Source organism: Ignavibacteriales bacterium (genome assembly GCA_016214905.1).
GTDB lineage: Bacteria > Bacteroidota > Ignavibacteria > UBA10030 > SZUA-254 > PNNN01.
This window is the reverse complement of record JACRMQ010000004.1, coordinates 57,672-173,014: the sequence shown is the minus strand read 5'-3', so window position 1 is coordinate 173,014 and position 115,343 is coordinate 57,672. Positions and strand designations below refer to the sequence as shown.

Annotated in this window: 101 protein-coding genes and 6 tRNA genes (2 of these 107 cut by a window edge); 20 read left to right on the top strand and 87 right to left on the bottom strand. The window is 39.4% G+C overall.

Going from position 1 to position 115,343, the window contains the following annotated elements; translation table 11 throughout:
• The 7 genes from HZB59_02500 to HZB59_02470 form a co-directional block, all read right to left on the bottom strand.
• Positions 1–884: the 5' portion of a hypothetical protein gene (locus HZB59_02500; GenBank protein ID MBI5020281.1), read on the bottom strand. Its footprint begins 127 nt before the window's first position; 884 of the gene's 1,011 nt are visible here — the first part of the coding sequence; it begins with the start codon at positions 882–884; the stop codon falls past the left edge of the window.
• A gap of 9 nt (positions 885–893) precedes the next feature.
• Positions 894–1,466: a hypothetical protein gene (locus HZB59_02495; GenBank protein MBI5020280.1), complete on the bottom strand. Its 573-nt coding sequence runs from the start codon at positions 1,464–1,466 to the stop codon at positions 894–896.
• Between the two features lie 29 nt (positions 1,467–1,495).
• Entirely contained in the window at positions 1,496–2,086 is a 591-nt protein-coding gene (locus HZB59_02490; protein ID MBI5020279.1) for a hypothetical protein, read from the bottom strand.
• Positions 2,087–2,734: 648 nt separating this feature from the next.
• Positions 2,735–3,583 carry a YihY/virulence factor BrkB family protein gene (locus HZB59_02485; GenBank protein MBI5020278.1) on the bottom strand — a complete coding sequence of 283 codons (849 nt, stop codon included), beginning with the start codon at positions 3,581–3,583 and terminating at the stop codon, positions 2,735–2,737.
• 20 nt (positions 3,584–3,603) lie between these two features.
• Positions 3,604–5,829: a UvrD-helicase domain-containing protein gene (locus HZB59_02480; protein MBI5020277.1), complete on the bottom strand. Its 2,226-nt coding sequence runs from the start codon at positions 5,827–5,829 to the stop codon at positions 3,604–3,606.
• A gap of 139 nt (positions 5,830–5,968) precedes the next feature.
• Positions 5,969–6,562, bottom strand: a complete 594-nt coding sequence (locus HZB59_02475) for a methylated-DNA--[protein]-cysteine S-methyltransferase (GenBank protein ID MBI5020276.1) — start codon at positions 6,560–6,562, stop codon at positions 5,969–5,971.
• A gap of 381 nt (positions 6,563–6,943) precedes the next feature.
• Positions 6,944–10,438 carry a hypothetical protein gene (locus tag HZB59_02470; GenBank protein MBI5020275.1) on the bottom strand — a complete coding sequence of 1,165 codons (3,495 nt, stop codon included), beginning with the start codon at positions 10,436–10,438 and terminating at the stop codon, positions 6,944–6,946.
• A 189-nt stretch (positions 10,439–10,627) separates the two neighbouring features.
• Between HZB59_02470 and HZB59_02465 the strand changes: the two genes are divergently transcribed.
• Entirely contained in the window at positions 10,628–11,719 is a 1,092-nt protein-coding gene (locus HZB59_02465) for a histidinol-phosphate transaminase (GenBank protein MBI5020274.1), read from the top strand.
• Between the two features lie 51 nt (positions 11,720–11,770).
• Here HZB59_02465 and HZB59_02460 read toward each other — a convergent pair whose 3' ends face one another.
• The gene (locus tag HZB59_02460) at positions 11,771–12,547 is read right to left on the bottom strand and encodes a hypothetical protein (protein MBI5020273.1); all 777 of its coding nucleotides are present in this window, start codon (positions 12,545–12,547) and stop codon (positions 11,771–11,773) included.
• A gap of 126 nt (positions 12,548–12,673) precedes the next feature.
• Here HZB59_02460 and HZB59_02455 point away from each other — a divergent pair, with 126 nt between their 5' ends.
• The gene (locus tag HZB59_02455) at positions 12,674–13,588 is read left to right on the top strand and encodes a DUF1207 domain-containing protein (protein MBI5020272.1); all 915 of its coding nucleotides are present in this window, start codon (positions 12,674–12,676) and stop codon (positions 13,586–13,588) included.
• A 239-nt stretch (positions 13,589–13,827) separates the two neighbouring features.
• On the opposite strand, the gene HZB59_02450 is transcribed toward HZB59_02455, so the two are convergent.
• The gene (locus HZB59_02450; protein ID MBI5020271.1) at positions 13,828–14,376 is read right to left on the bottom strand and encodes an HD domain-containing protein; all 549 of its coding nucleotides are present in this window, start codon (positions 14,374–14,376) and stop codon (positions 13,828–13,830) included.
• Positions 14,377–14,618: 242 nt separating this feature from the next.
• Here HZB59_02450 and HZB59_02445 point away from each other — a divergent pair, with 242 nt between their 5' ends.
• The 4 genes from HZB59_02445 (at position 14,619) to HZB59_02430 (ending at position 18,482) form a co-directional block, all read left to right on the top strand.
• Entirely contained in the window at positions 14,619–14,858 is a 240-nt protein-coding gene (locus HZB59_02445) for a hypothetical protein (GenBank protein MBI5020270.1), read from the top strand.
• A 695-nt stretch (positions 14,859–15,553) separates the two neighbouring features.
• Entirely contained in the window at positions 15,554–16,465 is a 912-nt protein-coding gene (locus HZB59_02440) for a tetratricopeptide repeat protein (protein ID MBI5020269.1), read from the top strand.
• Between the two features lie 152 nt (positions 16,466–16,617).
• On the top strand, positions 16,618–17,130 hold the full coding sequence (locus tag HZB59_02435) for a hypothetical protein (protein MBI5020268.1): 513 nt from the start codon (positions 16,618–16,620) through the stop codon (positions 17,128–17,130).
• 233 nt (positions 17,131–17,363) lie between these two features.
• Complete coding sequence (locus HZB59_02430; protein MBI5020267.1) at positions 17,364–18,482, top strand: linear amide C-N hydrolase; 1,119 nt, start codon at positions 17,364–17,366, stop codon at positions 18,480–18,482.
• 54 nt (positions 18,483–18,536) lie between these two features.
• Here the strand turns inward: HZB59_02430 and amrB are convergent, their stop codons facing one another.
• Positions 18,537–19,580 carry an AmmeMemoRadiSam system protein B gene (gene amrB, locus HZB59_02425; GenBank protein MBI5020266.1) on the bottom strand — a complete coding sequence of 348 codons (1,044 nt, stop codon included), beginning with the start codon at positions 19,578–19,580 and terminating at the stop codon, positions 18,537–18,539.
• A 111-nt stretch (positions 19,581–19,691) separates the two neighbouring features.
• Between amrB and HZB59_02420 the strand changes: the two genes are divergently transcribed.
• The gene (locus HZB59_02420; GenBank protein ID MBI5020265.1) at positions 19,692–19,925 is read left to right on the top strand and encodes a hypothetical protein; all 234 of its coding nucleotides are present in this window, start codon (positions 19,692–19,694) and stop codon (positions 19,923–19,925) included.
• 13 nt (positions 19,926–19,938) lie between these two features.
• Here HZB59_02420 and HZB59_02415 read toward each other — a convergent pair whose 3' ends face one another.
• From HZB59_02415 to HZB59_02335, 17 genes are all read right to left on the bottom strand, one after another.
• Positions 19,939–20,655 carry a metal-dependent hydrolase gene (locus HZB59_02415; protein ID MBI5020264.1) on the bottom strand — a complete coding sequence of 239 codons (717 nt, stop codon included), beginning with the start codon at positions 20,653–20,655 and terminating at the stop codon, positions 19,939–19,941.
• A 132-nt stretch (positions 20,656–20,787) separates the two neighbouring features.
• The gene (locus HZB59_02410) at positions 20,788–21,177 is read right to left on the bottom strand and encodes a cytochrome c maturation protein CcmE (protein ID MBI5020263.1); all 390 of its coding nucleotides are present in this window, start codon (positions 21,175–21,177) and stop codon (positions 20,788–20,790) included.
• Between the two features lie 3 nt (positions 21,178–21,180).
• Complete coding sequence (locus HZB59_02405; protein MBI5020262.1) at positions 21,181–21,315, bottom strand: CcmD family protein; 135 nt, start codon at positions 21,313–21,315, stop codon at positions 21,181–21,183.
• Positions 21,316–22,002: a cytochrome c biogenesis protein CcsA gene (ccsA, locus tag HZB59_02400; protein MBI5020261.1), complete on the bottom strand. Its 687-nt coding sequence runs from the start codon at positions 22,000–22,002 to the stop codon at positions 21,316–21,318.
• A 78-nt stretch (positions 22,003–22,080) separates the two neighbouring features.
• Positions 22,081–22,755 carry a heme exporter protein CcmB gene (locus HZB59_02395; protein ID MBI5020260.1) on the bottom strand — a complete coding sequence of 225 codons (675 nt, stop codon included), beginning with the start codon at positions 22,753–22,755 and terminating at the stop codon, positions 22,081–22,083.
• Position 22,756: 1 nt separating this feature from the next.
• Positions 22,757–23,401 (bottom strand): ABC transporter ATP-binding protein, encoded by a 645-nt coding sequence (locus tag HZB59_02390; GenBank protein ID MBI5020259.1) that lies wholly within the window; start codon positions 23,399–23,401, stop codon positions 22,757–22,759.
• Positions 23,398–25,101, bottom strand: a complete 1,704-nt coding sequence (locus HZB59_02385; GenBank protein MBI5020258.1) for a hypothetical protein — start codon at positions 25,099–25,101, stop codon at positions 23,398–23,400. The genes HZB59_02390 and HZB59_02385 overlap by 4 nt, the downstream gene beginning before the upstream one ends.
• Before the next feature lie 5 nt (positions 25,102–25,106).
• Positions 25,107–27,305 carry a VCBS repeat-containing protein gene (locus HZB59_02380; protein ID MBI5020257.1) on the bottom strand — a complete coding sequence of 733 codons (2,199 nt, stop codon included), beginning with the start codon at positions 27,303–27,305 and terminating at the stop codon, positions 25,107–25,109.
• A gap of 11 nt (positions 27,306–27,316) precedes the next feature.
• Entirely contained in the window at positions 27,317–27,805 is a 489-nt protein-coding gene (locus HZB59_02375; GenBank protein ID MBI5020256.1) for an acyl-CoA thioesterase, read from the bottom strand.
• A gap of 19 nt (positions 27,806–27,824) precedes the next feature.
• Complete coding sequence (gene bamD, locus HZB59_02370) at positions 27,825–28,607, bottom strand: outer membrane protein assembly factor BamD (protein MBI5020255.1); 783 nt, start codon at positions 28,605–28,607, stop codon at positions 27,825–27,827.
• Between the two features lie 19 nt (positions 28,608–28,626).
• On the bottom strand, positions 28,627–29,256 hold the full coding sequence (locus tag HZB59_02365; protein MBI5020254.1) for a hypothetical protein: 630 nt from the start codon (positions 29,254–29,256) through the stop codon (positions 28,627–28,629).
• A gap of 46 nt (positions 29,257–29,302) precedes the next feature.
• On the bottom strand, positions 29,303–30,154 hold the full coding sequence (gene htpX / locus HZB59_02360) for a zinc metalloprotease HtpX (protein ID MBI5020253.1): 852 nt from the start codon (positions 30,152–30,154) through the stop codon (positions 29,303–29,305).
• Positions 30,155–30,269: 115 nt separating this feature from the next.
• Positions 30,270–30,653: a DUF302 domain-containing protein gene (locus HZB59_02355; GenBank protein MBI5020252.1), complete on the bottom strand. Its 384-nt coding sequence runs from the start codon at positions 30,651–30,653 to the stop codon at positions 30,270–30,272.
• A gap of 19 nt (positions 30,654–30,672) precedes the next feature.
• Positions 30,673–30,909, bottom strand: coding sequence for a zinc ribbon domain-containing protein (locus HZB59_02350; GenBank protein ID MBI5020251.1), 237 nt, complete (start codon positions 30,907–30,909; stop codon positions 30,673–30,675).
• A gap of 6 nt (positions 30,910–30,915) precedes the next feature.
• Positions 30,916–33,603, bottom strand: a complete 2,688-nt coding sequence (gene acnA, locus HZB59_02345) for an aconitate hydratase AcnA (GenBank protein ID MBI5020250.1) — start codon at positions 33,601–33,603, stop codon at positions 30,916–30,918.
• Between the two features lie 151 nt (positions 33,604–33,754).
• On the bottom strand, positions 33,755–33,934 hold the full coding sequence (locus HZB59_02340; protein MBI5020249.1) for a hypothetical protein: 180 nt from the start codon (positions 33,932–33,934) through the stop codon (positions 33,755–33,757).
• 113 nt (positions 33,935–34,047) lie between these two features.
• Positions 34,048–34,977 (bottom strand): sensor domain-containing diguanylate cyclase, encoded by a 930-nt coding sequence (locus HZB59_02335; GenBank protein MBI5020248.1) that lies wholly within the window; start codon positions 34,975–34,977, stop codon positions 34,048–34,050.
• Positions 34,978–35,260: 283 nt separating this feature from the next.
• On the opposite strand from HZB59_02335, the gene HZB59_02330 reads away from it, so the two are divergent.
• From HZB59_02330 to HZB59_02320, 3 genes are all read left to right on the top strand, one after another.
• On the top strand, positions 35,261–36,925 hold the full coding sequence (locus HZB59_02330; protein ID MBI5020247.1) for a methylmalonyl-CoA mutase family protein: 1,665 nt from the start codon (positions 35,261–35,263) through the stop codon (positions 36,923–36,925).
• Positions 36,922–37,320, top strand: coding sequence for a methylmalonyl-CoA epimerase (gene mce / locus HZB59_02325; protein MBI5020246.1), 399 nt, complete (start codon positions 36,922–36,924; stop codon positions 37,318–37,320). The genes HZB59_02330 and mce overlap by 4 nt, the downstream gene beginning before the upstream one ends.
• Positions 37,321–37,482: 162 nt before the next feature.
• Entirely contained in the window at positions 37,483–38,529 is a 1,047-nt protein-coding gene (locus HZB59_02320; GenBank protein MBI5020245.1) for a hypothetical protein, read from the top strand.
• A gap of 76 nt (positions 38,530–38,605) precedes the next feature.
• Here the strand turns inward: HZB59_02320 and HZB59_02315 are convergent, their stop codons facing one another.
• The 18 genes from HZB59_02315 to HZB59_02230 form a co-directional block, all read right to left on the bottom strand.
• On the bottom strand, positions 38,606–39,850 hold the full coding sequence (locus HZB59_02315; GenBank protein MBI5020244.1) for a hypothetical protein: 1,245 nt from the start codon (positions 39,848–39,850) through the stop codon (positions 38,606–38,608).
• A 90-nt stretch (positions 39,851–39,940) separates the two neighbouring features.
• Positions 39,941–40,306 (bottom strand): endonuclease domain-containing protein, encoded by a 366-nt coding sequence (locus HZB59_02310; protein ID MBI5020243.1) that lies wholly within the window; start codon positions 40,304–40,306, stop codon positions 39,941–39,943.
• A 39-nt stretch (positions 40,307–40,345) separates the two neighbouring features.
• Positions 40,346–41,668 carry a TldD/PmbA family protein gene (locus HZB59_02305; GenBank protein MBI5020242.1) on the bottom strand — a complete coding sequence of 441 codons (1,323 nt, stop codon included), beginning with the start codon at positions 41,666–41,668 and terminating at the stop codon, positions 40,346–40,348.
• Positions 41,665–43,089 (bottom strand): TldD/PmbA family protein, encoded by a 1,425-nt coding sequence (locus tag HZB59_02300; GenBank protein MBI5020241.1) that lies wholly within the window; start codon positions 43,087–43,089, stop codon positions 41,665–41,667. Before HZB59_02300 ends, HZB59_02305 begins: the two co-directional genes overlap by 4 nt.
• Before the next feature lie 240 nt (positions 43,090–43,329).
• Complete coding sequence (locus tag HZB59_02295) at positions 43,330–46,623, bottom strand: glycosyl hydrolase (GenBank protein MBI5020240.1); 3,294 nt, start codon at positions 46,621–46,623, stop codon at positions 43,330–43,332.
• Positions 46,624–46,775: 152 nt separating this feature from the next.
• Positions 46,776–49,040 (bottom strand): T9SS type A sorting domain-containing protein, encoded by a 2,265-nt coding sequence (locus HZB59_02290; protein MBI5020239.1) that lies wholly within the window; start codon positions 49,038–49,040, stop codon positions 46,776–46,778.
• 79 nt (positions 49,041–49,119) lie between these two features.
• Entirely contained in the window at positions 49,120–50,064 is a 945-nt protein-coding gene (nadA, locus tag HZB59_02285; GenBank protein ID MBI5020238.1) for a quinolinate synthase NadA, read from the bottom strand.
• An 83-nt stretch (positions 50,065–50,147) separates the two neighbouring features.
• Positions 50,148–50,366 carry a hypothetical protein gene (locus HZB59_02280; GenBank protein MBI5020237.1) on the bottom strand — a complete coding sequence of 73 codons (219 nt, stop codon included), beginning with the start codon at positions 50,364–50,366 and terminating at the stop codon, positions 50,148–50,150.
• A 12-nt stretch (positions 50,367–50,378) separates the two neighbouring features.
• Positions 50,379–51,044 (bottom strand): deoxynucleoside kinase, encoded by a 666-nt coding sequence (locus HZB59_02275; protein ID MBI5020236.1) that lies wholly within the window; start codon positions 51,042–51,044, stop codon positions 50,379–50,381.
• A 23-nt stretch (positions 51,045–51,067) separates the two neighbouring features.
• Positions 51,068–51,574: a 2-amino-4-hydroxy-6-hydroxymethyldihydropteridine diphosphokinase gene (gene folK / locus HZB59_02270; GenBank protein ID MBI5020235.1), complete on the bottom strand. Its 507-nt coding sequence runs from the start codon at positions 51,572–51,574 to the stop codon at positions 51,068–51,070.
• A 4-nt stretch (positions 51,575–51,578) separates the two neighbouring features.
• Positions 51,579–51,950 (bottom strand): dihydroneopterin aldolase, encoded by a 372-nt coding sequence (gene folB / locus HZB59_02265; GenBank protein ID MBI5020234.1) that lies wholly within the window; start codon positions 51,948–51,950, stop codon positions 51,579–51,581.
• A 92-nt stretch (positions 51,951–52,042) separates the two neighbouring features.
• Positions 52,043–53,743, bottom strand: a complete 1,701-nt coding sequence (locus HZB59_02260; protein ID MBI5020233.1) for a glutamine--tRNA ligase/YqeY domain fusion protein — start codon at positions 53,741–53,743, stop codon at positions 52,043–52,045.
• On the bottom strand, positions 53,743–55,200 hold the full coding sequence (locus tag HZB59_02255; protein ID MBI5020232.1) for a glutamate--tRNA ligase: 1,458 nt from the start codon (positions 55,198–55,200) through the stop codon (positions 53,743–53,745). The genes HZB59_02260 and HZB59_02255 overlap by 1 nt, the downstream gene beginning before the upstream one ends.
• 465 nt (positions 55,201–55,665) lie before the next feature.
• Positions 55,666–56,187 carry a hypothetical protein gene (locus HZB59_02250; GenBank protein MBI5020231.1) on the bottom strand — a complete coding sequence of 174 codons (522 nt, stop codon included), beginning with the start codon at positions 56,185–56,187 and terminating at the stop codon, positions 55,666–55,668.
• Positions 56,188–56,210: 23 nt separating this feature from the next.
• Entirely contained in the window at positions 56,211–57,755 is a 1,545-nt protein-coding gene (locus HZB59_02245; GenBank protein MBI5020230.1) for a serine hydrolase, read from the bottom strand.
• Between the two features lie 70 nt (positions 57,756–57,825).
• Positions 57,826–58,305: a hypothetical protein gene (locus HZB59_02240; GenBank protein ID MBI5020229.1), complete on the bottom strand. Its 480-nt coding sequence runs from the start codon at positions 58,303–58,305 to the stop codon at positions 57,826–57,828.
• Between the two features lie 162 nt (positions 58,306–58,467).
• The gene (locus HZB59_02235; protein ID MBI5020228.1) at positions 58,468–58,617 is read right to left on the bottom strand and encodes a hypothetical protein; all 150 of its coding nucleotides are present in this window, start codon (positions 58,615–58,617) and stop codon (positions 58,468–58,470) included.
• Positions 58,614–60,596, bottom strand: coding sequence for a T9SS type A sorting domain-containing protein (locus HZB59_02230; GenBank protein ID MBI5020227.1), 1,983 nt, complete (start codon positions 60,594–60,596; stop codon positions 58,614–58,616). Before HZB59_02230 ends, HZB59_02235 begins: the two co-directional genes overlap by 4 nt.
• Before the next feature lie 517 nt (positions 60,597–61,113).
• On the opposite strand from HZB59_02230, the gene HZB59_02225 reads away from it, so the two are divergent.
• Positions 61,114–61,629: a hypothetical protein gene (locus tag HZB59_02225; protein ID MBI5020226.1), complete on the top strand. Its 516-nt coding sequence runs from the start codon at positions 61,114–61,116 to the stop codon at positions 61,627–61,629.
• A 373-nt stretch (positions 61,630–62,002) separates the two neighbouring features.
• Here HZB59_02225 and arsB read toward each other — a convergent pair whose 3' ends face one another.
• Genes arsB through HZB59_02195 form a run of 6 tightly spaced genes read right to left on the bottom strand, consistent with a single transcriptional unit; the run spans position 62,003 to position 65,869 of the window.
• Entirely contained in the window at positions 62,003–63,055 is a 1,053-nt protein-coding gene (arsB, locus tag HZB59_02220; protein ID MBI5020225.1) for an ACR3 family arsenite efflux transporter, read from the bottom strand.
• Between the two features lie 11 nt (positions 63,056–63,066).
• Positions 63,067–63,765 carry a cytochrome C biogenesis protein gene (locus HZB59_02215; GenBank protein ID MBI5020224.1) on the bottom strand — a complete coding sequence of 233 codons (699 nt, stop codon included), beginning with the start codon at positions 63,763–63,765 and terminating at the stop codon, positions 63,067–63,069.
• A gap of 1 nt (position 63,766) precedes the next feature.
• Positions 63,767–64,156 carry a thioredoxin family protein gene (locus tag HZB59_02210; protein MBI5020223.1) on the bottom strand — a complete coding sequence of 130 codons (390 nt, stop codon included), beginning with the start codon at positions 64,154–64,156 and terminating at the stop codon, positions 63,767–63,769.
• 12 nt (positions 64,157–64,168) lie between these two features.
• Positions 64,169–65,188, bottom strand: a complete 1,020-nt coding sequence (locus HZB59_02205; protein ID MBI5020222.1) for a permease — start codon at positions 65,186–65,188, stop codon at positions 64,169–64,171.
• Positions 65,185–65,445, bottom strand: coding sequence for a TM0996/MTH895 family glutaredoxin-like protein (locus HZB59_02200; protein MBI5020221.1), 261 nt, complete (start codon positions 65,443–65,445; stop codon positions 65,185–65,187). The genes HZB59_02205 and HZB59_02200 overlap by 4 nt, the downstream gene beginning before the upstream one ends.
• A 7-nt stretch (positions 65,446–65,452) precedes the next feature.
• Positions 65,453–65,869: an arsenate reductase ArsC gene (locus tag HZB59_02195; protein MBI5020220.1), complete on the bottom strand. Its 417-nt coding sequence runs from the start codon at positions 65,867–65,869 to the stop codon at positions 65,453–65,455.
• Between the two features lie 233 nt (positions 65,870–66,102).
• On the opposite strand from HZB59_02195, the gene HZB59_02190 reads away from it, so the two are divergent.
• On the top strand, positions 66,103–66,471 hold the full coding sequence (locus HZB59_02190) for a response regulator (protein MBI5020219.1): 369 nt from the start codon (positions 66,103–66,105) through the stop codon (positions 66,469–66,471).
• A 138-nt stretch (positions 66,472–66,609) separates the two neighbouring features.
• On the opposite strand, the gene HZB59_02185 is transcribed toward HZB59_02190, so the two are convergent.
• The 10 genes from HZB59_02185 to HZB59_02140 all read right to left on the bottom strand — a co-directional run bounded on the left by HZB59_02185 (position 66,610) and on the right by HZB59_02140 (position 79,329).
• Positions 66,610–67,197: a hypothetical protein gene (locus HZB59_02185; GenBank protein MBI5020218.1), complete on the bottom strand. Its 588-nt coding sequence runs from the start codon at positions 67,195–67,197 to the stop codon at positions 66,610–66,612.
• A gap of 172 nt (positions 67,198–67,369) precedes the next feature.
• Positions 67,370–67,459: transfer RNA gene (locus HZB59_02180), tRNA-Ser, on the bottom strand.
• A gap of 115 nt (positions 67,460–67,574) precedes the next feature.
• Complete coding sequence (locus tag HZB59_02175; protein ID MBI5020217.1) at positions 67,575–67,865, bottom strand: GIY-YIG nuclease family protein; 291 nt, start codon at positions 67,863–67,865, stop codon at positions 67,575–67,577.
• A 15-nt stretch (positions 67,866–67,880) separates the two neighbouring features.
• The gene (locus HZB59_02170; protein ID MBI5020216.1) at positions 67,881–68,111 is read right to left on the bottom strand and encodes a hypothetical protein; all 231 of its coding nucleotides are present in this window, start codon (positions 68,109–68,111) and stop codon (positions 67,881–67,883) included.
• A gap of 109 nt (positions 68,112–68,220) precedes the next feature.
• Complete coding sequence (locus HZB59_02165; protein MBI5020215.1) at positions 68,221–69,297, bottom strand: DUF1028 domain-containing protein; 1,077 nt, start codon at positions 69,295–69,297, stop codon at positions 68,221–68,223.
• Positions 69,298–69,301: 4 nt separating this feature from the next.
• A complete protein-coding gene (locus tag HZB59_02160) occupies positions 69,302–70,489 on the bottom strand; it encodes a hypothetical protein (protein ID MBI5020214.1) in 1,188 nt (395 codons plus the stop codon).
• A 1-nt stretch (position 70,490) separates the two neighbouring features.
• Positions 70,491–71,504: a PorV/PorQ family protein gene (locus HZB59_02155; GenBank protein ID MBI5020213.1), complete on the bottom strand. Its 1,014-nt coding sequence runs from the start codon at positions 71,502–71,504 to the stop codon at positions 70,491–70,493.
• Between the two features lie 15 nt (positions 71,505–71,519).
• Entirely contained in the window at positions 71,520–74,423 is a 2,904-nt protein-coding gene (locus HZB59_02150) for a TonB-dependent receptor (GenBank protein ID MBI5020212.1), read from the bottom strand.
• A complete protein-coding gene (locus HZB59_02145; GenBank protein MBI5020211.1) occupies positions 74,420–77,113 on the bottom strand; it encodes a hypothetical protein in 2,694 nt (897 codons plus the stop codon). The genes HZB59_02150 and HZB59_02145 overlap by 4 nt, the downstream gene beginning before the upstream one ends.
• Before the next feature lie 8 nt (positions 77,114–77,121).
• Complete coding sequence (locus HZB59_02140; GenBank protein ID MBI5020210.1) at positions 77,122–79,329, bottom strand: hypothetical protein; 2,208 nt, start codon at positions 79,327–79,329, stop codon at positions 77,122–77,124.
• 156 nt (positions 79,330–79,485) lie between these two features.
• Here HZB59_02140 and HZB59_02135 point away from each other — a divergent pair.
• The 5 genes from HZB59_02135 (at position 79,486) to HZB59_02115 (ending at position 84,383) form a co-directional block, all read left to right on the top strand.
• Positions 79,486–79,573: transfer RNA gene (locus tag HZB59_02135), tRNA-Ser, on the top strand.
• Position 79,574: 1 nt separating this feature from the next.
• Positions 79,575–79,844 (top strand): GIY-YIG nuclease family protein, encoded by a 270-nt coding sequence (locus HZB59_02130; GenBank protein MBI5020209.1) that lies wholly within the window; start codon positions 79,575–79,577, stop codon positions 79,842–79,844.
• Positions 79,845–79,946: 102 nt separating this feature from the next.
• Positions 79,947–81,230 (top strand): nodulation protein NfeD, encoded by a 1,284-nt coding sequence (locus tag HZB59_02125; protein ID MBI5020208.1) that lies wholly within the window; start codon positions 79,947–79,949, stop codon positions 81,228–81,230.
• A 21-nt stretch (positions 81,231–81,251) separates the two neighbouring features.
• Positions 81,252–82,013: a slipin family protein gene (locus tag HZB59_02120; protein MBI5020207.1), complete on the top strand. Its 762-nt coding sequence runs from the start codon at positions 81,252–81,254 to the stop codon at positions 82,011–82,013.
• Between the two features lie 12 nt (positions 82,014–82,025).
• Entirely contained in the window at positions 82,026–84,383 is a 2,358-nt protein-coding gene (locus HZB59_02115) for a hypothetical protein (GenBank protein MBI5020206.1), read from the top strand.
• On the opposite strand, the gene HZB59_02110 is transcribed toward HZB59_02115, so the two are convergent.
• From HZB59_02110 to HZB59_02090, 5 genes are all read right to left on the bottom strand, one after another.
• On the bottom strand, positions 84,384–84,791 hold the full coding sequence (locus HZB59_02110; GenBank protein MBI5020205.1) for a cobalamin B12-binding domain-containing protein: 408 nt from the start codon (positions 84,789–84,791) through the stop codon (positions 84,384–84,386). It lies immediately after the preceding gene.
• Between the two features lie 9 nt (positions 84,792–84,800).
• Complete coding sequence (maf, locus tag HZB59_02105) at positions 84,801–85,394, bottom strand: septum formation protein Maf (GenBank protein ID MBI5020204.1); 594 nt, start codon at positions 85,392–85,394, stop codon at positions 84,801–84,803.
• 74 nt (positions 85,395–85,468) lie between these two features.
• Positions 85,469–85,888, bottom strand: coding sequence for a hypothetical protein (locus HZB59_02100; GenBank protein ID MBI5020203.1), 420 nt, complete (start codon positions 85,886–85,888; stop codon positions 85,469–85,471).
• A 58-nt stretch (positions 85,889–85,946) separates the two neighbouring features.
• Positions 85,947–86,030 (bottom strand) — tRNA-Leu (locus HZB59_02095).
• A gap of 77 nt (positions 86,031–86,107) precedes the next feature.
• Positions 86,108–86,179: transfer RNA gene (locus HZB59_02090), tRNA-Lys, on the bottom strand.
• Positions 86,180–86,811: 632 nt separating this feature from the next.
• Here HZB59_02090 and HZB59_02085 point away from each other — a divergent pair.
• From HZB59_02085 to HZB59_02075, 3 genes are read left to right on the top strand one after another with little or no spacing between them, the layout of a single operon-like run.
• Positions 86,812–87,459 (top strand): hypothetical protein, encoded by a 648-nt coding sequence (locus tag HZB59_02085; GenBank protein MBI5020202.1) that lies wholly within the window; start codon positions 86,812–86,814, stop codon positions 87,457–87,459.
• Complete coding sequence (locus HZB59_02080; protein MBI5020201.1) at positions 87,429–87,770, top strand: hypothetical protein; 342 nt, start codon at positions 87,429–87,431, stop codon at positions 87,768–87,770. Before HZB59_02085 ends, HZB59_02080 begins: the two co-directional genes overlap by 31 nt.
• A 57-nt stretch (positions 87,771–87,827) precedes the next feature.
• On the top strand, positions 87,828–90,143 hold the full coding sequence (locus HZB59_02075; GenBank protein MBI5020200.1) for a hypothetical protein: 2,316 nt from the start codon (positions 87,828–87,830) through the stop codon (positions 90,141–90,143).
• Positions 90,144–90,301: 158 nt separating this feature from the next.
• Here HZB59_02075 and HZB59_02070 read toward each other — a convergent pair whose 3' ends face one another.
• From HZB59_02070 to HZB59_01970, 21 genes are all read right to left on the bottom strand, one after another.
• Entirely contained in the window at positions 90,302–93,466 is a 3,165-nt protein-coding gene (locus tag HZB59_02070; GenBank protein MBI5020199.1) for a sialidase, read from the bottom strand.
• Between the two features lie 80 nt (positions 93,467–93,546).
• Positions 93,547–94,296, bottom strand: a complete 750-nt coding sequence (locus tag HZB59_02065; protein ID MBI5020198.1) for a hypothetical protein — start codon at positions 94,294–94,296, stop codon at positions 93,547–93,549.
• Between the two features lie 333 nt (positions 94,297–94,629).
• Complete coding sequence (locus HZB59_02060) at positions 94,630–96,843, bottom strand: copper-translocating P-type ATPase (GenBank protein ID MBI5020197.1); 2,214 nt, start codon at positions 96,841–96,843, stop codon at positions 94,630–94,632.
• 35 nt (positions 96,844–96,878) lie between these two features.
• Positions 96,879–97,088, bottom strand: coding sequence for a heavy-metal-associated domain-containing protein (locus tag HZB59_02055; protein ID MBI5020196.1), 210 nt, complete (start codon positions 97,086–97,088; stop codon positions 96,879–96,881).
• Positions 97,085–97,894 (bottom strand): arsenite methyltransferase, encoded by an 810-nt coding sequence (locus tag HZB59_02050; protein MBI5020195.1) that lies wholly within the window; start codon positions 97,892–97,894, stop codon positions 97,085–97,087. The genes HZB59_02055 and HZB59_02050 overlap by 4 nt, the downstream gene beginning before the upstream one ends.
• A 63-nt stretch (positions 97,895–97,957) precedes the next feature.
• Positions 97,958–98,272 carry a winged helix-turn-helix transcriptional regulator gene (locus HZB59_02045; protein MBI5020194.1) on the bottom strand — a complete coding sequence of 105 codons (315 nt, stop codon included), beginning with the start codon at positions 98,270–98,272 and terminating at the stop codon, positions 97,958–97,960.
• A gap of 212 nt (positions 98,273–98,484) precedes the next feature.
• A tRNA-Phe gene (locus tag HZB59_02040) sits at positions 98,485–98,557 on the bottom strand.
• Positions 98,558–98,575: 18 nt separating this feature from the next.
• Positions 98,576–99,721 (bottom strand): hypothetical protein, encoded by a 1,146-nt coding sequence (locus HZB59_02035; GenBank protein MBI5020193.1) that lies wholly within the window; start codon positions 99,719–99,721, stop codon positions 98,576–98,578.
• A 119-nt stretch (positions 99,722–99,840) separates the two neighbouring features.
• Entirely contained in the window at positions 99,841–100,983 is a 1,143-nt protein-coding gene (locus HZB59_02030; GenBank protein MBI5020192.1) for an acyl-CoA dehydrogenase family protein, read from the bottom strand.
• Positions 100,984–101,009: 26 nt separating this feature from the next.
• Entirely contained in the window at positions 101,010–101,855 is an 846-nt protein-coding gene (locus HZB59_02025; GenBank protein MBI5020191.1) for an SDR family oxidoreductase, read from the bottom strand.
• Positions 101,856–101,935: 80 nt separating this feature from the next.
• Entirely contained in the window at positions 101,936–103,768 is a 1,833-nt protein-coding gene (glmS, locus tag HZB59_02020) for a glutamine--fructose-6-phosphate transaminase (isomerizing) (GenBank protein MBI5020190.1), read from the bottom strand.
• 86 nt (positions 103,769–103,854) lie between these two features.
• A complete protein-coding gene (gene pgeF / locus HZB59_02015) occupies positions 103,855–104,601 on the bottom strand; it encodes a peptidoglycan editing factor PgeF (GenBank protein ID MBI5020189.1) in 747 nt (248 codons plus the stop codon).
• The gene (locus HZB59_02010; GenBank protein MBI5020188.1) at positions 104,601–108,476 is read right to left on the bottom strand and encodes a HAMP domain-containing protein; all 3,876 of its coding nucleotides are present in this window, start codon (positions 108,474–108,476) and stop codon (positions 104,601–104,603) included. The genes pgeF and HZB59_02010 overlap by 1 nt, the downstream gene beginning before the upstream one ends.
• Before the next feature lie 30 nt (positions 108,477–108,506).
• Positions 108,507–108,947 carry a DUF4783 domain-containing protein gene (locus HZB59_02005; GenBank protein MBI5020187.1) on the bottom strand — a complete coding sequence of 147 codons (441 nt, stop codon included), beginning with the start codon at positions 108,945–108,947 and terminating at the stop codon, positions 108,507–108,509.
• A gap of 56 nt (positions 108,948–109,003) precedes the next feature.
• On the bottom strand, positions 109,004–109,816 hold the full coding sequence (locus HZB59_02000; GenBank protein ID MBI5020186.1) for a hypothetical protein: 813 nt from the start codon (positions 109,814–109,816) through the stop codon (positions 109,004–109,006).
• 146 nt (positions 109,817–109,962) lie between these two features.
• The gene (locus HZB59_01995; GenBank protein ID MBI5020185.1) at positions 109,963–111,243 is read right to left on the bottom strand and encodes a dihydroorotase; all 1,281 of its coding nucleotides are present in this window, start codon (positions 111,241–111,243) and stop codon (positions 109,963–109,965) included.
• Between the two features lie 2 nt (positions 111,244–111,245).
• Entirely contained in the window at positions 111,246–112,166 is a 921-nt protein-coding gene (locus HZB59_01990; GenBank protein MBI5020184.1) for an aspartate carbamoyltransferase catalytic subunit, read from the bottom strand.
• On the bottom strand, positions 112,166–112,711 hold the full coding sequence (pyrR, locus tag HZB59_01985) for a bifunctional pyr operon transcriptional regulator/uracil phosphoribosyltransferase PyrR (protein MBI5020183.1): 546 nt from the start codon (positions 112,709–112,711) through the stop codon (positions 112,166–112,168). Before pyrR ends, HZB59_01990 begins: the two co-directional genes overlap by 1 nt.
• A gap of 138 nt (positions 112,712–112,849) precedes the next feature.
• Positions 112,850–112,923: transfer RNA gene (locus HZB59_01980), tRNA-Val, on the bottom strand.
• Positions 112,924–113,257: 334 nt separating this feature from the next.
• Positions 113,258–115,120 (bottom strand): excinuclease ABC subunit C, encoded by a 1,863-nt coding sequence (locus HZB59_01975; GenBank protein ID MBI5020182.1) that lies wholly within the window; start codon positions 115,118–115,120, stop codon positions 113,258–113,260.
• Between the two features lie 10 nt (positions 115,121–115,130).
• A protein-coding gene (locus HZB59_01970) for an EamA family transporter (GenBank protein MBI5020181.1) crosses the window boundary here: on the bottom strand, positions 115,131–115,343 show its 3' end. It continues 717 nt past the right edge of the window; 213 of the gene's 930 nt are visible here — the last part of the coding sequence; its start codon lies off the right edge, out of view; the stop codon is at positions 115,131–115,133.

The following is a 115,343-nucleotide window of genomic DNA, read 5'->3' as shown; positions in this document are numbered from 1 at the left end:
CCCATTAGGAGTGATCCGATAATTCTGGGAGTTCCCTTTGCCAAAGAAAAATCGAAAACCGAGCTACTTGATACAACAACTAATCCATGCCAATCCATAGTTCCGGTTAACTGAAAAAAACCTCTTACGACTAAAATTCCCCAACCCTGTATTCCCCCTGATATTTTAACAGGATGTGTAGAATCTCTTCCATCAATGAAAACAATTTTTGGTTCTGTTGGGCTACCATACGATGTATTTCCACTGTATGGCGATCCGCCGGGAGTTAATACATAATGCGCGCTTGCCATATACTCAGCAACAAATGCATCGGGATCGGGAAGCCCAGGATTTACTACAATGTCTTGTGAACCATTTATATACCCCCCGAACTTCGCAAGATTGGTGCTATCGGTTTTCGACAACACGGCAATACCTGCAACAGATCCGGTTTCACTAGGATTTTCTCCGTTGATATCATAATTTAGCCCATCGATAAGCGGTGTTCCATTCATCTTCATGCCGATCGAATTTACATGCAAGGAAACTGCCGCTGAATCTTTTGGAAAAGGTTTGGGATAAACTAATAATTTTGAAATTATTCTGTAGGTTGAATCATTAAATCGTGATGTGGAAGTTATATTCATGATACTATCTGCACGCGTCAATGAAACGATGTAAGAACCTCCATCTAATGTTCCCGAGACCGATGTGATGCTACTGCTGTCCGATAATTTTTTCAAAGCGATATTGATTGAACTTCTTCCGATCTCACGAGCAGTCGTAATTTTTATATAGCCATATGTATCATCTGATGCTCTCCTATTTCGCTCATTTAGAGAGGAATTAATTAGTCCAAAAAATATCAATAACGTGAGAACACCTAAAAATGAATTACTGCCCATAATAATAATTTATAAATTTCGTGGATAAATTGTTTTTTCCCAAAATACGCTTTGATATGTCGGAATGATGGAAAACGGTGATGAAACCGGTTCGGCGCTCTCTAATCGCATCTTCACCCTGATTGCTTTTATCGAATCTAGGCGTATAGTAGTTGTTAATGGAGGCGTTAGCTCTCTTCCTAAAGAATCGAAATAAGTGTAACGTATATATATCAATCCAACACTCGCATTAATAGTTGCTTGTCCACCAACCGATCTTATTATATATCTATCACTAGGGTTTTTTGTATTCATCACATGGTTGCCTAACGAATACTGCACCGAGATTACATTACTATCATTAAGAATATCCGACTTAAATCTAATACCCGAGCTATCAGCATATTGGATTGCATCATTCTTTGAATGATAACCAATCTTGAGAAGATCCGACTCGATAACACTTGCAAGAATGATGATATTTCCCTGAACATTTACATTCAAGGTTTTCTCGATGCTCGTCTGATTAATATTTCCCATCAGACTAAAAATAGTCAGGAACATAATTCCTGCTATGAGAAGTGATCCAAATATGTCGAGCATTATTGACATTCAATCAAACCTTACTATAATCAGAAATATTCACGGTAGACCGATAAAGATTTAACCATTATGGAATCTCCCACGTAAGAGACCCGTTTAGGTGCAGTCCGAGAGGATGAACTTACAACAATAGAATCGATTAGATTAGGATGTTTCACGATAACAAATATTTTTTTATACCAGGTGGGCGATGCTGAATATAAATCTTGATTCGTGGCAGTCACATAAATGATACTGTCCCTTACTCTAAACGCGCCAAGAGTGGAAGAATGATCAAGACGGGTGTATCGATGATAATCATCCACATCATTGAATACTGTTTGAGATTTAAATGGTTCCTGATCTAATGCAGGAACAGTTGATTCGGTGCCTTCGGGTCCAAATCTATTTTGAGGTGTTAATTCATTGGTAAAGTGCACAACTTTATTTGCAGTACTACTGTCAAAAGATTTTGAATTTATTTCATCAATCATCGCTTGCGCAATTGATATCGCATCAATTTTCGCTTCGTTATCCATTGTTACTAACGATTCTCGTAATATTGATGAATGAATCGTGAGTTGCAGAGTAGCTAAAAGTGCCAACGCTAAAACTATCAATAATATTTGTCCAAGATTCATGATTACCAGAGAAATAATATTTTCTTAAGAATAATCCTCCAACATTTTGATTTTAGAATTTTTCGCCTGATATGTGGATGCACATCTAAGCGCTAATACAACTAATGTCAACAAGATTCTTTAATTTAGAGAATTAAACCTTTTTGATATCTAAATTCATTTCCATTCGCAAATATAGATTTATACTAAAAATATTTACTGATATCTGATTTGATTTCTGTCATGAGAATGAAAAATATCTCGAAAAATCATTAGATAAATGAGTAATTCAAGCCACCCAAGAATATTCCCCATCTGCATAGTTTCTAATATTCAATTGGTTCTGATATCTGCCAACTAACCTACCTACCGATAATAAAACGGGCGATGATTAATCTCATCGCCCACTTCGGAGGTTATTACGGTTAATTCATTATTTTAATTCATTCCACACAAATTAATTAAAACTCAATGCGGATAAGTTATCTTAAATTGTGTTGATTATAATAATGGAGTGTTAGTTAAATTTAATTTCTCTTTCAATCATAGTCAAGATGCAAAAAGAGGAAAGTGTTTTAAAAGGTTCGAGATTTGAAATTATTCTGCATTTTGATAAATATTCATCAAAATCATTCCGAAGATAAATGAGGAAATTGGAACGGTAGAATACTACTTAGCTGTTATTCTCTCGCGATATAGCTGTCCTACCATTATGCCCACCACAAATACTATAGAAGAATAATAAACCCAGAGAAGAAATACCAGAATAAAAGCATAGGTTCCGTATAATTTGCTGTATGAATGAAATGCAGCTAAATACCAGCTAAAACCTTTTCCTGCGATCCACCAAAGCGATGTGGTTGTGATTGAAGAAACAAGCGCTACTTTGTTTGTTATTCCCCTCTCAGGAATAAATCGATTTATCACATAGAACATGATAAATGCCGGAATATATGAAGCGGCAAATGTAACGGACTTCATTAAGCTCCCCAAATCAATAATTCCAAGATCCGGTATTTCTTTTAGAAGTGTAGCGACGGGAAGAAGAACCCATGAGAAAATATTTGCAATAACGAATAATGCTCCAAGAACGATAACCAGAAGAATGTTTTCAAGAATGGTGACTATAACCAACTTTGAAGATTTCAATTGGTATATTGTGTTCAACACATGCCTTATTGAACTGAACATAGAAGCAGATGCATACAGCAAAATACCGATGCCATAAAATCCAAAAGTGGAACGGTAGCGGATAATGTCTCTCACTATTCCCTTCAGCGATTGTTGAATTTGCTGTGCGTATGGTTGTGGCGGAAAAGCCGTATCCAATATCTGATCTATTTTTTGAAGGGAAATGCTTGAAGAGTGAAGAAACATTCCTATCACTGATGTAAAAAGTAATAATACCGGAAGTAAACAGAGAATGCCATTAAATGCAATTCCTGCTGAAAGGAAAAATATATTTTCTTCGTTCACCTTACGATAAATTCCTTTTGTGTAATAAAGAATGAATTTCATTACCTTTTGTAATATTCCAATCATACTAATCTTAACCTCGCATATTTCAACATGAGAGTTTTTGATCCCACCGCATCGAAATGAACAACTACTTTACATACCTCACCTTTCCCCACAACATGCATAATTTTTCCCTTTCCGAAAGTTTCATGATGAACAAGGACACCGGATCGGATATTTTTTATTTCATCCGAGTGTTCTTCGTAATCAGGTTGCACATCTGTGAAATAAGAATCTTCTTTTTTTGCGCCGATCTTTTTATCGACTTTACCTTTGCGTGTTGAACCATACCTTTTTATTCCATTGGAGAAATGAGTTCTCCTTAAGGATGGTTTCTCTATAAGATTATCGGGAAGTTCGGTAATAAAACGCGACGGAGATTGCATTGATAATTCGGTAAACCTATACCGCGTCATGCAGTGACTTAAAAACAATTTTTTCATCGCGCGCGTTATACCGACGTAAAATAACCTTCGTTCTTCTTCGAGTTCAATACTTTCTAAAGATGAATTATAATAAGGTAACAATCCTTCCTCTAAGCCGGTAATGAATACTACCGGAAATTCCAATCCCTTGGCGCTGTGCAATGTCAACAACGTAACCGCATTTGCTTTGCTGTCCCATTGATCTATGTCGGCGACGAGCGATACTTCTTGCAAAAATCCTTCGACCGTCGCGTCTTTATGTTCATCCGCATATTCTGAGATAGCCGAAAGAAGTTCGTGAATATTTTCCATCCTTGCTAAAGACTCAGGCGTCTCTTCCTCTTTGAGATGTTTCAGAATTCCTGTCTCGTCCACTAGTGCTCTTGTCAACTCAGAAATTGATAATTCGGATATAAGTTTTCGATATTTACTTATCAGATAGTTAAAAGCTAAAAATCCAGATTGTGCCCTCTTTGATAATTGCGCGATTTTACCCGACTCACCTGCTGCAGAAAGGAAAGTTGTATTCGTCGACATTGCATATGTTTTAAGGTGACCCAATGCAACATCACCGAGTCCACGGTTGGGGAAATTAACTATTCGAAGAAAACTTTCATTGTCTTGTGGATTCACTAAAAGCCGGAAGTAAGCAATAACATCTTTTATCTCTTTTCTTTGATAAAATTCAATCCCTCCGATGATGACATACGGTATACCGTTTTTCCGCAAAGCATCCTCGATTGAACGCGATTGCGCATTCGTCCGATACATGATGGCAACATCGTGATAATGAATCTCTTGATTATTCACACCGACAAAAATTCTTGTAACGATCTCCTGGCCTTCCTCACGATCGTCTCCGCATTGAAGAAGAGTTATACGATCACCTTCTTCATTTTCTGTCCAAAGATTTTTTGTAATCTGGCTTTGATTGAATTTTATAACAGAATCTGCTGCGGCGAGAATGGTTTTGGTTGACCTGTAATTTTGCTCGAGCCGGATGAATTTACAATCGGGGTAATCTTTTTGGAACTCTAGAATATTCTTAATATCTGCTCCTCTGAAGGCATATATGCTTTGAGCATCATCTCCAACTACACATATATTTTTTTGCCTCTCAGCAAGCAATTTCAGCATTAGATATTGAGCATGATTCGTATCCTGATACTCATCTACGAGCAGATATCGAAATCTGCTTTGATACGCGGTTAGAATTTCTTTATGCCTTTGAAACAACTCAATCGGTTTTATCAGTAAATCATCAAAATCCATTGAATTATTCTCTTTTAAACGACTAGCATACTCTTTGAATATTTTTGCAGTTTGTTCACCTGTCAAATCATATACATTTCGTGCGAACTCATCGGGTGTGATGACGGAATTCTTCGCCTGACTGATCCTGTACCGAATTCCTTGAGGTGAATATTGCTGAACCGGAATGTGCAGATCGGTCATGATCCGCTTAATCAATTTGAGACTATCGTTTTCATCATAGATGGAATAATTTTTTTGAAATCCTATTTTATCGCATTCCATTCTGAGAATTCTGGCAAAGACTGAATGAAATGTTCCCATCCATAAATAGTTCGCGCTTTGCCCGATCAATCCGGTGATTCTTTCTTTCATCTCATTAGCGGCTTTATTTGTGAACGTGAGCGCAAGAATATTATACGATGGAATACCATTTGACATGAGGTACACCATCCTGTGTGTAAGAACGCGTGTCTTGCCACTACCCGGTCCGGCCACGACGATAATTGGACCGTTTATAGTTTCTATAGCTTCGCGCTGCTGTTGATTTACATTTTGAAGATATTTCATTAAACGTCGATTATGAGGTTGTAAAAAAGTAGGTAAATATTTTCTTACCTCCAAACTTTGAAAATATTTTTTTATAAGATGTGAATTAAAGAAGTGAATAACTTGATGTGAAATTAATTATAAATTATTACACGTTAATTCATATTATGATTGCCCCTTCGAGTCGCAGGAAAAATTCTTTCGTTTTAACACCATAAGCATATCCCACTAGAGAACCGTCAGAACCGATGACGCGATGACACGGAATTATTATTGGAAGCGGATTGGCCCCATTAGCACGCCCCACTGCTTGAAATGCTTTCGGCGCATGAACACGTTTCGCGAGATGTTTATATGTTATCGTGGAACCGTATGGTATTTTGGATAATTCTTTCCAAACACGCACCTGAAACGGAGTCCCAATAAGATCGACCGGACATGTGAATTTCGCCAATCGGCCGTTGAAATAACGCGTCAACTGGTCTATTACATCACGATTGCGCGATCGGTTATCAATCACCAAATCAAGATCAAAATGAACTTTCAACCAACTGTAAAAATCTTTCCTATTTTCCTTCGGTAAACTTATTTTGCAAACTCCATCCTCAGTCGACGCAACATAAATCCTCCCTATTCGTGAGTCGAACGATGTGCAGTATATTTCTTCCTGTAACACGGAATTTTTCGGATTAAAATTACCTCGTTGATTTTCGGAAACTATTCGGTTACGCGTCTGCAATGCAGTCCGCGGCATTTCAGCTACTGCAGCATATTCAAACATCTAAACCCTCATTTTCATCATTCCCATAATTAATATTTTTCTTAGAATTAATTTTGGAAATTATTAATCGGATGTTAAAATAAACCATGATAAATTTTTTATTTCTATTGTTGGGTGAGTTGTGCGAGCAAACCCTGTGAGCAAAATTAATGTGGATTTATTATAAAAAGATTGAGATAGAAAAGCAAGTAAAAAATGAACTTTTAAAAAATATTTTTACTATTTGTGAGTGGTGAATATTCAGATTAGAAATTGTCAGAAGATTATTTTTACGTGAAACCCCGTGAAACGATTAACTAAATATTTTAAAAAATATTTTTTGTTACATCTTACCTGTTTATTAGCAGAACATCTTTAAAAGAATGCTCTAAGTACCGCTTTTACGTTGTGCATCGCCGCGTTCCTTCCTTCACTTCTTCCAAAATAATTTATTTCCATCTGAAGATTCTTTACAAGGCGGTATTCAAACAGAAATCTCCATAACCAACTTTGTCCACGTAACTTTCCTTCAGTTAATTCAAACAGCGGTTCTATGATTGTCTTATTAACAGTAACTTCCTCACGTGTGAACTCTATTCTTAACTGCCCATCGGCAGAGATGGTGTATTGGCACCTCAAAGATTGATCATTCATATCTGCGGCAATAGTATCGCAATTTATCGCTTCTCCAAATCCAAATTTGAATCCCACTTCAAGTTCTTGCCATGGACGATATGACCAATCTGTTAAAAAAGAATTCGAACTGATCGACCATGAGCGTAAGCCGCCATTATAACCGCTTCGTATATCAGATTTTTGCGATAATTCTGTTTGATTACTTATCTCCTCGATCAATTGCCAGCGAATTCTACCGAAATGTTCTCTCCGATATCTCTTTTCTCCGAATGATGCATACTGAGTCATCGATTTGCTCTGCGTGTAACGATATGTCGATGAAAAGATCTGATTATCTTTTAACAGGTGAATATCTTGAACAACAAGATTACTGCCTGCGAGAGTTGTTGATTCATCTTGAAAGCGATTCAATTTCAAATAATAAATATCTTCCACATTGCTTTTGCTGCTTTTTTCTTCAACCCTAAGATATGTTTCTGTGGAGACAGCAGATATAACTTCTTGTAACATTGAATTAGATTTAAACAACCGTTCAGGTTCTAATCTAAAACGGCTCGCCGCTTTCACTTCAGCAACCGGAATTAACTGGTCTCCGGGTACAACCACCGCAACATACTCTCCGTCAAACCGGCTTAATTGAAAATCTTCCTGATCAATTATTAAATTATTATTCAAGTCACCCAGATAGATGTATGATCCGGTTCCTTTTGGCACATGTTGAAATAATCGCTCCAATTTTGCTGTCATCCCCCTTGTTGCTTCGTAATATAATTCAGTTTCAAAAGCGCGATTTATAAAACTCGTGTTGGTTTGCCATCGAAAAAGGATATTAGAATTATCAACATTCCCTCGTCGAATATAATCATCTGTGAATTTTCTCTGTTGAGCTGCAACTTCCACGTTCGTGGAGAATGTTTCATCGGGCACCCAGCGCGCATTATATTCCTGAATAAACCGATCTGACACGTGGGTTATTTTCCCGTGATTGAGTGAATCATCTCGTTGCATTTTCACATTACTTTCCAGCAACAGTTTATCTGATGGTTTTATCCCAACTCCTCCGCCAATATCGGTCCATAAATAACTTCCCGAGATCAATGAATCGTTTGAAATACGTCGCGTTTTAAGATCTTCATACGAAAGCTGAATTCGAGGTTCGATAATTCCATATTTGTATCTGCTATCGAGATATTGTTTACTCCATTTGCTTTTCGAATCGAATAAATTATTCTGAGTTTTTATATTTTCCATTCTATACCGGACGAATGGAAATAATTCATCGCTTATCTCACCGCTGATGCTATATCTCAACGTATTGAATCCATCTCCCCGTGTGACTTTTCCGGCATTTGTTCCAAACGTCAAGAATTGTTTCGGTTTGTATGTGAGATTGCCTTCGATGAGATTTTCATCTTCTTTTAGATGATCGGATATATTCCAATTCCGGTTATATTCTACTTCATTAACTCTATCCAAGGGAGAAAAAGATTTTCCCACGAATCGTTCTTTGATCCCGAAATCGAGCGATCCAAAATTAATTCCTGCGACATTCAGATTTTCGCGAGAATAGATTGCTTTCAAAGAAAGCGCATTGTCAATAACCTTGGCTTCTGGTGCGAACTTGTTTGCTGAATAATTGCTCACTCCATATTCACCGGTTATTTCAAAATCTTTGACCGGTTTCAGATTTATATCAAAATCAAATAACGAACGGCTCTCAGGTACAGGTAAATATTTGATCGGTTCATAATTGCCGCGCCCTATACCGGCGAACTCATACCTGCCTATGCTTATTTTTTTATAACTTCCAGTTCCCGTATAAGCAAACGATAAATTGTAAATCGAATGAACTGTATCAACAGGATTGAATCGATAAATTCTAAGAATCGAGTCGGTATTCGCGACTGTTTTTACAACAGTATCGATAGCCATATACTGACCTTTGCCAATCCCTACTTCTTCAATACCTGAACGATAAGCTTTCTGCGGATCATTTCCTGCGTCACGAAGGATTGATTTATCGGACTCACTAAGAGAGATATCTATCGGCGCATTCTCGTTATCGTTTTCCTGGAAAAACATGAAATTCATTTTCAATTTATCGTCCATGAGACGAATGCCTGTTTTACCGCCATATAAACTACGGTTATATTGTCTATCCGTGTATTCATAATCGGTGATAATTCTGCTGCCGCGCATTATCAATCGTTTGATGGTGAATGTTATTTCGGCAGTCGCGTAATCAATAGTATAATCCGCGTTCTCACCACGTAACATTTTCTCTCCGTTTAGATACACACGCTCGCTTCCGGCAATCACTATAATGTTACGGTTATTGCGTTCACCAGTTAGCCGGTACGGTCCTTGCACACCATCAAATCCCTGAAATTCATTCGTTGTAAATTTACCGCGGGTTACTGCACCGGCAATATGAAAATCTCCCCCGACCTTACCGACGCTATAATTAATTGATCCTTTCGCTCCCGATAACTTCCGATTTAAGTTACCAAACTCATTACCTGCAACATTTATATTTATATCGCCAAGTGTGGCAGACATATTTTCACTTCGTATTTCAATCAGCACCTTATCAATTTCCTGGAGTGTTTGTGTTGTTCCTTCCGGTTGAAGTGGAGAGTTTTCATCTGTCAACGATCCTATGACTTCCACATCATCTGCCAGCTTACCCGACATCTGCATACGGAAGCCGGAGTTCAAAGACAAATCACGATTCGTCCCCAACGTAAATCCCCTGACAATACTCCCTGATGCCTGAAGATTTGAACCGAATAAATCATCGACTGAAAAAGATGTTCTTGGTTTGCTTATTCGTTCCGAAATCGTTTTCATACTATCGCTCAACGATTGCGGAATCCGGTGTTTATAATTTTTCTTAATCAGAAAAGGTGCTTGCCGATATTTTATTGCGATTGCGCGATTGTTGTTATCCCGATTAATATCATCCTTAAAAACCTTTTTTATTGTAATCGTATTCAACGATTGATCATAAATGTAATCGATTGAATCTTTGAGGTCGATCGAATCGGCGCGGACCGTTAATGATGTTGGAATAATAAAGGGATGGGTAAGAACAATTGTAGTATCTTTGAATTTAGAGAGGCGGAATTTTAATTCATTCGATACGCCATAGCTGCCCAATTGAGCAGTAGCACAGAAATAACCCAGCAGGATGCTGATGATGAGAAAGAATATTTTACAACGGTTATATAACAAAATGTTGATTGTAGTTAATTGATCATTAAAATAATTCGTAACCGTCGTTCATCATTCTCCTTTCATTATCACTATGGTTAAAAAGTAAGGAAATTGTTAATTATATCCAAAGCGATAATTGATTTTAAGTTCTCTCTTTCTTATCTTTTGACACAAAATTTATCTTGATCACCAATAATCCTTATTGTTATGCCCTTAGTTCCACCATATATTGAATCGTTACAACCATATAAACCGGGAAAACCGATAGACGAAGTTCAGCGTGAATTCGGGATAAAGAAAGTTATAAAGTTGGCTTCGAATGAAAATCCGATTGGCGCCTCTCCTCTTGCTATCGCTGCAATCCAAAAACATATCGGTGAAGTTAATTTCTACCCAAACGGCGGATATGATTTGAGAGTCAAGCTGGCGAAATTGTACAATCTGAAAATTGATAACGTAATTGTCGGCAATGGTTCTGATGGGATAATGTCTTTCATTATCCGTACTTTTTTGTGCGACGATGATGAAGTTCTTACAACCGAATCGGCATTTATCGGCTTCCAGGTTTTAGCACGATCGCGCGGTATTAAGTACAGAACTGTCCCTTACCGCGATTGGCATTACGATCTTCCCGCGCTTGCCAAGCAAGTGAACGCCCATACAAAAATAGTTTACCTTGCAAATCCCAATAATCCTACAGGCACAATTTTCAGCAAGCAAGAGTTCGATGTTTTCTATAAAAATATTCCAGAGCGCACTTTAATTATACTCGACGAAGCGTACTTCGAATATGCACAGCATAATCCGGAATACCCCGATTCAATGCAATACCGTTACGACAATGTTATAACACTTCGGACATTTTCTAAAATTTATGGCCTCGCGGGCTTGCGACTCGGATATGGTTTCGCTCATAAAAATCTAATCACAAACCTGATGAAAGTTAAATTATCTTTCGAGCCAAATCTATTGGCACAGGCGGCGGGTATCGCGGCACTTGATGACAGAGATTTTGTAAAACGCGCGGTTGAACTGAATAATCAAGGATTGAGGTATCTACCCGATGCGTTGCGCGATCTGCATCTGCAAGTGATTCCTTCACATGCCAACTTTGTAACAATCGTGTTTAAAGATGAAAACATTGTGAATCAGATTTACCAAGGGTTATTATCGAAAGGAATCATAGTTCGCCCGCTTAAAGCTTTTGGATTACCGCATTGTATCCGCGTAACTGTAGGAACAATGGAACAAAATCAAATTTTTATTGGAAAGTTGAAAGAGTTGTTAAGAGGAAAATAAAAATCGGAACCGGTAAAAAACCGGCTCCGATTGATTTGATAATAATTCTTTTTAAAATAGGAATGTACCCAGGAATATTCCTCCGTTAAGCATCAAACCTTTACCGCTGATATTCGATGGAACTCCGATAAGATCGTACTTATCATCTAACTTCCATTCCGGCGCAGCCATACCGTTGTAAGCAACTCCTAATCGTACTCCAACCCACCGCAAAACCGCATATTCAATGTTGACCTGCGGTTGGTAGATGAAGAATGCCCCATTCAATGTGCGTGCATATTCATACGATGAAATGTTATTATTCCCGTATTCATCCCAGATATCGTTCCAGATTTTATTCGGGTTTTGGTTACGCCATATTTTCAATGTGGTAGAACCGGCGCCAAGCATGATGCCTGCAGAAATATCGAGTCGCGGTACTATAGGTAAAACATATTCTATTGTCATTCCGCCAAAACCGACAGACAGTTCAACGTCACGCCTCATATTTGGGTAGATACCCGTATCGATTGAAGCACTCTTCATCGTTCCGCTGGCACCAACTCCGCCGATGCGAAGATTCTGCACAAGCATGATATATCCGTAACCTTGTCCGCCAAGTAATAGCATCGGTTGTTTTTCGAATTTCGCGGCACCACTTCGCCCAAGATAATCGTTTATCGGATCCAGGTTTAAGAATAGCAGGTTTTGTGTGAATCCACCCGCACCACCTAATTTCGCAGGTAGAGACCTCTTTGGTGGCATAGGTATTTCTTCTTCATCTTCTTGAGATAACAATGGAAGAAAGAAGATAAAGATCAATCCGCTTATTAATAACAATCGCTTCATTTTAGTTCTCCTAATAAATATTTTCAATTTGGAAAATGTATTAAAATATCCGCACAGTTCCAAAATATTCTTTTTCTTTTACAAATTCGTTATATTGACGAATTATTTTACGGAGTTAATTTGCAAATGATGCGTTTTAAATATTTTTCGTCTCTAATCTTCTTTATCTTTCTGAATATCATCAGCCCTCGTGCATATTCACAAGCCGTAGATGAGAATTTTCAACCGGAATCGCTTTCGAATTTCAACCTCTTCCCCGGCGGTTTGCAATTTCCGCCATTGAAGACAAATACTGAGGAAACACGAGTTGGTTTGGTTCGTTTCTTAGACCGCGCACAAATGAAAGTTGAACTTGGCAATTCAATCGATCTTATTGAATATAAAACTGCTCTTAACAAATTAGTTTTCAGAGTAGGCATTGATTTCTTCGCTTACGCCTACGTAAAAGATTCTGAGGGACTTTATCTTCAGATCGATGCGATAGACGGATTCTTCGGCGGAAACATTACAGTCGCATGTACAGATTCATTCAGCAAACCGATGGCGCGTTTACGGATTCTTCATCACAGCGCTCATCTTGCTGATGGGAATTACTGGATTCACACATATCCGCGCGAGTGGAGTAAAGAAGGTGGTCCCATCCCCTTTTCGCGTGACTTTGGCGAACTTGTTTTACTTCACCATCTTAATTACGGAACAGAGCAACTGCGCTACTACGGCGGAATATCTTACGCCACTCTAAACAGGCCGGCTGAATTTAAGCGACTTGCAGGTTTGGCAGGTATCGAGTTTACAACATCACGGTTGAACTTGAAGATCCTCAACCAAAATTTATCTCCATTCATTTCATACACCATGACAATGACAGGTACGCCAAAATACTCCCCATCTCATCATGCCGAAGCTGGGATTAAAATCGGAAGCGCGTATGGGAAAGGATTCAATCTTTTCTTTTCATACTACAAAGGTAGACATCTCTTTGGTGAATATTACGATCAGCGTTTAGAAACAATTGGCGCGGGATTTAATGTTGATTTCTAAGCTGGGAGGTTTACCTTGTGACAACTCCCTACAACCTTAGCAGTTTTGTTCTTTTGGTCTTGACCAATAAGTAAGATTTAGGTGGTAGTCGCAACCTTCAGGTTGCGTTTCTGTGATACTATCGCAGACATAAAGTCTGCGGCTACCTGAAAATTTCCTTTTGTGTCAATCCCAATAACCAGGCAGACATTTCTCTTTTGGTCATGAGAAGTTTCATTACAACAAAGTATAATGTGCAGCTACAGCCCAAGTTCCGACGAAATTGAGCGCATCGCATCTATAACAAACTGGATATGCTCATCCAGCGGAACGCCTAACTCTTCTGTTCCTTTTATAATATCTTCCCTGTTCACATTGGCGGCAAAACTTTTATCTTTCAATTTCTTTTTGACCGACGATGGTTGCAGGTCGGCAATTTTATTCGGACGCACAAGCGAGCATGCCATAACAAATCCGCACAATTCATCTACAGCATATAAAGTTTTTGCCATTTGCGTATCGCGCGGAACACCGCTGTAGGTTGCATGTCCCAGAATTGCTCGCCGAACATCTTCAGGATATCCTTTATCTTTCAATATCTCAGATCCCTTTAGCGGATGATCGGGCGCGTTTGGGTACATTTCATAATCAAAGTCGTGGAGTAAACCAACTATCCCCCATTTATTTTCATCTTCACCCGACTTGCGGGCATAGGCGCGCATAGCCGCTTCAACCGCGTACATATGTTTTAACAGCGCTTCGTTTTTTGTGTATTCTTTCAGAAGAGATAAAGCATCTTGTCTGTTCATTTTAATTGAATGATTGTAATGATTGAAATAATTGTGATGATTGAAAAGATTGGAATATTTTTGGAGAAATGCAATTTGAGTAGAAGGATGAAGGATAAAAGATAAAGGATGAGTTATTTTCTTTTACTTTCGTTGGCAGGGAGTTTCAGCCTAAGGCTGATGCGCCTCTGGCGCACATACTCCCGACCTGTACACCGATATATTCGGTCAGGAGCAAAGCTCCCTCCCAGCAGTATACCCCAGTGTGGGAGATTATTTGCGCTGTAGTTGTTTTTCCAATTAACGGCGTGGGTTTCCCATCAAGCAGGATACAGTGCGCACCGCCCGTGCGGGTAAACGCAGAAGGTATCGAGGTAAATATTCCTATCACCGTACACTCTCCAAACGGCAAGAGCAAGTGGGCACTTGCCGGGTGCGGGTATGCAAAAGGAAAGTGCAACTCTCCAAATGGGAAGTGCGGACCTGCAGATCCCGCCGGGTAGCCCCGTACAGTTGGTGCGGAGTTACGGATGGAAGTTGGAGATTTGCAGACGATGAGTGCGATGTTACAAATTGTATTTGGAGAGTGTATGGCGGTGCGATAACCGGGGCATCTTGTAAATAGAGAGTCCTGGATAGTAATTGGAGATTGACGGATAGTAAGTACGGGCTTACAGATTGGGAGTTGGAAGTCCCGCCCAACACCTGTAAGAGCACCGGTTGGAAGTTAGAACTCCCCGATTGAATGTGCGAACCGTATTTTCCCTTAAAAACGTTCATTTTAAGCATTATTGCCAATAAATAAACTTAAACACCATATATGTACAGGCGGCGCCTTTTAATGGGAGACGGTTATGCAGATAAGATAATAAAAAAGATGAAAATCTAGTGTTGACGGAAGATATTTTGCTTGACTCTTTGAAGAATGTTCCCTAATTTAAACATCACGAAGAGATGGGTTGATATTGAGAGAACTCACGCGTAGTGGAAGTTGATATAGGGAAATTTAGAGTGCGTGAGTATGTTGATGAGCTTGCATGAAAGACGAATATAAAATATTAGATAATTAAATTGAAAATAAAAAGCGTAGCGACAAAATGTGTGTGGTTGGTTCGTGTGCAAAAGAAGCTCACGTCCGCTCACTTAGTTTTTCCTGCGCAATGATAGGTGCCACGCAACTATTAGGAAAGGAGTTTTCATGCAAATTCAAACTATTACTGAACGATCAAATTACCATACTGAGTCAATTGTGTTTTTAACTTTCTTATCTCTAATTATCGCTTGCAATCTATTTGCCCAATCAACTGTTGAAGATTTTACTGTAGGCTACTACCGCGAGTTGTTATCGCATGTCAAAGAAAATACGCACGACTATGACAACATTAAACTGAACATGGGTGTTGCACAAACCATCGAAGGTGATTGGGAAGGTGCAAGAAATACGTTTCTCGAATTACGCTCTTCACAAAATAAAATAATAGCCCTTCACAACCTCGTTCTAACCGATCTTGTCTTAGGCAAAGTTGAAGAAGCTAAAGAGATAATAGCATCTATCAAGGAGATAGGTTCTGGCCATGGAGGAGAAGGACTCGAGAAACTTATTGGGCTATCCACAGACGAAGTGAAGGCAGCCATTTTTCTCGGAGGAACAGTCAGGGATCCAAAGAACTGGAGAGCATATGCACGTCTAGGCTCCATCCAAGCGAAACTCAATCGTTTCCCCGAAGCAACCGAATCGTATAAGAAGGCTGTGGAGCTTCATAACGATGAGGCTGACCTTCATAATGCTCTGGGAGAAGCCTACGGAAAACTTGGGCAGTTAGAAAAAGCATCTGAGTGTTTTCAAAAGGCAATCGGACTAGATAATAAATTTTCAAAAGCCTATACTAATTCAGGCGTTGTATACGGGAAGATGGGGAAATACGCTGAAGCCATTGTCGCTCTAAACCACGCCGCCAAGCTTGGGTCATCTGACCCCATGAACTTCTACGCTCTTGGTCAATGCTATCTTCTGACTGGGCACAAAGATTCCGCTTCGACTATTTATGAAAAGCTTAAGACGCTCGACATTGAGATGGCAAACAAGTTGAGGAAACGTATTGAACAATAGCAATACTCTATTATGATGTCTCAAAATCGTTGTGCGGGCTACACCCCTCAATGGGCAAGAGCCGTTCGCTCGCACGTTCGTTTTTCCCGCGCAGCGTTATGCGCAACGCGGCTATATAAACTTTGTACCAATTCTTTGAAGGCATTTATTATATGACTAAAAGGCTAATATACGTTACGATCCTGCAAATATGTTTGCTTACTATAACGCAAGCCCAAAATGACACATTATCTCACGATGAACCGTCTTATCCATTTATAGACGCATTTATTTCTGCAAATTTGAATTTTGAAGAAGAATGGATGACAACTGACTATCACCATCATCCGCGCATTGATACGACTAATGTTGCACATGTTGGGCAGATGGTAAACGCTGGCTTCATTGTTGCAAACCTTTCGCTTTCTCGCGATTCAATTCGACATTACAGAATTGACATTAGCGTTGAAGGGCCAGATGGAAAAGAAGTGTATCGTAATGATGAATTTCTAGATTCTAAAAAACATGTTTCTTCAAACTTCGGTTATATTCTTGCAGATCGCGCATTCACAATTATGCCTGAAATAGGCGATCCATTAGGAAAATACAAAATTCGGGCAGTGCTTCATGACCTAATAGCAGGAACCCAAGCAGAAGATATATGTGAACTCAATATTATACCATAGCCGCGTTTCGCATAACACTTTATAAAAGGTTCCCATCAAAAGATGATGAGACAGGCGCCGTCAATATAAAAAGATATCCTGCATCGTTTATTTTTCACCGGAACATACTGTTGCTCTCACATGTCATTCTGAACGGAGCGTAGTGAAGTGAAGAATCTTATACTTCGATCATTGAGATGTTTCGCTGCGCTCAACATGACAACTGAAAGAAAGTTCACTTCACAACGGCATTTATGAAAATTAAATATTATTTCCTCCTCTTCATCATTTCAATCAATCTTATACTGGCTCAACCGGCACCGCAGGAGTGTACATCGTTCTGTCTAAGGAATAGTGGTTATGCTGTATTCGGATCAAATTACGATTATCCGAAAGATATTCCTGAGGGATTGATTTTTGTCAACAAACGGAACGTATCAAAAGATTTTTTAGAATCTGATTCGTTCAGCAAACATCTATGCTGGAGATCGAAGTATGGAAGTGTCAGCTTCAATCTGGTTACGGGTCAAGCCGCGTTCGCGGGGATGAACGAGGCAGGACTCGTCATCAGTTTAATGGGACTTAGAGAGAGTAAATTTCCTAAACCTGATGAGCGACCATGGATACATACTTCTTTATGGTTACAGTACATGCTCGATAATTTCTCAACGGTTGAAGAAGTTATTGCAACCGATTCCTCCCTGCGTACATTTGGAAATGTTCCGCCTTACTTTATTCCTCATTACCTGATCAGCGACAAATATGGTAATTGTGCTACCATTGAATTCCTGAACGGGAAAATGGTGGCTCACTCAGGTAAAAATCTTCCGGTCACTGTTCTGGCAAACAGTACTTATGATCAATCAATATCGGAATGGAATAAAATCTCCGTTCTGAATAAGATTGTAAAGCCGGCTGCAAAAACGAACTCGTCCTTACGCCGATTCACAAGAGCCGCAGAAATGGTATCATCATATGAGCCGGGCGATTCCCAATCGGTTATTAACTATGCCTTCGAAATACTGGATCAGGTAAGTGGTCAAAAGATAAATGGGAGTCCAACGCTTTGGAGTATGGTTTTTGATACAAAGAGTCGCCGCATATTTTTTAAAACCATCAATCACAACGAAATTAGAATGATAGACTTTGAGGAACTAGACTTCTCCTGTCAATCTCCTATAAAAATGATTGATATAAATGAAAGACTCTCAGGTGATATTACCGATAAGTTGAAAGATTATTCATTTGACATTCATGTTAATCATGCAACACGCGCGGCTAAGAAATGGAAAATGAAAATCAAATCTGAAGAACTGCGGCAACAGATCAAAACTTTCGATAAATTTAGATGTGAAAGCTCTCCATCAAAATAATAAGCTTCGATCCAAAATCAAGATCAGTTGATGAAGTAATTAATGACTGGACAACTATTTAATGTCAGTATAGAACACCCCACTCAAAAATCCGCACCAGTGTTTGAGTGAAAATGGGGCGGTTGTTCCTAACTCTGTCCCTTTTACCGGGAGCACGCCTTCGGTGTATGTGTCAGAGTATCTAACTATTTCACCTTTTATATTCTTATCCTGAACAATCTCAACGACTTTCTTTGTCGTTAATAAACCGAAAGGGATGGAATACTTCCCGCACCAAACTACATTCTTCATCTCTTCAGTAAACTTTTTTATCTTTTCAGGTTGAATTTCACCTTTCAAATAATTATCAGCGATTCTTATATCTTGCTCGATCGCTTTCTTATGAGCGGCAGAATCTTCTCCAAACGGAATGTTGTTAAAGTCTTTGCCATAATGATTTGCATCCGATGAGATCAAGAAAACTATATCCTTCGCGATTATCAAATTCTTTTCCTTAACATATTCCGAAATGATTGCAGCCAGTTTCGCCGAAACCTCTTCCATTTTTTCAAACGTCATTGCCGTTACCATGATCGGTGTTATTTTTATGTCGGGATTATAATATTGCAGGAAAGGTAACTGTCCTTCAATTGAATGCTCCAGTTCATGAGCTTTATTGTTTACTCTAAAGAGGGATGTATCAAGATGCGCCTTGATAAACTCCCGAAGCGGTGATATCTGAATGTTTTTTATAGGCCCCTTCCATTCATCATATCCATCCAGCAATATTATATTCTGCGGATCACCGATTTCTTTGCGCACGGTTCCGTGTGTTACGCCAAAGATTACAGCTTCTTTCGATTTTATCGAACGAAAAAGCGGATAATATATTCTTGCCGCGTAGAGATAATCATCATGCGGTAAAATACCTGCAATGATATTATCTATCTTTTTCCCTGTTTCATTTACTTCAAGATAATCGATTAATTTGGTTATATCACTCATTTTCCAGCAATATCCAACATCGTCGCGAATCGGCCGGACAGATTGTGCCACCCCCGTAAAAGCAAGAAGAAGAATGGTGATTATCAGTAAGAGAGTGTTTAGGTGTGATTTCATAATATTCGTCTTTAATATTTGAACTACTTTTGATATTCTTCTGTTTTAAATAATAGGAAATTTAAAATCCAATTTTGTATATTAATATGTTCAATTAACATAAAATAGTGTATGAAGAGAATTGCTAAAAAATCAAATAACAAATCTACACAGAGTCCGGTAAAATATTGTACAGAATGCGGCGAAGTTCTGGATAATTATTGTTTTTCTTCCGATGTAAACAATATTGAAGAGATAAAACAACATCATGAGCAATGTAAAATAACGAAGAAATTCAACGGTGATGTTTGTTCACGTTTATTTATCGCTGAACCTGTAAATCAAAAAGATTTTAAATCAAAGTAAACATACCACCCCATCAGATATCGATCATCTCTCCGGGGATTAATTCGATAACCTTATTTTTCATTTCTGCCGGTAATAATTTTTTCAACGCTTCAGGTGTGCCCGTAAGTATAGGGAATGTGGCGTAATGCATCCCGATAATATATTTTGGTTTTAGTAACCTGCATGCATAAGCCGCTTCTTCTGGTCCCATTGTATATAGACCACCGATTGGCAACAAAACTAAATCAGGTTTATATATATCTCCGATTATTTTCATATCGCCGAACACCGATGTATCTCCTGCGTGATAAACTTTAAATCCATTTTCCAACTCGACGACAAAACCTGCGGCTTCACCTCCCGTAATTACCTTCGCTTCATAATCGACGCCTGAACTATGTTTCGCGTCGACCATCGTGATTTTTATATCATCATGAACCAACGTGCCTCCTTTATTCATCCCTTGCGCATTCGACAATCCTTGATTAGCAAGGTGAAGATACAATTCGAAAATAGCGATTACTTTTGCGTTTGTTTTCTTTGCTATCGCAACAGCGTTTCCGATATGATCTGAATGTCCGTGTGTAATTAATATCAAATCGATATTTTGAATACCAATTGTGTTCGGTGGCGCTTTTGGATTCTCTAACCAGGGGTCTATCAGTATTCTCTTCCCTTTTAAAGTTTCAATCAGAAATGCCGCATGACCTAACCAGGTAATTTTTAAACGTGATTTTTTAGATTTCATATTATGCCCCTTTTTTGTAAAAGATAATAAAATAAATCCAATTGCTCAATAGTCACTACTGGAGTTACCGGAATAAAAAAAGGTTGCCTCTTCGAGACAACCTTCAATAATGATCCGGATTGTAAAAAATATTTACATCGGCTTGCTTTGTTCACCCGGCTTAACATCATATTTCGACGGACATTTCGTTAATATTTCGCTCGCATGGAATGTTCCGTTATTGTACTTTCCTTTTATAACAAGCGCGTCAGCTATTTCAAAATTATTCGGTTTGGCTCCTTTGAATACCACTCTTTGCTCAATCCCGCTATCATCTTTCATATAAAAAGAAAATTCTTTTGAGTTTGCGTCAAACGAAGATTCCTTCTCTTTCATCCAGGTTCCTTTAACCTGAACTTTCTTCTTTACACTCATCGCTTTACCGAAATCCATATACTCAACATTCGATTCAACGAATGAGAGGGCACCGAAAACGATTGCGGCAACTACGATTATTCCACCGATCACGATCTTCAATTTCATTTTTTAATCCTTAAACATCTTTTCAAGTTTTGCCATTTTCTTATCTAACCGCAAAAGGTACCAAAAGATTCCCACCCATCCGATAAGAACGATTGATAAGACAATGTATAACGCGTTTTGTGAGAAAAATTCGAACACTTATTCTCCTTTCAGATGATATTTTGATTCGAGTCGTTCCGCCCGGACTTTTAAATTTAGTATCCAGAAAAACAATGCCGTAAAACCTGCGAGTGAACTTAAAAATATCACCAGCATTGTTACATTCATGGAGATTTTTCCTTTACTAACTATTGCTTCGTTAGGATGGAGTCCTTCAACTATCCGTGGCATTATAAAAATGAAGAACGGTACCGTAATGCCGGCAATTATTGCGTACACTGCACAAAGCGTCGCTTTCTTTTCAGCACCTTCAATCGCTGATCTCAGCGCGAAGTAAGCACCGTAAATTAAGAGCAAAACAAAAATAGAAGTTTCTCTCGGATCCCAATTCCAGAACGACCCCCACGTAAACTTTGCCCATAAGGAACCTGTAACTGTTGCCAGGATACAAAACATCATTCCGAGTCCGGCGGAAGAAAACGAGATGAGGTCAGAATCTAAATTTTTCTTCGCGAGATATTTGACTCCATAAATTAAAGAGATAATAAAAGCGAGTGTTGTTACCCATGCCATCGGGACATGAAAAAATAATATGCGTGCTTTATCTTCCAGTCCAGGGACGAACGGAAGATCGTACCAATGTGCCGGATTTGGCGTTATTGGGAAAGAAAACCCGACTATGAGAATAACACCCAACCAAGCACCAAGAATCAGTTTAAATGCCATTTATGCTCGAAATTCAACTGTTTTATGATTAATTACAATGTAAAATACGCAAATTAACAATAGGGAGCAAAATATCTTTTATTCTTTCCAAATGAATTCGAACAACAAAAAAGATATAACCGTTAGCACGATGAGATATGAGAACAAAATTTGAAATTCTCCTAAAGCATCTGCAAACGGTACGTTATCAACCGATAGTTTTGTTGCGTTGATTACCGTTAGAAGCAGCGGTAATAATATTGGAAACGACAACACAGGGTATAAGGTTCCTTTAGTGTTTGCCTTTGCTATTATCGCCGCGATAATTGTTGAACCGCTTGCGAGCCCGAAGGTACCCAAGACGATCGTTGTAATAAAAATCGCATAATTTCCTATTGAAAAGCTCGTGACGAATATAAGGTAAAGTACGACAGTAAAAATATTTAATCCAAACAGCAGGACAAGATTGAAGAACAGTTTGCCGATATATATTTTTAATGGTTTCGCAATTAAGTGGAGAGTCATGACTGTGCCTCTCTCCTCTTCGCTGACGAAAGTTCTTGACAACCCAGACATGGTGGAAAAGAAAATGATAATCCATAAGACTCCCGATAATAACTCAGGTGATACGTTTTCGTTTCCGATTGAAAATAGAATTATCGATAGAGTAGTAATCACAAACATCAGCAATGCGTTAAGAGCATACCTGGTTCTTAATTCAGAGGATAAATCTTTTTTAAAGATTGAATATATAATTTTTATCGAATCACCCATATTATTTTCTTCTCCCTGCTTGTTGATTCAGGTCGATCACCTGACCGCAATGCTTGATATCTTCAGCATCATTTGTAGCGACAATTAGAATTCCGACTTTTTTCTGTTCCTCCATAGTATTATAAACTGTCGCAATCCCTTCGGCATCTAAATTTGATGTTGGTTCATCCAAGAGAAGTATCGGCGGCTTATGGATCATTGCGAATGCGTATTTCAAACGTTGCTTCATCCCGGATGAATAAGTACGTACGTAATCGTTTCTTCTTTCCCAAATATTATATTTATATAGCAGTTCATCTAAATATTTATCTTCAACATTAATATTGCGTACGCGTCGGAAGAAATCTAAGTTTTCCCATCCGGTGAATTCATCATACAGTTGTAAGTATGGAGAAACCAACCCGAGTTGATTATAGTAGTCTTCAGGTTTTATGGTTGTATTGTTAATTTTCAGATCGGTTGTACCGCGTGTGGGGGTAAGTACACCGGCAAGAATTTTCAATAATGTTGATTTCCCCGATCCGTTTCTTCCTGTTATTGCAATTGAATCTCGTTCTTTCAGTGAAAATGATATTTCGCTGAATATCTTACGATTGTTAAATGTCTTCGCGATGTTTTCGGTTTGAAATAATATCGTGTTCATCATTCTTTAATTACCGCAAATTTTCCGATGTATTCTTTATCATTCAATTTAAGAGCATAAAAATATATTCCGCTAGCAACTAATCTTCCGCTTTCATCATGCCCGTCCCAACTGATATATGGTTCGTAATTTTGACTCATCACATCCAAATCTTTTTGGATGACTTTATCCATTGATGAAGTGAATATCGACAAATTAACATTATCTTTTTTCGTTGGTGGCAATCGGAACGTCAGCGGTTTCATATTTTGCGGTTTGAACGGATTTGGATATACCACTATATCTGAGACAATACTTGGGATACTTTCTTGTGATGACCAGTTTTCAGGATCGGGAACATTTAGTCGTGTAAATATTCCGTTCGACAGTTCTTTATAATCCCACCCACCCCTTGGTGACAGTTCATAATTGAATGTAAATATTGTGCCTGCCGGGTATGTTGAATTCAGATTTGTTACGATTACCATCATCTGCGGACTTGAATTACAATTATCCGAAATAGATTTTAGCAAACATACCGGTTGGTATACCGAACTGAGATTTTCGAGTGAATCACTAAATGCTCTCATGTCCGAAATATACTCTATGGGAGCGTTAGATTTAATTTGTGGAAAATATTTTCCATCATCGTAATACAACGTTGTATCGCAACCCGGACCGGTGTTGTTATTCCAAATAGTCCATTCTAAAAATGATTTTCGGAAAGAACTCCCAACCTCAGCCAGCGCTTCATCGATAGCATTCAACGCATTCTTTTGTCTGAAATAATTCCACGAGTTTCTCATAACCAGAGGCGAGTATTTTTTTTGAATATATTTCCCCCAAATAGCGCGGCTGTAGCTTACCATCCATGATGATGATGTAAAAGAAACATCCGGATAAAGAAACTGCCCTTTTGGATAACCCAGTGATCCTCTCAAATATTGTAAATAATCATTTACATCAGGAAACAATAATTCTTCCATCCAGGTTGATGTGATCTCATAAAAATAAATATCGTTTTCACGGTAACCGTAACTGCCAAGTTGAAAAGCATGATGCAACTCGTGTGCACAAGTAACAGAAAGACCTGCTATTCCTTCGCTTTTTAAATCTTTAAAATCATTATCAATCCTGATGTAAGATGTGAAGCGAGGAGGAATAAAACTGCCGTACCTATCTGATTCTTGAAATACAGTTTCTCCATAAAGCGGATTGTACGGTGTATATAATTCTTCGATGTATATATTATAATAATTATTGCCCGATTGGAATGGCGGTGAATCGTATCCAAGATTATCGACAAAGTAATTCCAAGTGTAATTCAGGTACCTACCAAGAGAATCAACGTATGCACTCCAGGTACCCGCGATTCTTTGAAATTGATCATCCAACAATGCCGGTGTGTTGACTCCTGTGGTATCATAAAATATCCGGAATTTTCCGATGATCGTGTCCACTTGAAGTATCGGTGGAGATAGGAGAGCACTCAACCGATCTTTTTGCTTACTACTCATATTTTTTATCTGACTGCGCAGTTGGAACATCAATCCAAGTCCGCATTTACCACCTGAAGATTCTAACAAGGAATTATGAAGATCGGAATTATCTAATAACTCCTTTAATTCAACATTCCGATTTCCGATCTTTTGAGACAGACTTTGACTACTGCCAAACAAGATTAGAATGATGAGCAATGTCGGATATATTATTTTTAGCGGCAAAATTTTTAATCTTTCAATCGAATTATTTTCAACAAACTGTTTTTAGAATCTGTCAGTAAAAGTTCAGGTAAACTATCGTTGTTCAAATCGGTAAATTTATAATCCGATATTTCGCCCACTGATTTAATCTGGCGAGGATTACCGAATGTGCCATCTTTTTCGGCGAATCGAACGTCGATAGCTTTAGTTTTATTATTCAAATATGTTATATCGTTTAAACCGTTATTATCCAGATCATAAAATTGGATACCGGCAGATTCATTTTTATTCAATATTACATCGACTTGATTTTTAGAAATATCTTTAAATTTGTCTTTTGTTCCATAAAAAATATAAAGTTTATTTTCTGGTTCTCCAAGTGAAACAACCAAATCATCTATTTCATCATCATTCAATCTAACTGAATATAACTTAAGGGAACAATCTTGAACGCTATCTATTGTAAAGAATAATTTCCCTATTGATATTTCTTCATCAGTAGTAAATCTTGAATGATATAAATCAATCCTGTTCTTAGCCGATACAAGCGATGCATAAATTATGTTTTTACCCCTACCTACAAATGTTAAATCTTTCAAAATTTCGCATGGAACTGGATTCATAACTTTCTCAATAAACATTTCACGCTGTAAGCGTTGATAGAGGACAAATGATAACGATTTATTTTTCGGAATCTCCTGTAAACAAAATATCCTTAGTGGTTCAGATTTTGTACCTGAAAAAGTATTTAATATAATCGATTTATTGTGCGTTATAAATGTTGATGATTTTGAAGAGAATGATAACATATTTATTTCAGATATTAGAATTTTAAATTCATCATAATCTGAAGTTACTATTACTACATTATTATCTTTATTTCGACAAATATTTAGTGCAGACGGATGTCCAGGCATATCATATGCAATTTGTCCGTTTATTCCTTTTGTACTAGAGTTAATAAAAAGTGAAATTGATTTTGACTCATTATTAGAAACAATAATATCCAACAATCTGTCATTATCAATATCTTCTACGCATAGGTATACAGGTTTCACTCCAACAGCGTAATTGATGTTTTCAGAATATCTTCGCTGAATTGCTACATTATAAAACACTTTTAATTTACAGTTGGATGCATCCAGAATTGCCAAATTATTCGAGGATGATTTTGTATTTCGGAAAGTAATCATATCTGAGATAGATTCTCCACCACCAATAGGAATCTCTTCAACAAAGTTTCCTCTTTTATCGCAAAGAAAAACCGTGATATTCTTAGAAGTTGAACTTCCGACAACAATGTCTCTCACTCCATCGTTATTGCAATCAGCAATTTCAATTTTTGTCGGAAAACTTTTAATCGATTTTGTTCCCCTAGGAAGAAATCCACCACCAAAATCTCCTCTGTAGAGATATACTGTATTTTCGATTGAACTTGAGGTTAAAAGATCTATGTAATTATCGTTATCAATGTCAGCGGCAATAATATTATCCGTTTCAGCCGCAACATCAATGATATATGGAGGGCTGAATTGCAAATTTCCGTTATTTGCGTAAATCAGAATTTGGTTTGTTAGCCAGCTTGATGCTACAAAATCCGGCATTCCACCGTCGTGCAATCGTGCGACTGAAATATTATTAAATGAATAATCGTTAAATAACCGGAGCGGTTTTTTAAATGTCCCGTCACCATTGCCGCGATAATATGTAATTCCCAATTGTTTACGGCCGAATAATAGAATGTCTGTTTTTTTATCTCCATCCAAATCATTCAGTACTATATTCTCGAGCGGTTCATTGAGTATGGTTTTCCACAGTATTTTCTTTTTATTTAAATTAAGCGGATAATAACACCGAATTTTGAAGGGTTCGGTTGTACCGATAACAAAGATCGGGAATATATCTTTTTGGAGTTTTGATATCGCGCCATCTATGATGCGCTCAGAAAAATTAATGATCGAATAGTTCAATTCCAACGAATCATTATTTTGATAAAATATTTTCAATTGATCATTTCCAATTACGGAAATATCGTCCCACCCATCTCCATTAAAATCACCTTTGATCAATTTCAATGGAGACGTTTGTGTTTTATAATCATAAACGATACCGAATGTTTCATGATAATATTCACTTTCTTTTTTATCTTGCGGATAAATAATGTTGATGATAATAAAGAGAAAAAAGATTATTTTAAATGATTTATGGAAGTAAGAATTAAACACTAAGTGAGCGCTTACCTTTGTTGTGTTTTTTTAAGAAGGCGAGAATCTCTACGAACGAGAGCTTCTTTATACCGTTTTCTTTCATCCACGGTTTGGGGATTTATCGGCGACACTTTAACAGATTTACCATGATCGTCCACTGCAACAAAAGTAAGATATGCCGTATTGGTAATCCTCCGATCTGATGTCAACTGATTTTCCGCGATCACCTTAACTCCCACTTCCATCGAAGTGGAAAACACGCGGTTTACAGATGCCTGAAGTGTTACTACTTCTCCTAAATGGATCGGATGATGAAACACCAGATTATCCAGTGCGGCGGTTACACAAACGCGGTTTGAATGACGCTGTGCCGCGATTGCCGCAGCAATATCAATCCATTCCATCAAGCGTCCGCCCAATAAGTTACCGAGTTGATTCGTATCGTTCGGCAGTACAAGTTGTGTCATTTCTACCTGAGATGCTTTGACAAAGCGTTTATTTTTTGAAATGGTTTTCATAATATCGGATGCCGTATAATTATTGGTTATGGTTAGATTTATTTGACTCTAATTCTCCATCAATCTGTTTTTTGAGATTTTCCGCAGCATTTTTCATCAATCCACTCGGATATTTTTCAAAATATTTATTGATTTCTTTACCGGCATCGGAATATTTTTTACGGAGAATCAATGCACGAACTTTTCCCAGATAAGCGTTTTCCGCAAAAGGTGTGTCGTGGAATTTCTCGATCACGTTGTTGAAATAGATTGTTGCGGATTTGTAATATTCCATATTCATGTATAATTCAGCAGTCTCATACAATTTTTTAGCAAGATTCTCATTTAGCTTTTTTATGTTCGCCGTAGCTTCCTGAGCTAATTCGTGAGTCGGATGATATTCGATAAAAGATTGAAATTCATCTATTGCACGGTGGGTGTATTGCTGATCCAACGATGATGATGGGGAAAGATTATAATAGCACATACCGACTTTAAATTGTGCAAGCGGAATAAACGAGCTTGCAGACATATTCCTTGTTAATTCCTGATATTCCTGCGCGGCAAGTAAATATTCTTCCATCTTGTAACGTGATTCGGCGAGATAATATTGGGCATCGTCCGCAACAGTGCTTCCCGGAAATTGAATTTTCACTATTTCAAATTCGTGTATCGCTTCTAAATAATCCTCATCATCGAATAACTTTTTACCCATCTCGAACCGTTCATCGGCAGTGATTGATTTGGTGACATCGGATGAAGAACAAGAAGTGAGTAAGAACATTGTTATAATGTTCAAGGATAAGACTGTTATTTTGTTCATATTTATTTTCATAAAATATTTATTTTGTTCTTACATGATAGAAAAGATACACAGCCGCGCCAGTTGCCCCTAGAATCAAAATCGGTTCAATTAACCGGTCTAAATAATTCCCGGACGGTAAAGGTGCAATTGTTAGTGGGATTGATTTGTCTTCGACGATAGAAATCATATTTGCAAATATCGTGTCCCTGACCATCGATTGAAATAACGAATTGAGTAAAATTTCTTTTGAGTTATTATCAGTCAGAGAAAAACCGACCTGAATCTGAATCTGTCTTTCAGTTTTTGATTGACCGAATAAACTTTCACGGAATTGAGATCCATAAATAATATCCGATTTAAAACTACTGATCCTCAACGATAGTGCTGAATCAACCTTATCCTCGTAAATAGAATGACCTTTTTCTTTCAGAATATTCGAGACAGCTTGTTTCGGTATCCAATTATATTCAAACGCTTCTGTTGAGAGAAAAACAGCACGTTGTTGAGGAATCTGATTATGAGTGAATACTGAATCGATAATAAGTGCTACACCATTTTCAATCATTTTTAAATTTGAATATGGTATACTTGATGATTTTTCCTGCTGCGCTGGCGCTGTGAAATATGACAGGCAAGATATAAAAATGAATATTACACTTTTAGGCATATTATTCTTTTCAGATCTTTCAATTGAAATTGGAGAAGCAGTTTAATTATATACCGCCTCGTGCGATATTTTCAAGTCGTTCAATTCTCTCTGAAATGGGAGGATGAGTCGAGAATAACTTCATAACTCCACCTGCGCGCAATGGATTGACGATAAACATATGCGCTGATGCAGGAGATACACCGCTCATCGGCAGGCGCTCTACTCCCTTTTCTAATTTTTGCAAAGCATTTGCCAAAGATAATGGTCGCCCTGACATTCTCGCCGCACCTTCATCTGCCGCAAATTCGCGCGATCTTGAAATCGCAAGTTGTATCAGCATTGCTGCAATCGGAGCGATTATGAGAAGCGCGAGCTCAGCTAAACCGTTTGAATCGCGGCGATCACTTCCTCTTCCAGCAAACATCATTGACCAACCTGCCATCCGTGCAATGAATGTTATTGTACCAACAAGTGTAGCCACAATCGTTCCGGTCAATATATCGCGGTGTTTGATATGAGCAAATTCGTGTGCAAGAACTCCCTCCAATTCATCATCACTAAGTGTGCGCATAATTCCTTCGGTAACTGCTACCGCGGCATTCTCCGGATTTCGACCTGTTGCAAAGGCGTTAGGAGTTTCTCCCGGTATGATGTATACCCGCGGCATGGGAAGCTGTGCCTGAGTTGCCACTCTCGTTACCATAGAAAATAGTTTTGGTGCGTCTGCTTCGGTTACTTCTTTTGCTTTGTACATCATCAAAACAATTTTATCGGAGAACCAGTATGCGCCAAAATTCATCAATAAAGATATAACAAACGCCATTATCATTCCCTGCTCACCACCAACGAATGATCCTACCAGAATCAGCAGAACCATTATAGCGGTCATAAGAATGACTGTTTTCATCGTGTTCATAATCAAATAATCCTATTAATCTTTAAAAAAATTTAGGTAAATTTTAGGTAAATAACAAAAAAGGAATCTTCACCACTTTGTGAGGATTCCTTTTTATCATTTTTTGAATTAAATTTTAAACTGCCTGCAAAACGCGTTCTAATTTCATTTTTACATTCTCTGCCATCTCATTCATGCTGCTATTTTCGGTTATCCTCGATAACATCAGCGGATCAAAGATGCTTACATGAATTTGATTCTCTTTTTCATAGACGATTACATTGCATGGAAGCAGAAGACCGATTTGATCGTCATTCAAAAGCGCTTGATGAGCTAATGGCGGATTGCACGCGCCGAGTATTTTGTATCTTGGAAAATCGACATTGAGTTTATTCTTCAAAGTTTCTTTAACATCGATCGTGGTTAAAATTCCAAAGCCTTCCTTCTTTAATTCGGAAGTTACTTTCTCGATGGCAGATTCGAATGACAAATCTACCTTTTTTGAAAACCCGTACTTCATTTTATCTTTCCTTCAAAATTTATTCCATTGAATCACAATTTCCATGGCACATACTTGTATTCGCATATTTACACGCGGGTGCGTTGCTGGATGTATCTGATTTGATGCGAGAATTGATGGAAGGAACCGAGATCATCTTTTTATATTTTGTTGAATTACAATCCGGGCAAACAATGTCTTCTTCTTTTTCGCGAGTGAAGTGGAATACTTCGTACCTCGTTCCACATCCTATGCATTCATATTCTAATATTGGCATGGCAGATTATTTCTTTAATAATGATCGCAGAACATAATGAAGTATTCCATCGTTCTTATAATACTCAACTTCCATCGGAGTATCGAGACGGCATATCGCACTGAATGTCTTAATTCTTTTTTCATCTTGCTTAACCGTTATTTTCATTTTTTTACCCGGGGCGAGATTATCAACGATACCTTCGATATCATATAATTCAAATCCGGTTAGAAGCAACGATTCTCGATTTTGTCCCGGTTCAAATTGCAACGGAAGTATTCCCATTCCTATCAAATTGCTTCGATGGATTCTTTCATAACTTTCGGCAATGACAGCGTTGACGCCTAAAAGTTTCGGACCTTTCGCCGCCCAATCGCGCGAAGATCCTGATCCATACTCTTTGCCCGCAATGATTATCTGTGACACTCCATCGTTTTTATATTTCATCGCCGCATCGAATATGCTCATTGGTTCTTTTGATGAAGGATGAATTGTAACTCCACCTTCAACTCCCGGCACGAGAAGATTTTTAAGCCGGATGTTGGCGAATGTTCCGCGCATCATTATCTCATGATTTCCGCGACGCGCTCCATACTGGTTGAAATCTTTCTGCTCGATTCCGAGTGTGTTGAGATATTTTCCTGCAGGTCCTTTGGCTGAAATTGATCCTGCCGGAGAAATGTGATCTGTAGTAATGGAGTCAGCAAACATAGCGAGAACTCTCGCATTCCGAATATCTTTTAAATCCGCATGTGCCTTTGGCATTTTTTCAAAATACGGTGCTGCTTTAATATATGTTGAATTTTGATCCCACGTGAACCTGTCGCCCGAAGGTACTTGAAGATTTTTCCAATGATTATCACCCTCAAAAACATTTGAATATTGTTTTATAAACATGTCGGAGCCGATAGAAGATTTTACTGTTGCGTTGATTTCTTCGGTGGTGGGCCAAATATCTTTCAAAAATATTTCCTTACCGTTATCCGACAATCCGATCGGAGTGTTTTGGAAATCGATATCTATGGTGCCTGCAATTGCATATGCAACCACTAATGGCGGCGAGGCAAGATAATTCGCTTTCACGTTCGCATGAACTCTGCCCTCAAAATTCCGGTTGCCCGATAAAACGGCAACTGCCACGAAGTCGTTTTCTTGTATACTTTTAACCAGATGTTCCGGTAAAGGTCCGCTATTGCCTATACATGTTGTACATCCATATCCCACAAGATTGAAACCAAGTTTGTTCAACGGCTCGGTTAACTGTGCTTTATTCAAATAATCAGTCACAACTTTCGAACCCGGAGCTAAACTTGTTTTCACCCATGGTTTCGATTTTAAACCGAGAGCAACTGCTTTCTTCGCAACCAATCCAGCCGCAACGAGTACTGAGGGATTGGATGTATTAGTACAGCTTGTGATAGCAGCAATAACCACTGATCCATCACCAAGGTTGAAGGATGAACCGTTATTTTGTACCGAAGCAGAGCGAAGAGTTCCATCAACTTTTATTCCTTTCGGCTCCAACATTTTTGCAAGTTCAGAACGAAAGCCGGTTTTTACGGCAGTTAATGAAACACGATCGTGCGGGCGCTTTGGACCTGCGAGACTTGGCTCAACTGTTGAAAGATCAAGCTCGAGTGTATCTGAAAATATCGGATCCGGCATTGAATTGTCGCGGAATAATCCCTGCTCCTTGCAGTAAGATTCTATGAGAGTTATTTGTTCGTTACTTCTACCTGTGAATTTTAAATAGTTTAAAGTTTCCTGATCGACAGGGAAATAACCCATCGTTGCGCCGTACTCCGGTGCCATGTTGGCAAGAGTTGCACGATCTGCTAAACTCAGTGAATCAATTCCGGGACCAAAGAATTCAACAAACTTTCCTACCACACCTTTTTTCCGCAACAGTTGAGTTGCGGTCAGAACGATATCCGTGGCAGTTATTCCGGGTTTTGGATTACCATAAATTTTGAATCCGACAACCTGTGGAATTAACATGGCACTCGATTGTCCGAGCATCGCTGCTTCTGCTTCAATCCCGCCAACTCCCCAACCCAAAACACCCAAACCATTGATCATGGTTGTATGAGAATCTGTACCAACAAGAGTATCCGGATAAGCATATTCTATTCCATCCACCTCTTTCGTAAAAACGACCTGAGCTAAATACTCTAAATTCACCTGATGAATAATTCCTGTTTCGGGTGGAACAACCCTGAAATTTTTAAACGCTTGTTGTGCCCATCTTAAAAATGTGTATCGCTCTTTGTTTCTTTGATATTCAAGTTCGGTATTCTTCTTAAAGGCATCAGGAGAGCCATTATAATCAACCTGGACAGAATGATCGATAACTAAGTCAACCGACTGCAATGGATTGATTTTTTTCGGATCGCCACCCATCTCAACCATTGCATCGCGCATAACTGCTAAATCAACTGCGCAAGGAACTCCGGTAAAATCTTGCAGCAATACACGTGCGGGCATAAAAGATATTTCCTTATCCGATTGTTCTTTCGGATTCCAATTCACCAACGCCTCGATATCTTTTGCCCGTACATTTATCCCATCTTCATGCCTCAACAAATTTTCCAGCAGAATCTTGATAGAAAATGGAAACCGATCGATGTTCTTGGATAGTTGGCTTAATGAGTATATTGTATAGTTTTTCTTCCCAAACGCCATTAATTTCTTAGTGTTAAAGCTGTTCTTGCTCATCAGATTCTCCGATTATTGCATGTTGATATTTTTGTTTGACTAATTTAAATATTTTTGGCAAGAATAAAAAACGTTGAATGAAAATAATATTTTTATTCGGCAGATTTGGTTTTCGTAATTTCTTGACGACAAATGACGGGATAAACACCCTTCAGGAAGATAAATCTTGAATGCCACGCTGGAGTTTTATTCGAAGTACCTTTATCTGGTCTTCACATTTGGAGATTTGTTTTTCTAAAGTTCGAATTTTATGTCTCAATAATTTATTCTTATTATCTTCAACATTTTCACCCTTCGTTATTTTACTTTTTTTATCCTTTGATATTTTCATAGATCATTTCTCCTGAGATGAGTAATATCATCTGTATAATTCTTTATCATAATAAAAGATTTTATTTTTCCCCGTCCTCTGGGCTTCGAATAACGCATTCTTTAAGCAGACTATCAACCCTCGGCAGTAGAAGCGTTCCTCGATATATTCGCTATACCTATACTCACGGTTGATAATATATTTTGTTTTGTAAATTTGTGTTTATCGATTCGTTCAACGATATTGCGCGAATACCTGATTGCACTCTCGAGCGGACAGTCTTCTATCATCACGATAATTTCATCGAATCCGAATCTCCCTACATGAAATATTCCCTCCAATTCTTCATGAACAATTTTCACGATATCTTTGAGCACAAGAGTCCCTACCTCCGATCCATAAGTATTCGTGATGATCTTAAAATTATCAACATCCAACGCTATTGCGCTAATCGGGATGTTCAGCTTCTCACTTTTCTTCACGACATCGTTCAGGCGCGACAAGAAAGAATGATATTTTTCAATTTCAAGATCGTGATCGAAGTTGTCGAGGCGTAAATTCTCTTCACAAATCAGAAATTTGTAATACGATATCGCCGCGATATCTGCCAGCAACTGGAATATTTCCACATCCTCTTCCTGGAAATAATTTTTATTTTCGCTATCGGCGAATAAGAATCCAAGTGTCTTTTGATGAATAGCTACCTGAACAATAACGCATGAACCGAAAGGATATTCCAACTTAATTTCATCGGCTAACACCGGATCACCGGAATTATCTTTCATCAAAATTGGTTTACCGGTCCAAAGCAAACGACCTATCGCGGATGTTGCAATTTTACTCTGATAATCTTTTACGAATAAATGCGATAACCCATGACTGGTGACAATGTTCAGGTATTCTGTCTTGGGATTTATTATAACGAATGCGCATGATCTGCATTTCAACACAGTACTCGATAGAATAATTATCTCATGAAATATACGTTCATGATGTGCAGTCGATTTCATCAGTCGTATAATGTTACTGGTCGACTTTAAAATTAATTCTTTATCGATAATCATGAGACCTCCACTGATTATTAAAATTGATGCAAAATATCTTGTATTTATTTAGAAAAAGGGATGAATATTCGGTATTCCATTGGAAGATGGGATTTGATAACGGTAACACCCGAAAATATGAACCATTCAAGACGGTATTCAATCAACAAGTTCCGTTTAGTATCATCGGAAATATAGATGAATCCTCAACAAAAATCAACTTAAATAATTTGGAAATCAATCAAAACCTATATATTCTATATGAATTCAAGACGAGCAATACGATCTAATTTATTTGAAATTTATGGAAAAGAATAAACCGAAAAACAGATTAAAAGATTGGGAATCGAATCTTTACATCCCAGCGTTACACAAAGGTAAAAAGCAGGAGAATGATACAACTATCAGTGAAGATAAAATTAAACCGCTTTATACTCCATTTGATGTTGATCTGAATTCTTATGAGAATACGATCGGGTATCCGGGTGAATATCCATTCACGCGCGGTACACAGCCGACGATGTATCGCGGAAAGTTATGGACGATGCGGCAATACGCCGGATTCGGTACCGCTCGGGAATCGAACGCACGATATCGCTACCTTCTATCTCAAGGGCAGACAGGATTGTCTGTAGCATTCGATCTACCGACACAAATCGGATACGACAGTGATGCACCGATTGCTAACGGTGAGATTGGAAAAGTCGGCGTTGCAATTGATACATTGGCAGATATGGAAATCTTGTTCGATAAGATTCCGCTTGATAAAGTTTCTACATCTATGACGATTAACGCCCCCGCTTCTGTTCTGCTTGCAATGTACATTGCAGTTGCAGAAAAGCAAGGAGTTAGCAAAGATAAAATAAGCGGAACGATTCAGAATGATATTTTGAAAGAGTACATTGCGCGGGGCACTTACATCTTCCCTCCGAAACCATCGATGAGGTTGGTGACAGATATTTTTAAATACTGTTCGAAGGAAATTCCGAAATGGAATACGATTTCAATTTCCGGCTATCACATCAGAGAAGCCGGCTCAACCGCCGCACAGGAAGTTGGGTTTACACTTGCGGATGGAGTTGCTTATGTTGATACCGCAATCAAAGCCGGATTGAATGTTGATGATTTTGCCGGACAGCTCTCGTTCTTCTTCAATGCACACAACGATTTGCTAGAAGAGGTTGCAAAGTATCGTGCCTCCCGTCGGCTTTGGGCCAGAATTATGAAAGAACGTTTTAATGCAAAAGAGCCAAAATCGATGATGCTTCGGTTTCATACTCAAACTGCCGGTTCAACTTTAACCGCTCAGCAAATTGATAACAACATCGTCCGTGTAACAATTCAAACACTTGCGGCGGTTTTAGGCGGGACGCAAAGTTTGCATACAAACTCGCGCGATGAGGCGCTAGCTCTTCCAACGGAAGATTCAGTACAGATTGCACTTCGCACACAGCAGATCGTTGCTCATGAGAGTGGAGTTACAAATACAATCGATCCGCTTGCCGGCTCGTATTACATCGAAGCTCTGACGGATCAGATCGAGAAAGAAGCCGAAGATTATATAAATCGAATCGATGCGATGGGTGGAATGACTGAGGCAATCGAAAAAGGATATGTGCAAGCTGAAATCCAAAAATCGGCTTACCGTTATCAGCAGGAAATTGAATCCGGAAAACGGATAGTAGTTGGAGTGAATAAATATCAGGTTAAAGAAGAAAAACCACCGAAAACTTTAAAGATCGATATGAAAGTGCCGGAAGAACAAATCAAGTTTCTCAACAAAGTGCGCTCGGAGAGAAACAATGCAGAAGTGAAAACAAAACTCGCAAAATTAAAATCCGCAGCTTCGAGTGATGAGAATCTTATGCCGCCAATCATCGATGCTGTGCGGAGTTATGCGAGTATCGGAGAAATATGCAACACACTGCGAGAAGTATTTGGAGAATATCAGGAGAGCATTATAGCATGAAACCAACACACATCGAACATATTGGCATTGCGGTGAAAGACCTGCAAGCATCAATCAAATTCTATGAGAATGTTTTTGGATTGAAATGCTATGCCATCGAAGAGGTACGAGACCAGAAAGTAAAAACCGCTTTTTTCAACGTCGGACAAACAAAGATTGAATTATTAGAATCGACTGAGCCGGATGGTCCAATCGCGAAGTTCATAGAGAAGAAAGGCGAAGGCATTCACCATATCGCGTTTGCTGTTGACAATGTTGAATCTTCGCTGGAGGAGATGGAATCTAAAGGCGTTCAATTGATTGATAAACAACCTCGTAAAGGTGGTGAGGACTTAAATATTGCCTTCCTCCATCCAAAATCAACAGGTGGTGTGTTGATAGAGTTGTGTGAGTAAAAAACTAAGGAAATCCATCTTTCCGAACTTGTTTCGGAATCTAAACGCAGCAAACCTGCTAGCCTTGTATAGATGCTGAAACAAGTTCAGCATGACGCAGGGACTTTTTTGACTTTCACCAGACCAAGGTTTATATTCTTCAGAGATTAAAATGGGACACATATGGTAATTAATAAACGAGCTTGCATTCATATCATGATGACCTTCCGATACGTTTGCCTATCATTATTGATGAGTTATAATCTTTTGTTCTCCCAGGATTCAGCACTTATTCACCGAGTCAGAACTATAATCCAAGCAAAAGAATATCACACAGCTATATCGATATTAGATAACTACATTAGAGATAATAAGGATATCAATAAGAAATATTTAGGAGATTTGTATTCTGCCTGCGGCTATTGCTATCAGATGCTAAATATTGATACAATATCAATCTATTATTATCGAAAAGCCATCGAAAATACAACAACAATTCCATACACCTATCATCAGATGGCAAAATACGTTTCCAAAACTGGTAATATCGATCAAGCACTTTCTTTAGCAAAAAAATGTATCACGCTGAAACCTGATTACGTTCAAACCTGGTTACTTATAACAGAAATTTATCAAAAGCTAAACGACAGCATTTCCTGGTTATCATCATGCCGCCGTGCGGCTTATCTGGGCGATAATAATTGCCACAAATTATTATCTAGTATTGGTGATGGTCTAGAATGGGATGTTAATGAAATTCAATCGGAAATTACCAAATCTGATTCTCCAGAGAGCTCCATTGTAGACGACACACTTGGTTTTTGGGGTACTTCTTATATTACAAATTATTACTCTCCTGGTCCTCCAGAATTTGTTCCTGTAGACAAACCCCCCATCCCAATTGTTAGCACAAAAAAAATATATTCAGGAATTGAGGATTTCATAAAAGATACTACTACCATTAATAATAACTTAGATACTATCAATCATCGAATTCCTGTGCCCTTGGTTGAACAGCGACCGAATGATTCTACAGATATTGTTTTGGTAAAGGTATTAATTTCCAAAACGGGGATTGTCGAGAAGTCTTTTGCATTTGCAAGCAGCAATTCATTATTTAATGATCATGCTTGTAATAAATTGAAGAAATGGAAATTCAAATCCGCAATGTTAGATGCAAAATGTTATGCTGTATGGGTTCTCGTCCCGATCAAGATTATTAATCCATAGAACATGATGAGAATAAATACAACGATTTTGCCTAATACTTAAATGTTCCTCAATCCAAGCGTATTGCCACACAACATCATACCAACCCCGACGGCAACCTCGGTGATGAAATCAATTTCTTAAATTCTTCCCATCTTTTTTGGGGTTTATCGGGTGTGCCGCCGCACTTCTCGATATACCGCTTCACCAAATCCTGTCCGAGATTATAGTTAATCACGTAACTGCGGTAAGTATCAAAAAAGCGCGTGCGTTGTAGCGCGCGGTCAGGTGACATGAGCGCGTACTTCACAAGCCATATCGCCGCTTCATCGCGTGTCATTGTATCGTTGAGATAACCTCGTGCGGCTTCGTTACCGGCATATCCTAACTTTAAAAACAGCTCATGGATTTGGTAATAACTTTCGGTTTTATTGCTATCCATACCGGCGATGGGAAATAAAATCTTTTTTTCAAATTCAATTCTATCTTTTCCGGGCAGAACCACATCGATACCGAAATTTGCCGTACCTTCTGCAATCAAAGATTGCGGACTGAACAAAGCATAAACCGATGCCTCCACCCATCCGTATTTTTTGTAGAGAATACTTTCAAGCAAAAAGTTATAGACATGATGTCCGGGATAACCTTCGTGCGCGGCAAGATCAACTGCACGATCGATGTAAATCGGCAGATCAGTATTCATTTGAATCAAGCTAAATCCACCGCCCTTGTACCAATTATATCCGCTCCAAGGTTTGTCGTTTACATACTCGATTGTAAAGCTTTCATTTTCAGGAAGCTCAATATATTCTTTCGTCCGTTGGCGGCACTCGGTAATTGCTGCCTTAAAGACTGAATCTAATTTATCTTTAGGAATGATAAATTCTTTTTTAAACTGGTCATATCTCTCGCTCACCGATCCATCACCGGGTAATAATTCATTCATCTCAGAAATAATTTTCTGAAAATGACTCTCCGGGTACGAAGGTGGATTTGCATCGTATAATGCTTTCGCTTCTTCGTCGAATGAATACTTCCTCCCTTCCAACATCTCAACGCGTGCTATCAGCGACTGTAACTGCGTTTTAAGATACTGCCATCGTAACTGAACGATTTCTTCTTCCCGTGCGCAATCAAGTGACTTCAATTCCGCTATTGCATTTTCAGCCGATGATTTTATTTCAGGGAGTGTGCGCCTCTCAGATTTTACTTCCTGAAGATAATCTACCGGTCCGTAATAAGCATCCACATAACTTCCGTCGTGCTGACCAACCGACAGAACGAGTTTAACGTATGATTCAGCGGTACGGTTGAGAACATCATGTATTTTAGTATCTGGCATAATAAATATGTTTCCTTTTATTGTATGTTTCTACCCTCTCCTTGTCCTCGACTTCGTCGACGACATCCCTCTCCCGTACACGGGAGAGGGTCACTGCTTAAACTTTAAAATCTTCTTCAAAACATTTTCAATATTATTGATGACTTCATCATTTTTTATTCTCAATATCTTGAATCCACGTGATATTAATTCTTCGAACCTCACTTCATCATATTCTTTCTGATTATCTTTCTCGTGAATACCACCTTCTAACTCAACAATAAGATTCAACTTTTCACTAAAGAAATCGACGACGTACCTCCCGATATGATGCTGGCGTTTAAACTTCAATCCATCAAGTTGATGTCGGCGTAATCGTTCCCACAATAATTTCTCTGGAATTGTGGATCTCTTACGCAACTGCCGCGCAACATCGATAATATAATGTGGATACGCAGACATAATGCTGTTTAACATCCCTCTCCCGCACGCGGGAGAGGGATTATAGGGTGAGGGTTACTTTCCACCCACAGTCATCTCGGCAACTTTGATAGTCGGACCAGTGATGGAATCTTTAAATTTCACATCGTTACCAACCATCTCGATACCTTTTAAAAGTTGACCTAGATTTCCTGAGAATGTAATTTCCGAAACCGGATATGTCAGTTCGCCTTTCTCAATCCATAAACCGTACGCACCGCGGGAAATATCACCGGTCGTTGGCACCAAACCGAATCCTATTGTGCCTGTCAGGAATAATCCTTTATCAACCGATTTGATAATTTCTTCGGGCGTAGATTTGCCGGGTGACAGATAGAAATTGTTCGCACCTGCACTGTTACCGGTAGATTTTAAATTTAATTTTTTACCGGCGTAAGTATCCATCAGGTAATTTTTAAGAACACCATTTTCTATGACAACCGTTTTTCTTGTGGGAACACCTTCACTATCGAACGGTTTTGTACCAGAGGCACCGGGAATAAGTCCATCATCAGTTACAGTCACGAGATCACTTCCAATCTTCTCACCGATTTTACCGGCAAGGAACGATTGCTTGAGATAAATGCTATTTCCGTTAATGCAATTATAAAGGAAACTCAGCAGACTTGCAGTCATCGGTGATTCGAACACAACCGGTACGTTCTGCGTATCAACTTTCTTTCCGCCAATGAGTCGTGTAACTCTATGAATCGCTTTCTTTGCAATCTCTTCTGGAGATTCTAATTCACTAAGAATTCTTGAAGAATCGTTCCATCCTTCATCGAAAAGATTCGGTTCTTCACCCGATTGCAGGTAAACACCTGATGAGCATGAAGTCCGTTTGTACGAACCGCTGAAACCGCTTGAGTTGGCAAGAAATGTTTCGCCGGTATATGTTCCATAAGACGAGCCATAGCTCTTCTTAACGCGTTTATCGGATAAACAGATTTTCTCGATCTCCATTGCTACCGCGATTTTTTTCTCTGGTAGAAGTTCAAGAATGGCCGGGTCCCACATTTTCAATTTTTCTACGTCTACGGATATCACTTCCTTTTCAGGAAGACCGGCAAGCGGATCGGAATTTGAAAGTTTCGCCCGCTCGATAGCGTTCTCAACTAGTTTTTCCAATGTTTCTTTTGAAAGGTCGGAAGAACTTGCGCGTGCCATCTTTCCTTCCACAAAAAGTCGAAGTGAAAGTCCTTTCGAACCGGCTTCAACCAATCGTTCCACTTCACCTTCACGAACATCGAGAGAAAACTCACTTCCCTGTCTGATTGAAACTTCTATTTGACTTGCACCTTTTTTCCGTCCAAGGGAAACTAAATCTTCGGCTAATTTTAAGAGATTATCGTTTTTCATTGTCGACCTCCTACCGTCATCTGACGAAGTTTGAGTGTTGGTGTACCGGCTGTCACTGCTGCTGATTGTCCATCTTTACCGCACGTACCGAGGAAGAATTCTGTATCGTTTGCTATCATCTCAACTTCATTCAGTATCTGCACATTTGTTCCAATCAGTGTTGCGTTCTTTACGGGCTTGGTAAGTTTTCCATCTTCAATCATGTAACCCATATTAACAGAGAATGTGAACTTTCCCGTATCACTCACTTGACCACCTTGATATGTTTCTGCGTAAAAACCTTTTTTCACTGACTTGATTATATCTTCCGGAGTCGCATCTCCTGGCGCCAATACTGTATTTCCCATACGGGGGATCGGATTATTTTGATATGTCTGTCTGCGTCCATGACCATCTAATTCCATACCCATTAATTTCGCGGAGAGACGATCTTGCAGATACCCTACAAGTTTTCCATTTTCGATCAGCATTTTTTTGGTTGGGATCGTTCCCTCATCATCGATATTAAGACTTCCTCGATAGTTTGGAATTGTTGGATCGTCATATATTGTAACGATGGGATTGGCAACCTGCTTGCCTAACTTATCCCACATAATCGATGTCTTCTTTCGATTGCCGTCGGCTTCGAGCGGATGACCGACTGCTTCGTGAATCATCACACCGGATTGATACGAACTTAACACGACAGGTTGTTCGCCTGCCGGCGGATCAATTGCTGAAAGAAGTGTTATCGCGTCTTGCGCGGCTTTCTTACCAACCTCTTTTGGGGTCATAATGTTCTGGTAAAATCCAAGTCCATAACGGCCACCCGCCGTTTTGAAACCTGTATTTCGAACTCCCTTATCTTCTGCAGTCGCAGATGCCATCATCATCACTTGGGGACGAACATCAGATATAAGCAATCCTTCGCTGTTTGCAATAGTAACGTATTGAATTTCATCCATCAATGAAGCTTGAGCTTTGACGATACGTGAATCATAAGATTTAACCGCCTCGTATGCTTCTTTCACAAGATCGACTTTTGGAGCGAGTCTCATCTCGTTAAGCGGAGATTTCAAATCGTACACTTGTAGATTCGACGATTTTTGTGTGAGATTAGCAACCGAGAGTTTCGACATCCCTGCCGCGATTGCGGCGGCAGTTAGTGCTGTCTGTTTCATCTTCTCGAAAGATAGATCATCCGTATAACCATAACCGGTTTGGGCTCCTTTAAGAACACGGATACCGACACCGAGAGAAATGTTCTCGGATGAATCTTTAATTATATCTTCTTCCATCCTTACAGAATTCAAAACACGGTACTCGAAAAACAATTCAGAAAACTCTCCTCCTTTTGAGAGAGCTATTTCCAAAATCTTCCTCATATCTTCCGGCGAGACGCCGAAGCGTTCTTCGAAGAATGCAGAAGAAGGCGGAGGGATTTTACCATGAGCGAGCAAATCAAACCACATTGCCGATGTAATTCCGGCAGCAAGTCCTGCCCCACTCTTCCTCAGGAAATCCCGACGATTCATGTCTGTCATATATTATTCTCCTGATTAAATATTTTAGTGGATATTTTTGGGCTATCTTTGATACGGTGAAATTATAAAAATGATACAAAATAAGAGATATTTATCTTAATTAGGTAATTCATTGGATAATGGTCCAGCTATTTATTATCACTTCCACTCCGGCACTCTGCCGCTTGTCCATGGTGCACCTGCCGCTTCCATTGCCTTCTCGAGCTTTGGCAGATCGACCTCTACAAGTGTGCGCAATTTCTGAAGCTCAATGGTAAAATCATCATTCGCAATTACGTATGCATCTTGAACTGTTTGAGTTGGACGCGAAGTCGAGCTGCTCATATCATAGACCACTTTGTTTACACGATCACTAATAGATAGTCGTGAATTTTCATTACGTGAACGTTTTGTTTGATCCCCGCGGAAGTTGCGGATTATTTCATTAAGCTGTGTCTCTAAAGAGAGCGCATCACTAACTAAATTATCGACAGGAGATGCAGTTTCGTTTAGTGCGCGTTTAATTGAAGCAAGTCGATTTTTTATTTCACCTGCCATCTGTGAAGCTCCACTGAATGCCCGCTGTAACTTTGCCGCTTTCTTCTGAAACTCAACCAACATTTTTCTATCATCAGGATTCATTTTATCCTGCTCGGGTACGTATGCTATAAACGACTGCGGCTCACCGAGCAGAGTGACAATGCCATTAACTTTTTTAGAGAGAGAGATTGTGTATTTCCCGGGCATCACCATCGGACCACCTTCCGGTTCATCATCACTACCAGGTGGCGGCGGTGAAGCTAGATATGGAAGCGGGTATCGCAAATCCCACGCTGTTCTGTTTATCCCTTTTGCATTTGCACCCATCAATTTTCTAACAACATTTCCATCTGCATCTGTAACAGTCAATATAATTGATGGTGCTTCCTCTTCATCTTCAGCCCTGAGTTCATCGAAAGTTGGATAACGGACAGGTTGTTTTTTCTTTTCTGCTTCTTTCTCAGATTCCTGACGAATTTCTTTCTTAGTTTTTAATGCATCTTTGATGTAATATGTAAAAGTTGCAGCAATCGGAGGATTCGGTGTGTTGAAGAATGACTCTCCCTGCGTTGCCTTCTTTGAACCACCAAGAGGATACGACTGCATGAACATCATCGCATCTTTGACAGGAAATGTAACAATATCTTTTTCAAGTATTTCTTTTTTTATTATGCGTAGCGGTGAATAATCATCAAGAATATAAAATCCCCTGCCGAATGTTGCCAACACTAAATCGTTTTCTCTTTTTTGGATTGCGATATCACGCACAGCAATTGTTGGAAGTCCGCTTTTCATTTGAATCCATTTCTGGCCGCCATCGACTGTGAAGAAAACACCAAACTCCGTTCCGACAAATAATAAATTCGGATTGATGTGATCTTCTGCTATTGCAAGAACTGGTCCGTTAGTCGGAAGATTTCCTTTTATTGATGTCCATGTTTTACCTGCATCGATACTCTTAAGGATATATGGATTAAAATCTGCCATCTTATGATTATCGAACGAGGTATAAACGGTATTAAGATCGTGTTGAGAAGTTAGTATTCTGCTGACATATGTTTTTTCCGGAACTCCGATAAACTTTTCATATTTCTTCCAGGATGTACCGCCATCTTCGGTAACGTGAATGAGTCCATCATCTGTTCCAACGTAGATCATACCTTCTTTCATTGGAGATTCAGAAAGAGCTGTGCAATTACCATAAAGCGAAGTTGATGCATTCTTCGCAACAGCGTCAACACTCCAGATTTTCCCCATAACTTCAAGTTGATTTCTGTCGATTTGCCGTGTAAGATCACCGCTTACAGGTTTCCATGAATCTCCGCGGTCATCACTCCGGAATAATTTATTCGCCGCGAAATATAAACGTGTATGACTGTGTGGACTTATGATAAGTGGTGAATCCCAGTTCCAACGCAATCCTTCTTCACCTTTTCCCGGCTGAGGTTGAATTCCAATTTCTTCACCTGTTCGTCTATCGTATCTAACAAGTCCGCCATACTGACTTTCGCTGTAAACTATATTCGGGTCTTCAGTATCTACCCGCGATTGGAATCCGTCTCCTCCTGTTGTAATAAACCAATCTTGATTGGTTATGCCTGAAGCATTACGTGTTCGGGACGGTCCACCAAGAGTTGAATTATCCTGCGTCCCGCCATAAACATAATAAAACGGTTTCGAATTATCGACACAGACATCGTAAAACTGAGTGATCGGAAGATTGGCAAAATAATCCCAAGTCTGTCCGCGGTCGAAACTCTCGTATAAACCGCCATCGCTTCCAACAATGTAATGCCGTGTATCTTCGGTATCAATCCACATCGCATGGTTGTCAACATGTTTTGATTTTTCTCCGAGTCTTGTAAACGTTTTTCCCGCATCATCAGATACCATTAGAAATACATCCATTGAATAAACTCTGTCAACATCTTTTGGATCGCAGTAGATGGTTTGGTAATATTGCGGACTGCCTGCTACATATTCGCCGCGCTTTTCCCAGTTTGCGCCGCAATCTAAAGAACGGAAAAATCCGCCTTTCTTTGTTTGTGCTTCAACCATTGCATATAGAACACGATTATCAACCGGAGAAATTGCTAATCCTATTCTGCCAACATCACCGCCTGGCAGACCGTTCTTTAATTTCGTCCATGTTGCACCTGCATCTGTCGATTTGTGAATACCACCATCGGGACCGCCGTCAATCAAAGTCCAAACATGCCTGCGTCTTTGGTATGATGCGGCATAAATAATATCAGGATTCTTTGGGTCAATCACCAGATCAGTTACACCCGTATTTTCATTGATGCTTAAAATATTATTCCATGTTTTACCGGCATCGGTTGTTTTAAATAATCCGCGCTCACCGCCGGCTCCCCACAACGGACCTTGGGAAGCTACATAAACAACAGATGAATTTCTAGGATCAACAACTATACGGGCGATGTGCTCAGATTTTTTCAATCCCATATTCTTCCACGATTTCCCTCCATCATCCGAGCGGTAAACACCATCACCATAAGCAACACTTCGCTGACTGTTATTCTCACCTGTTCCAACCCAAACAACTAATGGATTATTCGGATCGAGAGTTACACAACCGATTGAGTACGAACCTTGATCATCAAATATTGGATTCCATGTCGTACCTGAATTCGTTGTTTTCCAGACTCCGCCGGAGGCAACTCCTATAAACCAGTTTGATTTATCAGTTGGATTTATTGCAATAGAGGAAATTCTTCCCGACATAAGCGCGGGACCGATAGAGCGAAACTTTAGTCCCGAAAATGTTCCCGACTGCATCGGGTCTTTTGTTTTTGATGTATCTTCCTGCTTCGAATCTTTTTTCGATTCAGCGAATAAAGAAATTGTAAGTATGATGAATAGAGAGACAAAATTTAATAGAAATCTTTTCATAAAATATCTCCGTGCGAATGATGGTTTAATTGAAATTTGGAACTTTAGAATGTAAAGGAATGAAAAGAGAAATGCAAAAAAAGAATGACAAGCGATGAAAGAGAAAGATATTGAATTAATAAGAAATAAAGTGAAAGATTATATCTAAAGGATTATTGCTGCAAATTACCAATCAACATAATTATGTCTTGTTGTGTTAATGTTGGATATTTTTTCACAATTTTTGTTAACCATTCATCAAAAGGCTGTGGTTTTGAATGTGGTGTTTGACTATGGAAAAGGGTTTTGTTTGCTGCTATAGCATTATTTGCGTTGATAATATCAAATGGTGCGGCAGCTGCATGGAGACGTTCCTTTGTTATCCCCCGTTGATTGAAAGGAACATACTTTAACCTCACCAAAGTATAATATTGCCCATCTTGCTCAGGATCTACATTAACTCTTTCGGATGCGCCGGCGATGTCTTTCTTTTTTACCCATGTAACAGCACCCGGCACAGCACCATTGGTCAAACTATCTTGTGGAACATGATATTTTATCGATGGTAAACCAATTAATGGATCGATATTTCTGGTAGTTATTGCATCAATTGAGTCTTGTTCGTCTGCAAATAATGTATCTCCAGTCCAAGCTCTGCTAGAGATATGGTCAAACTCGGCAGATCCTTTTTTCAATCCTTCAAAAGGCATTCCTGAGCCAGATCTGAAATTTGCAAAATATGCTGCAAGCCTCATTGTATCCCTATCAATATAAACACTATCTGCTAAATCCGGAACGACATCAATTAAGACTCCAGATGTGTCCCGAGTTCCCTCTATTCTTGGCATTGTTCTAATAAATCCACCTGGATGATTTGGATTGATAATATGCCCCTTTAAATCAACATAATTCCCTCGAGGGATAACTAAAGCAAAATGTCCTGCTGAGTCTGTTAAAGCCCTTATTGTGTCTCCTAAATCATTGGTGGCCATGATTATCCCATTTCTGGGGTTGTTTTCAAAGTCAACCAATGATCCTGAAACATTTCTTGGTGGTGCTGGGAACATATACACACCCATTGTATCTTTATCGCCTGGCAAATATCCAACTTTAATCCATTTTGGATCATTTAGTAAACGAGTATAAAGTGTGTCTCCGTCGCTCGGCCTTATTTGAACATGTGCAATGCTGTCTGCTGGACTATTGCGATATTTTCCGCCACCTTTGTTTCCTGTTGTGCCTCCCTTTCTTGATGTGCTGTGAACAACTGGATATTGACTCCATAGTTCTCCACTTCTTGCAGTAACTGAATCGCCAAGCTCATTTTTTGCCATTATCCAGGCATCGACATTTTTGCCTTGGTAATCTTTAGCAACGACTCTGATATCTCTTTGAGGATCAACAATCACATGAACTTTTTGTCGTGCAACTCCGCCATTAGGTGACTCGACTTCAACTGTTGCTTCTGTCACACCATTTGAGTCTGATGTCAAACCCTTGACATAAAGAATCTGATTATTTCGAATGCCGAGCTGTGCTTTGCTCGAGTCATAAGGTAACAATCTAAATAGCAATAATGAATCAGATGAAATCTGACCGTTTTTCTCGAAGCCGGTAGCATATAACCATAAATCTATGCTACATGTATCGGCATGTGTATCATCCTCCATCAAATTAAAATTAGGAATCGTATCAAATAGTGGTACTATCGGAAATGGTGTAAGATAAACGTTCATTAAAGTATCAGACAAAATATCAATACTCAAACTTGTATCTTCAAACATGGGAAAAGTTAGGTTAGTTGAGATAAGGCTAACAAAGTAATGGAGACTATACTCGTTTAAATAATGCGAAGGAATATTCCGATTCTCGATTTGGTGATATGTAGACAACAATCCGCCAGAACCGCCACCAAAATAAACGAGCTTCTTCGCTGCCTGATTCGAACCAGAAACAAGTTTATAAAAATATACTCCGTTAGCAGTCGGAATACCATCATCGTTTTCTCCGTACCATAAAGCTCTATAAGAACCTGATGAGAGATGATTATTGATGATCGTGCGAACTTTCTGACCGAGTATGTTATATATCTCAAGCGATGTTTGAGATGATTGACCGATTTCGAACTTTATTACTGTACTTGGATTTGCGGGATTTGGATAATTATCTTCTAGGTTAAAACCAGACAAATTATAATTTTCATTTTGTATCGATGTTATATCTACACTGAATTGTATCTCATTTGATTCTCCTGAGAAAGAAGAATCAAGCGGTATTCCTGAACCATTCTTTAACAACGCTGAATAATTGAATATTGGTGTGGAATCAATAGAAGTAAAACATCTGATGGTTAATCGTCCCGTTACCTGAGCGCTAAGATCTATCCCTTGTAAAAATATGAAAATAAATAAATATCTAAAATGATTCAGTTTTTGCATTATCTTTCATTCTCTTCACACTGGGAGGGAGCGAAACTCCCTCCCAACTAATTTACTCAACTACTAACATACTCACTACTCACCCGCTCATTTCCATCATCCTCTTTATAGGGATGGCTGCTTTCCTAATCAGCTCATCAGATAGAATCATTTCAGGCGTTCTGTTTTTCATGCAGAGGTAAACTTTTTCCATCGTGTTCAACTTCATATATGGACATTGATTGCAGGCGCAACTTTCTTCGGGCGGGGCTGGAATGAATGTTTTTTCGGGACAAGCTTTCTCCATTTGATGAATTATTCCGGTCTCCGTTGCAACGATGAATGTTTTATCTGCAGATTGCTGAACATGCTTTAGCAACGCGCTTGTTGAGCCGATGAATGATGATTGATCCAGTACAGGTTCCTCGCATTCAGGATGAGCAATTATCTTCGCGTCAGGATAAAGCGATTTCAAATGAATAAGCTTTTTCAAACTGAATGTTTCGTGAACAACGCATGTCCCCTGCCATATCTCCATATCGCGACCAGTTTTTTTCTTCAAATAATTTCCCAGATTTTTGTCGGGAGCGAATAGTATTTTTTTATCAGCAGGAATTTGTCGGATTATTTTTTCAGCATTGCTTGAGGTGCAAATAATATCGCTCAATGCTTTGACTTCAGCCGAGCAATTTATGTAAGTAATAGAAACGTATCCGGGATGAGCATCCCTCCATTGCTTAAATAAAGGAGCAGGACAACCTTCGGCTAATGAACATCCTGCATTCATATCTGGGATGAGAACCTGTTTTTGCGGACTGAGTATCTTAGCCGTCTCAGCCATGAAATGCACTCCCGCAAAAACAATAACGTCGGCATCTGTGGATGCGGCTTTTCTTGATAGCTCTAAGCTATCGCCGACAAAATCTGCAATATCCTGTATCTCGGATTCCTGATAATAATGAGCGAGTAAAACCGCATTTAACTCTTTCTTGAGTTTATTGATTTCTGATTCGAGATCCAACGGTATCAAACCGGATGCATTCATATCGATAGAATTATTATTTATCTTTTGTTTATCCACTATTAAAAGATAATTAATGTTCTTCGAAGAATCAAAATGATGTTGATTTATTTAGGCGGTTGCTCGTCGGTGAGATTATTTTCTTTTTTAGCAGGTTCAGCCGATTGAGTATCATCGGTAATATCCTCGAACTGAGCTTCTTCGAGATGCTGAAAGTTTACATCATCCTCAGATTTGCGAGTCGTTCTTGTATTCATTCTGAAAAATGCTTGAACGATCTTCCATCCAAAATATAACAGCAAAACCCAGAGAATATATTTGAACATAAGAAATACTTTCTATCGTTGTAAGCTCGCAGGATTATAATATTCCACTGGTGCTTTGCCCGGACGGAATATTTCGTACAGTAAATCTTCGAACTCTGCTTCATTATGTACAAAATCGATCTGTGATGAATTGACGATCAGCAGAGGAGCCGATTTATATCTGAAGAAGAAATAATTATACGCTTCATTCAGATCGCGGATATATTGTTCCGACATGTTCCGCTCGATATCTCTTCCCCGCTGGCGAATGTTATTCATCAGCCGCGATACACTCGATTGAAGATAAACAACGAGATCGGGTGTTGGTATCGTGTGTTCGATAGCGGTTAGAACGCTTTCATATAGTTTGAGCTCATCGTCTTCGAGGTTAAGATAGGCGAATATTTTATCTTTTTCGAATATATAATCGGTGATTAGAAAACGATGGAACAAATCCGCCTGAACCAATTCCTGCTGCTGCTTGTATCTGTTCAGGAGGAAAAATATTTGTGTCTGAAAAGCGAACCGTTCGGGATCTTCGTAAAATTTCGGAAGAAAAGGATTCTCCTCGAATTTTTCAAGAACAATTTTCCCGGATAAGTGTTCAGCTAACATTTTTGTCAGACTTGTTTTTCCGGCACCGATCACGCCTTCTACAGCTATGTGCCGCAGTTCGGATTGTTCAATAAGTGTTTGTATGGGAGGTCGCAATTTATAGTCCGTTATTGGTGAATCATTTGAGCCAATTGATATTCGCTTTTAATTACTTTGTGCTGGTCTCTGCATTGGCGAAGAAGTGTTGCAATCGTTTTTTCCATTGTCGGGTGGATGGCAGTCGGAGCTATCTCGTTCAATGGTTCTAGGGTGAAACGTCTCGAATGCAACTGAGGATGCGGAACTTGTACCGTATGATCTTTATATTCAAACCCACGGTAAAGTAAAACATCGATATCAATTATTCTCGATTGCATGTGATGATGCGGCCGCCCACCGATTTTCTTCTCTATCTTTTTCAACCTCACGAGAAGTAAAGGCGGATCATCTGTGGTTTTGATAGACAGAACGAGATTGAGAAAGTTTTCCCCTTCAATCATACCAACAGGTTCCGTCTCATATATTGAAGAGACTGCATCAACCGGTCCGATTTTCGTTATCTCATCAACCGCGCGAGATAAATTATCTATGCGGTCGCCGAGGTTAGTTCCTAATCCTAAATATACCTGATACATTTTTTTATGAACGTGGTTCCACTACTTCAACTTCTACATAATCAATAACACCTTTAACAGGCGGATGCGGTTTCCGAACAGTGACTCTCACCAGATCGATCACCTGAAATTCTTTCAATAAACCGCGTGCTATCTCGGACGCGAGCGACTCTAACAAATAATGCTTCCGGCGTGTAACAGCATTTTTAATGAACGAATAAACCGATTCGTAATTCACCGTTTCCTTCAACTCGTCGGTGTCGAATGATGCCGATAAATCGGCATGAATTTCAACATCAACTTCAAACTTACCGCCTAAATTTTGCTCGTCAGACGCAACGCCATGATAGGCGTAAAACGAAGCATTCTTTATTCTGATGATATCTTTCTGGGGCATGGTATTTATTCGTACTGGAAAATATATAATTTTCTGATCAGATAGTCAAGCTTTTCGTGATCTTAATCGATTCAAGTAATTCATCCTGCATCTTATGACAATTTCGCAATCTTAGCCCAGGTGTCTTTTAATGTAACTGTTCTGTTGAAAATAAGATTCGCGGGGGTTGAATCGTGATCTACGCAAAAATATCCGAGACGCTCGAATTGAAAACGATCTTGCTTTTTCGCGTTTATCAAAGATTGCTCCATTTTACAATTCGATAATATTGTAAGTGACGCCGGATTGAGATGGCTTTTCCAATCGTCTCCGCTCGGGTTTTCAACATTGAACAACCTGTCGTATAAACGAACTTCGGCACCAACAGTATGTGACGCAGATACCCAATGTATTGTTCCTTTCACTTTGCGCTGAGATTGACCCGCACCGCTCTTCGTTTCAGGATCGTAAGTGCAATGAAGTTCCGTAATCTCTCCCGTAACCGGATTCTTCACAACACCGACACATTTTATGATGTATGCATAGCGGAGGCGTACTTCATTCCCGGGAGTGAGACGGAAGAATTTCTTCGGCGGATCTTCCATAAAATCATCTTGCTCGATGTATAATACTTTCGAGAACGGTATCTTCCTCGTTCCCATCTTTTCATCTTCAGGATTATTTACCGCGTCGAGCAATTCAACTTTGCCGTCCGGATAATTATCGATGATCACTTTCAAAGGTTTTAGAACTGCCATCGTTCTCAAAGAACGCTTGTTTAAATCTTCACGTAAACTATCTTCCAACAGCGCTACGTCGATCATATTTTCACGCTTGGCAATACCGATGCGTTCAGCAAAATACCTGATAGATTCCGGCGTATAACCCCGCCGCCGCAATCCGCATATTGTTGGCATTCTTGGATCGTCCCAGCCGGTTACATTTCTATCCTCCACCAATTGAAGCAGACGCCGTTTGCTCATTACGGTATAGCTTAAATTTAAACGCGCGAATTCAATCTGCTGCGGATGATAGATGCCAAGCTGTTCTATAAACCAATCATACAAAGGTCTGTGATCTTCGAATTCGAGCGTGCAGATCGAATGAGTAATTTTTTCAATCGAATCAGATTGCCCATGCGCCCAATCATACATCGGATAGATGCACCATTTATCACCGGTACGGTCGTGTGCCTCATGAAGAATGCGGTAGATTATCGGGTCGCGCATATTGATATTCGGTGATGACATATCGATTTTAGCGCGAAGTGTTTTTGAACCATCCGGGAATTCTCCATTTTTCATCCGTTCGAATAAATCGAGGTTCTCTCCAATGCTTCTGTTGCGGTACGGACTATCTTTCCCGGGTGCTGTGAGTGTTCCCCTGTACTCACGAATCTGATCACCCGTCAATTCACACACATAAGCTACACCTTTTTTGATTAATTGAATCGCATATGCGTACAACTGATCGAAATAATCCGATGCGTAATATTCCCTGTATCCCCAATCAAATCCAAGCCACTTCACATCTTCTTTGATTGATTCTACATATTCGATTTCCTCCTTCGATGGATTTGTATCATCGAACCGTAAATTTGTTAGACCGTTATAATCACGTGCTATTCCGAAATTCAGACAGATAGATTTCGCATGCCCGATGTGAAGGTAACCGTTTGGTTCAGGAGGAAATCGTGTGTGAACACGTCCCTCATATTTATTAGTTTTTAAATCTTCATCGATTATATCGCGTATAAAATTAGTCGGCTTTGGCGCCGCAGAATCTGATTTCTCTATTGGGTCACTCTCGATCATTATTTCAATCTTTCAATTGCAGTTCTGATTCTTCTTATCGTTTCATCTTTCCCTAAAATATAAAGCATATCATATAAACCTGGTCCACCGCCGACTCCCGATACAGCGAGCCGGACACCGTGTATAAGTTTTCCATTTCCTATCGCCAATTTATTCGCAGCAGTGTGAAGGGCTTCTTCGTATTGCTCTTTAGAAGGGTTGTTTAATTTTGAAAACTCTTCGATCAATATTTCCAATTGCTGAGACGAATCTTCCTTCCATCTCTTTTTCAAAACCTCCTCATCGTACGTCAAGGGTGCTTCGAAAAAATAATGACTGTTTTCGATTATATCTTTCACGAATGATATTCTCGGCCGCATGGCTTCGATAATCAGCAATAACGAGTCATCGCTCCAATTGTGATTGGCAAATTTCGATTTCCCAAGAAGTTCTTTCAATATTGCAAGAACATCTTTATCGCTTTTTAAACGCAGATGCTCAAAGTTAAAAGCATTCAATTTTTCGATATTGAAAACCGCGCCGGCTTTATTGACACTTTCCAAAGAAAATGAATTCATTAAACCTTCAAGCGAAAATATTTCCTGCTCTGTTCCGGGATTCCAGCCGAGAAGCGCAACAAAATTGACGAGCGATTCTCTCAGATAACCTTTCGTCCGGTAATCTTCAACCGCAACATCACCCTGCCTTTTGCTAAGCTTGGATTTGTCAGGATTCAGAAGCAATGGAAGATGCGCAAATAGTGGTAATTCCCAACCGAACGCTTCGTAGAGTAAAACATGTTTTGGTGTGGATGGAAGCCATTCTTCACCACGTATCACATGACTAATTTTCATCAGATGATCGTCCACAACATTTGCGAGATGATATGTTGGGTATCCGTCACTCTTTATCAAAACCTGATCATCAATTAAATTGCTATCGAACTCCACTCTTCCGCGAATGATATCATCCACAATTACCTTCTTATCGCTATTTACATTCAATCGCACTACGTGAGGAATATTTTCTTTCAACTTGGATTGAACATCATCCTTCGAGAGTTTCAAACAATGTTTATCATATTTCGTTTGGTCGTTTCGCTTCTGTTGTTCTTCACGTAATTCTTCTATCCGAGCGGATGTACAAAAGCAGTTATATGCATGACCGGTTTGTATCAATCGTTCCGCGTACTCATGATATATTTTTAAACGTTCAGATTGAATGTACGGACCGAACTCTCCTTCTTTATTCGGTCCTTCATCATAATCGAGACCGCACCAATGTAGCGTGTCAATTAGATTTTCCACAGCACCCTCAACATATCTTGCGCGATCTGTGTCTTCTATGCGGAGTACGAATACACCTTTGTTCTTTCGAGCAAAGAGATAGTTATATAACGCCGTGCGTAGTCCACCGACATGTAAGTAACCCGTTGGACTCGGAGCAAATCTGACTCGTATTTGATTTAAATTATTCATGATAATAAAAAGTCCCCTATGGCGGGGACTGAAGATTTTCTATTACAGCGTAGCCGATTGGAAGATACCACTATATTTTAAAAAAAACAAAGATATTCTTCAAGATGAATACGGATTTATCGGCAATGATTAAGTAACATACTCAATCATCTCATTAAAATCTCAGATTCTTTGTAAAATTCATTAGGTTTGTAAAAAGAAAAAGGTAATTGTTGAAATATTTTACTTAATCGCCCAAAATAATTAAAATGATTGCTGGTATAACACAAGACATAACACGTAAAAATCTTGATCCATAAAATAAAATCCCGAACTACTCTGGTTCGGGATTTTGTCTTATCACATCTTGATATCGACAACTGGGGCTTAATGTAAGCCTCTGTTCAAATTTATATATTCGAATTTATTTTGTCGGTGATGTATGTCATAACATTATCCACCTGAATATTATTCTCCGATTCTTATTTAAAACCAGGTCGTCAGTCGATATCGGCGATATGTATCCCCGAACTGTCTCAGCAATCTTGTCTCCTCTAAATGTCTCCAATAAAATATATTTACCATTCCGATCATTCCAACAAGAAGGCTGACCACGGCATTATTGAATAAGCTCCATCCGATAATCCAAAAACAAAAACCTGTATACATCGGATGCCTTATTTTGCTGAAGAATCCATTGGTGACAAGATGCTTGATGTTCTCCAAACCTTTAAGTTGGATAAGCGCTCCAACCGCTAAAATCATCCCGGCGATATGAAGTCCAAGACCACTCCATCGCACCATCTTCGGTATGTTAAATAATGCAGGATCCAACGTACAAAGCGCAAACCAGCTTACCCACAAGGCGCACATCGTACTAAAGATGAGCGTGAAGATAAGTTTATTCTCCGGATCAATCTTTCTTGCCTCTTTTAGTAATTCATATCCGGTTCTTAGAGATACACAGACAAGAAAGATAACGAGCAAAACTATATAACTATTTTGCATAAAAGATTATTTTTTATTTGGACTTATTTTAGTAACAATAATTTCTTAGTTTCAATATAATCTTCCGCCTGCAAACGATAATAATAAACACCACTCGGTAATCCATTCGCATCCCACTTTACCGATTTGTACCCTGGTTCTTCATTTTCGTTTCTCAACATCATCACCTCCCTGCCAAGTACATCATATACTTTGAGCATTACAAATGACCTGTGCGGCAATTGGTATTCAATGGTGGTGCTTGGATTGAACGGATTCGGATAATTGTCCGATAAATAAAATTGTTCCGGAAGTTTGTTTAAATCGTCAACTATACTGGTTTGTACAGTGTCGCCGAAACGATAGAGGGCATCCCAAATGATGTTCCTTCCGGCATCCGATTCTCCGTTCGTTAAGACCACAACACCAATGTGTTTGTCTTTTTCAAGCGTATAGTCCATTCCGGTTCTAATGCCGGGATATGACCCGTTATGACCACAGAATTTATACGTTCCAAACCCGGGTGTTGTTGATGAGTAGATGAACCATATCAATCCTTGCTCATTTTGAAGAGCAGGGTATTGAACGGTTGTCATCGAATCAACAGTGCTGCTGTCTAAAATTCTAATTCCATCTATTTGTCCATTCTGCATAAAAGCGATTAAGAAACGGGCTAATTGTGGTGCGCTCGTTCTTAAATGAGCAGCGGGATAAATTGGATTTCCATAATGTCCGTACGATTGGTATGTTCCTCCGCTGTAGTAATATGGTAACGCTATATTGTTTGTATCTAAGTTATTCAAAAAAAACGATGTGTTATTCATACCTAACGGAACGAATATAGAATCGTGGCAGTATTTTTCAAAGGGAGTGTTGGCAATAGTCTCAACTAAACCACCAATCAGTGTAGCACCGACATTCGAGTAATTATATGATTGCAGTGGTGCCAGAGTATTATAATTAGATGCATTCCAATATGCACCACCCGGTGAAAGATAATTGTTAAGAAAATAATTAAGCGGTATGGGAGAGTCGCTCCCCCAGGTAGTAATCGAGTAAAGGATCGTCCAATTATCTAAAATGCTCGAAGTATGCGTTAAGATCATTCGAAATGTTATTGAATCATTCGGGTATAAAGGATTCCGTACTTGAAAAGGAAGATAGCGATTGACATCCTCATCTAATTTAAACCGACCCGATTCCCAGAGTTGCATAAGGGCGGTAGCCGTAACAGGTTTTGAAAGAGATGCAACAAGAAATAATGTTGAATCGGTAACTTTTATATTATTTTCAATGTTCGCATAACCGTATGCGCCTGTCCAAATAATTTTACCGTCTCTGATTATAGATGCCGATACTCCGGGAATATGATATGTATTCATTGTTGCAACGATGAACGAATCAAGATCAGAAGAAAGATTAAGATAAGCAGGAGAATTTAGCGCGGTAACGTGTCGGTTGTGAGTATCGCTATTTTGACTTGCTTGGATCTGGTCTTTTGGATACTCCTGAGCTACTGCATCGTCATAGCCATTTCTGATGAACAAAACGGCTATTACGAAACAAAGTGTGAGAGAGGTAATTTTCATTATATATTCTAACGAATATTATTCAAATATTAAAATATTCTCTTCTCTACAATGTTTCTTCATCATCTGATTACTCTATTTTATCTTCTTTTGGTTTCGATTCTTTGCATTCAGGCGAAAATAATTTCTTCACATCAGTATTAAATTGTAGGATGAATATTGTGTAGCCCCAGAATAGAAAACCGACGAAATCGGTAACTCGATCTATTTGTACGATTGCTTCCCAATTCGTAGATGGATCAATGCGGTTTAATAATTCTATTCCTGCTGTTGAAGACATCATACTTGAAAAGAAGTCGACCACGGCTAACCACCCAATAATTATGAGTACAATTCTTGCCCAACATTTTTTGTCTAAAAGAAAGTAGAATAACAGCAAGCTGATGAGGAAGAGAATAACGTTGCCAACTATAGCAAGAGTATAAAAGGTATCCGGTGTTAAGTAGCTCGTCAGTCCGCTGCTGATGCGTCCACCGGCAGCAATATCAATTGTTATCTTGACAAGGAAGTAGATGATGAATACTAAACGTAACTGTGATAATCGTTTCATTGAGTATTTTCCTTATATGTGATACATTTTTATTGCTGTTCCGCAGCCATTCGCTCGCGACTGCCCCGCGAGTGAAGACAGAGGAACTCTTATAGATCGAATAATTCGCGGGACAGAAAAACGTCGCTCGCTCATAGACGGCTGCGGAAAGCTGCGCGGGTTTCACCCTCGTTCCGCTTCTTCGCTTCGCGAACGGCGCGGAACATCGGGAAAAACTCCATGCTCGCTCGAATCGTCTCTCCAAAAGAAGGAGAGCCGTTCGCTCGCACGTTCGTTTTTCCCGCGCAGCGTTATGTGCAGTTGACCCTTCACCGCACCAAAACGAGTTTCTTCGTTTCAACATAATTACCTGCTTGTAGCCGATAAAAATATATTCCGCTCGATATATCCTGGGTATTCCATTGCTGTGAATAAGCTCCGGCAGCCAACTCTTTTGAAAGAATCGTATCCACTTCTCTTCCTAACACGTCGAACACCTTTAATGAAACAAAAGAGGTAGATGGAAGGGTAAATGCGAATGTCGTGGTTGGATTGAATGGATTCGGATAATTTTGTGACAGACCGTATGTCGGCGGTATAATATTCACTGTTTCGTTCTCATTTGGCGCTTCGGGGGGTTGATCTCCTGATGGTACAATCCTGATTATATTTACGGCATTTGTCGAACTCAAAGATGCATTCAAGAATAATGTTCCATCTTCATTTACCTTCACCCAATATCCACTCCCCGGTTGTATTGTATCTGTAATAAAATATCCTTCCCTATACCCAAAGAACCCGGAAGTAATCAAGCTCTGAGGATATGAAGTGATGGAGTTAGTCGCAACGGGCACACCAATAGATCCGATGAGATTCCAGCCGGGTATCACGTCAATCGAAACTGAAGATAGATCGCACCCTGTTATCTGTATACTTTGTGATCCGTTAAACTTCAACCAGTAACCGGCTCCATTAATAAGTCTTGATTCCTCGTAATATCCATCCATGTAAGCATATGCAAGAGTGAGTGCACTGGGAAAGAGGTTCCCCACGCTATAATCAGTTACATTAGAAGGTACCGAGACAATGTTCCATTTACTATTGACATTAATGTCCTGGGTTGACAGGCACATGGCAAACGTAGCACGAATCGTATGGTTGCCTGTAACGTTTAAGAATGTGTAGCTTGTTGTCGAATCAGTTTTTAAATCATTGACTATCAGACTATCAACATAGTAACCATCATTAGGCGTGATTGTAAAGTTCATACTGCCTCCGTTTTCTACCGTTACTAATCCCGAGGCTTTGATTGTGCCGTACGGTCCTGCACTTGCAGTAATTGTATGGATGAAAAACTCGCTTAAGGGTCTTCTGTATACTCCACCAGTTGTTGTACCGGCATAAAGATTTGAACCATGAACGATAAGGGATCGAATTCCAAGATCGGTGAGACCCAAGTTTACTTCGGTCCATGTTGTACCAGTGTTAGTGGAAAAGTAGACACCCTTATCCCCAGAAGGTTTAGCAATGCCTGCAAAAAGATTTGTACTATCGATGGCAAGAGCACGTCCACGCACAAGTATAGGTAGACCTGCATTGAGTGCCGTCCAGCTCCCGCCGTTGTCGGTGGAAAGATATATGCCATCATCGGTTCCAGCAAAGAGGGTTGATTCTTTGGCGGCAAGAGCATATACTCTAGTGTCGCTTGGTAACCCTGAGTTTGCAGCACTCCAACTTCCTCCGTGATCTGTGGAAATATACACACCATAACCATGAGCATAGCCACCAGTCCCCGCAAACAAATTCGATCCCTGAACAGCAAGAGAATAGATGGGTGTATTTGGCAGACCCGAACTGACCTCAGTCCAATTTGCGCCTTCGTCAGTAGAAAGAAAAACATATCCGCTCGTATTGCTTCCGGTTCCCGCAAAAAGATCGGTTCCGAAAACAATAAACGACCTCACATACTTGTTAGTCAGCCCGGTGTTGACTGCATTCCAGCTAGTACCATCATCAGTCGAGAGGAATACGCCCCTGCCATACGTACCGGCAAAGAGTTTGGTACCCATTGTTGCAAAAGAACGAACGTCAAAATCTATGAGACCTGAATTCACATCTTGCCAATTGTCACCATCGTCGGTGGAGCGAAACACTCCGCCGCTATCGGCACCGACAAAGAGATTTGTACCCAAGACAGCGAAACAATTAACGCCGACACTATCAAGAGATGTTTGCACCCATTGGGCGGAAAGTGTGCCTGCAAATAGCAAAGTGAGCAGGCAAATAAAAAACATAGTAGAAAAATTACGCATAATGTAAACTCCTTTCTGGCAAATTAAAGCAGGGGCAATTGCACATAACATGTAAGATCATCATCATACTCACGCATGCCGTTATATCTCCATAATAAAATCCTTATGCGTAAGTTCCCGTCTTTCTACCCATCAAAATCGTAGTATGCAAATTACAAAACCTGCGGTTTATTGTCAAGCTATCTTTCGCCTTTCTATTCAACTTCTTAATATTTCTTTGAGGAGCTTAAATTCTGTTTTTTCACCCATCGCGTTTCATTACCCCCTAAATCAAGCATTTTTCCATACCCCCAATTATTGCATAATTTAGAGGGGTCAATATCGCCTTGCTTAAAAACAGTTCGTTTTGGGCATAAACCTTACTTGAATCGCCGCAATTCATATATGCATCGAGGCAAAACATGTATGCTTTATCGTAGTTCATGTATGCATTGAGGGAAAACATTTATGCTTTATCGTAGTTCATGTATGCATCGAGGCAATGCATATATGTTCTGTCGCAATTCATGTATGCATCATGGCAAAACATGTATGTTTTGTCGCAATTCATCTATGTTTCATCGCGGTTCAGTTATGCTTTGCCGCAATACAGAAAGGAATCGTCGTGATCCTTATAGCTTCTGTCGTAATATCTAAAGGGATCGTCGCAATCCTTTTAGCTTTTGTCATAATGTCGAAAGGGATCATCGCAATCCTTTTAGCTTCTGCCGTAATATCTAAAGGGATCGTCGCAATCCTTTTAGCTTCTGTCGTAATATCTAAAGGGATCATCGCAATCCTTTTAGCTTCTGTCGCAATGCCGAAAGGAATTATTACAATGTTGTTAAGTTCTACATGCTGGGAGGTAGCTTTGCTCCCGACCAAAACTAATGGTCTACAGGTCGGGAGTAGAACTCCCTCCCAACAAAGAACTCCCTCTCAACAAAAAGTAACGCAACCTGTCCCAAAGGAATACCTCTGGCAAAGGTTGCGATTACCACCTAAATCTTATTTATTGGTTAGCCCCACAAAGGTGTGCGTAAAAACAAAATAATATATCCATGCAACAGTAAATCAACCTCCCCTCAATCCCCTCTTTCGCATGAAGAGGATGCAAGGTGTGGTGCATTTTCTTTTTTATAACTGCCTCCGCAATCATACGGTTGTCAATCAGCCATTATCAAATTTCGCTTTGCGATTCCATTTTAATATCGCCCAGAACAAGAGATGGAATCGCCTTGAATGCTAACTGCTATCCTCAGCCGCTGTTTATGATTGCGGAATGTTCTCTTTTTTATCCGCCTCCGGCGGAGTTACTTTCTCTTCAAAGAGAAAGTAAGGTATAAATCTTTTAATTCAAACTCCCCTCCTTTGTAAGTCCCGAAGGGATCCTTCGAAGAGGAGACGAAAAAGAATAATAATCACATCTACGCGGCTTCTACCTGAAAATATTTCTTTCTGAAATATAAAGCGAGATTGACTAAACTTATCAATACCGGCACCTCCACCAATGGACCGATGACTGCGGCGAATGCCTCACCCGAATTTATCCCGAATACCGCAACAGCCACAGCTATGGCAAGTTCAAAATTATTGCTCGCAGCCGTGAATGAGAGTGTCGCAGTTTTGGAATAATCGGCACCGAGCTTTTTCCCCAAATAAAATGACACTAAAAACATTATTATGAAATATATCAGTAATGGAATTGCAATCCTCACTACATCAAGCGGTATTCTTACAATATACTCCCCCTTTAATGAGAACATCACGAATATTGTAAACAGCAGCGCGAATAAAGTTATCGGCGATATCTTAGGAATGAATTTCTGTTCGTACCATTGCTTGCTTTTCAATTTGAGAAAGATGAAACGTGTAATTATTCCGGCTATGAAAGGAATACCTAGATAAATAAAAACAGATTCCGCAATTTGACTGATGGTGATATCGACGCTGAATGTCTTCAAACCAAGCAACGAAGGAAACACAGTCAAAAACATATACGCATACAGTGAAAAGAACAATACCTGGAAGATGGAATTAAAAGCGACAAGTCCCGCTGCGTATTCGGTATCTCCTTTCGCAAGCTCGTTCCATACTATAACCATTGCTATACAACGTGCTAGACCTATCAGGATTAATCCCGCCATATATTCAGGATAATCCTGCAAGAATATTATTGCAAGCAGGAACATCAACACAGGTCCAATTATCCAATTCTGTACGAGGGAAAGAGACAAGACCTTCACATTTTTAAAAACGTCACCTAATTCCTCGTATTTAACTTTTGCCAGAGGCGGATACATCATCAATATCAATCCGATGGCGATAGGAATATTTGTAGTCCCGCTTTGAAATGAATTCCAAAAATCGACGATGCCCGGAAAAAGGTATCCGGAAAATACACCGACGAACATTGCAAGGAATATCCACAACGTCAGATACCTATCGAGGAACGAAAGACGTTTTGTTAAAGTGCTCATGATGAATTCTCTTAAAAATTATTATAGATTAAATAGATTCCACCCAGTATTACCAAAACTCCGCAAACTCTTTTCAGCCGAATAATTGCTTTCGATTCTTCGCTCCAGTTCAAATATTTCTGAACCTTTCCCGTTAATGTTCCGGCTCCAACGATAACGGAACAATGTCCAACTCCGAATGCCAAAAGAAGGATTACGGCAAGTATATAACTCACTTGTGCGGTTTGGAACACTACTCCGAGTACAGGAGCCATATAGGCGAAAGTGCACGGTCCAACAGCCAAACCAAACAACAATCCAAGAATTAATGCAGCGAGGATTCCTTTTGATTTAGTTTTCTTTACTCCGTGACTCCAATTTAGTTTTATGATATCTAAAAGATATAAACCTACCAAAAAGAAAATCGCTGCCACAAGATAATTACCGATTCCTCCGATATCGCCCATTAATCTTCCCATGGAAGCGGTTATAATACCGATTAAAGTAATTGTAATTAAGATCCCTGTTGAAAAGATAAGAGATATATTGAATGTTCTTGCAACGGACATTTTTTCTTGCGAGCTAATAAATCCGACAACAAGTGGAATACTCGATAAATGGCATGGAGAGAGAAGAATACTCAATACGCCCCAGCTGAAAGAAGCGGCAACAGCAAGCCAAACCGCGCCGGTCATTGCATCGTAAAGAGTTGTAAATAATTCTTCGATCATATCATTTTTTCTTTTTTACAAGCGCTAATCCTTTAGATTGGAGCAGAGTATCGATTTCCTTTTCCGGATAGAATCCTTCATGTCTGAATATTTCCTTTCCGTTTTGATCGAGAAATATTTGCGTTGGAATCAATTTAATTCCAAATTCTTTCGCGTAATGTTTTTGATCATCCTTCCAAACATCATGAAAGATCACTTTAACCTGTGAACCGTATTTTTCTTCAATTGATTTCATAATGGGCTGCATCTTTTTACATGGTATACAATTGACAGAGCCGAGTTCAATAAAAGTTACTTTCGGTTTGATGGGATTATCCTTCTGAATCTGAAATCCGGTAGTAAACCACATTATAATTAATGCAAAAAGGAAATTTAAATAATTCTTATTCATACAATCTCTTTCTTAGTAAACAAGATTGAAAATATAACCGACGATAATAATCCCAACGGCAACAATACCGACAAAAATAAAGATCAGTTGCAGTTTAAGAACTTTTTTAAGTATAATCGTTTCAGGGAGCGATAATCCTATAACACTCATCATGAAAGCGAGCACGGTTCCAAGCGATGCGCCTTTTTCCAGAAGTGCCTGAACAATCGGAATTATTCCGGTGGCATTGGAATACATCGGCACACCGATGATAACGGCAATAGGCACAGACCACCACACCGATTTACCCATCAATGAAGCCATGAAGTTTTCAGGCACATATCCGTGTATACCGGCTCCAACGCCGATTCCGATTACAATGTAAATCCATACTTTCGAAACAATATCTTTTACCGCCATGATACCGGCATCCACCCTGTCTGAGAAAGTGATCGTTTGTTCAGCAATTTGCGTCTGGCCCGATTTTATTTCATACACCCATGGTTCAACATATTTTTCTAGTTTCAACTTGCCAATGATGAAACCGGAAACAATTGCTATTAATAATCCGGTTGACATATAAAGTAGCGCTGTTTTCCATCCGAACAAACCAAAAAGTAAAACGAGAGCAACTTCGTTTATCATTGGTGCGGCTATTAAAAAAGAGAACGTTACACCGAGGGGAACTCCGCTTTCAACAAAACCGAGAAACAAAGGGATCGCCGAGCATGAGCAAAACGGAGTTACAATACCGAGCATGCTTGCTAAAACATTTCCGACAAACAATTTCTTACCACCGAGTATCCTCCGTGTACGTTCAGGCGAAAAGTAACTTCTGATTATTCCTACTACGAACACAATCAATATAAGGAGAAGAAGTACTTTTGGGACTTCGTAGATAAAAAATCGAATTGCTTCAGTAAGGCGCGTTCCTCTCTCCAACTCAAGGATGGAATACGTCAAATAATCCGCGACTCTCCCGATTTGAAAATATACAAGAATCCAAATCAGAAATCCTCCCGCGATATAAATAAACTTAGAGTTCGCTTTCATTTATTTTCTGCTTCGGCAAGAGCGTTCATAATCCAATGAACGAGTGTCGATTTTACAGGTAACTTTCCGCTTGAAACAATTTTACCGTTGATTTCCAAACCGGGTGTAGATAAGATTCCGGCTTTCATGATCTCCTTCATATCGGAGACCTTTTCAACTGTCGCGTCTATACTCAACTCGCGAACAACTTCTTTGCACATCGCTTCAAGTTTGACACAATTGGAACAGCCGCTGCCATAAACTTTTATCGTATTCATTTATGCCTCATTTACTAATTGATCTATAAAATTCAAATAATTTCATCTTTATTTCATCCCTAACTTTTCTGAATGCGGAAACAATTTCTTTCTGAGTCCCTCTTGCTTCGGCAGGGTCTTCGAATCCGATATGAAGCCGGTGTTTCACCTCTCCCGTAATAACCGGACAGCTTTCCTTGGCGTTATCACATACTGTAATAACATAATCGAATGATTCGCCGAGATACATGCCGACATTCTTCGGAAAGTTCTTACTCAAATCGATACCGATTTCTTCCATTACTCTAATTGCTATCGGATGAACGTTGGTTGCCGGATTCGTTCCCGCAGAAAACACCTCGACGCTCGAATCGAACGATTTTAAAAATCCCTCCGCTATTTGGCTCCGGCAGGAATTGCCTGTGCAAAGTATTAATATTTTCATCAATTTCATGAGTAGATTTATTTGATCGTTAAGATAATAATTATTACAGCGGAAATCAAAAGATCAGAATGTGTATTTTATCATTATTCTAAACGATTTTGATTATGATTTAGATTGAATTTACTTAAGATAAATTCATAGGATGATTGAAAGTGATCTAAATCAGAATCTGTTTGTTTAAGTCGTTGATTCTGAATATTATCAATCGTATTAAAAAGAATGGATTGAATTGAATGGAAGAAATTAACAAGATACTCGTGGTGGATGACGATCGGCAGCTCAGGGAGATATTAGCATCGGAGCTTACTGAACAAGGATATGATATCAGAGAAGCATCATCCGGTTATGAGGCGATACCACTTGCGTACGGTATAGCATTTAAGCTCATCATACTGGATTTAAAGATGCCGTACATCGATGGTTTTGATTTTCTAAAGTTTTCCAAACGAACTTTCCCTAAAACGAAAGTTATAGTTCTAACTGCCTACGCCGATTTGACGAATATCCAAAAATGCAAAGATCTCGGAGCCGATGAAGTTATCGGGAAGCCGTATGAAATGGGATATCTACTCTACAATATTGAAAATGTTTTGAAAGAGTAATTATCTGCTACAAATAAAAAACCTTCAACACGGATAGATCCATGATGAAGGTTATGTCCGCCAGATACGTTATCTTTAACGTACACTAATTATAACATATTCTTTTTTGATATAATTCCGTGCACGGTTTATATCTAGTTACCAACCATATCCAATATCAAAACGAAGAGCCGGCGCATTACCATCGTAATCCCCGATATCCGAATCTTTTTTCGATGCGATGTAATGGTCGATTCCTATACCGAGACCCATTGCAAAATCATCACCCGGGAACCACTGCCAGCCGACTAATCCTCCGATAGATGTGACAGATAGTGCGTTGTCTTGATTATCGTGGTATAATCTGTTGTAGGAAATGTTCGGAGTCAAATAGAAACCACGTAATGATTTTTGAGAGGGATAAAAGCGGATTTCAGCATTCAATCCAAATCCATTTATACCACCTATAGTCGGGGCTTGTACACCCGCACCGATACCGATATTATCAGATACAGATTGATAATAAGAAATATTGTAAAAGAGTAAAAACTTAAGAGGATTAATTACGATCATATGGTGGCGCGGAGTGATATCTTCGCTTTCGGAGATAATAGTTGAGCGCGTAATGGTAGTATCACCTTTCTGCTCCGTTACTGTTTTCTTTTTTTCCTCCGTACGAACTTGAGCGAATGCATTTTGGCATAACATTAAACTGACCGCAAAAATAAAAACTAATTTTAATCTCATAAATACTCCGTATTTTGATGATTAAGGCAGATAAACCAATGACATACAAATAATAGTTTTAGCAACCGTAAGTTAATTAATAGTCAAATTAATGTCAAAATTACACTTAAAGGAATAGATGCCTCCAAATGAAAAACTCCGATCAGTGTATTGATCGGAGTTAAATTTAGTGCGGAGAGGGAGAGATTTGAACTCTCGGTACAGGTTGACCCCGTACGACGGTTTAGCAAACCGTTGGTTTAAGCCACTCACCCACCTCTCCGTGGATGTAACTTAATTTTTTGTTGTAATAATGTACTAATTTATCGTTTGAGTTGCAAGATTCCATTTTACGGAATTGTCTTTGCTAATCAAGGGGTGGTTAACTAATTTTTCTATCACTCTCTTCTATTATTCGCCATGATGGCCAGGGAGTTAGGTTTCATCTTCATTATCAACTCCCCAATCATTTTTCTACCAGTTGGAGTTTTATACCACCTTTCACGATTCATCGCTTCAGAACGAGTAGCAAATTCTTCATAGTACAAGAGAAGCCACGGGCGATAATATTTTGTCGACCTCACTTTACCATAATTGTGAAAGCTTAAACGATTTTCAAGATTACGGGTTTGGCCTACATAGGTTCTTTTAAACTTCTGCGAATATATTATATAAACAAAATATTTCATTTACCCTGTTTATAATTAAATTCTTTTTATGGAAAGAATATTCTGCTTTTCATGAACCCTCTCGATACAATCTTCCCGATAACTATTCGCCAACTGCTTATTCTTCTTGAGCGGTCTAGTCCGTTCCGCTTCGAAGCGGAACGAGATTCCGATTCCGCATTGCGGAATCGAACAAACCGTTGGTTTAAGTCCGTCCCGCTTTTGCGGGACGAGATCTTGTTCAAATCTTCGATTTGAACCGACCACTCACCCACCTCTCCGTGGATGTAACTTAATTTTTTATTGTATTAATGTGCTAATTTATCGTTTGAGTTGCAAAATTTTATCGGCTATCTGTTCCTGAACGATTTTTATCCTAGTGTTTCGCTTCTTTAATTTTTTGCAACTGTTTCCAGAATAAATCATTCGATGGATCTTTTGCAACAAGCTCTGATTGAATTGCAATCGCTTCATCATAATGCTGAAGCTGGTAATGGCATTCGGCTAATGTATTTAGCACGTTCAAATCTGCGGGAGCTAAGCGTGCAGCTCTCTTTGCAATTTCTAATGCTTGAATTTTATCGATATTATTCGTCGTTAAAAACAATGCAATCTGGTTGAGCATTTTCGGATCATCAGGTCGGCTGCGCAACTGAGCGTTAAATTGCTCTGTTACTCTTTTCCGCTCAACATCTGCCGCTATATATTTTTTTTGTTTCTCGAACTCGGCAATTGTTCTGAACCTCGCTTCAAATAAATATGTCGATTGCCACAGATTATATATGCGACGTAATTGAACCAAAGGCAGTGTATCATCATCTACGCGTATATCGATGAACCTATCGTTCATTCCGGCGTAACCGCCTTTGTCTCTCACAACTAATAACACCGCAGATTGTCTGCCACGCTTATCACCACCTGCCCTCTCGCCTGCTTCAAGGGCACTTAAGAGTCGATCGGCAAGGTCACCACCCGTATTTTCAAATGCATGCGCCATTCCTTCCACAACTTCTCGTCCGGTAAGAATATTTCCTTGTACGGTATATCCTTTACCGGTAATTTGACCTGCATAGTTTACACATTTTGATCCGGTGTGGGAAAAAGCATTACCACGTGCGTCAACAATTCCTATTTGACGTTCTGAGATTGCCGAATCGCCGGCTAACAACAATGACACAACCTCTTGCGCGCTTAAACCTGTTTCCAGAAGTGATAATCCTTTCGGACCAAATGATGTATTGGCAAATGCCTGAGTAGCAATTGCGCCAACACCCGCTTTTGCGTAAGGAACAACAGCGCCAACACCAAGGAATTTTGATTGAACTGCAATTCCTAAATCGCCGGTGGCTGAATCCCACCCGACTATTGAATATGTTCCTATTATATTAGAAGATTGAGGATATAAAACACCGCACATCCCGACAATCAGGAGGAGAAGTAATAATTTTTTCATATGGTCAATTACACTGAAGTTGTGTTGAAAGACGAAATCTCCGAATTAGTTTATTACCTGTATCAGCAATGTAAAGAGTACAATCGTTGGAGTATGCGATACCGGACGGATGAGAAATTGCCGGGAGTCCATTCTGGGCGGTAATTGCTTTGCCGAAAGATTCCGATTTAAATTGTCCGAGCAGACTAAATTTAACCACGCTGTCTAATTCCGAATCAACAACGAATATTTCCCTTCGTCGTTTATCATACGCCGCCGCTGTGGCATTCAGGAATCGTCTCGGTCTTACAATGTCTGTACCGCTTTGAGATGAAATTGAAGGATCGTATTTGGGTCTCCATCCGATAAAATCATTTGTTTCATAATAGACCATCCAGATAGCACCAAATGCGTCTTGCATACTGTTTTGCGTCAGGATAAAATCACTGCTCGAAGGAAATACCATCAATCCGGTTAAAGCTCTTATATCGGTAATTGCAGTTCCGCCGCTGGCACGTGTGACAAGATCTCCAATGGGTGTTTCGAATTCTTCGTTTGGTTTGAATCGCAACACGCGTGTGTCAGGATCAACGAAGCTGCTATTATCCGGTCCGGTTCGGGCGACAAGGAAACCGTTTTTGGGTAAGATTCCGATTCCGACAAACCGTCTTTGTGGCCTAGCCGGCTCCGAATAGATGAGCCGCATATGAGCATCGGCAATATTATGATTATAAAAATATGATGTATCTCGATAAACGTATGATGTATCGTGTAAGAGCGTATCTATCTTAATTCCCGCGATGTAGACTGTGTCCCATCTGACAAGATTTATTCTGTAAATCGCTCCCATCGTGTCGAGCGTTTTAGGATTCACAACTTCCGCACAGACATAAAGATCAAGTTTTGAATTTTGCGCAAGCGCCAACGGATGTAATATACTACGACTCATCAAGATCGTTCCGCCTGCATCCATCATATGAATCTGATTATTCTCATAATCAGCGACATACATTAGCTGATCATTCCCGATGAGTAACGCTCTTGGACTTCCGGGGACGCTCCAAGGTGGAGAGATTTCCACGTAACTTGTGTCTCCCAGACGATTAGTGCCGGAAGATTTGGCAGTTGGGGGAGTTATTTTTTGTTCACAACCACCAAGGCAAATCATAAAGATGGTTATTGAAAGTATGAGTATGAATAAATACTTAGTCATTTTAATATGCCAGGTTTACTGAAATTCTATGAACGGTGCCGAGAAGATTGTAATTCGAAAATGAATAATCAAATCCGACCTTCGATGTAAGAACAGGAACGAGAACCCCGACACCGAAACTTATATCATTTGAAGCGGCGTTATCTCTGCCTAACAAAGTTTCGCCGATGGTTCTTTTGAATCCTGCGCGAACGAATAACCAATCCTCCCATTTATATTCCGCTCCGAGATGAACGTTTTCCGCATTGTCGTTCGGATGATTTAATTCGATGGAAGTGGTAATTTTATGCGTTTCTGTTTCGTACGGTTCCATGGCGAACCCGATTTTAAATTGGGTCGGCGGTGAGAACGATTGGAATGAATTCACCTTACTGCCATCGAACGTTGTTACACTACCGGATGGAGCAACATCTCCGCCAAAATTTGTTATCACAATGGCAAAACGTGAAGAACCCAAGCCGGTCCAGTAGTAAGTGCCAAGGTCTACCATAGTTCCGCGCATCTTCAATATATCTAGTGTCTCTTCAATATATTTGATTGTAATCCCGAAGCTGAATTGGTCTGTCATTCTCCTCGCATAACTCAGACCGAAAGCTAAATCACCGAATTTAAAATAGCGCCCGGTTCCTTTAGGTAAAGTTTCGGTCGTAATTTCCATCGGATCGGTATAAAGAGATGTCAATGAAACACCAATCGCGTCGGATGTTGTGAGATGATATACACCACCGAAAAACTCGTGCTTCAAGTCTACCAAATATTCGGTGTGTGAGAAGGTAATTTGATTTTCATTGAATTGTGTCAATCCTGCCGGATTCCAATAAAGTGCGGTAACGTCGTTCGCCATCGCGATGAAGCTTTCTCCGACTCCAACTGCGCGAGCGCCGACTCCAATCTTCAAAAACTGAAATGCCGAAATGCCGGCGCGTTGTCCGCCTAAATTGGGAATTAATTGACCATGAGAAAATTGAATTGCAAATCCAATCACAAAAGAGATAACAAATAATCTATTTAACATTATATTTTTCATAAATTAAAACCGGAACTCAAGACCAAGTCGATAGGTACGCGGTGTAAGATATCGCGCAGGATTATATGGATATGGACTGACAGGATAAGTCAAATCAGGATAAATAGGATCGTTCGCCGATTGAACGGTTGGGTCACCATATTCGTACGCTCTTCCCGTTATTGGATTGATGATCTGAGAATTTTTTCTGTTTAATAGATTTTGTATCTCGAACGATAACGCGAGTTTCCCGATGTTGATATCAATATACTTTTCAAAATTCAAGTCGATGTAGAACCAATTTTCAGACGTACTGGCATATGGATGTTTATAGTCAGGAATGTAAATTGGCCTACCAAGTAGATCGGCAAAATATGGTGAAAGATTATTCTTATCATACCCGACCAATATTTGCGGTGTATACCGTTTTCCGGATTGATAGAAGAAGCGTACAAACATATTATAATCGTCTAAAATACCTTTGCCAAAACCGAAGAATGGTTCGTTCTTTCTGCAATTAAGATTGAGATTTAAACTTAGCTGAAGAGGTCTATCGAAAATCATAGGAACTTCTTTAATATTTTCTTCGAGACCTAATTGGAGATTATAAACTGCTTCATCGGCGGCGGAACTTTTCCCGGTTGCGATAGAATACGATCCGGAGAATGTACCGCGCAACCATTCGCTGTACCTGCCTTTGAACTCAACTTCAACACCGCGTACGCGGCTGTAATCCTGATTAATATATGTGGTGTATGAACCGCTTGAAAGTCTTGATGCTTGTACACGGACTGAACGTGCGGTGATGTAATCAAATATATCTTTATAATATGCGGTGACCGTAAGAACATACTTGTCGCTCAACTGATTCCGCAAGCCAAGCTCGTATGAGACAGTTGTTTCAGGATTCAGGTTCGGATTTCCTATCGTTTGGAATGTCGACTTCGCGCTTGTTTTTGCTAACTTAGAATAGATAAACTGAGGTCTGGGTAACTTTGAAAAATGACCATAAGAGAAAAATAATGTCTGATTATCGGATACGGGATGTGAAATTCCGATGCGCGGACTTATTCTCGCTTTCCATCTTCTTCCGAACAGATTATATGTTTCATCAAAATATGCTTTCTGAATTTGCGGAGACACATTTATCGAATCAGATGGAAGATTTAATGTTGAATCGACAAATTTTCCGGGGAACCAATAATCGAATCGCAAACCAAAATTAAGTATCATTCCTTTTAACACAATATTATCCTGAGCATACAAAGCTCCTTGCGCAGGTTTGACCTGATAAATATCGTAATTCAAACCGAGTGGTTTATACCAAGGGGCGACAAGATCGATCATTTGCATATATTGAAATCGTGCTTCAAAACCGGTTTTAAATTTATGCTTTTCGGTGAAATGATTCGTTAAATCTCCTTTGAATGTATACTCACTCAAATAATGATCGCGCCATCGCGTAGGATTTCCAAGATCGTAAAAACCATCACCGGGTATTACACCGATTGTATCTCTGTTTAAATTATAATATTCGATCGGAAGTGTAATAATATCTTTCGGTTCCGTATAATATTCATAAGATTTTCCGTTCGCATCTCCGCGAACATGAGCGGTGTACCGGCTGAATTTCAGTTCGTAAAATGTTTTTGAACTGAGAGTGTGCGTGAAGGATAACGAGTGCTGAATATTCCGTTGGGCAAATGTATTGGAACTATCCGGAATGTTCTGAAAATCAAATTGATATCCGGGATTTGGTTCGACACGTTCCAATGTCGCCTGAACTGTTTGCGAATTCTGATCGATTGCTATTGAACTTGAATATCCATAAGAAAGTTTCAAAGTAGATGTAGGTTTCCATGTCAATTTAGTTAACCACGACCAATTGTTACTACGACGTGGGGACAGGAATGTTTGACCGGGGAAGAATGATGAATAAAGTTGCTTCGGCACCCTACTTTCATAACCAACCGGCTTTCCACTCTGCAATTTCTCCACCCATCGTGTATAACCATCAGCAAAATTGGCGTAGAAGGTCCCGAAGAAACTTACCGTCCCGGGAATGTTCAAATTAAACATCGGCAGTATCTGCGACGTTATCGGCTCGGGTCCGCTTAAGCTCAGTTCATAAATATCTGTGTTACCGTTAGACAAATCATTTTTATTAAATCCCAAATTATCGCGACGGTATCCTGCAGAACCTGAATATTTCGTAGATCCCTCTTTTGTTGTAATGTTGACAACGCCTGAAGTTGCCTGTCCGTATTCCGCGTTATAACCCCCTGTAATAACTTCTACTTCTTGAATTGCCCCGGGGCTGAGTTGTAAGCCGAAACCTGTTCCACCTAATGCGTCTTGAACAGAAATACCATCCAACAAATATGAATTCTCGTATGTGCGTCCGCCTCTGATATGAATTTCATTATCCGATTGAACAACACCCGCCTGCATCGAGACAACATCTTTTACCGTTTGAACAGCTGCGACTTTTATATCTTCACTCGATATTGATCTGGTACTTTGGGTTTCTTCGATATTGAATAAAGGCTTCTCGCCGATGATAACTACTTCCTGTCCCAGGCTTAGAACAGTTTCTTCCATTTTAACATCCATTGTAGTAGTTTCACCAGCCGTTACTTTATAACCTGTGAACTGGACTGTTTTATAGCCAAGCAATGATACTTCAACTGTATATGTTCCCGGATTGATGTTGGTTATCGTGAATGTACCATCGAAACTGCTCACCGCTCCGTAATATGTTCCTTTCACGGTAATGTTAGCGCTTGGCAATGTTTCTTTTCCCTTCATATCGCTGACTGTTCCTTTAATCGTCCCTTTACCTGTCGTCTGCGAAAATGAAATCAATACTGAAGACAACGATATCAACAAAATAAAAAATATCTGATATTTAATTTTAGCATTGGTCATTGCGCAAACTCCTTCAGGAGGATATGTTCGAAGAACGGTTTTAAATAACCTCCGTCCTCATTGACAGTGGGATTCCCATTCAGCAGATGAAGTGGAAGAGCCACAAATACGAAATTTTTTGTTCCATCAATCACAGCAAGATCAATATAACCTTTTGGTTGCGTTGTCCAAGTCAAACCACCGTTAGTGGTTCGCATTATCACCGAACCGGTGCCTGTGCAAATACCGATCTCCGGCGATAAAAATTGAACCGAATTAAGATGTTGAGTAAGCCCGATTCCCAAACCAGATTGAGAAGTCCAAGTTTGTCCACCGTCGGAGGTTACGAAAAGAATTCCATCTCTGCCCGATATCCACCCGTTATTTTGATCCAAGAAAAAGATTGAACGTAACTGGCCTGAAAGACCCGGTTGCGGATTCCACTGGTCTCCTCCATCGGTTGAACGCAATAATGTACCGTTCGCACCGATCGCAAAAACCGTTGAAGAATTCAAATACCGAACAGCATACAATGTACGGTTTGCCGGACCTGTTGTGTGCCACGTAAGACCGCCATCTGTCGATTTGATTATCACACTATCTCCTACTGCAATAGCGTTCGAAGCATCATAATAATCAACTCCACGCAAAGTTTTTCTTGTGCTGCTTGAGTATGAATCCCATTTTACTCCGCCATCGGTCGTACGTATCACGAGTCCGTGGGAACCAACGATCAATCCGGCGGATGAATTTATAAAATCAACAGCCGCCAAAGTTTCGTAAGTAAGAATTGATTGACTCGTCCAATTCATACCGCCGTTATTTGTACGAAGAATTGTACCGGAATCTCCTACAATAGTGCCATTCAGATTATCGAAGAGTTGGATGGAATTCAAAGTATATTGAGTTCCGCTCTTTTGTGGACTCCATGTGTCTCCACCAGTAGTAGAGTTGAGAATTAAACCCGATGTTCCGCAAACGGTCATCGCACCGTTCGTGATCGCGACAGATTTTAATTCATTGAGCGCTTTCGTATAAGAATAACGCTTTGGAAGTTGTTCATCTTCTTGAAGATGATATATATATCTCGCGTCTGCTCTACGGTATATAGGTCGAATGTAAACTAAATGACTGTATTTATCCAGATTAAATCTTAGTGGCGGATAAATGTTATCGCTTTCAGATGAATCCGGAATCAGCATCGACCCTCCTAGAACGCGAGAATCTCCAAACCGAGGTAACTGCAGAGGAAAGCTTGCAAGATTGACAGCGCTGATGCTGTCTAACGGAGCGAAGTCGTTTATAACATTTAATGGATCAGGTCTGTATTCAAATGATGTAGAGAATATCACTCTACCTTTATGTCCATCAAACAAAGTGCTGTAATAATGGAATAAAGAAAATTGAGCGACCGGTAAGCTTGGATAAACATCGGTGTACCAGAAAACATAATCAAAAAGAAACAATGTATATGTAAAAGCAGGGTCGATGAATGGTGGTACGAGAACACCGTACTGCGGATTGGCTCTGCCATCCGAAGCATCTTTTTTCTGTTGAAGAGTTACTCCTCTTCCAATATTCAATTCGTCATAATTGCTGACCGTTCCGGATGGAAGAACTATATTCGAAAATGTTTTTCTGTATGTATTTCTTGCGATTGTACTATCGCTATTATTATAATCGATGATCCCTAACAATTTTGTTTGCGGTTTTTTAACGAACCATTTCTTACCCGGATCGGGAGTCCTAATAAACGGACTGTAATCGCCGGCGATATCTTTTCCCCTAAGATAAAATATATTTAAACTATCGAGTTTTAATCCGCGGATCGTACCGATTTTTTGTCTCTTCAAAAATGAACCGCTGTAAATATCAGCATCGACTTCACCGCTTGATGCATCGCTCCTACTGCGCGGTACATAAAGAGTTATTAGTGAAATGTAATCATTTGATAATCTAAAATCATTACCGGGAACTCTGATATTGTTCGCATTTAGAGTAACTAATCTGGTTGTGTCATTCAAATCATTTAATGCTATCTGATATTCAACAATAGTTTTATCACCATCAGGATCTGTTCCCACCCAGGCGAATGTAACTGCTGTGTAAGTCGTTTCGGGCTGTGCCATCGGTACAGTCGGATTCGCAGGATTTGGAGAAAACACCACAGTTGGTGGCTGATTCAGAGTGGGCATATCGAGTGTAGCGGCTGTCGGATCAAGCGAATTAGCCGGAAATGTTACCTTAACATCGTTTCCATCAAATGAACCATTTTCATTTTTATCCCAATATGCGTCACCATTGACAAATCTTATCAGCGCCTGGTCGTCGAGTGAAGTGGCCAAGTTATTATCCACTGCTTTTACAGCGACATAAAATGTTTGCCGCTTACGCTCTAATGGGAATGCGATGATCGTATCTTGTCCTTCTCTCCATCTCCAACCTATCTCATGAAGCGGATCAATAATCCCTGTAGAATCATAATATCTGACAGTATCGAAAGAGAATAAATAACCTTTGATTACTCCATCTGGATCATCCCCCCACCATTTTATATGCTGTTTGCTCGTACCATCGGCAAGTGTTGAATCGGGGAAAAGCCAGAGAAAAGTATTTGGTGATTTATTTGCCAACGGGTTATCCGGTACATTTTTGGGACATCCTGTTAAGAGCAGTAGCAATATAGGAATTGTAACAAGAATCGGTTTCATATACATATTTATTTAATAATCATAAATTTACCGCGTTTAACATCGCCTGACTCTTTATCTTCTACCGTAAAGAGATAAAGACCGGTTGCAACAGCTTGATCATAGCGAGTGATTAAATCCCACGCATGTTCGCCACCCGCAAAGTTCGCTTTGTTATTCGGATCGCCAAATTGATTGAACCATTCAATTCCGTCACCCCGATAAGTTCTTGCGTCATGTTCGAGAATAGTAACCACATCTCCGGCGAGTGTATAGATACGAATTTCACATCGGGCCGGAAGATTGTAGAAATAGATTTTACGTAACCGTTCGCGCGTTGCATCCCAATAAGCATTAACATAATACGGATTTGGATACACACCGATATTTATTGATTTATCTGAAGTCGGTTTTGTGCCCGGAATAATCCTGTTCCACGATTTGGAGCTTTCTAAACTTGGAACATTGTTAACTGTGTCGCCTCGGTCGAACGCCGAAATTCCATAGAGATATTGCCATCCGTTTAAATGTTTTATTTCAGCACCCGCAGGTGGAAATCTGTAATAATATTTTACCGAATCACCCGGAAACGTTATTGGAGTATCGAGGGCAATCCTATTTAAACCGGTATCATAACCGATGCTGTCTTTAATATCGAATTCACCCACTGTCGATAAATTTAATAAAAAATCTTCGTGATTCAGGAAATCCGATCCTGTATTCGATCTGTAAATTCTATATCCTTCAAAATCTTTTTCTCCGGTTACCGGGTCTATTGAACTTTCTGACGATTTATCCCAGTATAAAACTACGTTCTGATCGTCAACCTCTGCGTGTACTCTGGGTCGTCGCGGCGGCGCCGGAAGTAAATAACGTGTGATTTTATTATCCGGCTCGTAACGAAGACCAAGTGAATCGCGTGTTGCGATATCTTCATCTTCATCTAAAATATTATTACCATTGGTATCTTCACCGTTATATGCTTTTTGTGCCCAACTTGCGTTGGTGTACAAATTTTTTCTTTGAATCGGCAAATCGTTACTTGCTGCTGCCGTCCCGAATTTTTTCGCACAAACAACGGCGAACACAACCTCAACAGAATCGCCGGGATTAAGACGGTTGAAAGGACCGGTAGAAATAAGATAATTGTATCCATACTTTGCCGGAATTCTTGTTCTTAATCCGCTCAACGCAGATGTATCCATCATCGTTTTTAAACGAGTATATCTGCTTAACGAAGGAACATCTGAATAATCATATTGAGGAGAGTTATAAGTTGGATCTGTGCTTTCTAAACGGTATTCCCATGCATTGTAAAATGTTTGATTCTGTAACTGTCCTAGTGAATCTATTCCGAATGGAAATGGAGTTGTACCGAGAAGTTTCATCCCTAGATAACTATCGGCAGGTGGTCCGCCGGGAGTGCCGCTGAAATCGAATGAATAAGCCATACGGTTTGCAGGATCAAATCCGTGTGCGGTATATAGAAAATACCCTGGCGTTCCGGGCCTCACTAAATTAGTATTCCGCACAGGTGCATTCACCCATATACCAACATATACAGAATCTAATGTATCTGCCACACTCGCATTAGAAATGACATAGCGAAGGATTACAAAAAAGTCGGCAAACGGAAAATTCCATGAATAACTTTCGTGGTGCACCTTCAACCCCAACGGGATATGATTGGTGATGGTATCTCCGGTAGTCGGAACACGCGTGAACTTGTCGGTGTAATCTGAAACGAAATCCTGATGACTGACTGCCCCAGCGGAAAATTGCGCGGAAATTGGGCGATCATCAGTTAAAGTAGAAAGCTCGGTTATCGAATCGGTGATCGTGGAATTGTATTCATACCCGTCAATTAGATGTTGTAGTGATGACCGTGTTGTCCGGTCGCTTGCGGCGGTAGATACTAAAATCTGACCATTCCTTGAATCGAGCGGATCGAATGTTTTCATCTGAGCACCAATCCAAATCCCACCTTGATAGATATGTTCTATTCGTGACCCACGCGGATACTCACAAGAAGGTTGTGTGGGCCAAAAACTGTTTCTGGTTCCTAACGTCCCAAAATTAGTTATTGTTAATCCAATGTTACCAACGCTTGTAAACTTTCTTTCAACGTCGACTGATGGTTTATTTAGGATCGTTTCCTCTTGGGAATAAGCAGAAAAAAAAGAAATTATCAGGAGGATAGGAACAAAACTATTGCGGTAATTTTTTAGTAATCTCATTATAAGAGTAATCGGTAGATGGTCGTTTAATGAAGCTTAATATATATTATTTTTTCGAAAAACTCAAAACTCGATACATTTAATCTAAATAGGATTGAAATGACTCGATAAAACTTTTGGCTTTTTCGTGGATTTCACTTATATTGAACCCAGAACGGAAAGGTGCAAGAGTGGTTGAATTGGCACGCCTGGAAAGTGTGTGACCGTCAAAAGCGGTCCGTGGGTTCGAATCCCACCCTTTCCGCATGTATCATGTTTATGTTTTATGGAGCGATAAGCTTAAAAAACGATATATCGGTTTCACAGAAGACCTTAATAAGCGTTTCAAAGAACATAATGCTGGTAAAACAGATTTCACTAAATCAGGTATTCCCTGGATAATTATTTATCATGAGACATACGAAGATAAATATTCAGCCAGGAAGAGAGAAATCTTTTTGAAATCTGGACGAGGAAGAAAATTCCTTGATGGAGTATTATCAAAAGCGGAACATGGGTTCTCAGCCGAAGGCTGATCCGCCTCTGGCGGAGAATCCCACCCTTTCCGCAAGAATTATAGTTATATATGCAGAGAGAAAATCTCAAGATGCATTAACCCGAGTAATTTTTCAACTTATATGAAAAAATTACAAATAATATTTCTATTATATGCACTCCTTAGTAACTTCACTTATTCTCAACAATCCATTGTCCACGCTATCACGATTGATGGTGCGATCAATCCGGCGTCAGCTGATTATATTCATGATGCGATCACTCATGCGACTGAAAACAACGCAGAATGTTTAATAATCAATTTGAATACACCCGGAGGGCTTCTTAAATCTACACGTATCATAGTGTCAGATATTTTATCTTCACGTATTCCGATAATTGTCTATGTATCTCCGGCAGGATCACAAGCCGCCTCGGCTGGTGTTTTTGTAACTCTCGCCGCTAATATCGCGGTCATGGCACCCGGTACGAACATCGGCGCCGCGCATCCGGTAACTCTAGGTGAGCAAAAAGATTCAGTGATGATTGAAAAAGCAACGAATGATGCCGCTGCTTTTATCAGAACTATAAGTGAAAAACGTCATCGGAACATTAAGTGGGCTGAAGATGCAGTTCGTAAAAGTATTTCAATCACTGAAAAAGAAGCAATAAATTTAGGTGTAATAGATACGATTGCGGTGAGCATTCAGGAATTATTAAAATTAATCGATCACAAAACTATTGAAACGGCAAGCGGTGTAAAAACTTTAGAAACAAAAGATGCGGTCATAACAAATTTCGATAAATCATTTCAACAAAAAATATTAGATATACTCTCAGATCCGAATATTGCATACATTCTGATGATGCTCGGTTTTTATGGATTGCTATTCGAACTTTATAATCCCGGATCAATTTTACCCGGTATAGTAGGTTTTATTTGCATTGTGTTGGCTTTTTACTCAATGCACACCCTGCCGATAAACTATGCAGGGCTCGCATTAATCTTATTTGCAATTGTTCTCTTTCTTTTAGAAATTAAGGTCGTTAGCCACGGATTACTGACCATCGGCGGAATTGTATCTTTATCATTAGGATCGATAATGTTATTTCAAACAAGTTCGTTTATAGAAGTCATATTTGTATCTTGGGAAATAATATTGATAACAATTCTCCTTACTGTTGCATTCTTCGTATTCGCGATCGGTATGGGGATAAAAGCACAAAAACGAAAAACCACAACCGGCATGGAAGGACTCATAGGCGAAGTCGGTGAAGTATTTAGTGATTTACAACCTGAAGGATTAGTAAAAGTTCATGGCGAAATCTGGAAAGCAATAAGCCGTGCGGAATTCATAAATCAAGGGTCCAAAGTTCGAGTTGAAGAAATAGAAAATTTAAAATTAAAAGTAAGAAAAATTGATTAGATCATTTTAACGGAGAGTACCATGGAAACTGTATCAGTATTTCTTGTCGTAATAGTCTTATTCGGTGTTATAATTTTATCGAATGCCATTCGCGTGTTGAGAGAATATGAACGCGGTGTAATTTTCAGATTAGGCAGATTAATGGGTGCAAAGGGTCCCGGAATCATATTCCTGATACCTATTATCGATCGGATGGTGAAAGTAAGCTTGAGAACAGTTGTATTGGATGTCCCACCACAAGACATCATCACCAAAGATAACGTTTCCATAAAAGTCAATGCGGTTTTATATTTCCGCGTGGTACAACCGGAGAAAGCCATAGTCGAAGTGGAAAACTTCCTGTTTGCCACATCTCAACTCTCGCAAACTACTCTCCGGAGTATTCTGGGACAATCGGAGCTCGATGAACTTCTGGCACAACGAGATAAAATCAATCGCATGTTACAACAGATTATAGATGAACACACCGAACCATGGGGTATCAAAGTATCGAACGTCGAAGTGAAACAGATCGATCTTCCAATTGAAATGCAGCGGGCAATGGCGAAGCAGGCAGAAGCCGAGCGTGAGCGGAGAGCGAAAGTTGTTCATGCCGAAGGTGAATTCCAAGCAAGTCAAAAACTTTCGGATGCGGCAAGAATTATCAGCGAGACACCAATCGCATTACAATTACGATATTTGCAAACGCTCACAGAAATCGGTGCCGATAAAAATTCCACAATAATTTTCCCATTACCGATGGACATCATCGAACCGTTCCTCGAGCGTGCGAGAAAATCGTGATTTCGGAATACAATGAACGAACTTCTTTACGGTTCTAACCCTGAAGAAAAAATCGTTGCAGTTCATCCTTCAAGCGATCGCTCAATGCGGCTTTATAAACGTATTGACGATAAAATCGTTTCGGAAGATGCTAATTTTTATCCTTTCTTCTTTATTTCAAATTCTGTCTATTTAAAAAACTTTCCGCATAAGCATTGGATAAAAGAATTAAGCGGCGATAATTATTTTCGTTATCTTGCCGCTTTTTCATGTTGGTCGGAAATGTGGAATGGAGTTCACTACGTTTTGAGTAAGTATAACGAGAACGCTCCATCAAAGATAAGTAATTACCACGAACTTCCGGTGATACATCTACGTACCGACCCAGTTGCTCAATTTTTAAAGCAAACGGGTAGAACACTTTTTAAAGGGATGCTTTTTTCTGATTTGCACCGGCTTCAAATCGATATCCAGATTAATATTAAAAGCGGAAATAAAACATGGAATCCGATGCGCCCCGAAGATCGGATTCTTGTAATTACTCTCAAAAGCAATTTCGGTTTCGAGAAAATATTAACATGCCGCCGTAAATCTGAAAAAGATATCCTGATTGAATTCACCAAAATTATCAACGAGATTGATCCCGATGTTATTGAGGGATACGACCTTTATAACTATGTCTTACCGTATATTTCATCGCGGTGTGAATTACATGATATCGAATTCGCTATCGGGCGCGACGGTTCTGTCCCCAGGTTTCTTGAAAATAAATTTTCATCCCATGATAGGTTTACTGAATATTTTTCCATAGAAATTCATGGTAGACATGTTATCGATATTTTGCATCTTGTACAGTTGCATGCCGACCGGCGAATTTCCCCGGCGGATTTATCCATAAAATCGATCTCGTCTTCCCTTGGATTGTCACCCGAGATCAGGACACATTTGAATCCGATACAGGTAAGCCGGGTATGGGACACTGAACCGGAAACAGTAATAGAGAATTCAAAAAACAATATTAATGAGATTGCTAAAATATCTTCTCTTCTTTCTTCAAAACTATTTCTCTTGACACAAATTGTTCCTTTTAATTACGATACAGTTGCAAGGACAAATATATCCACAAAAATCGAATCGATTGTTTTGAGAGAATATATACGTCAGAAACATTCTGTTCCCAGACCATCGACCGGCAGCACCTCAATCAAGAATTACGAAGAGATATTTTATCAAGGAATATTTGAACCTGTGATATGCCTGGATATCGAGTCAATCTTTCCCAATCTCATGATGGAAAATAATCTTAATTTCAAGCATGATAATTTGAATGCATTTCGTGAGCTACTGAAAACTCTTTTCGAAATAAAAAAGGATATGGAAAATGACCTTTCAATAATGAATTCGGATCATTATTCCGTAATCACATCATTAATAAATACGTTTTATGAATACACCGGAAATCCGCGGGCTTTATTCAATGATTTTTCGGCGCACGATTCGATTACAAACCAAAGTATCGAATTGATTCAAAAATTAATAACTCTCATCAATGATCGCGGAGGAACTGTCTTAATGATCGACTCAGAACAGGCATATATTGTTCCGCCCGCATCAGTTAGTGATATCGAGGAAGAATCATTGTTCGTGAGTAACATCTCAAACGAATTGGGTTGCGTTATTTGCATTACCATCAAGAACAGATTCAAACGAATGTTCAGTTATAAAAAAAGAAATTATGCATTAATCTCTTACGATGACAAGATCATACTGAAAGGATCGGGATTTACATCGCGTAATCTGGAACCATTCGGTCGACATTTTATCAGGCAAGCTGTTGAGGCACTTTTGCAAAAAGATTTTCGAAGGTTGCATCTTATTTTTTGTGATTACAAGAATCGAATATTACATCATAAAATACCGATCCGGTTACTATCAAAAACAGAAATATTGCGGGATAATGCGGACGAATATAGTAATCTCATTAAATCGGGAAGAAGAAATAAAACTACAGGATACGAAGTTGCACTCGCGGCCGGATTGAATTGGAAAAGTGGAGATGTAATTTCATACTATGTCGCCGGAGCGACAGAATCCAGGAGAGAGACCGAGAAGTTCAAATTGACTGAGGAATGGGATGTCAATTCACCGGACGAAGATGTTGATTATTACATTAAAAGATTGAACGAGTTTGCAAAAAAATTTGAATTGCTTTTTAATGAAGAAGATTTCCAAAATATATTTTCAGAATCAGATTTATTCGGATTTTCTCCTGCCGATATCAGATTACAATCCCGAATCGTTGAATCTGAATTTCAAACCAGGTACGAGGAGGAGCCGGAACAACAATTCAGCGAACCTCGCATTTTGCTTGACGAGGAATTTTCCGAATAATTAGTTTTTATTCTTTTTCGCAATCCAATCTTTAACGTACGCGACAATATCCAGGGTGGATGCACCGGGTGTAAATAACTGACCAACACCGAGATTCTTTAAACTTATGATATCCTGTTCAGGAATAATTCCGCCACCGAACAACAAAACATCTCCGATACCTTTCTCTTTCATTAAATTAAGTATCTTCGGAAATATCGTCATATGCGCACCGCTTAGTATACTCACACCGATAGCATCGGCATCTTCCTGGAGTGCAGCTTCAACAACCATCTCGGGTGTTTTTCTTAATCCTGTGTATATAACCTCCATACCGGCATCGCGGAGTGCCGCCGCAATAACTTTCGCACCACGGTCATGTCCATCAAGCCCGACTTTTGCAACAACTACTCTTATTTTATTTTTCATAAAGAACCTTTAGAGTAAACCTAATTCTGTTTGGAATTTTTCTATTGCAAGATAAAACTTTGTGAGTGGAAATCCAACTACATTGTAAAAACATCCATCAATTTTCTTCACAAAAACCGCACCGTAATCATCTTGAATACCATAAGCACCCGCTTTATCTAATGGAGAACCGGATCGGACATATTCTTTTATTTCATCATCGAAGATTTTTCTGAACGTTACATCTGTCATTTCATAATCCGAATAGATTTTATTCGAAGGTCGATCGAGTATCGTAAATCCCGTGAACACTTTATGTATCCGGTCGCTCAATAAACCCAACATCTTAATCGCATCATTAGCATCTTCCGGTTTCCCTAAAATTCTTCCATCAAGAACTACTATCGTATCAGCGCCGATCACAAATCCATTCTCCACTTGCTTACCAACAGCAATAGCTTTTTGCTGTGACAGTATTGTTACATGCTCGATAGGTATCTGGATGTGGTCGATATCTTCATCAACACCACTTTCAACAACATCGAATTTTAGACCTAATTGCTTAAGTAATATCTGTCGCCTCGGTGAGCGCGATGCGAGTATAAGTTGTTTTTTGATTATCATCATTTATCACATTAAAAAAAAAGAGCGGGATAAAAATCTTCGCTCTTTAGAGATTTTAAATCTATTTTGTTTTCTTATCTGAACATCGCCTTGATGCTACCCCAGGTTCTCCGCACACCAGAGACGTTATGATCGACAGTTATCGGTGGTTCATTAAGCGCCGGGAAATAACTTTCTCCGGTTGTGAATTTAACTTTAATACGATAACAATAAACCGTTGTAATTTTTTTGAAAGCTGTGTTATCAACGAATTCATATATAGCAGGACCTGTAGGATTGAGTGCTGCAATAGCGATAAACCCGCTCTGAGGATTAGTGCTTCTAAGCACTTCATAACTGATAACATTTGATTCGTTTTCGCTGACCCATCGGAGCGTGACATTAACACCATCACTCACAGCATTCATTGATCCAGATTTAATTACATCAGCAATCGTAATATTTGCAGAGAGAATCAGTAAGATGAAATAATATTGAAAACGTGGTATTTTCATGACATTCGAAAGATAGGAAACAAGCATCACAAAGTCAAGCATTATTTTATTAATGGTGTGCGCGAGGCGAGACTTGAACTCGCATGCCCTTCCGGGCGCCACCCCCTCAAGATGGTGTGTCTGCCAGTTCCACCACTCGCGCAAAATCAATCGAAAAATCAAAATTTCAAAAGAAAATATTTCTTTTCAATTTTAGGTTTTAATTTTTGGATTGGTTTGTGAGCCCGGTTGGAATTGAACCAACGGCCCTCTGCTTAAAAGGCAGATGCTCTACCCCTGAGCTACGGGCTCTAAATGACCCATTATTCAAAAAAATCTAAATGGGCTTAAAAATATAAGAAAAATATTCTGAAGTAGCAAGGAAACAATTAAAATGGGGAGAAATGCTGTTTAAAAGACCGAATGGTCGTCTGGGAGCAATTTTTACTGATATTACATTAAATTATAACAATCTATAAAAAAGTTGCCAATCGCTGAATAATATCAGTCAATTTTCGCTTTGATTTTTGTTCTTTCACTTTTGATGAGGAAAGATAGTTCAGAAGAAAAATCGGAACATACCAATATATAACTGATACGATTGAAACGATTAAGATTATTATCACGATATCATTCATAATTGCATTTGAAAAAAGGTTAAGATAAGACAACTTATAACTGGAATATATTAAGGAGTTCTGAGTACGAAGAATGTGCGCTAAGCCACACACCTTGAATTTCCCTGCATGCTTTTCCCGTTTTTGCTTACAGTTTTGTCCTGTTTTTAACTGTTTCTTTCCACCATTTCACTCCATCTCCCAGTTCAGAGTGTATTAAAAATAGAACCTCAGAAATTTAACTGATATATGACATTTTTATCTATTTGACACTTGACAAATAGACATTTTTGTCGTATTATAAAAACAGAGAGTTCTAAATTCTGAGTGTTAAGTAAATTCACACATATCGCCAAAATTCAAGACATTGCTGAATTCAGCATCATTGCCCGACAGTTTCAAAAACAACCGGCTAAGCTTCATTTACTACACGGGCATTCATCTGTATTTACCGTCGGGCTTATTATCGGCAGTGCAACACAACAGCCAATTGCAGTAATCGATGGCGCGGTGCGATTCAACAGCTACACACTCTCGAAGGTTGCGGCCTACCTTGGCATTCCGGCGAAAGTCCTGCTGCATCGAACGCACGTAACCCGCGCGTTCACCGCATTTCAAACAGAGGCGGCAATCACCACAAAGCTTCCACGCTTCCTTGCAACCCATCATTGCCAAATTGTGGTCATCTTGGGACTTCTGGACACGTATTACGATGAACAGGTAAAGCCACACGAGTGTCAGCAAAGTCTGCATCGAATTTTGCAAACACTTAGAGAACTGGTTAAGCAAAATCATCATATTCTCATCGCCGATATTGAAGTGGCAAACCCGCCAAAAGGCAAAGAGAACATCTTTAAACTTGTGAAAGACGCAGTGGATGATGCGACAATTTTAGATATAACTGAAAATGGATTTCGATTGAAAGAAGAAAGGAAAAAACAATTATGGGACGAAACAACGATACATTCACGCTAGTCATCGACAAAAACAGAGATGCATGGAGTAAATTTCGCAGAGGATTAAGAAAAGAAGATCAACAGTTATTTGATGAACTATGGCGCGCACCAAAACTTCACCTCGCTGCCGGAGCTTTCATCGCAAACGAAGTACCGATGGAAACAATTTTAATGGCAATGATGCTTGAAATGTATAAGAAAATGAAATTACTTGAAAATAAATTAGGCATCGGAAAAATGAAGTCGGTTTCATGCGAATGGAAAAATGGATTATTGGAAGAACAGAGTGATCAACCAATATCCGTTGCCGGCGATGAGTTTAGGGCATAGAGCAGAGAGTAATTTTTAGAGAGTAATTTTTTTAGTTTTACATTTTGACTTAATCTTATGACAATTCAGCACTCACAGTTCACCACCCACTATTTACATGGTTATTTCTTCGACCTCTATCCTATCCGCAACGGCATGGTTATCTGGATAATCGGCGACAACGGAAAAGCATACAACTGCTTTGATCCGTTTCATCCATCATTCTACATGAAACTTGGAACTTCCGACATGAAACGGTTATTGACTCTGGCACAGCGTTTCAAACTTCCAGTAACAATAGGAAGAGAAAAGAAATTGGAATTATTTTCCGGCGAAGAATGGGATGTAACAAAAATCACCGTCCACAATCCGCTTCAACTGAACAACTGCGTCTGGACGCTTCAGAAATATTTCCCACACTTTGTTTTCTATAACAGCAATATTCCCGTTGCGCAAATGTATTTATACGACCGAGAGGTATTTCCTCTCGCTCGTTGTAAATTTCGCATAGACGAGAACAACATACTTAAACAGATTATTATTGAAGATAAATTCGATGCCTGTAATTATCATGTACCCGATCTGCGGATCATGAAATTGCAGAACACGGAATTTTCAGCAAAATTTTCCCGTTCACTGAATCTCGAAATCGGTTACGAAGGCAGCACATACGCCATCGAGCAAAATGATCCGGCGGAAGTTCTTAATTCTATCAACTGGCACTTATACAATTACGACCCCGACCTCATAATTTCCGATTGGGGCGATGCCACACTCTTTCCAACACTTCTTAATGCATCAATAAAATGCCATATCCCTCTTTTATTGAACCGCGATCAATCACAGGGGTATTTCCATACCAAAGAACGAAGTTATTGGACGTATGGACAAGTAATCCACCGTGATGCCGCGTTTATGCTGGCAGGACGATGGCACATGGATTCTGAAAATAGTTTTATCATGGGTGAATCTGACATTGAAGGTGTCATCGAGCTTGCAAGACTTACGCAGCTTCCTATGCAAAAACAGTCACGCGCGGCTATCGGCACAGGACTGGCAAGCATGCAGATGAGTTACGCGTACCGAAACAACATCCTCATACCTGCTGAAAAGAAAGAAGGCGAAGATTTCAAAACTGCCGATGAATTATTACTGAGCGACCGTGGCGGACTCGTTTTCATGCCCGAACTCGGCTATCATGAGAATGTTGCCGAGCTTGATTTTGCCAGCATGTATCCAAGCTTGATGGAGATGCATAACATAAGTCCTGAAACAATTAATTGCAAATGTTGTTGCAACAACAAAGTACCGGAACTTGGTTACACGATTTGCGAAAAGCGGCGCGGCATAGTACCGATAACACTTAAACCTGTTCTCGAAAAACGTGCTTACTACAAAGCAAAGAAAAAAGCGGCAACAACACTTGCCGAGCACCAAAAATACGAACGCCGTCAGAATGCGCTGAAGTGGATGTTGGTTACTTGCTTCGGTTATCTTGGATACAAAAACGCGCGCTTCGGACGAATTGAAGCGCACGAATCAGTGAACGCTTTTTCACGCGAAGCTCTTCTCACAGCTAAAGAGATCGCTGAGGCAAATGATTACCACCTTATTCACGCTATCATAGATTGCATTTGGCTGAAAAAACCGGGTGCATTACATTCAGATTACGAGAAGTTAGCCCAACAGATCAAAAATGTAGTTGGAGTTAATATTTCTCTGGAGGGGATTTACAATTGGATTCTTTTTCCAAGCTCGAAGATTGATCCCGGTATTCCGGCAGCGCAAAAATACGTAGGTTGGTACGATCATGGTGAAATCAAAATGCGCGGTATAGAAACACGGCGAAAAGACTCACCGCCCTACGTTAAAAAAATGCAGGCACAATTGCTTGAGATGCTTTCTGAAGCAAAAAGTATTTCCGATATTCACGAATTAGTTCCTGAGCTTTTGCGGGAAGCAGAATTTTACCTTCGCAAGTTACGTAATGGTAATGTTGATCCAAGAGAGTTGGTGCTCAGACGTAGAGTTCAAAAAGATGCCGGCGAATATGCAAACAATAATGTCAACGCGATGGTGGTTCGTGAACTTGCGCAATTTGGTGTAAATATTCAAGCGGGAGAAGTAATTGAATATGTAATTATCGATCAAACGGGAAAACGCGATCCACAAAAAGCGAAAAGCTTATTAACCTATCAACACGAAGACGGATATGATATTGAAAAATATACCGAACTGTTATTTAAAGCGGTTGAAACCCTTCTCTCTCCTTTTGGATATGATCTTGCGAAATTGGAAAGTTATTATAAAGTTGTTAAGATTAAGAAGCGAAAACCGGTTTTATATTTAACCACCGATAGTTACGAAATACCACAGATGTTTATTGATATGTGATTGTTAAAATTGTGTTGTTAAAAACAAATATTCCAGATCAACACGACATGGATCGCAGATCAGTATAAATAGTTTTAAACCAATAAAAAACCCAGCCATAACAAGCTGGGTTTTTTGATTTTGAATAGAAAGATTTCTATTTATTTACAGGTGTGGTTTTACTGCTTTGTGTCACTCTTCTCCCATTCTTCACGAGTAAGTGATTTAACAGGATCAAGTTTATTATTAATGAGAATCGTGTTTAAATCGTCCAGTTCTTTTCTGCTCCAGTCATCAAATTCCTTCACAACATCTGCGAGTTCCTTTTTGACCGCATCTGCACGTTCAACCTGCGTTTGCGAAGGACGGCCTTCATAGTTTACAACACTACTGTAGAGATCGACTAAAAATTCACGAAGCCGCTCTTCACCGGTAATCATTCCGCCTTCTTTGGTAGCGACAATCTTTTTCCTGAGTTCTTCCACTTGTCCCGATGCTTTATGAAACTGTTGACTAAGTGCGGCATTTGATGAAAGTTTCGATGCCCGCTCTTCGAGCGCCAAACGGACACCATTAATCCTATCGACAACATACGTCATATCATTCAACATACCTGCAAGCTTCAACGAGAGATCAAGTTGTGATTGTCTATCAAACGCTGTGTGTTTTGACCGCGGATCAGGAACAACCGTCAGTTTGGTAGAATAAACTTTTTTGTCTTTGGTCATCTTAACGGTATATTCTCCAGGTAACACGCGCGGACCAACCGATGCACCGAAAGCGGCTGTTGCAGCTGTTGGAGCTTTGGGTGGTTTCATCCGCATCGACCATGTCATCCGACTCAATCCTCTGCGCTTACTGCTAGGAATGGTTCCGAGCAATTTCCCATTCTGATCGAACACTTCGATCTTCAGATCGCCAAAGATATGGCGCTTCTTCTGATAATAGGTAATAGTTGCATCATCTGTAGAATTTGGGCCAACAAAAGCAGCGTCTCCGTTCGCCCAACCACCACCGGCTGGAATTCTTTGGATAGTCGATTCAGTTGTTATGAATGCAACGTCTTGTGCCAATATTTCCGGAGTCAATGCCCGCAACGGTGTGATATCATCGATGATCCAGATTCCCCGGCCGTGTGTTGCTACTACCAGATCGTTATCCCGAGGGTGGATTACCAAATCGTGAACTGCCACATTCGGAAAGTCACCACCTTTATACTGTGCCCACTGAATTCCACCGTCGAGTGTAATCCATAGACCGAATTCTGTCCCTAAAAATAAAAGATCTTTGTTTACTAAATCTTCTTTGATGACATGCGCGAAACCGCGAACCGCTGACTCCAGAGGAACAACTTGAGACCATGTTTTTCCAAAATCATTTGTTTTAAAAACATATGGTCGCATATCGCCGAACATATGCAGATCGAATGTTGCATAAGCGGTTCCTTCGCTGAGATGGCTCGGTTCAATTGAAGATACCCACGCATATTTCGGTAAGCCCTGAATATTTCCTACAACGTTCGTCCATGTCTTTCCTCCATCATGCGTGAGTTGAAGGTTACCGTCATCCGTTCCAACCCAGATGAGGTTAGAATTTAGCGGTGATTCCGCAATTGCGAAAATTGTTGTGTGCATCTCGGCTGATGAGTTATCAACTGTAACACCACCTGAAAGCTCCTGCTTTTGTTTCTCCGGATCGTTGGTTGTCAGATCTGGTGAAATACGTTCCCACGTCTGCCCCTGATCGCGTGAGCGGAACAGAAATTGGGCGCCGAGATAAACGGTTCCATTTTGTGTTGGACTAATATGAATAGGCGTATTCCAATTGAAGCGCAGCTTCCCTTCTTTATACTGTGGAAGTGGTTTGATATTGCGAATCTCATGAGTCTTACGGTTCACACGTCCTATCTCTCCTCCCTGAGCTTCCGCATAGATATAATCCGGATCGAATGGATCAACGAACATCCAAAAACCATCACCACCATACATATTTTCCCATTGATTATTAGTGATACCGCCAGGATACTGCGATGCACCTACCCAGGAACTGTTATCTTGTAATCCACCATAAACATGATATGGTCTGTCCATATCAACGCTGACATGGTAGAACTGAGAGATAGGTAGGTTATCACCCTTCCACCACCTGTTGGCACCATCGTATGAGTACCACATGCCGCCGTCATCACCGGTAATCACGTGGTCTGTATTGTCCGGATTTATCCAGACATCGTGAAAATCGCCGTGAGCCCCACCAGATATTCCACTGAAACTTTTACCACCATCTGTGCTCATGATAAGCGGTCCGTCAGTTTTATAGATTTTTTTCTCATTCTTCGGATCAACGATTAGGTTGGCAAAATAAAATGGTCGCCAGAGCATACTCTGACTGCGGTCGAGTGCTTGCCAAGTTAAACCACCGTCATCAGAACGATAAAGACCGTTCTTTGGCGGCTCGGCCTCTATGAACGCGTAAACAACATTAGAATTTGATGGAGCAACCACCACGGCTGGTCTCCCCCATGGTTTAGATGGAAGACCTTTCGCATTCGCATCTGTTAGTTCTGTCCACGACGCTCCACCGTCTGTTGTTTTGAACAGACCGCTTCCACTGAAAGCATTTGCGTTTTCACCACCTGATCGGAATGTCCATCCTTTCCTCCGGAAATCCCACATACAGGCATATATTGTTTTAGGATTTTGTTTGTCCATAGAAAGCATTGCGCATCCAGTAGAAAGATTTGCACCCTTAAGTATCTTAGTCCATGTTTTTCCTCCATCGGTGGTTTTATAAACACCACGTTCATCGCTGTCGCTCCACAATTTTCCGGTTGCCGCAACATAAACAACATTTGCATCGGTCGGATCAACAAGGATTTTTGCAATACGCTCAGATTCTTTCAAACCCATATTTGTCCAGTTTTCACCACCATCGGTAGACTTGTAAACACCATCACCAATCGAAACGCTGTTGCGTACCCAGGATTCTCCGGTCCCGACCCAGATAACTTTTGAATTCGTCGGGTCGATCGTTACGGCACCGATTGATTGCACCGGCTGTTTATCGAATACCGGTTTGTAAGTAGTACCACCATTTACTGATTTCCACACCCCACCGCTTGCACTTCCGACGTAGAGTGTCAATCGTTGTCCTTCCTGCACAGCATCGAACGCTGATATACGGCCACTCATTGCTGCGGAACCAATATTGCGTGCACCAAGTCCGGAAAATGTCTCCGGATCAATCTTTACAGGTGGTGTTTTTTGCTGCGCTTGTAGTGTAACAACGATAAGTAAACTAATCACGATTGCTTGTATTATACAGGAATATTTTATCTTTCTCATTTTCATTTCCTTATTGTATGAAATTATCTTTCTTAAAATTCAATCACCGAGAGGTCTGTTGAATTTATTTTCAAAGTAGTTTATTTGCCCTGAGTTGAATTAGATGGAGCATCTGGTTTCATGAACCGGTCATCTTTAATAGGAATATTGACTTCGATTTTATCGTATGTTACTTTGGATCTATCCTGGCTTCCCTTCGCGTTAGCTTCAAATGAAAATGGAAGATACCATCCATCTACCTCCTTATAATCCCCGAGTGATATTTCATACTCACGATCTTCACCGCGGATAGTCCTCTTAATCCCAATCTTAATCGGTACGTAATAATCAGTGTCCATGTAATAATAATGAACATCACCGCTCGCCAGTTTCACTTCAAGTTTAAGTGCGTCCGTTCCCTCTACAGGTTCCACACCGACTAATTTTACAGTATTCCCTTTTTTCTGATAATCGACGAGTGGTCCATCAAAATCAGAGCTTTCGATTATTTGTTTCATTTCCTCCTCACCAAGGGATTCCGGATCCCGTTTACCCGACCATGGTTCTATCTTCCATCCGGTTTTCCCGTCATACACATTTACTCCGGTCATTCCCTGTATGGTAAATTCTTCCCTTACAAGATTCGGACGTTTATTCTCCGACCGGATTGCGGCTTCGAATCCACCACCTCCGATAAATTTACCCGTGCGGACGAGTGTCTTTGCCGCCTGGATATTCTTCGATCCTCCCACCGTTTTTATATATTTTGTGATAATTTCGTCTGCTGTCTGAGCCACGAGAGTCGCAACCGGTAAAGCAATTATCATTAAACTTAATATTAATCTTCGCATGATTATCTCCTTTGTTGTATTGAATTATGGTTGTTTTTTTGACACACCATTCTTCAAAGAATACCTACCTTTTTGATTGATCGGTTGAAAAATTGTGTACATCAATCATCTTTATTTAGTCGAATATAAGAAAGCCAACAAAATTAGAAATTTGCCGGTTCCAATTATTCGAGTAAAGATGAAAAATGTTACAATTAACCGAATTAAGTAGTCAATTGATTAGCAGTCTGGAAGTCTGGTAATCTCTCTGATTCGTCACCAATTTTGAGTGAAAAGTAAGAACATTTCTCTCATTCAGATTGGATTAAATATTTGGAACATTCATCACATTCGTCATATATTTTTTGATTTCAACCGCAGTGAATTTGTCACAACACTTACCGAACTGAATGCCATCGCTCCAGCCGCGAATGTTGGATTTAACATCCCAAATGCTGAAAGTGGAATCCCGATAATATTATAAACGAAAGCCCAAAACAGATTTTGTCTTATAGTTCTCAACGTCGACTTGGAAAGTTGAATCGACCTGGCTACACTTCTCAGGTCATGTCTCATAATTGCAATGTCGGCAGTTTCAAGCGCAACATCTGTCCCGGAACTCATAGCAATGCTCACATCTGCCTGGGCAAGAGCAGGTGCGTCATTAACTCCATCGCCAACCATGGCAACGATCTTTTTTTCTGATTGCAGATTTCGAATATGCTGCGCTTTTAAATCCGGAAGAACATTGGCAATTACCTTCGTGATACCAACTTCTTTTGCAATAGTTTTCGCGGTAGTTTCATTGTCACCGGTCAGAAGTACGACATCTATCCCAACCTTATGCAGTGATTGGACAGCTTCTTTAGACGTACTTCGAATCTTATCAGATATGGAAATGATACCCGCTAATATTTTGTCAATGCCAACATATACAATAGTCTTTCCTTCACTTTCAAGATCTTTAACAATTTTCTCTGCATCAACAATCCTTATAGAATATTTTTCAATGAATGCTGAATTTCCTATAATAATATTCCGTCCATCCACATCACCGATTATACCATATCCCGAACTGGAAAGAAAACTATCCACGGTAGACAATTTCATATTTCTTTGTTGAGATAGTTCTACTATTGCTTTCGATAGCGGATGCTCGGAATTATGCCCGACCGATGCAGATAACCGCAAAACTAATTCTTCCTGAAAATTATTAAATGTTCTGATATTTGACACTAAAGGTTTTCCTTCAGTTAGCGTTCCGGTTTTATCGAATACAACGACATCGATATTCCCGGCTCGTTCTAAACTTTCAGCATTTTTAATCAACACTCCAATTGAAGCACCTTTTCCCGTTCCTACGATAATCGCAGTTGGTGTTGCAAGTCCTAATGCGCACGGACAAGCGATAATTAGTACAGCAATCGAGTTAATCATCGCAATATTAAATTCAGCACCAACCATAAGCCAGATTATAAAAGTGATAATTGATATTCCAAGAACGACGGGAACGAATATTCCGGCTATTTTATCGGCGAGCGATTGAATCGGTGCTTTCGATCCTTGCGCCTCTTCAACCAATCGAACAATTTGAGATAGCACCGTATCTTTTCCGACCGCGGTGGTTCGGAACTCAATGCTTCCCGTTGTGTTTATCGATCCACCGATTACTTTATCGGAAACAGATTTTGAGACAGGAATACTCTCGCCGGTCATCATCGATTCATCGATTGAAGTTTCTCCTTTTTCAATTATACCATCAACCGGAATTTTCTCTCCGGGACGAACCAGAATGATATCTCCTGTGATGACATCATCAATTGCAATCTCGAGGTATTCATCATCTCTTTTAACTCGCGCTATTTTTGGTTGAATCGACATTAACTCTTTCATGGCATTGGATGCACGCTGTTTCGCACGTGCCTCGAGAGTTTTCCCAAGAAGAATAAGCGTGATAATTGTCGCCGCCGTATCAAAATATTGATGAGGTTCGTGTCCCGATTGAATTACCCAATTAGGAAATAATACTGTCATTGAGCTATAGAGATAGGCAACTACGGTACCGACCGCAACAAGCGTGTTCATGTCGGCATCAAAATGTTTTGCAAGTTTCCAAGCAATTGAAAAGAATCTCTTCCCAGATACCAACATCACAATGGATGTCGCAATGAACAGAATTTTATTGATTCCATTCATATCCAACAGTGAGATATTCATGAACCAGTCGGTCATACTTACCATACTAATGAACATGATTGGCACTGTTAACACTGCACACAGAATAAATTCTTTTTTAAGTTTGGAATAGAAATCAGAAGATTTTGAGCCCTTGGATGCGACCACCTCATCAAGGATCAACTTGTAGCCTGCATCTTCGACTGCGGCAATTAGTTGTTGTGTTTTTGCTATTGACGAATCAATCGTTATTGTCACTTTCTCTGTAGCCAAATTCACATTCGCAGACTCGACACCGTCAATATTCTTTAATACTTTTTCAACACGGCTGACACAGCTTGCACACGTCATACCTTCAACCGGAATAATCAATGTCTTGATATTTGCTTTCATGCTTTCAAAAGTAGTCAAACAATTTATTTTCGCTATTACTGAATAGAGACAACATCATAACCGGCTGTTTCAATGGCTTTAGTTAATATTTCCTTGGTAGTGTTTGATTCTTCAAGTTCAACTACCGCTGAACCGACTCTTACATCGTTTACTTTTATGTTTGGTATTTTTAGTAATTCTTTTTTTAAGGAATTCACGCAATGCCCGCAATTCATCCCATTGATGATTAATTGATAAGTCTTCATGGCTTCTCCGCATAAACTGTAATACTAAAAATTCCAAGGTGGCTTCTTTTAAAATCTCTTATTTGTTCAACTGTTAGAATTTTCGCAAAAACCTCGTTGGGTATATCAATCTTCTTTTCTTTTTGAATAACAATATTACTAAATCCGACTTCCTTGATTATACCCAAGTATTCTTCTTTCTGAACAGCACCGGAAATACAACCGGCATACAACGAAGCCTCATTACGCAGATCATCTGGAAGTTCCCCTTGCAAGACAATATCCGATATGCTAAAATGTCCACCGCTTTTAATGATTCGAAAAGTTTCTTCAAATGCTTTTTTCTTATCAGGTACCAGGTTCATCACGCAATTACTTACAACCACATCAGCAGTGTTATCCTCAATAGGCAGTTTCTCTATATCTCCAAATCTGAATTCCACATTCGTATAACCTAACTTTAAAGTATTTAATCGTGCTTTTTCTATCATCGCCTCGGTCATATCTATTCCGATTACTCGCCCAGTCTCACCGGTTAGAGATCGGGCAACAAAGCAATCATTGCCAGCACCTGCACCAAGATCAACTACAGTATCACCTGACTTAATCTTTGCAAATTGAGTAGGTAGTCCGCACCCAAGAGCAAGATCAGCTTCTGGAAGATAACCGGGAAGTTTCGTATAATCATCTGCCATAATTGAAAACTCGACATTGGAACAATCACACCCGCTGCCGCAACACGAAGATTGGTTTTGAATATTCGATTGCTGTGCTATAGCTCCGTATTTCTCTTTAACCATTTTTTTAATTTCTTGTTCTGTCTTCATTTCATTTCTCCTTCTAGGTTTGGTCGCAATAATACGATTCATCAATGTAACAATTTTTCAAAACTAGTTATTAATATCGTTGAAGAATTGAGACAGTACTTGTTCTGCTTCATTCCATGCTTTTTGATCTATACAATAACAGATTCGTGGTCCTTCAATTTCACCTTTAATAAGACCCAATCGCTTCAACTCTGCAAGATGTTGCGAAACTGTTGCCTGTGAAAGTGGAATCTTATCAACAATATCGCCGCAGATACATGCATTCTGTTTTGCCAGAAATTGCAAAATTGCGATGCGCGCGGGATGTCCGAGTGCTTTTGCAACATCGGCCAGCCGATTCTGACTTTTACTAAACACTTCTTTTTTCGATATACCCATATGTCTTGTATCGTAATAATACGATAAATGTTTCAAATGATCAAATTCAAGGAGTAAGACAGTCTTTGGAGTGATATATTCATTGAATCGTTCAATGGCAAACAAGAGATATGCTATTATGGTGAGAATACTTTGATACAGTCTCTGAAGTTGACCCACCTCGCTGAAACTAAAAAAGTGTTAGCAGGTTATTGTCTACTAACACTTTCATGTGGACAGGGCCAGAATTGAACTGGCGACACACGGCTTTTCAGGCCGTTGCTCTACCAACTGAGCTACCTGTCCGGTTAAACAAAATTTTATTTACGATTTTTGGAACGTCAACATCTCGCGACAATCAGAAGTTAATGCTCTGATACCTTTTACTTCTGCAATGCCGGCCGCCATTTTCAAGGCACTTTCGCTCGAACGTTTCAGCAAATATACTTTACCAATCCCTTTGAATCCCATCTCTCTAAAAAGATGAGTTACTTCGTTCGGAAAATCTATAAATTCTTTCCCTGCGAATGCCGGCTCAATAATTATAGAAACTTTCCCACCCGATTTTAATACACGTGAACACTCGCGGATTATACCTTTAAACTTCAGCAGAAAATCTGCACGAGCCGCGTCTAAACTTACTTCGAAATCAGATGAAGAATCTTTTTGAGTAAATTCAGACGGAGGATCTAAAAATATATAATCAACTGCCGACGATTGTTCAGGTATTCCTGTGAGCAGAATATTATTTCTGGATATCCTCTCATCAACGGGATTCGAATCGTATAACTTATATTTTCTATCCTGATAGTAACTAATCGTATCTATAATATCGGCTAAGGTACCACTCCCGGCGAACGGATCGATAATATAATCGCCACTTTTTGTGTAATAAAAAAGTGCGTTTGCAATGATTTGACCGGGCAATCGTCCTTTAAAATTAACCTTGCCAAACCTTGGATCGGGGGTATCGAACGACCAAACATTTCGCTCTTTTAAATCGAAACCATATTTTGTCCGTTCATCTAACCGCTTTGCAAGATCATCATCATGAATTTTCTTACGAAGATCAGAGATTGTCCATTTGAAGTCAACCGCCATCTTTTCATACTGATCGCGGCGTTTGGATTCATCAATTTTTGTAGCCAGATCGAAATAGAAGACTTCCGGTAATGATCTTTTCTTCACATCGGGATAATATGAATAATATTGTTGGCACTGTTTTAATACCGAAAATGGAAATTTAATTCCGGGTTGAGAAGATATCATTTTGAGAACCTGATCTTCGAACATACCCTGTTTTCGGGCTGTCGGCATAACTTTGTCGACCAAAAATTTGCCGAGATCCCAATAATTATCAACATTAAAGGAATTAAGTTCACGAGCTAAATCGACAATCGAAAATTCCTTCGGCTCCGGTTTAGCCACAGGTCGCTTTGCCTGTACTTTCTTTTTTGTCTTTTGTGCCATGATGATTCCTTGATGGAAGTCGTTAAATATTATTTTTTGATTACCAGTCTTACGGATGGATGAGAATAGTCATCAAATATTGTTTTGAATATACGAAAGTTGAACGAAAAAACAAAGTTTTAAAACGATCCGTTGCGTTTTAAAATTTCGCGCCCCATTATTAATTTTTGAACTTCGCTCGTACCTTCAAATATTCTATTTATGCGAGAATCCCGATAAAATCTCTCGATCGGTAATTCTCTGGAATAACCCATACCACCATGAATCTGAACAGCCAGATCAACTATTTTGTCAAGTCCCTCTGAACAGAATAATTTAACCGCAGCTGAATAGCGTGAAATTTGTTCTCCGCGGTCGTATGCTGCCGCTGTGCGATACACGACAGATTCCATTGCATAAATCAGGGTTGCCATTTCTGCAAGCATGAATTGAATACCTTGAAATTGCGAGATCGGCTGATCAAATTGTTTTCGTTCTTTGGCAAATTTAGTTGATAATTCCATCAATTCCTTTGAGGCACCAACACAACATGCGCCAAGTCCTAATCTGCCCGCATCCAACGTTTTCATCGCGATGAGAAATCCGCGTCCATCGTCTCCAATCATATTTTCCTTAGGAACGCGGACATTATCAAGCATTAACGTAGAGGTTGCGCTTGACCGTAGTCCCATCTTTTTTTCTTTGGCACCGGCTTTAAATCCGGGAGATTTTGTTTCAACCACGAAAGCAGTTATACCTCTTTCTGTCCGTGCGAATATCGAAACGATATCTGCGAAAGGTCCGTTGGTGATCCAAATTTTTTCACCATTAATAATCCAATCATCGCCGTCTCTACGCGCTTTTGTTCTTAGATTGAATGAATCGGAACCTGCCTGGGTTTCCGTCAATCCGAACGCTCCGATATATTTTCCTTCCGCGAGCGGTACTAAATATTTTCTTTTTAATTCTTCGCTTCCTCCGATATAAATCGCATTTGAACCGATAGATTGATGAGCACCTATAAAAGTTGCCGTTGATAAACATCCGCGCGCAACCTCTTCCTGAGCTATGCAATATCCAACCTCACCAAAACCGCCGCCGCCATATTCTGTTGGAAAAACTGTTCCCAACAATCCTGTTTCTCTAATTTTATCGATCAGATCTTTCGACATCTGTTCTTCTTCATCCATCTTCCCGGCGATAGGTTTTATCTCCGCGATTGTGAAATCGCGAACCATATCACGCAGCATTTTCTGTTCATCGGTAAAATCAAATTGAATCATAATATCTCTTTTATTTTGGTGATTGATTATTCAGAGTGTGAACTACTTTTTAAACTGACATATCCTACTTTATCCTCTCCGGCATCAACTCCGATCACGTTACCGGAGATGAAATACGAATCATCCTGCGATAACAATGCTATGGCGCGCGCAACATCTTCGGGCAGAGTCAACCGATGCTGAGGATTTTTCAATTTTGCCACTTGAATCATATTAGCAGCACCAGGAATCTTTTTAAGAGCCGGTGTTTCTGTTACACCTGCGAGTATAGCATTTGCGGTAATTCCTAAAGGCCCTAATTCCATCGAAAGTTGTCGGATGTGTGATTCAAGTGCGGCTTTGGCAGCTGAAACCGCTCCATAAGTTGGAATTACCGAGTGAGCCCCTGAACTTGTTAATCCAAAAATTCTTCCCCCCGAACGCATTAAATTCCTGCTCAATAAACCCTGCACCCAATATATCAAACTATGCGCCATTACGTCGAGCGTCATTTCCATCTGCGCTTGCGTAATCTCTTCTTCAACTTTCTTACAGATGAATGGTTTTAAAGTTCCAAATGCTAATGAATGCACAAGTACTTTAACGGTGCTTCCATGTTCAAAATTAAATCGTTCTTTGATTTCATCGAGTGTTTCCGCTCGTTTAATGGCATCGGCAGCGTTTATATTAAAAAAAACCGCTTTAGCGCCGGCATGTTTAATTTCTTTCAGAATTTGTTGAACTGCAGGCATCGTTGCCTGCCGATCGAGATGAACACCAAAGATATTCATCCCTCTCCTAGCCAGCTCAACCGCGGTTGCACCGCCGAATCCGCTTGAAGCACCTAAAATGAGTGCCCACTCAGACGATTTGAATCTAGGTTCGCGTGTCATAGACACATTCCTTTCTGACTAAAATTAATTAAGACAATGGGGTATAAAATAGGAAATTTTGAGGTTAAATCAAAAATTTATCACTCGACCGTAACACTTTTCGCCAAATTGCGAGGTTGATCGACGTTGCACCCACGCGCCACAGCAATATAATAAGCAAGCAACTGTAACGGGATGACATTAACAATCGGTCCAAAATAACTATAGGTTCGTGGTACTTTGATAACAAACTCGGCAAGCTTCTCCACTTCATCATCATCTTCATTTGCAATAGCAATTATACGTCCTTTTCTTGCTCTTACTTCTTGCATGTTACTCAATACTTTTTCGTATATCGCATCTTTTGGAACGATGAAAACAACAGGCATCTTTTCATCGATGAGGGCGATCGGACCATGTTTCATTTCAGCAGCCGGATAACCTTCGGCATGAATGTACGAAATCTCTTTTAACTTGAGAGCGCCCTCTAATGCGGTTGGAAAATTTATTCCGCGTCCTAAGAAAAGAACATTCTTGGCATCTTTCAACTCATTGGCAATCTTTTTTATCTGATCAACTTTTTCCAACACCTTTTGTATTTTAGAAGGGATGGAGGCAAGATCTTCCACCAATAGTTTTGCCTGATCGGCAGGCATACCACGATGTTTGCCAAGTAGAATTGATATCAGTGATAAAACCACCAACTGTGAAGTGAATGCTTTTGTTGAAGCGACACCGATTTCCGGTCCGGCATGAATGAATACACCTGCATCTGTTTCTCGGGCTATGGTGCTGCCTACCACATTCACCAATCCCAGTACAGATGCACCTTTCGATTTTGCTTCCCGAAGTGCAGCCAAAGTATCGGCAGTCTCTCCGCTTTGACTAATTACGAGTAAAACATCGTCCGAATGAACTATTGGATTTCGATATCGAAATTCTGAAGCATAATCTACCTCAACCGGAATTCGTGCTAATTGTTCAAACATATATTTCCCGACCAGCGCCGCATGCCACGATGTACCGCATGCAGTTATTAAAACTCTCGGTGCCTGTAACAATTTATCAAGACCACGTTCAAGTCCGCCTAATTTCACTATGCCTTCATCTACAAGCAAACGGCCCCTGATTGAATTGCGAATCGATTCGGGCTGCTCATGGATTTCTTTCAGCATGAAATGTTCGAATCCGCCTTTTTCAATCTGCTCCAAATCAAAAGTTAACTTTTCTACTTTTTTTATTATCTCCTTGTCGTGTATGGTTTTTATATAAAATGATTTTTTTGAAACGGATACAATCTCGTCATCGTTAAGGTAGATAACATTTCTTGTGTGATCGATAAGTGCCGCAGCATCCGAAGCAACATAATTTTCTCCCTCACCGATACCAAGCATCAAAGGACTTCCTTTTCGAGCGGCAATAATTTTATCAGGTTCATTTTTAGAGATGACCAATAAACCGTAAGTACCCTGAAGTTCGAGGAGAGCCAGACGTGTGGCTTTGAATAAATCGTTTTCGGTTTTATAAAATTCTTCAATAAGGTGTGCGATTACCTCAGTATCGGTGTCTGTTCGCATCACATGACCGTCGCGTTCTAATTTTCGTTTTAATGTTGCAAAATTCTCAATGATCCCGTTGTGAATCACTGCGATCTCATCATTGCAATCGCCATGCGGATGCGCATTTACGTCATTCGGTTCACCGTGAGTCGCCCATCTTGTATGGCCAACTCCCAAAGAAGCGAAAATATTTTGCCCTTCGACGAGCCGGGCTAATTCATTCACTTTCCCGGCTTGTTTATGCAAGACCAATTCTTTATTCTGAATTAATGCCACACCTGCAGAGTCGTACCCGCGGTATTCTAATCTTCTTAATCCTTCAATTAATATCGGTAAAGAGTTTTTCTCTCCAATATATCCTACAATTCCACACATATTCTTCTTCTATTTTCCAATGATCTACATTTTCTGTTTGAAAAATGTATGAAAATATCTAATCAATAACAATCTTCCGGAAGAAATCAGTTTTCTTCGCGTTTTATTCCAATTACAGCCATCATCCGCCCCGATAAATCTTTATCTCTGCGATATGAATGAAATAACGACGGATTGCAGATCGTACAGTACTCAGCAACTTCAATTTTATTTTCTTCCACACCGACTTCTTTCAGTATATCGACGTTAATCCCAATTAAATCGAGTTTTAGACCTGTACCTTTCTCATGTTTTATATATTTTTTATCAAATTTATCTGCAACCTCTTCACCAATCTGATAACAACATTTTCGCGCGGAAGGTCCAAGGTACGCGAACAAGTCGCTTATTCTTGTCGAATAATTCGAGCGTAATATCTCAATCGCTTTTAGTAATATTCTTTTTTCTGTCCCTCGCCATCCTGCGTGTATCGCGGTACATACTTGAGCTCGATGATCGTATAGCATTATCGGTATGCAATCGGCGACGGTAACAACTAAAAACAAATTTTTGGAATTTGTAATTAAGCCATCACAGTTGGGATATTCTCCGGATTCGGAAATTATCTGAATATTATCGCTGTGAATTTGACCCGGTATTGCCACTGATGAAAGCGGAATACCCATGTGCTTAAAGAATAATTCACGGTTCATCGTAACATTTTCAATCCGATCTCCGACTTTATAACTAAGGTTCATACCAAACGGTTCAGCCGACACACCTCCAACTCTTGTGCTGAGAGCACAGACTAATTTTTGATCGAAAGAGAAAACGTTCGGTTTAATAACCATCATTATATCAGCGGAAAGATAATCGAGACCACCACTCCACCACCTTGATTGCTTTGAATTTCTATGGTTCCTCCGAAATCGGTTACTGTCTTTTTCACAATTGCCAACCCGATTCCCATACCTTCCGACTTGGTGGAAAAATTCAATTCAAACAAGTGCTCCAGCGCTTCGCTATTCAATCCGGGACCATCATCAATGATTTTAATTTGGATGTTTTCATTTCTATCTTCGGAACTGATAGTTATTTTTCCTTTTTCCTTCAATGCCTGGACACTGTTCTTTAAAATATTGATAAATGCCCTCCGAACCTCATCGTGATCTCCTCGGATGATAGATCGTGATGCATTGAGATTAAGATTAATAATGACACCTTTATATTCGCCAAAAAGATTTTTGGATTCATTGAGAATTTGATGAAGATCTATCATTTGCATATTCCGTGCAGGCATCTTCGCCATGTGAGAAAATTCGGTGGCAATCTTACTAAGGGTTTCGATCTGCTCAAGTGTCGTACTTGTTACTTTTTCCACGATCTCACTTAAATTTTTTGCACGATCCTGAAATGCCGCACGAAGGTGCTGAAGCGATAACTTCATCGGAGTAAGCGGATTTTTAATTTCGTGAGCTACCTGCTTAGCCATCTCCCGCCAAGCCGCTTCCCTCTGAGCAACTATCAACTGATCTTGCTTGTTTTTTAAATCATGAGACATCTTTTCGAAAGCGCGGTCTAATTCGCCTAATTCATCAGAGCGGAATAGTTTTCTTTTATATGATAAATTACCCCGGGCAATTTCACGGGTTGCCTCAATCAGGTTTTGGATTGGAATACCGAATTGACGCGACAATATCAAACCTAAAAAGATTGAAATCGCGAAAACAATTCCAAAAATCGAAAACAAAACAGCATTAGATTGCACCATTTCCATATCCCGCTGACTTTGCTTAAGCAGTGTGGGTACACTAATAACTCCGATAATTCTACCATCCTCCGAGTGTAATGGTCTGTACCCAACGACATAAGTCAGATTTCCTAATACCTTTTTCTGCGAACAGAACATTCGTCCTCTGATAAATAACTCTTGATACGCGGAAGCATCAAGATGTGAATCTAGGAGCTCCGCATCATATAATTCCGGCATACTCGTGGAACTCAATTCCGTTGATGAGTAAATATCGAAATCGATATTGATATCTTCTGCAATATTTGAACAATCGGAATCATAAACCCGCGAGATAGAAACCGGATTGCTGATATCGAACCGACGTTTCAGTTCAGTAACTACAATCTCTGTTTGGTCTTGCAATTGAGATTGCAAATCTACCTCAACACGTTTGTTTGTTGTTTGCTTGTTGTAATAACTGAAAAATAAAACAGGAAAGACAGCCACGACTAGATATGATATAAGTAATTTCTCGGCAAAACTGAATATTTTATTTTTCTTATTAAAAATATTCCAGATATAATTAGCAATAAAAATGAATACGCCGAGTATTAGGAAAATAAAACCTATTCTTATAAACCAGAAAAAGCTTAAAAAATATCCCGGTTCCTGACGCCGGATGTTATAAATCGATTCGGCTGATGGATCATTTTCATCTTTGAAATAATAACTTTCGTAATATTTACCATCAAATTCTTCTTTAATCCAAAAGTTGTTACGTTTTTGTATCTCCTCCTTAATCCCTGTCTGAAGCGTTCTCCCGGCGTAAAAAGTTTCCTCGGATGAAGAAACAATCGTATCTCTGAAATATTCAGTTAACATTAATGGTTGTTCCAATCCTACCGGAGTTTGTCTTGATGAAGTTCGTAATATTTCAGGAATTTCACCTTTAAGTAGTGTTAATTTATTACCGGTTATCTCTACCCTGACCGAACCAATCGTATCACTCCGAGCATCAGTCATAACAGATGTTCTTATATGCCACCTTGTTAAAACACCGCGAATGTTTCTATCAACTTGATATGATCGCGAATAAAATATTGAATCTTTTATCGCTGAATCATCAGTTATCGAGATAGCAGCACCAATTTTGAAAGTGCTTATCGGCTCTCCTATCGAATTGTAATATCTAATTGAACAAATATTTCCTTCGGTACTCAATAAACTTCTTGCCCACTTTTTAAATGCAAGCACAGAATATTCTTGTCGATCGTTAGTTTTGATTGTCTTAACGGCATCACTATCAACGCATTCCGCTATAGTTTGATCAACAAGATACGATAACCAATCATTGGTAGGTTTTATTACCACTCTTGAAAAGTTCTCCACCGATGCGCATTCTTTGTTTTCCATTTCTACCCGTAAAACCGGCATCATGATCAGAACCGCTGTTATAAATACAACAATCCCAACTCTTGGTAACCTATTTCCTCCTGAATTCGAATATGCCGTGGTAGTTGCAATATATGTTGCGGCGATTAGTCCCATTGTTAAAACCGCTCGCGCCTCAAGAGACAATAATGGTGACTTCTGAATTAACCCGAATGTTATTCCTCCCATCAATAAAATAATGCAGGTTACCGTCCAGGCATATATCCGTGTTTTATTTTTCTTTAGGATATCACTGATCAATCGACGTATTAAATCGATTATAACCATTTGTAGACTAACGATAGAAAACAAAGTGAAAAACAGTCCGAATAATAAAACTGTTGATTCTATGTTGGGGAGTAATGTGGTTAAATCGTTTAGAGAGATTGTTGAATCGCGCACCGCGCTGCGGAATATCGCAGCCATTGCCCGAATTATTAAGAGAAAAATAACGACGAGAAGAGCGGTACTGATTATCTTTAAATATTTATTTGAATAACTGCTTATTTTATCATGAGTTTTATAATAGCTAAAATAAAAATAGCACAAGAATAAAATGGTTATCATTACGAATATTGACGACAAAAATAAGTCACCAAGTGAATGTGCTATTCCGTAACCGAATGGTGATGCATAATATTTCGGATTAAACCAAGCGGGGAATAGTTGATTCGGAACGTTTGTCCAAATCAATAAATAGCGTGCCGACCATATTAAGATTGTGATTATAATGAATTGAATTGCATCCGAAAATTTTCGAATAACTTCTTTTAAAAAAGCAATAACCAGGAGAAATATAATTATCTCTAAAATCCCTTTAATTAAATTTATAGTGTTGGATGATGCTTCCAGATATTCATCGATCGTCGGAACAGGTAGATGTGCTTCTCCCAATATCGCATTGTCGAGCCCAATAAGTGGAATTGAATAATTATTATTAGACGCTGATTCATGGTTCACGTTTGAAAATTGAAATTCGGGTGTGACCGATAATTTTCCCGCAAAAGTATTGCTAAATGTCTTCTCATTGATGAATCTATTACTGAGCGGCAAATTGACATCGAGTAACCGCTTCCCCGCAATATAACCTGACGTTTTCCCGTTATCAATGATCGGTCGAATTATCGCTATGTAAGTGAATAAAGGATTCTGTATGATTGTAATCGAGACGCTATCAACAATATTTTTAAGTGGAATATGAGGACCGTAATCATTCACCCACGCGACTGAATTTTTGTTACTATCGAATATCTCGATCGATGTTCCAATGCTTTTGACCCGTAGTAGATAATCAAATAGAGAATCTTGATCATCCTTAGCGTTTATAGCTGTAACAACAAACCTATCTGTTGATAGTTGCTCCAGTTGATTTAGAATCGATTGCTGAAATTGAATAAATTCATTTTGAATATATCGCTTTTGTTCATCTTTTATATCGGAAGAAATATTTTGCCAATTTCTTTTAGTCGCATCAGTATTGATGGATTCATAAATGAATGTTAATGCAATAATAGAAACAAAACAAAGGGTCAGAATTAATAGATATTTTCTTTTGATTTTCCCCATGATTAGGAATTCAATCCTAAAGATAAATCATCAATAAACATTAAATTGAGAAATAACCAAGCGACCATCCTTGATAGTTAGTCCGACATAAATCTGAAAGTGTTCCCGACGGCCCCTGATTGAAAATATCCCACCTCCTGTGGCATAAAATGATTCGCGATCATCCTGTTTAGTTGTGAAAGCAAATTGCACAATTCTTCTCGTTGAGAAATAATTTTGAAGAATGACAACAGATTGATTCGAGCTGAACAACCCACTTTCACCATTGCGGATATTTATTGTCACCTCACGACCCAACGCAGATGATATGTTATTCATCTCCCCTTGCTTTATCGCAATTTCGGTCAGTGCAATCAATTTTCTTGCATCAGTCGCAAATTGAGATACATTTGCAGTTGGTTGAGCAAAAGCCATTACTGTCATGAACCAAAAATAGACCCAAAAAGAGAGTGTGATTGATATTTTATTCATATCGTGCATGAATCAAAAATACTCTAAAGAAAGAATAAAGTCAAACCGACCGTTTTTTAATTGTGCCTGTCACTGAATCCTTTCGCTGCATTTAATTTTCCTCTTTCGTTCGCAACAATTTTCTTTAAAAATGTATTGCCAGACTGTAATTGATATGCCCAATCAAAAATCACCTGATTTGCAGATAACGAAATCACACGAACTTTTGCATAATGAGCATCCCAGGTTTTTAACACATATGTATGACCCGCAATTAAGCGAACATCTCCGGTCGGTGACCACCCTCGGGTGGGAGATTGTGCTATTTCATCAAGCGAACTCGTGTAGCCCATATCTTGGATTTCTGTATCATTCCAAACATTGAAATAATAGATGCCATCAAAATATTCAAAGAACAAATCGGTGTATTGATCATCATAAGGTCCGATTGTGTTTGTGGAGAAATCGTATCCGGCATAATTCGGATTGTCACGATAATTTTTCAGATCCACATCAAATCCTTCCGGACGCGGAGTAGCATACGCATACTCTTTGCTGAGTATGCTTTCATTTCCGTCGTAATCATATGATGTCAGCTTATAATAATAAGTTATACCGTTTCTCGCATCTTTATCATAATACGCTTCACTTTTTGTTGAACCGATATATTGATATTTACCGCTTGGAGTTGTGCTGACAAAAATATTGTATCCTTCAAGATCAGCTTCACCGTTCGCGAGCCAAGATAGTTCAACATAATCATCCCCTGCAAACGCATATAATCCTTTTGGTGATAGAGGTGGGGTGTTATCGACTTGCAAGAAATGCTCGTCGCAACCAATTTGAGATAACACTACAATCGCACTAAGAATGGCAATAATAGTTTTCATGATAAATCTCCTTTCTTCTTTAGCTACATATAAACCAAAGAACATGCCAAAAGGATTCATTCATCCTGATATTTTATTGGGGATTTTACATCCTCACTGTCTAAAAATATAAAATTTAGAGTTCAGTATATCAGACACTATTCTATTTAGTGCATCAAAAGCTTACCATTGTTGAAAATCCCAACTGCTTTACCTATGAGGGTCCGTCCATTAAATGGAGAATTTTTTGATTTGGATTTGAATTTATCAACATAAACAATCCATTTTGTATCGGGATTGATGATTGTCATGTTAGCTCTCTCTCCTACCTTGATCATAACCGGCGGGAGATTCAAAATCTTTCTTGGATTGATCGAATATTTTTCAACAAGTTGAACGAGAGAGAGATATCCTGTTTTCACTAACTCTGTTATCGCTAAAGCGATTGCGGTTTCAAGTCCCACAATTCCAAATGGCGCGAATAAATATTCGACTTGTTTTTCATCAAAAGAATGAGGCGCGTGATCGGTTGCAATCACATCTATTATTCCATCGCGCAATCCTTCTTTCAAAGCCAACAAATCATCATGTGATCGTAATGGCGGGCTCATTTTTGTATTAGTATCGAACGATCGAACAACTTCATCCGTCAGAGTAAAATGATGAGGTGTAACTTCACAGCTTGCGAATATTCCTGCTCTTTTTGCATCGCGAATCAACTCAACCGATTTTCTTGTGCTGATATGAGCCGCATGATATTTAGCTCCTGTCAAGCCGGCAATCAAGAGATCACGTGCGAGAACAACAGTTTCAGCAATCGACGGTATGGGTGGCATACCGAGAGTTGTTGAAACAAAACCCTCATTCATAACACCACCTTTAGCCAATTCGCGGTCTTCGGCATGTTGAATAATCGGTTTGTTAACCATCGTAGAATATTCCATTGCTCGTCTTAATACTTCAGCATTATCAACGGAAGAACCATCATCAGAAAATGCAATTGCTCCGGCATCAGCCAGTTCCATCATAGGTGAAAGCTCTTTTCCTTCCCGCGATTTTGTTATTGCTGCTATTGGATAAATATCAACAATTCCTCCATTGACGCTTTTTGCTTTTTCGATAATCCCTCTGACCAGAGATTCATCGTCAATAACCGGATTGGTGTTCGGCATACAACATACTGCTGTAAAACCACCCGCAGCAGCAGCCATACAGCCACTTTCAATCGTTTCTTTATACTCATAACCGGGTTCTCTAAGATGCACATGCATATCTATGAAACCGGGTGCAATTATATTTCCATCCAAGTCAATTACCTGATCGTTTTTTGAAGTTGGGATAGATTTCCCGATATTTTCAATCAAACCATCGATAATAAGAATATCAACCGGTTCTTGGATTGGATTTGTTGGATCGACTATGATTGTATTTTTGAGAATATATTTCATGATCAACTCCTTGTACCTAATAAATAAAGTACTGCCATTCTAACAGCGACACCGTTCAATACTTGTTGAAGAATTATTGAATGTTCGCTATCCGCGACATCTGCCGATAATTCAACATCGCGGTTTATTGGACCGGGGTGCATGATTGTAATTTGTTTACCAGCTTTCTGAATTCTCTCTTTTGTTACAGCGAAATATTTTCTGTATTCTCTCAACGATGGGATGTTACTCCTGTCTTGACGTTCAAGTTGAATTCGCAATACGTTTAAAACATCAGACCAAGCGATGGCATCATCGATGCGGTTGAATGTGTTCACACCTAGATTTTCGATCTCGGATGGAATCAACGTAGCAGGACCACAAATCGCAACCTCAGCACCCATTGTTTTCAGACCATAAATATTTGATAGTGCGACCCGGCTATGAGAAATATCACCAACTATGCAGACTTTCAATCCTTTGATTGTTTTATGTTTTTCATGTATCGAATAAAGATCGAGCAGGGCTTGCGTTGGATGTTCATGCGCTCCATCCCCTGCGTTAATTATCACGGAATCAATAACGCGACTTAGAAACAGAGCAGCACCTGGTGCGCCATGGCGCATTACAACAATATCTATTTTCATCGCTTCGATATTGCGTGCGGTGTCTTTGAGAGTTTCGCCCTTCTTCAGACTGCTCATATCAGCAGAAAAATTCACAACATCTGCCGACAAACGTCGTTCAGCTAACTCGAATGATATTCTTGTGCGGGTGGAGCTTTCAAAAAACAAATTTACGATTGTTTTTCCTTGAAGTGTCGGGACTTTTTTTATCGGTCTTTCTAAAACTTCCCTGAATGTAACAGCAGTATCAAGGATTAATTGGATGTCCTCTTTAGACACTCCTTCCAAACCAAGAAGATGGCGATTTTGAAGTGGCATCAGTTTTCTCCTTTCTCCAAATATTTTAACACGACTGAATCTTCTGAATCAATTTCTTTCATCAATACTTTTACTTCCTCATCCAACGATGTCGGTAAATTTTTCCCGACGAAGTCTGCCCTGATCGGCAATTCACGATGTCCCCGATCAATCAACACAGCAAGTTGAATGCTTGCCGGTCTGCCGAGATCGGTTAATTCATCCAGAGCGGCACGAACTGTTCTACCGGTAAACAAGACATCGTCTATAAGGATGATATCTTTCTTATTCACATCAAAAGATATTTCGGTTCCTTTCAACAACGGTTGATTTTGTATTTCTTTCAGATCGTCGCGATATAAAGTTATATCTAATAATCCGATCTTGATTTCTTTCTTCTCGATCGAAGATATCATATCTGCAAGTCTCTTGGCTAAATATTCTCCCCGAGTACGAATGCCAATGACAGCGATATTCCCGGCTCCTTTATTTCGTTCGATAATTTCATGAGCAAGACGGGTAAGGGTTCGTCCGAAACCTGTTTCATCAATTATTTTATGCATCATCTTTATCTCCGGTTAAGAAAATAAAAAACCTCCAACCCTTATTAAAAAGGTGGAGGTTTGTCAAAATAATAATATTCATTTTAGTTTCCTTTCCGAACTCTCGGGATCGGGTTAAAGGTTGATAAATTAAATTTTTTGTGGGCGATATAGGACTTGAACCTATGACCTCACGGATGTGAACCGTGCGCTCCAACCAACTGAGCTAATCGCCCAAACGCTGAGTAATCTAATTATTTGTTGAGAAATAAACAAACTTGACAAGTTCTGTTTATATCGAAAATCTTGATAACTACGACGATAGGAATAATGAATCTTTTGATGTTTAAAAATAAATGAAATGCTTCTAAAGAATGGAGAATAAAAAATGTGTGCCTGGCGGTGAAACCAAGTGGGAGGGCCTTGATTTCGAAGCGGGAACCAGACACACATAAAATTTAACTAAGTAAATATAATATATTCTAATAAAATATGTAACGAGAATTAATATATAAAATTTGTAGTCAAGATTCCTACACCCAATTTGAATCCATTTATTTCCACATTTCTTTATTTTTCACTAAAATATTGAATAATTTTCACCGCATTCTTAGCACCGACTATTTCCTTAAGCTTTTCATAACTTGCAATTTGGATACCTTTTAGTGATCCGAAATATTTGAGCAATTTATTAGAATATTGCTTCCCTATTCCTCCGATTTCTTCGATTTCAGTTTTGATAGTTCGTTTTCCGCGTAACTGCCTATGATATGATATTGCGAATCTATGCGCTTCATTCCTGATTCTCTGAAGCAGATGAAGAGCAGGTGACGCTTTTGGAATATTCTGCGGTTCGGGTGTTTCAGGAAGATATACTTCTTCCAATTTTTTGGCAAGCCCAATTATACTCACTCCTTTTTTTTCTTCTTTCCACAGTTGAAGTAATTTTAAGACTTCTGTCGCACTCGACAGTTGCCCCTTGCCACCATCAACCATTATCAGATCAGGTGGTTGTGACTTTTCTTCAAGCAACCGCTTGTATCTTCTTCCGATCACTTCTTTCATACTGGCATAATCATCTGCTCCGAGTACTGAATTTATTTTAAATTTTCGATACTCCGATTTTCTTGGTTTACCGTCAATGAATACTACCATGGAAGCAACTGAATCGGTCCCTTGTATATTCGATATATCAAAACATTCGATCCGGTGCGGGATTGTCTTAAGTTGCAAATGCTTTTTCAGCACCAGCAGCGCTTCGGGGATCTTTTGGTTCCTCAAATTTCTTCTCGACAAATATTCATCAAGTATTATCTTAGCGTTTAATTTGCACATATTCATCAAACGTATTTTCTCACCCGCTCGAGGAATGATGATCTTAAATCTACCATCTCTCTTATTCTTTAGCCATTCTTGAATAACCGATATACTTACCGGCCGGTGTGATAAATATATTTCAGAAGGGATCTCTGTTGCATCTAAATAATAATTTTGAACCATCTGTTCAATAATTTCTTCTTCCGGTTTCCCTTCTACTCTTTTAATCAATAAATGCTTTTTACCGGTAATTTTACCCTCACGAACATTAAATATCACACAGCATGCATCATCAACATCTTTCACAAGCGCGATTATATCTCTATCGGAAAGGTTCGGCTCAATAATTTTTTGTCTTTCGCTGTAAATCCGTAATTGATTTATACCGTCACGATATCGTTTCGCTTCTTCAAAGTGTAATCCTTCTGCAGCCGAATTCATTCGTGCCTCCCAATCAGAAATCAGTTTTCCTGTTTTCCCTTTCAATAAAAGTGCAACACTATCTATCATCTCATTATACTTTTCTTCTGAGACTAATCCCTCGCACGGACCATCGCATTGATTGATATGATAATCAAGACATAATTTATATTTCTTCTTTAAGATCGATTCATCGTCAAGAAAATAATTACAGCTTCTGACTTTAAATATGTCCTTTATCATTTTGAGAGACTCTCTCATATATCCGACTTCAGTGTACGGACCAAAATATTTTGAACCATCATTAACGATTTTTCTTGTTACAAAAATACGGGGGTAGGGTTCTTTCGTGATTACGATGTATGGATAACTTTTATCATCCTTAAGATCGATATTATAATGCGGTTTGTGTTTCTTGATAAGAGTTGCCTCAAGAATCAGAGCTTCAATTTCCGAATCTGTGATTATGAGTTCTATATCGGCAATTTTTGGAATCATCGCTTTAATTCGTGAAGAAATATTACCGCACCGATGGAAATATTGACGAACACGATTTCGAAGATTTAATGCTTTACCTATATAAAGGATATCATTATTGGCATTCTTGAACTGGTAAACACCAGGGTTTTTTGGAAGGTTTGCAAGTTTGTTACTAAGATTTAAGTTGTGCGGGTTTTTAAAATATTTTTCAGCCATAATAATTGATTTACTGACCGTTATTTTTTACCCGTCCTAACATTTTTTTTATTTGTAATGTTAAATCGCCGCCATTTGCTGTTAATATTCCAATCAAAACGAAACCTGTTCCAAAAAATATCTGCCCCGACAGTTTTTCGTTTAACAAGATACTTCCCAATGCGACAGCTAGTATCGGAGTCACGAACGATACGAGGGAGAGATATACTACTTCCACTCTTTT

Coding starts and splice junctions, on each gene's coding strand:
- HZB59_02495 (MBI5020280.1), bottom strand. CDS start 1,466: ATGCTCGACATATTTGGATCACTTCTCATAGCAGGAATTATGTTCCTG.
- HZB59_02490 (MBI5020279.1), bottom strand. CDS start 2,086: ATGAATCTTGGACAAATATTATTGATAGTTTTAGCGTTGGCACTTTTA.
- HZB59_02485 (MBI5020278.1), bottom strand. CDS start 3,583: ATGAAATTCATTCTTTATTACACAAAAGGAATTTATCGTAAGGTGAAC.
- HZB59_02480 (MBI5020277.1), bottom strand. CDS start 5,829: ATGAAATATCTTCAAAATGTAAATCAACAGCAGCGCGAAGCTATAGAA.
- HZB59_02475 (MBI5020276.1), bottom strand. CDS start 6,562: ATGCCGCGGACTGCATTGCAGACGCGTAACCGAATAGTTTCCGAAAAT.
- HZB59_02465 (MBI5020274.1), top strand. CDS start 10,628: ATGCCCTTAGTTCCACCATATATTGAATCGTTACAACCATATAAACCG.
- HZB59_02460 (MBI5020273.1), bottom strand. CDS start 12,547: ATGAAGCGATTGTTATTAATAAGCGGATTGATCTTTATCTTCTTTCTT.
- HZB59_02455 (MBI5020272.1), top strand. CDS start 12,674: ATGATGCGTTTTAAATATTTTTCGTCTCTAATCTTCTTTATCTTTCTG.
- HZB59_02450 (MBI5020271.1), bottom strand. CDS start 14,376: ATGAACAGACAAGATGCTTTATCTCTTCTGAAAGAATACACAAAAAAC.
- HZB59_02440 (MBI5020269.1), top strand. CDS start 15,554: ATGCAAATTCAAACTATTACTGAACGATCAAATTACCATACTGAGTCA.
- HZB59_02435 (MBI5020268.1), top strand. CDS start 16,618: ATGACTAAAAGGCTAATATACGTTACGATCCTGCAAATATGTTTGCTT.
- HZB59_02430 (MBI5020267.1), top strand. CDS start 17,364: ATGAAAATTAAATATTATTTCCTCCTCTTCATCATTTCAATCAATCTT.
- amrB (MBI5020266.1), bottom strand. CDS start 19,580: ATGAAATCACACCTAAACACTCTCTTACTGATAATCACCATTCTTCTT.
- HZB59_02420 (MBI5020265.1), top strand. CDS start 19,692: ATGAAGAGAATTGCTAAAAAATCAAATAACAAATCTACACAGAGTCCG.
- HZB59_02415 (MBI5020264.1), bottom strand. CDS start 20,655: ATGAAATCTAAAAAATCACGTTTAAAAATTACCTGGTTAGGTCATGCG.
- HZB59_02410 (MBI5020263.1), bottom strand. CDS start 21,177: ATGAAATTGAAGATCGTGATCGGTGGAATAATCGTAGTTGCCGCAATC.
- ccsA (MBI5020261.1), bottom strand. CDS start 22,002: ATGGCATTTAAACTGATTCTTGGTGCTTGGTTGGGTGTTATTCTCATA.
- HZB59_02395 (MBI5020260.1), bottom strand. CDS start 22,755: ATGGGTGATTCGATAAAAATTATATATTCAATCTTTAAAAAAGATTTA.
- HZB59_02390 (MBI5020259.1), bottom strand. CDS start 23,401: ATGATGAACACGATATTATTTCAAACCGAAAACATCGCGAAGACATTT.
- HZB59_02375 (MBI5020256.1), bottom strand. CDS start 27,805: ATGAAAACCATTTCAAAAAATAAACGCTTTGTCAAAGCATCTCAGGTA.
- bamD (MBI5020255.1), bottom strand. CDS start 28,607: ATGAACAAAATAACAGTCTTATCCTTGAACATTATAACAATGTTCTTA.
- HZB59_02365 (MBI5020254.1), bottom strand. CDS start 29,256: ATGCCTAAAAGTGTAATATTCATTTTTATATCTTGCCTGTCATATTTC.
- htpX (MBI5020253.1), bottom strand. CDS start 30,154: ATGAACACGATGAAAACAGTCATTCTTATGACCGCTATAATGGTTCTG.
- HZB59_02355 (MBI5020252.1), bottom strand. CDS start 30,653: ATGAAGTACGGGTTTTCAAAAAAGGTAGATTTGTCATTCGAATCTGCC.
- HZB59_02350 (MBI5020251.1), bottom strand. CDS start 30,909: ATGCCAATATTAGAATATGAATGCATAGGATGTGGAACGAGGTACGAA.
- acnA (MBI5020250.1), bottom strand. CDS start 33,603: ATGAGCAAGAACAGCTTTAACACTAAGAAATTAATGGCGTTTGGGAAG.
- HZB59_02340 (MBI5020249.1), bottom strand. CDS start 33,934: ATGAAAATATCAAAGGATAAAAAAAGTAAAATAACGAAGGGTGAAAAT.
- HZB59_02335 (MBI5020248.1), bottom strand. CDS start 34,977: ATGATTATCGATAAAGAATTAATTTTAAAGTCGACCAGTAACATTATA.
- HZB59_02330 (MBI5020247.1), top strand. CDS start 35,261: ATGGAAAAGAATAAACCGAAAAACAGATTAAAAGATTGGGAATCGAAT.
- mce (MBI5020246.1), top strand. CDS start 36,922: ATGAAACCAACACACATCGAACATATTGGCATTGCGGTGAAAGACCTG.
- HZB59_02320 (MBI5020245.1), top strand. CDS start 37,483: ATGGTAATTAATAAACGAGCTTGCATTCATATCATGATGACCTTCCGA.
- HZB59_02315 (MBI5020244.1), bottom strand. CDS start 39,850: ATGCCAGATACTAAAATACATGATGTTCTCAACCGTACCGCTGAATCA.
- HZB59_02310 (MBI5020243.1), bottom strand. CDS start 40,306: ATGTTAAACAGCATTATGTCTGCGTATCCACATTATATTATCGATGTT.
- HZB59_02305 (MBI5020242.1), bottom strand. CDS start 41,668: ATGAAAAACGATAATCTCTTAAAATTAGCCGAAGATTTAGTTTCCCTT.
- HZB59_02295 (MBI5020240.1), bottom strand. CDS start 46,623: ATGAAAAGATTTCTATTAAATTTTGTCTCTCTATTCATCATACTTACA.
- HZB59_02290 (MBI5020239.1), bottom strand. CDS start 49,040: ATGCAAAAACTGAATCATTTTAGATATTTATTTATTTTCATATTTTTA.
- nadA (MBI5020238.1), bottom strand. CDS start 50,064: ATGAATGCATCCGGTTTGATACCGTTGGATCTCGAATCAGAAATCAAT.
- HZB59_02280 (MBI5020237.1), bottom strand. CDS start 50,366: ATGTTCAAATATATTCTCTGGGTTTTGCTGTTATATTTTGGATGGAAG.
- folK (MBI5020235.1), bottom strand. CDS start 51,574: ATGTATCAGGTATATTTAGGATTAGGAACTAACCTCGGCGACCGCATA.
- folB (MBI5020234.1), bottom strand. CDS start 51,950: ATGCCCCAGAAAGATATCATCAGAATAAAGAATGCTTCGTTTTACGCC.
- HZB59_02260 (MBI5020233.1), bottom strand. CDS start 53,743: ATGATCGAGAGTGACCCAATAGAGAAATCAGATTCTGCGGCGCCAAAG.
- HZB59_02255 (MBI5020232.1), bottom strand. CDS start 55,200: ATGAATAATTTAAATCAAATACGAGTCAGATTTGCTCCGAGTCCAACG.
- HZB59_02250 (MBI5020231.1), bottom strand. CDS start 56,187: ATGCAAAATAGTTATATAGTTTTGCTCGTTATCTTTCTTGTCTGTGTA.
- HZB59_02245 (MBI5020230.1), bottom strand. CDS start 57,755: ATGAAAATTACCTCTCTCACACTTTGTTTCGTAATAGCCGTTTTGTTC.
- HZB59_02240 (MBI5020229.1), bottom strand. CDS start 58,305: ATGAAACGATTATCACAGTTACGTTTAGTATTCATCATCTACTTCCTT.
- HZB59_02230 (MBI5020227.1), bottom strand. CDS start 60,596: ATGCGTAATTTTTCTACTATGTTTTTTATTTGCCTGCTCACTTTGCTA.
- HZB59_02225 (MBI5020226.1), top strand. CDS start 61,114: ATGGCAAAACATGTATGTTTTGTCGCAATTCATCTATGTTTCATCGCG.
- arsB (MBI5020225.1), bottom strand. CDS start 63,055: ATGAGCACTTTAACAAAACGTCTTTCGTTCCTCGATAGGTATCTGACG.
- HZB59_02215 (MBI5020224.1), bottom strand. CDS start 63,765: ATGATCGAAGAATTATTTACAACTCTTTACGATGCAATGACCGGCGCG.
- HZB59_02210 (MBI5020223.1), bottom strand. CDS start 64,156: ATGAATAAGAATTATTTAAATTTCCTTTTTGCATTAATTATAATGTGG.
- HZB59_02205 (MBI5020222.1), bottom strand. CDS start 65,188: ATGAAAGCGAACTCTAAGTTTATTTATATCGCGGGAGGATTTCTGATT.
- HZB59_02200 (MBI5020221.1), bottom strand. CDS start 65,445: ATGAATACGATAAAAGTTTATGGCAGCGGCTGTTCCAATTGTGTCAAA.
- HZB59_02195 (MBI5020220.1), bottom strand. CDS start 65,869: ATGAAAATATTAATACTTTGCACAGGCAATTCCTGCCGGAGCCAAATA.
- HZB59_02190 (MBI5020219.1), top strand. CDS start 66,103: ATGGAAGAAATTAACAAGATACTCGTGGTGGATGACGATCGGCAGCTC.
- HZB59_02185 (MBI5020218.1), bottom strand. CDS start 67,197: ATGAGATTAAAATTAGTTTTTATTTTTGCGGTCAGTTTAATGTTATGC.
- HZB59_02175 (MBI5020217.1), bottom strand. CDS start 67,865: ATGAAATATTTTGTTTATATAATATATTCGCAGAAGTTTAAAAGAACC.
- HZB59_02165 (MBI5020215.1), bottom strand. CDS start 69,297: ATGAAAAAATTATTACTTCTCCTCCTGATTGTCGGGATGTGCGGTGTT.
- HZB59_02160 (MBI5020214.1), bottom strand. CDS start 70,489: ATGACTAAGTATTTATTCATACTCATACTTTCAATAACCATCTTTATG.
- HZB59_02155 (MBI5020213.1), bottom strand. CDS start 71,504: ATGTTAAATAGATTATTTGTTATCTCTTTTGTGATTGGATTTGCAATT.
- HZB59_02150 (MBI5020212.1), bottom strand. CDS start 74,423: ATGACCAATGCTAAAATTAAATATCAGATATTTTTTATTTTGTTGATA.
- HZB59_02145 (MBI5020211.1), bottom strand. CDS start 77,113: ATGAAACCGATTCTTGTTACAATTCCTATATTGCTACTGCTCTTAACA.
- HZB59_02140 (MBI5020210.1), bottom strand. CDS start 79,329: ATGAGATTACTAAAAAATTACCGCAATAGTTTTGTTCCTATCCTCCTG.
- HZB59_02130 (MBI5020209.1), top strand. CDS start 79,575: ATGTATCATGTTTATGTTTTATGGAGCGATAAGCTTAAAAAACGATAT.
- HZB59_02125 (MBI5020208.1), top strand. CDS start 79,947: ATGAAAAAATTACAAATAATATTTCTATTATATGCACTCCTTAGTAAC.
- HZB59_02120 (MBI5020207.1), top strand. CDS start 81,252: ATGGAAACTGTATCAGTATTTCTTGTCGTAATAGTCTTATTCGGTGTT.
- HZB59_02115 (MBI5020206.1), top strand. CDS start 82,026: ATGAACGAACTTCTTTACGGTTCTAACCCTGAAGAAAAAATCGTTGCA.
- HZB59_02110 (MBI5020205.1), bottom strand. CDS start 84,791: ATGAAAAATAAAATAAGAGTAGTTGTTGCAAAAGTCGGGCTTGATGGA.
- maf (MBI5020204.1), bottom strand. CDS start 85,394: ATGATAATCAAAAAACAACTTATACTCGCATCGCGCTCACCGAGGCGA.
- HZB59_02100 (MBI5020203.1), bottom strand. CDS start 85,888: ATGAAAATACCACGTTTTCAATATTATTTCATCTTACTGATTCTCTCT.
- HZB59_02080 (MBI5020201.1), top strand. CDS start 87,429: ATGGGACGAAACAACGATACATTCACGCTAGTCATCGACAAAAACAGA.
- HZB59_02075 (MBI5020200.1), top strand. CDS start 87,828: ATGACAATTCAGCACTCACAGTTCACCACCCACTATTTACATGGTTAT.
- HZB59_02070 (MBI5020199.1), bottom strand. CDS start 93,466: ATGAGAAAGATAAAATATTCCTGTATAATACAAGCAATCGTGATTAGT.
- HZB59_02065 (MBI5020198.1), bottom strand. CDS start 94,296: ATGCGAAGATTAATATTAAGTTTAATGATAATTGCTTTACCGGTTGCG.
- HZB59_02060 (MBI5020197.1), bottom strand. CDS start 96,843: ATGAAAGCAAATATCAAGACATTGATTATTCCGGTTGAAGGTATGACG.
- HZB59_02055 (MBI5020196.1), bottom strand. CDS start 97,088: ATGAAGACTTATCAATTAATCATCAATGGGATGAATTGCGGGCATTGC.
- HZB59_02050 (MBI5020195.1), bottom strand. CDS start 97,894: ATGAAGACAGAACAAGAAATTAAAAAAATGGTTAAAGAGAAATACGGA.
- HZB59_02045 (MBI5020194.1), bottom strand. CDS start 98,272: ATGGGTATATCGAAAAAAGAAGTGTTTAGTAAAAGTCAGAATCGGCTG.
- HZB59_02035 (MBI5020193.1), bottom strand. CDS start 99,721: ATGGCACAAAAGACAAAAAAGAAAGTACAGGCAAAGCGACCTGTGGCT.
- HZB59_02030 (MBI5020192.1), bottom strand. CDS start 100,983: ATGATTCAATTTGATTTTACCGATGAACAGAAAATGCTGCGTGATATG.
- HZB59_02025 (MBI5020191.1), bottom strand. CDS start 101,855: ATGACACGCGAACCTAGATTCAAATCGTCTGAGTGGGCACTCATTTTA.
- glmS (MBI5020190.1), bottom strand. CDS start 103,768: ATGTGTGGAATTGTAGGATATATTGGAGAGAAAAACTCTTTACCGATA.
- pgeF (MBI5020189.1), bottom strand. CDS start 104,601: ATGATGGTTATTAAACCGAACGTTTTCTCTTTCGATCAAAAATTAGTC.
- HZB59_02010 (MBI5020188.1), bottom strand. CDS start 108,476: ATGGGGAAAATCAAAAGAAAATATCTATTAATTCTGACCCTTTGTTTT.
- HZB59_02005 (MBI5020187.1), bottom strand. CDS start 108,947: ATGAATAAAATATCAATCACACTCTCTTTTTGGGTCTATTTTTGGTTC.
- HZB59_02000 (MBI5020186.1), bottom strand. CDS start 109,816: ATGAAAACTATTATTGCCATTCTTAGTGCGATTGTAGTGTTATCTCAA.
- HZB59_01995 (MBI5020185.1), bottom strand. CDS start 111,243: ATGAAATATATTCTCAAAAATACAATCATAGTCGATCCAACAAATCCA.
- HZB59_01990 (MBI5020184.1), bottom strand. CDS start 112,166: ATGCCACTTCAAAATCGCCATCTTCTTGGTTTGGAAGGAGTGTCTAAA.
- pyrR (MBI5020183.1), bottom strand. CDS start 112,711: ATGATGCATAAAATAATTGATGAAACAGGTTTCGGACGAACCCTTACC.
- HZB59_01975 (MBI5020182.1), bottom strand. CDS start 115,120: ATGGCTGAAAAATATTTTAAAAACCCGCACAACTTAAATCTTAGTAAC.